This is a genomic window from Mediterraneibacter sp. 210702-DFI.5.30 (assembly GCF_020560115.1).
GTDB lineage: Bacteria > Bacillota > Clostridia > Lachnospirales > Lachnospiraceae > Mediterraneibacter > Mediterraneibacter faecis.
The window spans coordinates 1-115,343 of the sequence record NZ_JAJCME010000004.1 but is presented as its reverse complement, the minus strand read 5'-3'; the positions used below and the strand labels follow the sequence as shown (position 1 = coordinate 115,343).

General features: G+C 38.4%; 102 protein-coding genes, 3 pseudogenes and 1 riboswitch (1 of these 106 running past the window's edge). Of the genes and pseudogenes, 93 read left to right on the top strand and 12 right to left on the bottom strand.

The window, feature by feature from the left end; genetic code table 11:
* From LI126_RS05765 to LI126_RS05720, 10 genes are all read left to right on the top strand, one after another.
* Positions 1-600, top strand: the 3' portion of a protein-coding gene (locus LI126_RS05765; RefSeq protein ID WP_101874542.1) for a hypothetical protein. 237 nt of this gene lie to the left of the window's left edge; only the last 600 of its 837 coding nucleotides appear in the window; the start codon falls outside the window, past its left edge; its stop codon occupies positions 598-600.
* 95 nt (positions 601-695) lie between these two features.
* Positions 696-962, top strand: a complete 267-nt coding sequence (locus tag LI126_RS05760) for a type II toxin-antitoxin system Phd/YefM family antitoxin (RefSeq protein WP_008976571.1) — start codon at positions 696-698, stop codon at positions 960-962.
* A gap of 3 nt (positions 963-965) precedes the next feature.
* On the top strand, positions 966-1,283 hold the full coding sequence (locus LI126_RS05755; RefSeq protein ID WP_117504881.1) for a type II toxin-antitoxin system RelE/ParE family toxin: 318 nt from the start codon (positions 966-968) through the stop codon (positions 1,281-1,283).
* Positions 1,284-1,370: 87 nt separating this feature from the next.
* Positions 1,371-1,607, top strand: a complete 237-nt coding sequence (locus LI126_RS05750; protein ID WP_117504931.1) for a hypothetical protein — start codon at positions 1,371-1,373, stop codon at positions 1,605-1,607.
* A gap of 1 nt (position 1,608) precedes the next feature.
* Entirely contained in the window at positions 1,609-2,037 is a 429-nt protein-coding gene (locus LI126_RS05745) for a PrgI family protein (protein WP_117504879.1), read from the top strand.
* On the top strand, positions 2,030-4,363 hold the full coding sequence (locus LI126_RS05740; RefSeq protein ID WP_101874540.1) for a VirB4-like conjugal transfer ATPase, CD1110 family: 2,334 nt from the start codon (positions 2,030-2,032) through the stop codon (positions 4,361-4,363). The genes LI126_RS05745 and LI126_RS05740 overlap by 8 nt, the downstream gene beginning before the upstream one ends.
* 49 nt (positions 4,364-4,412) lie before the next feature.
* Positions 4,413-5,201 (top strand): DNA-methyltransferase, encoded by a 789-nt coding sequence (locus tag LI126_RS05735; RefSeq protein ID WP_227165021.1) that lies wholly within the window; start codon positions 4,413-4,415, stop codon positions 5,199-5,201.
* Positions 5,182-5,586, top strand: coding sequence for a DUF6075 family protein (locus LI126_RS05730; RefSeq protein ID WP_077744917.1), 405 nt, complete (start codon positions 5,182-5,184; stop codon positions 5,584-5,586). The genes LI126_RS05735 and LI126_RS05730 overlap by 20 nt, the downstream gene beginning before the upstream one ends.
* A 79-nt stretch (positions 5,587-5,665) precedes the next feature.
* Positions 5,666-6,439 (top strand): class B sortase, encoded by a 774-nt coding sequence (gene srtB / locus LI126_RS05725; RefSeq protein ID WP_117504910.1) that lies wholly within the window; start codon positions 5,666-5,668, stop codon positions 6,437-6,439.
* Between the two features lie 53 nt (positions 6,440-6,492).
* Positions 6,493-8,253 (top strand): lysozyme family protein, encoded by a 1,761-nt coding sequence (locus tag LI126_RS05720; RefSeq protein WP_117504875.1) that lies wholly within the window; start codon positions 6,493-6,495, stop codon positions 8,251-8,253.
* Positions 8,254-8,278: 25 nt separating this feature from the next.
* Here the strand turns inward: LI126_RS05720 and LI126_RS05715 are convergent, their stop codons facing one another.
* Positions 8,279-8,638 carry a helix-turn-helix transcriptional regulator gene (locus LI126_RS05715; RefSeq protein WP_227061779.1) on the bottom strand — a complete coding sequence of 120 codons (360 nt, stop codon included), beginning with the start codon at positions 8,636-8,638 and terminating at the stop codon, positions 8,279-8,281.
* Positions 8,639-8,990: 352 nt separating this feature from the next.
* Here LI126_RS05715 and LI126_RS05710 point away from each other — a divergent pair, with 352 nt between their 5' ends.
* The 6 genes from LI126_RS05710 (at position 8,991) to LI126_RS05685 (ending at position 12,397) form a co-directional block, all read left to right on the top strand.
* A complete protein-coding gene (locus LI126_RS05710) occupies positions 8,991-9,254 on the top strand; it encodes a CD3324 family protein (RefSeq protein ID WP_117504873.1) in 264 nt (87 codons plus the stop codon).
* A 126-nt stretch (positions 9,255-9,380) separates the two neighbouring features.
* Positions 9,381-10,013 carry a CatB-related O-acetyltransferase gene (locus LI126_RS05705; RefSeq protein ID WP_227061781.1) on the top strand — a complete coding sequence of 211 codons (633 nt, stop codon included), beginning with the start codon at positions 9,381-9,383 and terminating at the stop codon, positions 10,011-10,013.
* Positions 10,014-10,015: 2 nt separating this feature from the next.
* The gene (locus tag LI126_RS05700) at positions 10,016-10,723 is read left to right on the top strand and encodes a conjugal transfer protein (RefSeq protein WP_227061782.1); all 708 of its coding nucleotides are present in this window, start codon (positions 10,016-10,018) and stop codon (positions 10,721-10,723) included.
* Between the two features lie 127 nt (positions 10,724-10,850).
* Positions 10,851-11,441, top strand: a complete 591-nt coding sequence (locus LI126_RS05695) for a TetR/AcrR family transcriptional regulator (RefSeq protein WP_227061783.1) — start codon at positions 10,851-10,853, stop codon at positions 11,439-11,441.
* 8 nt (positions 11,442-11,449) lie between these two features.
* On the top strand, positions 11,450-12,208 hold the full coding sequence (locus tag LI126_RS05690; protein ID WP_227165020.1) for an EFR1 family ferrodoxin: 759 nt from the start codon (positions 11,450-11,452) through the stop codon (positions 12,206-12,208).
* 3 nt (positions 12,209-12,211) lie between these two features.
* The gene (locus LI126_RS05685) at positions 12,212-12,397 is read left to right on the top strand and encodes a cysteine-rich KTR domain-containing protein (protein ID WP_011528003.1); all 186 of its coding nucleotides are present in this window, start codon (positions 12,212-12,214) and stop codon (positions 12,395-12,397) included.
* A 54-nt stretch (positions 12,398-12,451) separates the two neighbouring features.
* Here LI126_RS05685 and LI126_RS05680 read toward each other — a convergent pair whose 3' ends face one another.
* Positions 12,452-13,843 carry an MATE family efflux transporter gene (locus tag LI126_RS05680; RefSeq protein WP_227061784.1) on the bottom strand — a complete coding sequence of 464 codons (1,392 nt, stop codon included), beginning with the start codon at positions 13,841-13,843 and terminating at the stop codon, positions 12,452-12,454.
* Positions 13,844-13,971: 128 nt separating this feature from the next.
* Between LI126_RS05680 and LI126_RS05675 the strand changes: the two genes are divergently transcribed.
* The 15 genes and pseudogenes from LI126_RS05675 (at position 13,972) to LI126_RS05605 (ending at position 26,854) form a co-directional block, all read left to right on the top strand.
* Positions 13,972-14,502, top strand: coding sequence for a PadR family transcriptional regulator (locus tag LI126_RS05675; RefSeq protein ID WP_101874533.1), 531 nt, complete (start codon positions 13,972-13,974; stop codon positions 14,500-14,502).
* A 120-nt stretch (positions 14,503-14,622) separates the two neighbouring features.
* Positions 14,623-15,309 carry an ABC transporter ATP-binding protein gene (locus LI126_RS05670; protein WP_227061786.1) on the top strand — a complete coding sequence of 229 codons (687 nt, stop codon included), beginning with the start codon at positions 14,623-14,625 and terminating at the stop codon, positions 15,307-15,309.
* A complete protein-coding gene (locus LI126_RS05665) occupies positions 15,299-17,860 on the top strand; it encodes an ABC transporter permease (protein WP_227061787.1) in 2,562 nt (853 codons plus the stop codon). Before LI126_RS05670 ends, LI126_RS05665 begins: the two co-directional genes overlap by 11 nt.
* A gap of 82 nt (positions 17,861-17,942) precedes the next feature.
* Positions 17,943-18,608 carry a response regulator transcription factor gene (locus LI126_RS05660; protein WP_227061790.1) on the top strand — a complete coding sequence of 222 codons (666 nt, stop codon included), beginning with the start codon at positions 17,943-17,945 and terminating at the stop codon, positions 18,606-18,608.
* Positions 18,609-18,610: 2 nt separating this feature from the next.
* Entirely contained in the window at positions 18,611-19,627 is a 1,017-nt protein-coding gene (locus LI126_RS05655; RefSeq protein WP_227061792.1) for a sensor histidine kinase, read from the top strand.
* 104 nt (positions 19,628-19,731) lie between these two features.
* Positions 19,732-19,902 carry a cysteine-rich KTR domain-containing protein gene (locus LI126_RS05650; RefSeq protein ID WP_227061793.1) on the top strand — a complete coding sequence of 57 codons (171 nt, stop codon included), beginning with the start codon at positions 19,732-19,734 and terminating at the stop codon, positions 19,900-19,902.
* 489 nt (positions 19,903-20,391) lie between these two features.
* Entirely contained in the window at positions 20,392-20,862 is a 471-nt protein-coding gene (locus LI126_RS05645) for an RNA polymerase sigma factor (RefSeq protein ID WP_227061796.1), read from the top strand.
* 602 nt (positions 20,863-21,464) lie between these two features.
* Positions 21,465-21,842 carry a type II toxin-antitoxin system PemK/MazF family toxin gene (locus LI126_RS05640; RefSeq protein WP_011527995.1) on the top strand — a complete coding sequence of 126 codons (378 nt, stop codon included), beginning with the start codon at positions 21,465-21,467 and terminating at the stop codon, positions 21,840-21,842.
* Positions 21,829-21,987, top strand: a complete 159-nt coding sequence (locus LI126_RS05635) for an SHOCT domain-containing protein (protein ID WP_227061798.1) — start codon at positions 21,829-21,831, stop codon at positions 21,985-21,987. Before LI126_RS05640 ends, LI126_RS05635 begins: the two co-directional genes overlap by 14 nt.
* A 37-nt stretch (positions 21,988-22,024) precedes the next feature.
* Positions 22,025-23,809 carry a recombinase family protein gene (locus LI126_RS05630; RefSeq protein WP_227165019.1) on the top strand — a complete coding sequence of 595 codons (1,785 nt, stop codon included), beginning with the start codon at positions 22,025-22,027 and terminating at the stop codon, positions 23,807-23,809.
* Positions 23,766-24,077 (top strand): annotated as a pseudogene (locus LI126_RS05625) (23S rRNA (uracil(1939)-C(5))-methyltransferase RlmD); the annotation flags it as partial. The gene LI126_RS05630 and the pseudogene LI126_RS05625, both read left to right, overlap by 44 nt.
* A gap of 31 nt (positions 24,078-24,108) precedes the next feature.
* Positions 24,109-24,480: a TnpV protein gene (locus LI126_RS05620; RefSeq protein ID WP_227165018.1), complete on the top strand. Its 372-nt coding sequence runs from the start codon at positions 24,109-24,111 to the stop codon at positions 24,478-24,480.
* A gap of 388 nt (positions 24,481-24,868) precedes the next feature.
* The gene (locus LI126_RS05615) at positions 24,869-25,723 is read left to right on the top strand and encodes a hypothetical protein (protein WP_015560107.1); all 855 of its coding nucleotides are present in this window, start codon (positions 24,869-24,871) and stop codon (positions 25,721-25,723) included.
* A gap of 273 nt (positions 25,724-25,996) precedes the next feature.
* Complete coding sequence (locus tag LI126_RS05610; RefSeq protein ID WP_227165017.1) at positions 25,997-26,413, top strand: YjdF family protein; 417 nt, start codon at positions 25,997-25,999, stop codon at positions 26,411-26,413.
* 60 nt (positions 26,414-26,473) lie between these two features.
* The gene (locus LI126_RS05605) at positions 26,474-26,854 is read left to right on the top strand and encodes a DUF4825 domain-containing protein (RefSeq protein WP_015560109.1); all 381 of its coding nucleotides are present in this window, start codon (positions 26,474-26,476) and stop codon (positions 26,852-26,854) included.
* 142 nt (positions 26,855-26,996) lie between these two features.
* Here LI126_RS05605 and mobQ read toward each other — a convergent pair whose 3' ends face one another.
* The 6 genes and pseudogenes from mobQ to LI126_RS05575 form a co-directional block, all read right to left on the bottom strand.
* A complete protein-coding gene (gene mobQ / locus LI126_RS05600) occupies positions 26,997-28,706 on the bottom strand; it encodes a MobQ family relaxase (protein WP_227165016.1) in 1,710 nt (569 codons plus the stop codon).
* Between the two features lie 137 nt (positions 28,707-28,843).
* A complete protein-coding gene (locus tag LI126_RS05595) occupies positions 28,844-29,065 on the bottom strand; it encodes a DUF3847 domain-containing protein (protein ID WP_005362330.1) in 222 nt (73 codons plus the stop codon).
* 170 nt (positions 29,066-29,235) lie between these two features.
* Positions 29,236-30,093, bottom strand: a pseudogene (locus tag LI126_RS05590) (ATP-binding protein).
* Positions 30,090-30,806, bottom strand: a complete 717-nt coding sequence (locus LI126_RS05585) for a replication initiator protein A (RefSeq protein ID WP_227165015.1) — start codon at positions 30,804-30,806, stop codon at positions 30,090-30,092. Before LI126_RS05585 ends, LI126_RS05590 begins: the two are co-directional and overlap by 4 nt.
* An 18-nt stretch (positions 30,807-30,824) precedes the next feature.
* Positions 30,825-31,208 carry a hypothetical protein gene (locus LI126_RS05580; RefSeq protein WP_015560111.1) on the bottom strand — a complete coding sequence of 128 codons (384 nt, stop codon included), beginning with the start codon at positions 31,206-31,208 and terminating at the stop codon, positions 30,825-30,827.
* A gap of 3 nt (positions 31,209-31,211) precedes the next feature.
* Positions 31,212-32,129, bottom strand: coding sequence for a ParM/StbA family protein (locus LI126_RS05575; protein WP_015560112.1), 918 nt, complete (start codon positions 32,127-32,129; stop codon positions 31,212-31,214).
* 220 nt (positions 32,130-32,349) lie between these two features.
* Between LI126_RS05575 and LI126_RS05570 the strand changes: the two genes are divergently transcribed.
* The 5 genes from LI126_RS05570 to LI126_RS05550 all read left to right on the top strand — a co-directional run bounded on the left by LI126_RS05570 (position 32,350) and on the right by LI126_RS05550 (position 36,906).
* Positions 32,350-33,024 (top strand): response regulator transcription factor, encoded by a 675-nt coding sequence (locus LI126_RS05570; RefSeq protein ID WP_014080778.1) that lies wholly within the window; start codon positions 32,350-32,352, stop codon positions 33,022-33,024.
* Positions 33,012-34,190 (top strand): HAMP domain-containing sensor histidine kinase, encoded by a 1,179-nt coding sequence (locus tag LI126_RS05565; RefSeq protein WP_227165014.1) that lies wholly within the window; start codon positions 33,012-33,014, stop codon positions 34,188-34,190. The genes LI126_RS05570 and LI126_RS05565 overlap by 13 nt, the downstream gene beginning before the upstream one ends.
* A 116-nt stretch (positions 34,191-34,306) precedes the next feature.
* Positions 34,307-35,377: an ABC transporter permease subunit gene (locus tag LI126_RS05560; RefSeq protein ID WP_173688852.1), complete on the top strand. Its 1,071-nt coding sequence runs from the start codon at positions 34,307-34,309 to the stop codon at positions 35,375-35,377.
* Entirely contained in the window at positions 35,374-36,030 is a 657-nt protein-coding gene (locus LI126_RS05555; protein ID WP_009245308.1) for a hypothetical protein, read from the top strand. The genes LI126_RS05560 and LI126_RS05555 overlap by 4 nt, the downstream gene beginning before the upstream one ends.
* A gap of 3 nt (positions 36,031-36,033) precedes the next feature.
* Positions 36,034-36,906, top strand: a complete 873-nt coding sequence (locus LI126_RS05550; RefSeq protein WP_227165013.1) for an ATP-binding cassette domain-containing protein — start codon at positions 36,034-36,036, stop codon at positions 36,904-36,906.
* Positions 36,907-36,943: 37 nt separating this feature from the next.
* Here LI126_RS05550 and LI126_RS05545 read toward each other — a convergent pair.
* A pseudogene (locus LI126_RS05545) lies at positions 36,944-37,924 on the bottom strand (tetratricopeptide repeat protein); the annotation flags it as partial.
* Between LI126_RS05545 and LI126_RS15870 the strand changes: the two are divergent.
* The 9 genes from LI126_RS15870 (at position 37,906) to LI126_RS05500 (ending at position 48,137) form a co-directional block, all read left to right on the top strand.
* Entirely contained in the window at positions 37,906-38,085 is a 180-nt protein-coding gene (locus LI126_RS15870) for a potassium-transporting ATPase subunit C (protein ID WP_227165011.1), read from the top strand. The pseudogene LI126_RS05545 and the gene LI126_RS15870 sit on opposite strands and share 19 nt — an antisense overlap.
* A gap of 134 nt (positions 38,086-38,219) precedes the next feature.
* Positions 38,220-39,560, top strand: a complete 1,341-nt coding sequence (locus LI126_RS05535) for a TrkH family potassium uptake protein (RefSeq protein WP_081016812.1) — start codon at positions 38,220-38,222, stop codon at positions 39,558-39,560.
* Positions 39,561-39,573: 13 nt separating this feature from the next.
* Positions 39,574-40,221, top strand: coding sequence for a potassium channel family protein (locus tag LI126_RS05530; RefSeq protein WP_055144832.1), 648 nt, complete (start codon positions 39,574-39,576; stop codon positions 40,219-40,221).
* 21 nt (positions 40,222-40,242) lie between these two features.
* Positions 40,243-40,785: a LysR family transcriptional regulator substrate-binding protein gene (locus LI126_RS05525; RefSeq protein ID WP_227165010.1), complete on the top strand. Its 543-nt coding sequence runs from the start codon at positions 40,243-40,245 to the stop codon at positions 40,783-40,785.
* 90 nt (positions 40,786-40,875) lie between these two features.
* Positions 40,876-43,575, top strand: coding sequence for a sensor histidine kinase (locus tag LI126_RS05520; RefSeq protein ID WP_227165009.1), 2,700 nt, complete (start codon positions 40,876-40,878; stop codon positions 43,573-43,575).
* The gene (locus LI126_RS05515; protein WP_005330396.1) at positions 43,568-44,269 is read left to right on the top strand and encodes a response regulator; all 702 of its coding nucleotides are present in this window, start codon (positions 43,568-43,570) and stop codon (positions 44,267-44,269) included. The genes LI126_RS05520 and LI126_RS05515 overlap by 8 nt, the downstream gene beginning before the upstream one ends.
* Before the next feature lie 269 nt (positions 44,270-44,538).
* Positions 44,539-45,735 (top strand): hypothetical protein, encoded by a 1,197-nt coding sequence (locus LI126_RS05510; RefSeq protein WP_227165008.1) that lies wholly within the window; start codon positions 44,539-44,541, stop codon positions 45,733-45,735.
* A gap of 230 nt (positions 45,736-45,965) precedes the next feature.
* Positions 45,966-46,136: a hypothetical protein gene (locus LI126_RS05505; protein WP_196019834.1), complete on the top strand. Its 171-nt coding sequence runs from the start codon at positions 45,966-45,968 to the stop codon at positions 46,134-46,136.
* Positions 46,137-46,193: 57 nt separating this feature from the next.
* A riboswitch (Lysine riboswitch) is annotated at positions 46,194-46,362 on the top strand.
* 140 nt (positions 46,363-46,502) lie between these two features.
* On the top strand, positions 46,503-48,137 hold the full coding sequence (locus LI126_RS05500; RefSeq protein ID WP_227165007.1) for a Na+/H+ antiporter NhaC family protein: 1,635 nt from the start codon (positions 46,503-46,505) through the stop codon (positions 48,135-48,137).
* 119 nt (positions 48,138-48,256) lie between these two features.
* Here LI126_RS05500 and LI126_RS05495 read toward each other — a convergent pair whose 3' ends face one another.
* Positions 48,257-49,132, bottom strand: coding sequence for a phosphoribosylaminoimidazolesuccinocarboxamide synthase (locus LI126_RS05495; RefSeq protein WP_015528795.1), 876 nt, complete (start codon positions 49,130-49,132; stop codon positions 48,257-48,259).
* A gap of 383 nt (positions 49,133-49,515) precedes the next feature.
* Between LI126_RS05495 and LI126_RS05490 the strand changes: the two genes are divergently transcribed.
* From LI126_RS05490 to LI126_RS05450, 9 genes are all read left to right on the top strand, one after another.
* Positions 49,516-50,349, top strand: a complete 834-nt coding sequence (locus LI126_RS05490) for a pyridoxamine kinase (RefSeq protein ID WP_144367827.1) — start codon at positions 49,516-49,518, stop codon at positions 50,347-50,349.
* Between the two features lie 24 nt (positions 50,350-50,373).
* On the top strand, positions 50,374-50,724 hold the full coding sequence (locus LI126_RS05485) for an Hpt domain-containing protein (RefSeq protein WP_227165006.1): 351 nt from the start codon (positions 50,374-50,376) through the stop codon (positions 50,722-50,724).
* A gap of 384 nt (positions 50,725-51,108) precedes the next feature.
* Complete coding sequence (locus LI126_RS05480) at positions 51,109-54,759, top strand: ABC transporter ATP-binding protein/permease (protein ID WP_227165005.1); 3,651 nt, start codon at positions 51,109-51,111, stop codon at positions 54,757-54,759.
* A gap of 16 nt (positions 54,760-54,775) precedes the next feature.
* The gene (locus LI126_RS05475) at positions 54,776-55,720 is read left to right on the top strand and encodes an AEC family transporter (RefSeq protein WP_227165004.1); all 945 of its coding nucleotides are present in this window, start codon (positions 54,776-54,778) and stop codon (positions 55,718-55,720) included.
* Positions 55,721-55,988: 268 nt separating this feature from the next.
* Positions 55,989-56,738 (top strand): 30S ribosomal protein S2, encoded by a 750-nt coding sequence (rpsB, locus tag LI126_RS05470; RefSeq protein WP_015528801.1) that lies wholly within the window; start codon positions 55,989-55,991, stop codon positions 56,736-56,738.
* A 143-nt stretch (positions 56,739-56,881) separates the two neighbouring features.
* Entirely contained in the window at positions 56,882-57,805 is a 924-nt protein-coding gene (gene tsf / locus LI126_RS05465; protein WP_054752596.1) for a translation elongation factor Ts, read from the top strand.
* A gap of 332 nt (positions 57,806-58,137) precedes the next feature.
* Positions 58,138-60,249: a penicillin-binding transpeptidase domain-containing protein gene (locus LI126_RS05460; protein WP_227165003.1), complete on the top strand. Its 2,112-nt coding sequence runs from the start codon at positions 58,138-58,140 to the stop codon at positions 60,247-60,249.
* Positions 60,239-61,438 carry a DUF6070 family protein gene (locus LI126_RS05455; protein WP_227165002.1) on the top strand — a complete coding sequence of 400 codons (1,200 nt, stop codon included), beginning with the start codon at positions 60,239-60,241 and terminating at the stop codon, positions 61,436-61,438. Before LI126_RS05460 ends, LI126_RS05455 begins: the two co-directional genes overlap by 11 nt.
* Positions 61,439-61,446: 8 nt before the next feature.
* Positions 61,447-62,679, top strand: a complete 1,233-nt coding sequence (locus LI126_RS05450) for a DUF6070 family protein (protein WP_227165001.1) — start codon at positions 61,447-61,449, stop codon at positions 62,677-62,679.
* A gap of 64 nt (positions 62,680-62,743) precedes the next feature.
* On the opposite strand, the gene LI126_RS05445 is transcribed toward LI126_RS05450, so the two are convergent.
* Together LI126_RS05445 and LI126_RS05440 are read right to left on the bottom strand one after the other, a co-directional pair.
* Positions 62,744-64,543 carry a BlaR1 family beta-lactam sensor/signal transducer gene (locus LI126_RS05445; protein WP_227165000.1) on the bottom strand — a complete coding sequence of 600 codons (1,800 nt, stop codon included), beginning with the start codon at positions 64,541-64,543 and terminating at the stop codon, positions 62,744-62,746.
* An 18-nt stretch (positions 64,544-64,561) separates the two neighbouring features.
* A complete protein-coding gene (locus LI126_RS05440) occupies positions 64,562-64,930 on the bottom strand; it encodes a BlaI/MecI/CopY family transcriptional regulator (RefSeq protein WP_005341664.1) in 369 nt (122 codons plus the stop codon).
* A 271-nt stretch (positions 64,931-65,201) separates the two neighbouring features.
* Between LI126_RS05440 and uvrB the strand changes: the two genes are divergently transcribed.
* The 39 genes from uvrB (at position 65,202) to LI126_RS05245 (ending at position 115,013) form a co-directional block, all read left to right on the top strand.
* Positions 65,202-67,187, top strand: coding sequence for an excinuclease ABC subunit UvrB (uvrB, locus tag LI126_RS05435; RefSeq protein ID WP_055144792.1), 1,986 nt, complete (start codon positions 65,202-65,204; stop codon positions 67,185-67,187).
* A gap of 11 nt (positions 67,188-67,198) precedes the next feature.
* Complete coding sequence (uvrA, locus tag LI126_RS05430; RefSeq protein WP_227164999.1) at positions 67,199-70,042, top strand: excinuclease ABC subunit UvrA; 2,844 nt, start codon at positions 67,199-67,201, stop codon at positions 70,040-70,042.
* 290 nt (positions 70,043-70,332) lie between these two features.
* Positions 70,333-71,322 (top strand): rod shape-determining protein, encoded by a 990-nt coding sequence (locus LI126_RS05425; RefSeq protein ID WP_117540219.1) that lies wholly within the window; start codon positions 70,333-70,335, stop codon positions 71,320-71,322.
* Positions 71,323-71,461: 139 nt separating this feature from the next.
* Positions 71,462-73,672: an SF1B family DNA helicase RecD2 gene (recD2, locus tag LI126_RS05420; RefSeq protein ID WP_020435725.1), complete on the top strand. Its 2,211-nt coding sequence runs from the start codon at positions 71,462-71,464 to the stop codon at positions 73,670-73,672.
* A 5-nt stretch (positions 73,673-73,677) separates the two neighbouring features.
* Positions 73,678-74,352 carry a ComF family protein gene (locus LI126_RS05415; protein WP_227164998.1) on the top strand — a complete coding sequence of 225 codons (675 nt, stop codon included), beginning with the start codon at positions 73,678-73,680 and terminating at the stop codon, positions 74,350-74,352.
* A gap of 47 nt (positions 74,353-74,399) precedes the next feature.
* Positions 74,400-74,798 carry a hypothetical protein gene (locus LI126_RS05410; RefSeq protein WP_319638099.1) on the top strand — a complete coding sequence of 133 codons (399 nt, stop codon included), beginning with the start codon at positions 74,400-74,402 and terminating at the stop codon, positions 74,796-74,798.
* A complete protein-coding gene (locus tag LI126_RS05405; protein ID WP_227164997.1) occupies positions 74,795-75,964 on the top strand; it encodes a hypothetical protein in 1,170 nt (389 codons plus the stop codon). Before LI126_RS05410 ends, LI126_RS05405 begins: the two co-directional genes overlap by 4 nt.
* Positions 75,965-76,028: 64 nt before the next feature.
* Positions 76,029-76,895, top strand: coding sequence for a diadenylate cyclase CdaA (cdaA, locus tag LI126_RS05400; RefSeq protein WP_015528821.1), 867 nt, complete (start codon positions 76,029-76,031; stop codon positions 76,893-76,895).
* On the top strand, positions 76,892-78,181 hold the full coding sequence (locus tag LI126_RS05395) for a CdaR family protein (protein WP_070103757.1): 1,290 nt from the start codon (positions 76,892-76,894) through the stop codon (positions 78,179-78,181). The genes cdaA and LI126_RS05395 overlap by 4 nt, the downstream gene beginning before the upstream one ends.
* 141 nt (positions 78,182-78,322) lie before the next feature.
* Complete coding sequence (locus LI126_RS05390; protein ID WP_055144774.1) at positions 78,323-78,598, top strand: HPr family phosphocarrier protein; 276 nt, start codon at positions 78,323-78,325, stop codon at positions 78,596-78,598.
* Between the two features lie 57 nt (positions 78,599-78,655).
* Positions 78,656-79,570: a nucleotidyltransferase family protein gene (locus tag LI126_RS05385; protein WP_020435730.1), complete on the top strand. Its 915-nt coding sequence runs from the start codon at positions 78,656-78,658 to the stop codon at positions 79,568-79,570.
* Positions 79,571-79,590: 20 nt separating this feature from the next.
* Positions 79,591-81,135 carry an LCP family glycopolymer transferase gene (locus LI126_RS05380; protein ID WP_227164996.1) on the top strand — a complete coding sequence of 515 codons (1,545 nt, stop codon included), beginning with the start codon at positions 79,591-79,593 and terminating at the stop codon, positions 81,133-81,135.
* A 216-nt stretch (positions 81,136-81,351) separates the two neighbouring features.
* Positions 81,352-83,295: a polysaccharide biosynthesis protein gene (locus LI126_RS05375; protein ID WP_226865784.1), complete on the top strand. Its 1,944-nt coding sequence runs from the start codon at positions 81,352-81,354 to the stop codon at positions 83,293-83,295.
* A complete protein-coding gene (locus LI126_RS05370; protein ID WP_196019812.1) occupies positions 83,296-84,504 on the top strand; it encodes a DegT/DnrJ/EryC1/StrS family aminotransferase in 1,209 nt (402 codons plus the stop codon).
* Between the two features lie 3 nt (positions 84,505-84,507).
* On the top strand, positions 84,508-85,188 hold the full coding sequence (locus LI126_RS05365; RefSeq protein WP_020435734.1) for a sugar transferase: 681 nt from the start codon (positions 84,508-84,510) through the stop codon (positions 85,186-85,188).
* A 24-nt stretch (positions 85,189-85,212) separates the two neighbouring features.
* Positions 85,213-86,460: a glycosyltransferase family 4 protein gene (locus tag LI126_RS05360; protein WP_020435735.1), complete on the top strand. Its 1,248-nt coding sequence runs from the start codon at positions 85,213-85,215 to the stop codon at positions 86,458-86,460.
* A gap of 47 nt (positions 86,461-86,507) precedes the next feature.
* Entirely contained in the window at positions 86,508-87,611 is a 1,104-nt protein-coding gene (locus LI126_RS05355) for a glycosyltransferase (protein WP_227164995.1), read from the top strand.
* A gap of 358 nt (positions 87,612-87,969) precedes the next feature.
* The gene (locus tag LI126_RS05350) at positions 87,970-88,725 is read left to right on the top strand and encodes a glycosyltransferase (protein WP_226865783.1); all 756 of its coding nucleotides are present in this window, start codon (positions 87,970-87,972) and stop codon (positions 88,723-88,725) included.
* 12 nt (positions 88,726-88,737) lie between these two features.
* On the top strand, positions 88,738-90,051 hold the full coding sequence (locus LI126_RS05345; protein ID WP_020435738.1) for a nucleotide sugar dehydrogenase: 1,314 nt from the start codon (positions 88,738-88,740) through the stop codon (positions 90,049-90,051).
* Between the two features lie 12 nt (positions 90,052-90,063).
* Positions 90,064-91,137 (top strand): Gfo/Idh/MocA family protein, encoded by a 1,074-nt coding sequence (locus LI126_RS05340; RefSeq protein WP_020435739.1) that lies wholly within the window; start codon positions 90,064-90,066, stop codon positions 91,135-91,137.
* A complete protein-coding gene (locus tag LI126_RS05335) occupies positions 91,137-91,706 on the top strand; it encodes an acyltransferase (protein ID WP_020435740.1) in 570 nt (189 codons plus the stop codon). Before LI126_RS05340 ends, LI126_RS05335 begins: the two co-directional genes overlap by 1 nt.
* Before the next feature lie 115 nt (positions 91,707-91,821).
* The gene (locus tag LI126_RS05330) at positions 91,822-92,946 is read left to right on the top strand and encodes a DegT/DnrJ/EryC1/StrS family aminotransferase (RefSeq protein WP_020435741.1); all 1,125 of its coding nucleotides are present in this window, start codon (positions 91,822-91,824) and stop codon (positions 92,944-92,946) included.
* Between the two features lie 28 nt (positions 92,947-92,974).
* On the top strand, positions 92,975-94,081 hold the full coding sequence (locus tag LI126_RS05325) for a leucine-rich repeat domain-containing protein (RefSeq protein WP_020435742.1): 1,107 nt from the start codon (positions 92,975-92,977) through the stop codon (positions 94,079-94,081).
* A gap of 10 nt (positions 94,082-94,091) precedes the next feature.
* Positions 94,092-95,492 (top strand): oligosaccharide repeat unit polymerase, encoded by a 1,401-nt coding sequence (locus tag LI126_RS05320; RefSeq protein ID WP_226865781.1) that lies wholly within the window; start codon positions 94,092-94,094, stop codon positions 95,490-95,492.
* Complete coding sequence (locus tag LI126_RS05315; protein ID WP_020435744.1) at positions 95,470-96,732, top strand: oligosaccharide flippase family protein; 1,263 nt, start codon at positions 95,470-95,472, stop codon at positions 96,730-96,732. The genes LI126_RS05320 and LI126_RS05315 overlap by 23 nt, the downstream gene beginning before the upstream one ends.
* A gap of 32 nt (positions 96,733-96,764) precedes the next feature.
* Complete coding sequence (locus tag LI126_RS05310; RefSeq protein WP_020435745.1) at positions 96,765-97,778, top strand: glycosyltransferase family 2 protein; 1,014 nt, start codon at positions 96,765-96,767, stop codon at positions 97,776-97,778.
* Positions 97,771-99,273, top strand: a complete 1,503-nt coding sequence (locus LI126_RS05305) for an O-antigen polysaccharide polymerase Wzy family protein (RefSeq protein WP_196019810.1) — start codon at positions 97,771-97,773, stop codon at positions 99,271-99,273. The genes LI126_RS05310 and LI126_RS05305 overlap by 8 nt, the downstream gene beginning before the upstream one ends.
* A 23-nt stretch (positions 99,274-99,296) precedes the next feature.
* Positions 99,297-101,843: a VanW family protein gene (locus LI126_RS05300; protein WP_227164994.1), complete on the top strand. Its 2,547-nt coding sequence runs from the start codon at positions 99,297-99,299 to the stop codon at positions 101,841-101,843.
* 121 nt (positions 101,844-101,964) lie between these two features.
* Positions 101,965-102,531, top strand: a complete 567-nt coding sequence (locus LI126_RS05295) for a GerMN domain-containing protein (RefSeq protein ID WP_117825418.1) — start codon at positions 101,965-101,967, stop codon at positions 102,529-102,531.
* A gap of 48 nt (positions 102,532-102,579) precedes the next feature.
* Complete coding sequence (locus LI126_RS05290; protein WP_227164993.1) at positions 102,580-105,777, top strand: N-acetylmuramoyl-L-alanine amidase; 3,198 nt, start codon at positions 102,580-102,582, stop codon at positions 105,775-105,777.
* A 95-nt stretch (positions 105,778-105,872) separates the two neighbouring features.
* On the top strand, positions 105,873-106,973 hold the full coding sequence (locus LI126_RS05285) for a glycosyltransferase family 4 protein (RefSeq protein WP_227164992.1): 1,101 nt from the start codon (positions 105,873-105,875) through the stop codon (positions 106,971-106,973).
* Positions 106,974-106,984: 11 nt separating this feature from the next.
* Positions 106,985-108,082 (top strand): glycosyltransferase family 1 protein, encoded by a 1,098-nt coding sequence (locus tag LI126_RS05280; RefSeq protein ID WP_117498062.1) that lies wholly within the window; start codon positions 106,985-106,987, stop codon positions 108,080-108,082.
* Positions 108,083-108,097: 15 nt separating this feature from the next.
* The gene (locus tag LI126_RS05275) at positions 108,098-109,063 is read left to right on the top strand and encodes a glycosyltransferase family 2 protein (protein WP_227164991.1); all 966 of its coding nucleotides are present in this window, start codon (positions 108,098-108,100) and stop codon (positions 109,061-109,063) included.
* A gap of 15 nt (positions 109,064-109,078) precedes the next feature.
* On the top strand, positions 109,079-110,605 hold the full coding sequence (locus LI126_RS05270) for a lipopolysaccharide biosynthesis protein (protein ID WP_227164990.1): 1,527 nt from the start codon (positions 109,079-109,081) through the stop codon (positions 110,603-110,605).
* Positions 110,606-110,695: 90 nt separating this feature from the next.
* Positions 110,696-112,165 (top strand): cohesin domain-containing protein, encoded by a 1,470-nt coding sequence (locus LI126_RS05265; protein WP_227164989.1) that lies wholly within the window; start codon positions 110,696-110,698, stop codon positions 112,163-112,165.
* A gap of 203 nt (positions 112,166-112,368) precedes the next feature.
* Positions 112,369-113,694 (top strand): S1C family serine protease, encoded by a 1,326-nt coding sequence (locus tag LI126_RS05260; protein WP_227164988.1) that lies wholly within the window; start codon positions 112,369-112,371, stop codon positions 113,692-113,694.
* A gap of 120 nt (positions 113,695-113,814) precedes the next feature.
* On the top strand, positions 113,815-114,144 hold the full coding sequence (locus LI126_RS05255) for a spore coat associated protein CotJA (protein ID WP_020435757.1): 330 nt from the start codon (positions 113,815-113,817) through the stop codon (positions 114,142-114,144).
* The gene (locus tag LI126_RS05250) at positions 114,141-114,416 is read left to right on the top strand and encodes a spore coat protein CotJB (RefSeq protein ID WP_020435758.1); all 276 of its coding nucleotides are present in this window, start codon (positions 114,141-114,143) and stop codon (positions 114,414-114,416) included. The genes LI126_RS05255 and LI126_RS05250 overlap by 4 nt, the downstream gene beginning before the upstream one ends.
* A 3-nt stretch (positions 114,417-114,419) precedes the next feature.
* Positions 114,420-115,013, top strand: coding sequence for a manganese catalase family protein (locus LI126_RS05245; RefSeq protein ID WP_015528852.1), 594 nt, complete (start codon positions 114,420-114,422; stop codon positions 115,011-115,013).
* Positions 115,014-115,343 lie beyond the last annotated feature (330 nt).

Sequence of the window (115,343 nt, the reverse complement as noted above, 5' to 3'; positions counted from 1 at the left end):
CCCGAACAGGCATTGAAGCTGTTTATCCGTTTTGCCCTTGCGAAAGGTGCGGTCACTTATGGTCTGGAGTTGATGATGGCTCTTTTTAATATCGTACAAGGCTTGATTTCTACCATAATGAACGCCGCAGGTTTTGGTTCGGCAACCGATACGGTATTGCCGCAGGAAATTGTAACAGCAGTTGAGGACTGTGGCTTTTTCGAGAGTATTCCCTTATGGGCAGTCACCTTGATCGGCGGTCTGTTTATTACGGTCTTGTCGTTCATTATGATTATGTCGGTGTACGGCAGGTTTTTTAAGCTCTATCTTTATACCGCCATTGCACCTGTGCCGTTATCTGCATTTGCAGGAGAGCCGAGCCAGAGTGTAGGCAAGAGTTTTATCAAGAGCTATTCTGCGGTCTGCCTTGAGGGAGCAATCATTGTGCTTGCCTGTATTATCTTTTCCCTCTTTGCCGCAGCTCCGCCCGTAGTCAATCCTGATGCGGCGGCAGTTACAATGGTGTGGAGTTATGTGGGCGAGCTGATTTTTAATATGCTCATCTTAGTCGGTGCGGTCAAAATGGCAGACCGAGTAGTGCGTGAGATGATGGGATTGTAATGCAAAATTTTTCTGTGCATATTGACTTGGTTGTATGAAATGAGTATAATATGGGTAGAATAATACTATCTAATATACGAGAAGGAGGTTTTGTTATGAATATTCGACCATCCGCAGCAATCCGCCAGAATTACAACGAGATTGCCGATATGTGCAGAAAGACCGCAGAGCCGATTTTCCTTACCAAGAACGGCGAGGGAGATTTAGTCGTTATGGATATTGAAACTTATAACCGCAGGGAGAAAATGCTGAAGCTGCGTGAGGAACTGCTTGCCGTAGAGGAAGATAGAATGGCAGGCAGAGTTGGCTGTACGCTTGATGAACTGGACGCTTACCTTGATGATGTGATTGCAGAGGTGTAGCGTATGACAGAGAACAAGAGATACAAAGTCATTGTTTCTGACAGGGCAAAGAGAATGTTGGGAACACATATCCGTTTTATGGCACAGGTCAACAAAGAAGCAGCAGCGGCAAAAAAGAAAGAGATTATGACCGCTATGCGTTCCCTCTGCCAGATGCCGCAGCGTTTTCCATTTTTTGAAGAACCCTATATCACACCGAATAAATATCACAAGATGTTTATTGAGAAGTGGTATCTTGTCCTCTATCAAATACAAGATGATACGGTGTATGTGGAGTATATCTTAGATTGCCGTAAGGATTACAGTTGGCTCATTCGATAGCAACAAAATAACTTTCAGAAATCGTCACTTACAGTTGGTGGCGATTTTTTTATGCCTAAAATTATCAACAAGGAAAGGATGATAGAAATGAAGAAAGAAGAAAAATATTACCAGATTTATCGTATCCATTTACTGAACGGAGAAGTGATTGAAGCGTCAGAAGAATACGATCTGCCTGTTGAAAAAGGACTGGTGGGAAAATTCCAAAAGGCAGACGACAACAAAATATTTGAAATAGGAGATGCTGTTTCAGGATTGCTTTATGTTCCAAAACGCAGCATCCTTTTTATAGCGACAGGAGAGGTCAAGAAGGGATGGTGCTAATATGGAAGTCAAGATAAATAAGGAGATCCGTAATTATACGGAGAGTATGTTTTTTGGACTGTCGATGCGGCAGTTCATTTTTTCTGTCCTTGCCTGCGGTGTGGCGGTGGCTTTGTATTTTCTTCTCCGTCCCTACTTTGGCACGGAAACATTAAGCTGGATGTGTATTTTAGGAACTTCGCCTTTTGCAGCGTTGGGTTTTATCAAGTACAACGGGATGACAGCGGAGCAGTTCGTCTGGGCGTGGATAAAATCAGAGTTTATCATGCCGAAAAAGCTGTTGTTTTCCCCAGATAATCTCTACTATGAAGCCTTAAAAGAAACGATTGACATCCACGAAAAAGAAGCTCTGGGTATCCGTATCCACAGAAAGCAAAAGAGCAGACAGAGAAAGAAATCTCAAAAGAGCAAGGAGGTATCGAATGATTAAAACATTGAAAAATCTGTTTAAACAGGATAAGGAAAAGTTTGTCGTACCCAAATCGGTGCAATCGGTGATCCCGATTAAGACGATCTGGGAGGACGGCGTTTTCCTTGTGGGAAAGAACAAGTATGCAAAGACATTTAAGTTTGAGGATATTAACTATGCGGTGGCAAGCCGTGAGGATAAGGAAGCGATGTTCCTTGAATATTCAGAACTTCTCAACGCCCTTGACAGCGGTGCGACTACGAAGATTACCATTAACAACAGGCGTCTTAACAAGGCAGACTTTGAGCAGACGATCTTAATCCCAATGGCAGACGATGGACTGGATAAGTACCGCAAGGAATATAACAAAATGCTGCTTGATAAGGCAACAGGTGCAAATGCCATTGTGCAGGATAAGTATGTGACGGTATCTGTCTGCAAAAAGAATATTGAAGAAGCCCGAAATTATTTTGCCCGTGTGGGTGCTGACCTGATCGGGCATTTTAACCGTCTTGGCTCAAAGTGTGTGGAGCTTGACGCAGGAGAAAAACTCCGTATTTTTCACGATTTTTACCGTACAGGCGAGGAAACAGGTTTTGCTTTTGATATGCTTTTGAGTATGCGAAAAGGTCACGATTTTAAGGACTATATCTGTCCTGATACTTTCGAGTTTGAAAAGGACTACTTCCGTATTGGTGACAGATATGGGCGTGTGATTTTTCTTCGTGAGTATGCGGCATATATCAAAGACAGTATGGTGGCAGAGCTTTGTGAGCTGAACAGAAATATGATGCTGTCCGTAGATGTTGTTCCTGTTCCTACGGACGAAGCGGTAAGAGAAGTGGAAAACAGGCTTTTGGGTGTGGAAACCAACATCACAAACTGGCAGAGAAAGCAAAACCAGAACAATAACTTTTCCGCAGTTATTCCCTACGACCTTGAACAGCAGCGAAAGGAAAGCAAGGAATTTCTGGACGATTTGACGACCCGTGACCAGAGGATGATGTTTGCTGTTTTGACAATGGTGCATACGGCAGAAACGAAAGAGCAGCTTGACAATGATACGGAAGCACTTCTTACTACCGCCAGAAAGCACCTGTGCCAGTTTGCGGTACTGAAATATCAGCAGATGGATGGATTGAATACCGCCCTGCCCTTTGGTGTCCGCAAGATTGACGCCCTGCGTACCCTTACCACAGAGAGCCTTGCGGTATTTATCCCCTTCCGTGTGCAGGAAATCTATCACGAGAACGGTGTGTATTACGGGCAGAATGTGATCAGCAAAAATATGATCATTGCAAACCGCCGCCACCTGTTAAACGGAAACTCCTTTATTTTAGGTGTATCTGGTGCAGGTAAATCGTTTACGGCGAAGGAAGAAATGACCAATATCATTCTCACAGACCCTAATGCGGATGTCATTATTATTGACCCAGAGCGAGAATATTCCCCTCTTGTAAAAGCAATGCAGGGAGAAGTCATTCACATCTCTGCCACAAGTGAAAGCCACATCAACGCTATGGATATGAACTCTGATTATGGTGACGGTGCAAACCCTGTCATTCTGAAATCAGAGTTTATTTTATCCCTGTGCGAGCAGCTTATCGGCGGCAACAGTCTTGGTGCAAAGCAGAAGTCCATCATTGACCGCTGTACGGCAAGTGTGTACCGCTATTATCAGCAGGGCAACTATATGGGAACACCGCCGACTTTGCAGGACTTCCGTGAGGAATTGTTAAAGCAGAATGAGCCAGAAGCACAGGAGATTGCCCTTGCCATTGAGCTGTTTACAGACGGTTCTTTGAATACCTTTGCTAAGCATACCAATGTGGATACAAAGAGCCGACTTATCTGTTATGACATCCTTGATTTAGGAAAGCAGTTGCAGCCGATTGGTATGCTTGTAGTGCTTGACAGTATCTTAAACCGTATCACCCAGAACAGAGCAAAAGGAAGAAACACCTTTATCTTCATTGATGAGATTTACCTGCTGTTCCAACACGAATACAGTGCAAACTTCCTTTTTACCCTCTGGAAGCGTGTGCGTAAGTACGGTGCTTACTGTACAGGTATTACCCAGAATGTGGACGACCTGTTACAGAGCCATACGGCAAGGACAATGCTTGCAAACTCCGAGTTTATCATTATGCTCAATCAGGCATCCACCGACAGACTTGAGCTTGCCAAACTCCTGAATATCTCAGACCTTCAGATGAGCTATATCACAAATGTGGGGGCAGGACAGGGGCTTTTAAAGGTAGGCAGCTCCCTTGTACCGTTTGTCAATAAGTTCCCAAGAAATACAGAGCTTTACAGGCTGATGACAACCAAGTTTGGAGAGGTTTAATCGGATGGGTGACGGAGAGCTTTTACAGGCACAGGTGGAAAGAAAGGGATTGTGTAATCAAATTTATCATACCGATTGTATGGAGTTGTTGGCACAAATTCCCGATAACTATGTATCACTCATTTTAACTGATCCGCCTTATGGTATCTCTTACCGAAATCATTTTGCAAGGCAGCCCCACGCTGTTTTAACTGGAGATATGGGGATAGATTATGAACGGTTTGCGAGGGAAAGCTACCGCATTTTGCGTGAGAACTCCCACGCTTATTTTTTTACCCGTTTTGACTGCTATCCCTACCATTATGACTGTTTGAAACGGGCAGGCTTTACGGTAAAGAATTGTCTGATCGTGGAAAAAGGTACGATTGGAGGGATTGGCGACTTAACAGGCAGCTATGCCAATAATGCAGAGTGGATTATTTTCTGCCAGAAAGGACGGCGAACTTTTCAGCATACAACACTTCTTGAGAATAGGAAAAAAGAAGGAACGCAGTACCATGCAGGCAGAGAACGAAGTAAAAAATATAAGACACGCTTCAATGCCTGTTGGTTTGGCGAAGAATATCCGAAAGCGACCTATAATTCCGTATGGCAAAAACAGCATCAGATTTATCATCCAACGATAAAAAATGTGGAGTGTTTATCGTGGTTGATACAGATTTCCAGTTTACAGGGCGAGTTGGTTTTTGATGGGTTTATGGGAACAGGCAGTACAGCATTAGCAGCGATACAAACCCAGAGAGCCTATCTGGGGGCGGAGATTGATAAGGCGTATTTTGAAATTGCACAAAATCGAATTAAGGAGGTAGAAAAGAGGAATGTCACAAATTATTTTTAAATCGAAAGAGCATCGTGATTTCTTTCTGGAAATGATGTCAAAGTGTAAAGTCAACGACTGTTATCACAGGGCATTTTTCTATGTAATGGGCATTGCAGGAGAAACAAGGGCAAATATCAATCAGATGTTTGATTTTAAGCAAGACTGTATTGAACCAGAAGGGATGTATGGAGGGTGGCAGACAAGCGGAACGGTCAAGGTCTGCCACCTTGCCTTTAATCTCTGGAACAACTATGTAGAGGAAGGTCGGGAAACGAGCTTTACGCCAGAAGATTTATTTTGCTGTGAGTTCGCCCCGTATTTTATGGAGGGCATTAAGGTTCGATACCCAGAATATTGCAGGGAACTTCATACGCCCCAAAAACAGAACGACCATACACGCTAAAGAAAACACCCTGCGGGTGTACCACGATGCCCAGAAAACAGGGCAGGAATGAAGAAAGGAATAGCCTATGAAAGATTATCTGAAGAAATATAAGAAACAGATTTGTTTGACTGCCGCCGTGTGCCTGCTTGGTACGGCGGCTTTTTGCGGTTTTCACATCTATCATCATTATGCACAGGTGGAGGAACAGACAGAAGCCTTTGAACAGATTGCCGAAGTGGTGGAAGAAGCTCCCGAAAGTGAGCCTGCTTCTGGGGATACGCCTGTCAGCGAGGGCGAGGATGTTCTTGCAAAGTATAGAGAACTTTATTTGCAGAATGAAGATATGGTGGGATGGATCGCTATTGATGGAACAAAGCTCAATTATCCTGTCATGCAGACAAAGAACAATCCGAACTTTTATCTCAAGCGAAATTTTGAAAAAGAATACAGCGATTTGGGTGTACCGTATATTCAGGAAAATTGTGACATCTTAAATAGCGATAACCTGATCATTTACGGACACCACATCAAAGGCGGCAAGATGTTTGGTGCGTTGGAAAGCTATAAGTCCAAGAGCTTTTATGAAAAGCATAAGACCATTCAGTTTGATACGCTGACCGAGCAGGCAGAATATGAAATCGTGGCGGTATTTAAGACTGTGGCATATAGTGCAGAGGGTTATCGCTATTACGATTTTGTAAATGCAGAAACAGAAGAAGCTTTTGCGGAATATGTTGCCAAGTGTAAGGAACTTGCTCTTTATGATACGGGAGTAAGTGCTGAGTATGGAGATAAGCTCATTACCCTTTCGACTTGTGAATATTCTGCTCAAAATGGCAGGCTTGTGGTTGTGGCAAAAAAGGTTGTTTAATGTGACCGCAAAATCTCAAAGGATGTGCTGTATTCTTGGAAGGGAGGTTTTGTATGGCGAAGATTAAAACCAGAGATGCGGTCAAAGGAACAATCAAGACCATTGATAAGGCTGCTGTTGCTTCGGAGCGTATGAAATCTGCTTATACCAAGACAAAGGATAAAGCAGAGCAGAGCTGCTATGCGGAGGAAAACTCTGCCACAGAATATGCTGCTGATAAGGTGTCCCACACCGCTGAGCGTGTGACTGCTGAGGGTGTCTATCAATTTGACAAACAGGGACAGAAAAGCGTTCGCACCACGAAAGAGAACATTGTTAAGGCGAAGGACAAGGCTTTTGAGTTCAAGCAAAAAAGGATGATGGAAACAGTCCAAAGCCAAAGGGCAAATGCTGCAGGACAGAATGGCTCACAATTCCATTACGGAACGGTGAGCCGTTCTTCTGCGTCTAATACCTCTGTTCAGCGTGTGAAAGGGGTAAGACAGACACAAAAGACCATAAAGCAATCTGCCCGAAACAGTAAAAATGCAATTAAAACCGCTGCAAAAGGAACAGTCAAGACGACACAGAAATCAGTTAAGACTGCACAGGCAACCTCAAAAGCTGCCATTAAAACAACACAGACCACCGCTAAATCTGCACAGGCAGCGGCAAAGGCTTCTGCCAAGGCTGCCCAGAAAGCGGCACAGGCGGCACGAGCCACGGCGAAAGCGTCCGCTGCTGCGGTCAAAACGACAGCAAAAGCTACCGTGTCAGCAGTAAAAGCGATTATAGCGGGTACAAAAGCATTGATTGCCGCCATTGTTGCAGGTGGTTGGGTTGCAGTAATTATAATTTTGATTGTTGTATTGCTTGGCTGTGCCGTGTCCCTCTTTGGCGGCGGAGGTAACAGCAACGCTTATACTCCTGTAAGTGCGGAAGTGGAAGCCTATGATCCATTGATACGCCAGTATGCCAGTCAACACGGTATTCCCGAATATGTGGAGCTTATCAAGGCAGTTATGATGCAGGAATCGGGTGGTCGTGGAAATGACCCGATGCAGGCTTCGGAGTGTGGATATAACACGAGGTATCCCAACACCCCGAATGGAATTACCGATCCAGAGTATTCGATTGATGTGGGTATTCAAAATCTTGCAGACTGCTTAAATGCGGCAGAGGTGGAAAACCCCGTAGATATGGAGCATATTAAACTTGCTTTGCAGGGCTACAATTTTGGAAATGGCTATATATCTTGGGCGAAAAATAACTATGGAGGATATTCCTATGCAAATGCCGTAGAATTTTCCGCAATACAGGCAGAACGCTTGGGATGGGACAGCTATGGCGATACGCAGTATGTCGCTCATGTGCTTCGTTACTATCCATACGGACGGGCATTTACAAGCGGTGGTAATCAGGCGATTGTAGAGGTTGCTTTAACGCAGCTTGGTAATGTGGGCGGTGAGCCTTATTGGTCGTGGTACGGTTTTGACAGCCGTGTGGAATGGTGTGCCTGCTTTGTATCGTGGTGTGCCGAGCAATGCGGTTATCTGGAAAGCGGGATTATACCGAAATATTCCCTTTGTTCGGATGGTGTGAATTGGTTTCGGAACAATGGACAATGGCAAGGTCGGGATTACGAGCCGACAGCGGGCAATCTCATCTTCTTTGACTGGGAGGGAGATGGAACAATCGACCACACAGGGATCGTGGAGAAAAGCGAAAATGGTACGGTTTATACCGTTGAGGGTAACTCTGGGGATGAATGTAAGCAGAGAAGTTATCCTGTTGGAAGCAGCGTAATCTACGGTTATGGTATCCCTGCATATTAAAAAAGGGCAAAAGAAAACCAGAGGTTTATTCCTCTGGTTCTTTTGCCTTACATAGACTTCTGACGGTAGCTTCAATAACCGACAATTCTTTATCGTCAAGCTCATTAAGCAGGGCATCGACCTGTCTGCGTGTAGAACTTTTTACCGTTTTTTCCTCTGGGAAAAGGAACTGGTCAAGTGAGATGTGAAATCGTCGGGCAAGGAAAAATAATAGCTGAATGCTTGGAAACTGCCCATCGTTTTCAATGGACTGTACATGACGCACGGAATAGTCCAACAGCTCTGCTAAACTTTCTCTTGTCATATGTTCCGTATTGCGGGCTTTCTTAATAGCTTGACCTATCGGAGTAAAATCGAAGTCCAGATTGCACTTTCTATCGTCCATTTACTCACCACCTATCCTCTGATACTTCATATTTCTATATTGTACAGAGATGTGGCTTCTTATTAAAGAAAGTGACAGTGCTTAAAACAGGAGATAATATTTCTTGTTTCAAGAAATTAAAATTCGTAATAAGAATATGGATAATTGAATTATATGCTCGAATATGATATGCTAAGAAACAAGATACTAATGGGACGGTGATATATATGTGTATCAATAAAAAAAGGAAAAATGATGCTTTTCTCCTTGCAAAGCCAGTAAGTTAAGCGACATTTGCAAGGAGTATTTATAGTCGCTAAGTAAATATATCTGGCTTTGCTACTTGACTTTATCAATCAAGGAGGAAGCCTATATGAAATACATTAATGCAAATGCAATTCTTCCTGATATGTTGGTCGAAGAATTGCAAAAGTATGTTCAGGCAGAATATATTTATATTCCTGCTAAAGACGAACAACATAAACCTTGGGGTGAATTATCTGGGTATCGAAAAGAACTTGCAAAACGCAATGCTGCTATCATTATGGAATATGATAACGGTATTTCTGTGGAGGAGCTTGCTGAACGATATTTTCTTTCGGTATCTGCTATACGAAAAATTATATATCAGAGATAATTTTAGGAGAGCTGCTGAGAAAGTAGCTCTCTTTTTTACACTAAACAAAGCTGTATTGTTTAGTGCATTGAATAGCATTTTTGTGATTGATAAAATTATAATGTATAACACAAGGAGGATTACAAAATGCCTATTTCAAATAAGATTTATCCAAGGACAGGAGATACACAAACAGTTTATTTAAAAAATGTGATTGCAAATCCCAACATAAAAATCGGAGATTACACGATGTACAATGACTTTGTTAATGATCCAAAGGGGTTTGAACAGAATAATGTATTGTATCATTATCCAATAAATCACGATAAGTTGATTATCGGAAAATTTTGTTCTATTGCATGTGGTGCAAAGTTTTTGTTTAATAGTGCAAATCATTCCATGTCATCACTTTCAACCTATCCATTCCCATTGTTTTTTGAAGAATGGGCACTTGGCAAAAAAGATGTTATTAAATCGTGGGACAATAAAGGTGATATTATTGTTGGCAATGATGTTTGGATTGGCTATGAAGCTATTATTTTTGCAGGAGTTAAGATTGGTGATGGAGCGATTATTGGCACTCGTGCTGTAGTTACTAAAGATGTTCCACCTTATACTGTAGTTGGCGGCGTCCCTGCAAAGCCGATAAAAAAACGCTTTGATGACAAAACAATCGATACATTGCTTGATATTCAATGGTGGAATTGGTCAGATGAAAAGATTGCTCTAAATCTTGATGCCATTCAATCAGGCTGTGTGGAGCGTATTGTGGAGGTTTAGCTATGTGTACAAGATTTGTTTATAATGGAAAAGACACCATTGTTGGATTTAACTTTGACATAGATCTTTCTGTTTGGACTCATAAAGTTATTGAAGAAAAGAACAGATTTTATATTGGTATAAAAATGCCTGATAGTAGTTACCATTCTTTTCACGGAGTAAATAAGAACGGTAATGTCGGTACGCTTCTTTATGTAAATGGAAATGAAAAAGGAAAATACAGCAACGCTCCAAAGTGTCGTACTATTTCTGAATTAACAGAAAGTTTTATCAAAGGTGTAATTACTCTTGATGATGTATTAAATATCGTGCAAAATAACAGGATTGTATATGCTCCAGATGCTACTATGCAGGCTATGTTATCAGATAAAAAAGGGCGTGTACTAATAATAGAGCCTGGATTAGGATATAGATTGGAGAAAGTCCAATATTCGCTCATAACCAACTATTCTATATTAAGTCCAGAAATAACGAAGCCATATATTGTATCTGGTGATGACAGATTTGAAAGAGCTGACGAACTTCTTAAGCATTGTAATGATAGTTTTTCCGTTGCTGAAGCATTCCAGATATTAAAATCTGTGAAGCAGGAAGGAATATGGGCGACAAGAGTTTCCTTTGTATATTCAGTAAATGAAAATAGAGTATATTATGTTGAGAATAATGACTTTGAGTATGTTACAAAATATCAATTTTGTAATAGTTATTAAAGAGATAATGAATTTGTGAGTAATCACAATCATTAAACCAGTATTTATAGTGAAACCTCATCTAAAATCTTGACAGTGTAAAGATTTTGAGATATAATATAGACACTGTAAAGATTGGAGGGTGTGTATGGAAAAGAAGCCTTATCATCATAAAAATTTGAAAAATGATTTGATAGAAAAAGGAATTGAATTAGTGAATAAGAATGGAATCAATCAACTTTCTCTCCGCAAGGTGGCACAAGCCTGTGGTGTAAGTCACGCTGCACCATATAGTCATTTTTCTAACAAGGAAGAATTGCTTCAAGAAATGCAATTACATATTACGAAAAAGTTTACAGAGGTACTTGAAAATACAGTTTCCCAATATAGAGGGACACCTATTTTTTTATTGGAATTTGGCAAAGCATATATTTCCTTTTTTATAAGCCATCCGCAATATTTTAACTTTCTTTTTCAGCAAGGAAATATACAAATTGATTTGAATATTGGCAGTGGTAGGGAAAGCAATTATCAGCCCTTTGTGATTTACAAAGAACAGGTGTTGAAATTACTTGCCGATACAAATATGACACAAAGCAAAAAAGAAGATTTGATAGTTGCATTATTTGCTTATGTGCAAGGTCTTACGACTCTTGCAACGATGGAGAATGTTCATTACGCATACAAATGGGAAGATAAACTGACAGATTTAATCGGAATATTTAGTTGTGAGTTTTAGGAGAATTTATGGTTGGAATTTATTTAAGTGGTACGGGTAACACAAAATATTGCATTGAAAAGTTGGCATCTCTTATTCATTCATCTGCAAAAGCTATTCCTATGGAAAGCCCTGAAGCTATTTCAGCAATTCAACAAAACGAAGAGATTTACATAGGGTATCCTACACAGTTTTCTAATGCTCCATATATGGTGCGTGACTTTATTAAAAAGAATGCTGACATCTGGAAAAACAAGAAAATACTGTGCATTGCGACAATGGGGGCTTTTAGTGGTGATGGTGCGGGATGCACGACAAGAATGTTAAAAAGGTACGGGGCAACTATTTTGGGTGGAATACACATTCATATGCCAGACTCTGTTTGTGACAGCAAGTTATTAAAAAAGACAATGGATGAAAATCGTTGTATTATAGCACGGGCAGATAAAAAAATCGAGAAAGTGGCTTTGCAGATTATAAATGGAGATTATCCACAAGAAGGTATTACGCTGGTTTCGCATATCATCGGATTATTGGGACAAAGGCTTTGGTTTTATAAAAAAACAAAAGGTTATTCTAATAAGTTGAAGATTAACAATAATTGCATTGGTTGCGGGAAATGTGTTTCTATATGCCCAATGAAAAATCTTATTTTACGAAATAAGAAAGTTGTGTCGAATGATCGCTGTACAATGTGTTATCGCTGTATTAGTCTATGCCCACAAAAGGCAATAACTCTTTTAGGAAATGAAGTTGTAGAACAATATAGAATAGAGGATTATAGATAATTTATGAATTCAGAATGGATAATGTGTCCGATATGTGGCAATAAAACCCGTGACAAAATCAGGGAAGATACGGAATTGAAAAACTTCCCCCTCTACTGCCCAAAGTGTAAACAGGAAAGTTTAATTGATGCAAAGAACTTGCAAATAACTGTCATCAAAGAGCCAGACGCAAAGACGCAGAGCCGATGAACTTGAGAAATGTTTCACAGTTCATCGGCTCTGTTACTACTTTTATGCTTGATTTTATTGTCTGCCATAGGGGATAGAAGTTGTTATCTTCATTTTTTGTTCGGCAACAGTTAAACTTTTATGCAAAGGGATTGCCATAAATACTGTAATAAGTGCAGAGAGAACATCGGCAATCGGCTGTGCGTATAAAATACCGTTTAATCCCCATATAAATGGAAAAATTAAAATAACGGGAATGAAGCAGATACCTTGTCGGCAAGCTCCAAGAATAAATCCTTCTTTTCCTTTTCCAAGAGCAAGGAATAAAGAGGAATATACCGTATAGTATCCAAACAGCATAAATGTAATACCGTTTATTCTTAAAGAGGAAGCTCCAATGTGAATCATTTCTGTGTTTCCAGTTGTAAACTGTGAAACAATAGTCGTAGAAAACAGACTGAATAATAAACCTACGATCACACAGAAAATAGTTGACCATAAGATGGAAACTTTGATTGCAGTACGCAGACGATCAAATTTTTTCGCCCCATAACTGTAACCTGCAATCGGTTGAAAACCTTTGATAAAACCAAATACTGTTAAACTGCCCATAGATATAAGACGGGTAACAACGCCCATTCCCGCTATGGCTGAATCGCCATAATTACCTGCGGCATTGTTTATTAGAGAGATAGAAATACTTGTTAATAATTGAAATACAAGTGTCGGAACGCCAATTTTGAAAATTTCAGATAGAATTTCTTTAGAAAAGGTACAGTCCTTTATTCTAAACTGAAAAGCACTTTTTTGTCTGAATATATAAAATAGATACACAAGAGTAGATACTACCTGAGAAATTGCTGTGGCAATAGCAGCTCCTGCAACACCAAAATTAAAAGTGTATATAAATAATGGATCTAAACCGATATTGAGGACTGCACCTAACAACAAGGCACACATTGTAGTTTTTGCTGCTCCTTCACTTGTCACGATATTGTTCATTGTAACATTAAAAACATTGAAAATGCAGGAAACAATGTAAATACCAGCATAGGTAGCCGCATAAGGAAGGACACTTTCTGTTGCACCTAAAAGTCTTAGAATGGGTTTCAAAAAGATGATTGATAAAACAATCATAATTGCACCGACAACAAGACTGCTATATAGTGCAGTGCTTGCCACTTTGTTTGCCTGTTCCTTGTTTCTTTGTCCTAACAATCGGGAAATGTAGGATGCTGCCCCATTGCCAAAAAGTAATCCTAAGCCGACGACTACTTGACCGAGTGGATACACAACTGAGATGGCAGCCATTTGACTTTCGCCTAATCCGCCTACGAAATATGCGTCAACGAGATTGTACAAGGCGTTGATGAGCATACCAATCATTGTTGGAATACCCATAGCTAAAAGGGCTTTTGGGATTGGAGCATTGCCCAATAACTCCAATTTTCTGTTTTGATTGTCCATAGTGTTCGTTCTCCTTTCACTTGACAAATAGAATAAAATACACTACTATAAATTATAGTAGTTGAAACGCAAGTGGTATTCTACTATAATTTATAGTAGTTGTCAAGAGAGTAAAGGAGGAAATTGATATGGCGACCATTGACTTAATTGTTTTGGGAATGTTAAAGAAAGAACCTCTGAGTGCGTATGACATTCAAAAGTTGGTAGAGTACCGCAATATTTCAAAATGGGTAAAAATTAGTACCCCGTCTATTTATAAAAAGGTTATTCAGTTGGAGGAAAAAGGATATATTTCAAGTCATATTGAAAAAGAGGGTAAAATGCCAGAAAAATCAGTGTATTCTTTAACTGAAAAAGGGAAACAGCAGTTTGAAAAATTGATGCTTGAAATATCCTGTAAGCCGATAAACATTTTTTTAGATTTTAATGCTGTCATTGTAAATCTGGACAGTATGCCCAGAGAAAGACAGCAAGAATGTCTGGATAATATTGAGAGCAGTATGGAGGTATTGAAAAAATATCTGGAAGAAAATATTGCTTTGAAAAAAAGTAAAGAAGATATTCCTGTTACGGGTATGGCAGTTTTACAGCAACAATACACATTGGCAGAGGCAATAGAGGAGTGGATTGCTTCATTAAAAAAAGAAATCAATTCGTAAAAGTGCATGGTAGGAACAAAAGAGATGCTGTTATTTTTTAGTTTGGATTGTAATGAGATTGTAAGAAGTGGTTGCTATACTGAACTTACAAAATAAAAACAGAAATTTGGAGGTTTTAATATGGCAATACTTGAAACAAAAGATTTACGAAAGATATACGGAAGCGGAGAAAACGAAGTCCATGCTTTGGATGGGGTATCCATTTCCGTAGAGGAAGGCGAATTTGTTGCTGTTATAGGTACATCAGGCAGCGGTAAATCTACACTACTCAACATGATCGGCGGGTTAGACCGTCCTACTTCTGGTAGTGTTACTATCCGAGGAAAAGAACTGTTGAAAATGAAAGATGAGGAACTGACGATTTTTAGGCGTAGAAACATTGGCTTTGTTTTTCAGAATTATAATCTGCTTCCTGTTCTTAATGTGTATGAGAACATTGTGTACCCTATTGAGATCGACGGTGGCAAGACCGATACAAGGTTTGTAAAAGAGATTATCCATACTCTTGGCTTGGAACAAAAGCTTAAGAATATGCCGAATAATCTTTCAGGTGGTCAACAGCAGAGGGTTGCGATTGCCCGTGCCCTTGCGACAAAGCCTGCCATTATCCTTGCGGATGAGCCGACTGGAAATCTGGACTCAAAAACAAGTATGGATGTTATTTTGCTGATGCAGTCGATCAGCCGTCAGTTCCACCAAACCACCATTATGATCACGCACAATGAGGAAATCGCTCAAATGGCAGACCGCACAATCCGCATTGAGGATGGCAAGGTTGTTTCGGGAGGTGGCAGATATGCACGCTAACCGAAATAAAAAAGCAGTTAAGCGAGTAGAAAAGGGAATGATGAAAGCAAACCGTATTCGTAACCTGTTTGCGGTGTTTGCGATCGTTCTTACTACCTTTATGATTACTACCGTGTTTAGTTTGGGCATTAACTATATGGAAAATATGAAGTTAATGCAGGTGCGTACCGCAGGCACGACCGCTAATGCGTCCCTTGCGATGCCGACAGCGGAGCAGGAACAGCAGATTAAGAATTTGGAATATGTTAAAACCGTAGGTACGCAGTATATGGTCGGCTCAGTTGCCGAGAAGAACGACGAGGGGCGTGAGCTTTCTATCGCACTTTCGTATTACGACACTACTGAATGGGATAAACACTATAAAGAAACAATCAAAGATATAGAAGGGAAATATCCTTCAAATGAAAATGAAATTATGCTGTCAGAGGATGCTCTTTCACAGCTTGGAATGAAAGAGCCGAAGCTGAATATGGAAATTCCTTTATCTTATTATGATAAAAACGGTCAGCAGGAAAATAATTTCACATTAAGCGGATGGTTTCATTCCTATACAGGTACGGGAATGGGCTTTGTTTCAGAAAGCTATTGTAAAAACGCAGGCTATACAATGGCACAGGACGGCGTTCTTTCTTTGTCGCTGAATAAAATGCCCGATGATTTTTATCGTATTCAAAAAGATGTGGAGCTTAACGAAAATCAATCTTTCGGCGGTGCGGTTTCCATGAAATCATCAAGCGGTTCAGTTATCGCAATGGTAATCCTATTGGTATTCTTTATCATTGGCAGCGGCTATCTGCTTATTTACAATGTTTTGTATATATCCATTTCAAAGGATACCCGTTTTTACGGTTTGATGAAAACGCTTGGAACAACGCAAAAACAGATTAAATCACTGGTAAAAAATCAGGCGGTTAAGTTTGCCTGCATTGGTATCCCGATTGGTATTGTGTTAGCCACCGCTGTTTCCTTTGGAATTGTTCCCTTTGTTTTGAACGAGGGTTTTGAACAGGGCAAGTCGATGATGGATGCCGAAGTGTTTTTTCATCCATCTATCTATATTCTGTCCATTCTCTTTTCGGCGGTAACTGTTTGGATTGCCTGCAATGCTCCTGCAAAAGCGGCTGCAAAAATTTCGCCAATAGAAGCATTGAAGTTTCAGAATTTTGCACCGAAGAAAACAAAAAGCAGAAATTCCACCAATGGCGGCAAGCTGCATGTGATGGCATTTCATAATGTGTTCCGTGACAAAAAGCGAGCTATTCTTGTGTTTATGTCCTTGTTTATGGGAATTACTATGATTTTAGGCGTAAATGGAGTTATAAGCAGTATGTCGGCTGAGAACTTTATTAAGGAATACATGGATTATAACTTTGAATACAATGATATTCAATTTGAACAGCCTGAGCAACTCAACAAGGAAGTACCTCAATTCGACGAACATTTTGTGGAACAGATTAAGCAAATCGACGGTGTTGAAAATGTAGATATTCAAAAGACAGTCTGGGCAGGTATTGACTTTGATGAAACCGCTTTAGAAGGCTTTATGAAAATTAAATATGAGGACAGCAAATATAAATCGAAGGGACAGTCCTATGAACAGATGATAGAGGTAATGAAAGGGTATGCTGATGCCGGTGACTACGGTTGCTATATTACAACGCTTCCAGACGACAGGATACTGGAAGAATACAATGCCAAGCACCCTGATACGCCCATTGACATGGACGCATTTAGGCGTGGTGAAACAGCGATTGCCGGAAGAGATACAGAAATTCTTGCTCCCACTACCGCTTTAGTGGGGGAAATGTTAACGCTGACTGCCGACAATACAGACGGCAAGGCGACCGATTTTAAAATCGACGGTTCTTTTTACTATGACGATTATGCAAATAATCTTTCTGATAGTATTGGCAGACGCAAAGATATTTATATGGTTCCAGATATTATCTTTGTCAGCGAAGCAGGTATGGAACGCCTGACAAAAGAACCAATCATTTCCGCAATCGGTGTGAATATTAAAGATTTTAACGATTTAGAACGAATTGACAGCGAATTACAGGCGATCAACAGTACCTTGACTGGATCAGAATGGCAGTTTAAATCAGCAGTTAACCAGAAAGAACTATTTGAACAGATGAACTACTCTTTAAGCTTGTTGGGGAACGGTGCCGCAATTCTGCTCATTGTCATTGGTTTGATTAACTTTGTCAATGTAATGCTGACGGGTGTGGTGGCAAGGAAAAATGAATTTGCCATTATGGAAAGTATCGGAACAACGAAAAAGCAGATTATGAAGATACTTACTTTAGAAGGCGGTATTTATGCTCTGATTTCTACTCTGCTGATTATGACTTTTGGCAATGCGTTCCTAATGTTGGTGGCAGATGCAGTTCCGCATATAGCAAACTATGCAGTATTTAAATACCCTGTTGCTCTTGTCATCGGTTTGATTGCAGCAATCTTTGTAATTTGCTTAAGCGTTCCTGCCATTGTTTACAAAGCAACTTCTGATGAAACGGTCATTGAAAGACTGCACAATTTTGATAATTAAATGAGGTTACGGGACGGACGCAGCGTTGCTGCGTCTGTTCCTGCAATTTTGCATATTGAGAAAGGTGGTGCGTTTTACGGCTATGGCAAATATTTTTCTCCTTGAAGATGATAAAATTCTGAGCAAGGGTATTTCTATCGCCTTAAAAAAAGATGAGCATACGGTTATAGCAGTCTATGGGTATTTGGAAGCATTGCAACAATACCAAAAGCAAAAGTATGATTTGTTTCTGCTTGATATTAACCTGCCTGACGGAAATGGTTTGGAATTTTGTAAGAAAATTCGGGAAACATCGGAAACACCTGTATTATTTTTAACCGCTAATGATACGGAAGAAGATATGTTGGAAGGGTTTGGCGTTGGTTGTGATGATTATATATCAAAGCCTTTTTCTATTGAAGTTTTACGAAAAAAAGTATTGGCAGTTCTAAAACGAACCGGCGTAGGAAAACTTCGTATGAAATACAGAGATTTAGAGTTAGATAAAGAAAAGTGTCTTGTTTTAATGAAGGGACAGGAAATACATTTGACCTCAACAGAATACAAATTGCTCCTTTATCTAATGGAAAACAGGGGAAGGGTTGTTACAAAGGCAATGCTTTTGGAACAGCTTTGGGATATAGACGGAAACTTTGTTGATGATAATACCGTGCGTGTGAATATTAAGCGACTAAGGCAGAAACTGCATGATGAAAAGCAGGAATACATTGTGACGGTTTTTGGTATGGGTTACACTTTTGGAGAATGACGATGAAGCATTTTGAAATTTACAGAAAACTGGTTTTAATTATAGGTACTGCTACGGCGGTGGTATCTGTTGGTGTGTTCTTTTTTATGGAGGACATCCTTTTCCGTACGCTTTTTATCTCTTTTGCATTTGTATTTTTATGTGGCTTGTTGTTCCTAATGGACTTTCTGCACAACCGCTATAACGATAATCTGTTAGAGGAGATTACGCTGCTCATTGAAGCTTTGGTAGAACAGCAGGAACGGACGGTCTTTTCAGAAGCTGAGGATACCCTGACTGCACGGCTGCAGCACCAACTTCTAAAACTCCGCAATATTTTAAAGGCACAGAATCAAATGCTGACACAAGAGAAAGAACAGATCAAAACTTTAATCTCCGATATTTCGCATCAAATCAAAACGCCCGTAGCAGCGGCAAACACCTTTGCACAGTTATTAGGTGATACAGGGTTATCCGATGAGGAGAGAAGTGAATATATTGCCACCTTGCAGATGTCCCTTGAAAAGCTGACTTTTTTGACAAACAGTTTGATTAAAATGTCCCGTTTGGAAAGTGGCATTATCCGATTGAAACTTGAACAAAACAGTTTAAATGATATTGTTATGCAAGCGGTGAAAACGGTTTATGCCAAAGCAAGGGATAAAAATATTACGATTACCTTTGATTGTGGGCAGACCTTTGAAGCCCTGCTTGATTTTAACTGGACGGCAGAAGCTGTTACCAATGTACTTGACAATGCTGTGAAATACACACCAAGCGGAGGAGTTGTGGACTTGAAAATCACCGAATATCCATCGTATTTGCGATTGGATGTATCCGATAACGGAATTGGCATTCCTGAAGAAGAACAGGCAAAAATCTTCGGCAGATTTTACCGTGGAAAGCAGTCAGCAGGAGTTGACGGTGTGGGAATCGGTTTATATCTTACCCGTGATATTGTGAATAAGCAGAACGGATATATCAAGGTGGCATCCGATGAAAAAGGTACAACATTTTCTTTATTTTTGAAAAAAGTTTAGAGAACAATAGTAATTTCAGATAAGTGTACGATATGAATTTGTCAAGATAGTAAATATAAAATAGAAAGATCAAATAAAACAAGATAAATGGAGATGGATAATTTATGATTTCAGAATGGATAATTTGCCCGATTTGTGGCAACAAAACTCGTGATAGAGTTAGAGAAGATACTATTTTAAAAAATTATCCTCTTTACTGTCCGAAATGTAAGCAAGAAACTTTAATAAATGCAAAGAAATTACATATAACCGTCATCAAAGAGCCAGACGCATAGACGCAGAGCCGATGAACTTGTGAGATAACCTTATAAGTCATCGGCTCTTTTTTACATAAATATAGAATTTGACAAGTCCGCCAAATAAAAAAAACGGTGTTTTGGTGGGCAATTTTGTCATGCTCAGATAGCTATTTTATCCCTCCAGACCTGTTTTGAGTTTGGAGGGATTTCTTATGTGTTGGTCTGATAACACTGTGCTGCTGATTTTAAGCAGCAGTTATTTACATACCGTTCGATAGAGATGAGGATAATTTGTTAAAAAAATTCTTATCTCCATTTGGGGAAATTATGCTCCAAGAGTAGATATTAAATATCTATATAATAGAATTGATATTTCTTATAACCGTAAAGGTCTGACAGCCTTTGCGGTTTTTCTTTTGTCGTTTTTTGTTGAATTAAGGCGTAAGCCTGTTTGGGGTGTAGGGTGTCGTTCTCCGCCGATCAATCTGAAATTTCAAAAATTCAGATTGATTGGAGGAACGAAAAATGAATGAAAAACATCCTAACCGAAAAAAGGACAAGCATAACCCTTATACGCTGATGATTGTAGAGGGCAGATATTACCTCTCTTTTAAAGATGGGCGGGGGATAATGCAAAATATTGAAATAGATAAAGTGCTGTATGACCTGTTTAACCGTTTTGAGCTTGAGGACATTTCCTATCTTAATCGAGTGAGCAGGCACATTGAACACTCTGAGTTGACAGAAAGCTCCTTAAATGACCGAGCCTTTTATAAGGAAGAAAGTCTTGAGGAAACCGTTTCAAGGAGTATGGAATATGAGCAGTTACATAAGGCAATTTCAAAACTGCCCGAAATACAAAAACGAAGGCTGCTTCTGTATTTTTTCGGAGAGTTGAACTATGAACAGATTGCAGAGCTTGAGGGATGTAAATATCAGGCTATTCAAAGCTCTATCTATGCGGCAATCAAAACTTTGAAAAAATTTTTGAAATAGTGCCTTGTGCTATGGACTTTGAGTGAGCAAACAGGTGAGAGGGATTAAATTCCTTCCACCTGTTTTGCTTTGTGTGGCGAAAACGGGAGTGATCCTTGACAACCGAATATCCATTCGTCAAATACTTCCTCTTTGTGATTGTGATGAGCATAAGCGTGTGCAGCGGTACGCCAAGACCTGTTAAGAAGCAGCGAGCGATGAAAGGGGGTGATCTCATTCATTACCGACTGAAAATATCGGATTGCTTCCGATTTCGCAATAACCCACAAAGAGAATAATGGTACTCCCGTCCAGTCACAAGTCCGAGCGTGATAAAACCGTCGCAGACAATGAGGGCGGCTCTGGCAGACCGTCAGAGGGGTGAAACTCCCGTGGTGTCAGTTCGCTGCTGACCGTTTGGCGACTTCCCTGTGTTCTATGAACACATTGCATTTCGGGGTGTCGAGGACAAATTGAGATGCTTCTATCATAAAGCCAGATAAAAGGTAGTCATAGGAACAGATTTTGCTAATGATCTTCCAATATTAAATACTTCCTTTTGTCTGGCTGTTACATAGGTAAGTTTTTTCTTACCTACAACCAGATAGGAGGTCTGAATATTTATGGAAAGAATTATTAAGCGTGGAGATATTTTCTACGCAACACTTAATCCCGTTATTGGATCAGAGCAAGGTGGTACAAGACCTGTTCTTACTATTTCTAATAATACGGGGAACAGGCATAGTCCGACAATTATTGTCGCACCAATAACAAGCCGTACGCATACGAAAGCAAAACTACCGACACATACAGAGGTGAAAGATTTTGATAAGCTCGATAAGGACTCAATTATTCTGCTTGAACAGATAAGGACGATTGATAAGCAGAGATTAAAACAGTATATAGGGCTGATGCCCGACCACATAATGGCAAGAGTTGATAAGGCTCTTGCCATTAGTCTTGCAATGAACGGAGAGGGGTGTTTTGATGGAGCAAAATAATGAACAGAAATTTGCACATTATAGTATTCAATTTGCATGTTTGCAGAAGTTAAAGAAAAACGGTTTAATTACGGTAGATGAGTACGAAGCCATAAAAAAACGGCTTATGAGTGATTTCAATGTCGTTTCAAATCTTGCGGCTTAATACTTATCAGTAAATAAAATATCGGAGGTATAATCGTATGAATGATGTTCAAGTAATCAAAGCAAACCGTAACGAAAATCGTATTCGTGGTAGAAAGGTAGAGATACTGAGAGTTGCTGCTTATTGCCGTGTTAGTACAGATAGCGAGGATCAGCTTAACAGCTATAAGTCACAGGTTATGTATTATACGGACTTAATCAAGAAAAAACCAGAATGGTCTTTAGCTGACATATATGCTGACGAAGCCATAACAGGAACGCAGGTAACAAAGCGAGAGGATTTCCAGAGAATGATAAACGATTGTATGAATGGAGATATTGATATGGTCATTACAAAATCCATTTCGAGATTTGCCAGAAATACATTAGATACTCTGAAATATGTTCGTATGCTGAAAGAGAAAGGCATTGCTGTTTTCTTTGAGGATGAAAATATCAATACATTAACAATGGATGGAGAACTGCTTTTGGTGGTACTCAGTTCTGTTGCACAGCAGGAAGTTGAGAATATATCTTCCAATGTCAAAAAGGGCTTGAAAATGAAAATGCAGCGAGGAGAACTTGTAGGTTTTCAAGGATGTTTGGGATATGACTATCATAAAGACACAAAAAGCATATCTGTCAACGAAAAAGAAGCTGAAATTGTGAGATATATTTTTAATCGGTATATAGAAGGGGCGGGGTGTACAGTGATAGCCAATGAGCTTGAGAATCTTGGCTATAAGACAAAATATGGAAGCTCACGGTGGGTGCAATCCACAGTAATCGGTATTATTAAAAACGAAAAATATAAAGGCGATTTGCTATTAGGTAAAACATTTACGGTTGATCCTATTTCTAAAAGACGGTTGGAAAACTTTGGAGAGGAAGATAAATTTTATATCCGTGACCATCACGAAGCAATTATCAGTGAGGAGATATTTGAAGAAGCACAGAAGATACTTGCAAAAAGAAATGTTAATCGTGGTGTACATCAGGAAGGTCAGAAGCGGAACAAATTTAGCAGAAAATATGCTTTTAGCTGTATGATTAAATGTGGTTTTTGCGGAGGTACACTAAGCCGAAGAAATTGGCACAGTAGTTCTGCTTATACTAAGACAATCTGGCATTGTGTGACGGCTACCAAACATGGAAAAAAGAATTGCCCACATTGTAAAGGCATACCTGAAGAAGTAATTGAAAATGCTTTTGTAAAAAGCTATCAGCTCTTATGTTCCGATCAACATGAGGTTGTGAGTGAGTTTCTTCAAAAAGTTGAGGATATTCTTAAAGACGACGCTTCTTTGAAACGCTTGCCGAAGATTGAAAAAGAAATGACAGATTTGCAGCGAAGAAAAGAAAAACTGCTTGACTTAAGGCTTGATAACAATATCGACAGGGATATTTATGATAAGAAAAATCAGGAGTTATCGGAGCAGTTAAAAAAACTTCAAGGTGAACAGTTGCAGTTGGTTGAGTTGAGCAAAAATCAGGAGAGTACCAAAACAAGGATAAGAGAATTTCGGAAAAACTTAAATTCTGGAGAACTATTGGAGAGCTTCGATAGAGTGGTTTTTGAAAGTGTAGTTGAAAGAATAATTATCGGCGGTTATAATGATGAAGGAGTGGAAGATCCGTTGAAGATAACTTTTGTATATAAAACTGGTATCCACTCAAATCTTAATGCAAAAGATTTTAAGCCAAAGCGTAAAAATGCTGCGGCTGTACATACGGACGCAGAATTGTGTTCCTATGCAAGTGTCGAGGATAACAAATTGTGTTTACATAGTAGCTCCGACACATGTCGAGACTGTTGTTCTTTTGTCCCAACAAAAACCAGATGACACGATAGAGATCGACTTAGACCTGGACGAGCTGGATGCCACCAGTGCCGAGTTGAAAGCAACCTATCAGGAAATCAAAGATTATGTGCTGAAAGAATTTGGCTTGAAGGTTTCAAGTTTATATATTTCTCAGGTAAAACGCAAATGTGGAATTGAAGTGGGAGAAAACTATAATCTTCCAAAATCAGAAAATGCAAGAGTTCCACAATGCCCGAAAGAGAAGGAAGAAGCTATCAAGGCTGCCCTGAAATATTTTGCGATGATCTAAGGACATCGCTGATTTCAAGGAGGAATAACACATGAAAAGCACATTTGAAAAAATGGGTGGAACCTACACACTTGGCGCAGACGGAATTTACTATCCGAATCTTGTCAGTACAGATGAAGAACCGCATTATGGGAAATATGGAATGATGCGGAAAACATATCTGAAAGAGCATCGTCCGGCAATGTATTCACTGTATATGTTGGAAGACAGATTGACAGAACATCTGAATGCTGTGGACGATGAAGCACAGGAGAGAATGGATATTCTGGTGAGTCAGATGATGGAGAAGCAGGGCATTACGGAAGAATTGAAAGCTCGTGACCAGATGGAATGGGTCAGGGCTGTAAATAATATCCGAAATGTAGCAGAAGAGATTGTCTTAAAAGAATTAGTGTATATTTAAAGCGTGGAAAGCTCCTTCGGGAGCTTTTTACCGTTTCTACAAACAATTTTTTCTCGTGCCGGAAAGCAATCTATTTACATGGAACAGATGCAGAGAGAAAAAATATTGGAAGGTTATGATTCTTGATCAGCTTTTTTGCTATTGCTCTTTTGAAGATGGTAAAAAAACAAGTGATATGGTAAAATAATACTATTAGATTGAACGGACAGAAATGAGGAAAGTTGATGAATTAAGAAATGTAATTGCAAATCAATTTGCCTGCGAATATAAGGCTTATGACTTTGGGGAAATCTGTAATGCATTCATTGATGATTTGATTAGATTAATGGAAAATAGTATTAAAAATGAACAAGGCAATTTTTAGTTGACATAAGGAGAACAGAAAAATATGAAAAAATATTACGCAGAAAGACATGGTTTACTTACAAAGCAACTACAGATAGATTTTGATGAGTTATTACAGTATTTCGGACAGGTATATAAATATTTTTGTGATAAAGAGTATTTTGAAGTGGCTACAAGAGGAGTGTGGAGGCAAATTCCTTATACGCAGGATTCGGAGCAGATTTTACCACCAAGTTTGTTGCCATCACCGGAAGTGTATTTTGCAACATGCTTACAGGATAAAGAGGTTTGGCCAATTTGGCAATATCTTGAAGAATATGATGAGCAGACATTGTTTTCAGTGATTGAGATTTTATACGACCATATTGGTGTTTATAACTATGAAACAGATCAGTTTGAAAATGAAGCACAAAAGGAAGAATTTGCTGAACAAATTAATAATATCTTACGTGCATATAAAGAGGGATATTATCTTGAACCGACAAATGGATTTATAATGCAAATACCTAACGGTGCGTTGCGTGAACAGTTAGAATATGACGGTTCTGATTTACCCGATTCAGTATATGAGCAATTAGCAACAGCCACAGAAATGTATTATCGTTTTGATGCCAATTTAGAACAGAAAAAGAAAGCTATTAATATTCTTGCCGATATTTTGGAAAGTGAACGTGAAGAAGTAAAAGATACTTTAAATGCTGAGTATGAAGTTCCTAAAAATGAACATGATAAGTTGATTTTTGGTATAGTTAATGGTTATAATATTCGCCATAATCGTGCAGATCAAAAGAACGATTATAGCAAAGAAATATGGTATGATTGGATGATGCAATATTATACAAGCGTAATAATAGCATTTTACAAGTTGAAAAATAAGTATACCGATATTGATTTTTAAATGGTGAGTTAAATGATATCTCCCTAAGTGGAGTATAAATTTTTTCTCAAAAGGTGATGGTTTCGCTATTTAGCATAAAAAGTAACTTAGAAGTTTCAGAATTAAGTTAATCGTGCCACATGGCTTGATTATAAAAGCAAAGATAAAAACGCAACGTACATCTTTGATGTACCAGAGCCGGTAGGTAGCCCGGCCGTCCTATATAAATAGGGTAAGTAACCTGCCCCTCCGGGTTGTCCATTCTTTGTTCAATCAATTTTAGGAGGGATTCTTATGGACAAAGTAAATGTAAAGCTGACAGTATTTTTTGAAGAGCCGTTTTGGGTGGGAATCTTTGAACGCATCGAAGATGGTAAACTATCTGTGGCAAAGGTAACATTTGGTGCAGAGCCAAAAGATTATGAAGTACAGGAATATATTCAAAAGTGCTATTTCAGTTTGAAATTCAGTCCGGTTGTTGAAACTGTTGTAAAGGATATCAAAAGAAATTCGAAACGGATGCAGCGGGAAACAAAGAAGCAGATGCTGGAAATAGGCATTGGTACAAAATCGCAACAGGCGTTGAAATTACAGCAGGAACAGAACAAGCAGGAACGCAAAGAGAAAAGCCGCAAGAGAAAAGAGGCAGAAGAGCAGCGAATGTTTGAACTGAAACAGCGAAAGAAAAGAGAAAAGCATAAGGGACATTAAAGTTCCTTGGGCTTTTACTCAAATCGTAAATTTTTGAATAAAGCTTTCGGGGGTGTTTCTATGAAGAAAAAAGTACTTGCAATTATGTTGGTTGCCGTATCAATAATGCTGATTTCGGCGTGCGGAAAAAAAGAAAAACTATACGAAATTCCTGACCTATCGAAGTATAAGACAGATTATGTAGGAGATTCTTCGAATGTTATAAATATTGTAAGCGGTCAAGAGTATCCGGAGGGATACTCATATGATAGTATAGAGATACAATCTGAAACAGAGCCTTATGGATTAACAGTTTTTCTAAAAGATGAGCCGTCTGCAGTCAAACTTGAAGATGAATTGCAGGTTAATGCAGATATGACATTTGATTTGATTGGTAATTTGGGAACAATTGATTATAAAACAGCAGATAGCAAAGAAATTATTGTATCATATGAACGGTGATATATTTTTAGTCAACTTTTAGACAATTTGAAGAGCAGAATATAAAAAGGCGTATGGAAGTTTTGATTTCCATACGCCTTTTTGAAAGGAGTTTATTTTTGAACAAGAGATTTGTAAGAGCATGTTATCTACTCGAAGATGATTACAATTCCATATCATAGGACTTTTTCTTAGCTCTTGCAGGCTGATTTCGCCGCATTTCCTGTTCTCGCTGATATTTAAGTTCCCATGCACGATGGGAGAAAACATCAGGATCCTCCACATTGAGATAATCCACCTCATCGGCTGCAATATCACGACGGTGATAGTCATAATATTTCCCGAAAGTCCCCTTGAACTGTTCAATCAGCTTATCCCGGAAATCAGGACGTATCTGGATTCTGGTATCCAGTAACTCGGTATATTGTTCTGGTTCAGGACGAAATTTTTCTTCCCGGAAAGCGGCGGCGTCTTTTTCAAGCTGTTTTTGGAGCGAGATGTCCTGAGAATCCAGGATATCAAGATTGTTATTCATCTGGTCATATTTCTTGGATAGATTTGTCATAGCTTTATCGGTAGAGCATTGTGCCTGGAAGATTAGCTGCTCTTTCCTTGATTTCAGTTCTTCAATTTCTTCGGTAACAGTGGTAAGTTGCTGATTCAATTTTATATGCTGAATGGGATTCAAAATACTGGTTTTCTCTTTTTTTACATTCAGCTCTTTCCGTTCTGTAACTTTAGCTTTGAGTTTCTTTTTAACGGTGTTGTATTTATTCAGTATTGGATTAAAATGATTCATCCAGTCATGGATCACTTCTTTTTGCATCTCATTGTGGAGCAAATGATATTGTGTAAAAATCATGTGATTTCGGATTGCTTCCAGTGTTTCTGCAATTATCGGAACAGACTTTTCTACAGCTTCAGCCAGTTTTGCCACCTTAGCTTTTAATTCTCGGAGCATTTTGTTATCCGCACGAATCTGACGGTTGATTTCACAGCGGTCTGCTATCATGCCTTTCTTTTCCATATTCTGGGCAATGTAGCCTTCATGGATAGTTGGCTGTTCGGTGATTCCCTGATCTGCAAAGCTGCGGTGATCAATGGTAGCATTTATCTGATTACGTGCAAGCATTTTATTTACGGCATCTGCCCAGTTTGCCCGCCAGATGCAAAGTTGTTCATCACTGTTCCATTGTTCGGAAATAGGATTCTGTCTGCCATATCGGCTGCTCTTGGGGTGTTTATCAATCCGTTCATATCCTTTTTCCTGTGCAACAGAGGAAGTCAGATATTCTTTCTTTTTCCCAACTTTATAGCGATATTGCTTTTCCCATCCCTGTTTCTGAGCAGTTTTAAATTCAGAAGCAGTAAATCCTTTTTCTTCTCCATCTTTGATACAGAGATATTCTTTTTCGGTTTTATACTGCCATGTTCCATTTTCATTTAGTGGTCGGACAGTAAGAAGAATGTGTGCATGGGGATTGTGACCATCTGTATTGTGAATGGCAAAATCAGCACACATCCCCATATCTACAAAATTCTTTTTAATAAAATCCTGAAGAAGAGAAATATTGCTGTCTTTATCCAACTCAACGGGGAGTGCGACAACAAATTCTCTTGCCAGTCGGCTGTCTTTGGTCTTTTCGTTTTCTTCCACAGCATTCCAGAGTTGTTCCCGGTCATTCCATTCCAATGGAGCCATTGGAGGAAGCATCACCTCCTGATAGATCAGCCCCTGCTTTCTGGTATAGTCATGCTGAATGCCATCATAATCATTGTACATGCGGCTACAGCTCATATAAGCAGAAGCAGCAACAGCAGACCGACCGAAACCACGGCTGATGACTTTGGCTTGCATATGATAAATTGCCATATCTGGTACCTCCTTTCGATGTTGTCTGCAACAGTGTATAAAGCCCTTGGCAGAGCGCACGAGCCCCGAAGGGGATACCACTGCCTGATTTATCAGGTGGTGAATAAGTGCGCCCTTCGGGAGTAGAACTTGTGCGTTTACATTCCCCGTAGCCGGATCATCAGCTCCCGTTTCAGGGAATCTAAATCCATTTCTTTAATATGGGGAACAATACTTTCCAGAATGGCTCCTTCCTGGACTAATCGGTGTGTTCTGGCATCACGTTCTTTTTTGCGATTTCTTGCTTCAGCTTCTTCCTGGCGGTGTCTTGCCTGTAAAAGTGCTTTTTCTTCCGGTGTCATGATTCTTTTATCTGCCATACCTGGCACCTCCTTTTTATGCCCGTATCCGGGCATTTTTGGTTTTAAAATCTTTTGGTTTGGTACTATGGTTTTAGATAACTGACAGTGGCATGTTCTTGGTGAAAAATAAGGAAAGATAGTAGTACCACTGTCAGTGAAAAATAATCATTGCGTTATACTTCTTTGAGTCAATTCTGGTTCGGAGCATGATTGTTCAACAGGATTTTTTTCGCCCGTTTTAAATTATCTGTTGCATTGTCCTGACGGATATTCCGGTTATTGATACGGACAGGAATACATCTCTCCAGAATACGGTCATAAATTCGTTTGTGTGCGATATCAGCGGCATTATTCAGCTCTGATAAAGTGAGATTGGTCGTTATGATCAGGGGCTTTTTACTGCGGTAACGACTGCCGATCACATTGAATACCTGTTCCAGTGCAAAGTCAGAGTTCCGCTCAATTCCGAGATCATCAATAATCAGAAGACTGTAGCGGTTTAAGCTGTTGATGAACTGGTTTCTGTCTTCAAAATGCATTCCGGTAAGGGTATTCAGAATCTGGGAAAAGTTGGTCATCAGTACAGGAACGCCTTTTTCCAGCAGGGCATTGGCAATGCAGCCTGCAAAAAAAGATTTTCCAGTACCGACATCACCCCAGATGAGAAGTCCGGAGGCGTTTGCTTTCATCTCTTCCCAGTTGCTTACATAATTGTGTGCCAGTTTTATTTCCGGATTGATGCCGTTATCCCTGGCAAAAGTGTAGTCATAGAGTGCTTTGTCCTGTAAGCCGCTAGTTTTAAGATGCTCTATTTCCATTTGTTTTTCATGAAGTTTTCTCTGGGTTTCTTCCTGCTCAAAGATTTCCTGCTAGCATTTACAGCGGATGGAAGGAATAAGAACCTTTCCCTGTAATTCATGCCGGCATTGTCTTGGCGTATTGCATTTGGAACAGTAGATCAGGTGGTCTGTTTCGTTAAAATATTCATCAGGCTGAAGCTCTCTGTTTGGTGTTATAGCGGTTGCTTTTTCTGTAAATCTTGTTATAGTGTTTCGTATTCCTCACTTTCGTAATTTCTTTGCCGGGAAGCAGGATGATCCTGTCTTGCCCAACTGATGATGGTAGCTGCATGGTTCTGATATTGCTTTCCGGTAGAAGCCATATAACCGGATAAGCGTTCAATATAATCCTTCCAGTCAGGGATTGTCTGCCGGATATCTTCAAGCTCTTTTTCTGACAGAAAAACATTTTGAAATTTTCCATAGGGTGAGAGTGGCTCCTTACTCCCTCTTATTGCTAAATTGTTCTTTTTTATCTCTTTCTTATTACCAGACAGTTTTCTGTCTGTATTAGGGAAAGAATCCTGTCTGTCAATAGGACAGTTTTCTGTCTGTCTTAGGGAAAGAAATCTGTCTGTATAGTGGATGGTTTCTTTTGGGAGTTTTACATAAATTCGATTGGGCTGTCCGGGTCCCTGCCGTTTTCGGAAGATAAGCTCCTGTTTTTCCAGTACTGCCAGAGCAGTTTTAATCGTCATCTGGCTTTTGTGGAGAACTTCTGCCAGTGCTTCAATTGTAAAGTAAATGAACACATGACCATCGATATCTGACCAGCCCTCATTTTTCTGGGAAAGCCTTGCCCGGTCGAGCAGGATAATATAAAGCATTTTGGCAGTTTCGTTTATTTCCATGTCCAGAAGGAAACGGGGAAACATCATATAAGATGGCAGGTTGGTGTCTGCTGTCAGAAAGTCCGTCATGTGTTCACCTCCAATCAGTTATTCTCCAAGAAAATCCCAGTCTACATCATTATCCGGCTGTGAATTTTCAGGTGTTGGAAAGGACGCCCTGATTTGGGGCTCCCTTTGCGCCATGCCTACAGTCAGTCCGGAAAGAAAAAGTGGCAATTCCTGTTTCAGACTGTTTTCCACTGCATCTACAATCTGTTTCACAAAAAGTTCTTCCCGTTCTCTTGTTTCCAGATAAGGATCAGCCTGTGTGCGGTAGTAGCGGTCAAAATAATCTACCAGTGCAAGAGAGATTACCTGACTGTAAGATTTAAAATCCTGCCTGTCCATCGTCTGTAAATATTCCCAGGCTCTCCGCTGTTGTTCTTTGTCCAGATTAAAGCGCAGGTTTGTGTTGCGGATATTGTTCTGCATGGTTTATCCCCTCCTTTTCAGGCTCATATAAGCCAGAGATTCGTAACCTTTGGCAGTGGCGCAGATGTCATCAATGATTGTGACTCGTGATTTGTCATACGTTCCGAAGTTACGGATCAGGCATCCACCGCCGCCAACCACATACAGGCGCATCAGGTCAGGATTATATTCATATTTGCGGAGCGTGGAAAAAAGTTCTGCCACATACTGTCTGGCAATAGAACTGATACAATCCAGATATGGTGCTGAAATGTCAGCTGTTCCAAACCGCAGAATCTGTTCTACTGTGGATTCTTCAATTTTCACTCCGAATTTGTCCAGAACAGCGTTCTTTGCGGCAATCATGCACTGGTTTACACCAAGTTTTTCTGTCCAGCATCGGCTTTCTTGCGCTTTCTTATTGTTAATATACAGAATGTTCATGGTTCCGTTTCCGATATCTGCAAGGAGATTAGTTCCCTTGAAATTTCCAAGGTGGTTTACAATAGCCGGATATCCCTGTGGGTAAAGGCTACATCCCGCAAAGTGGAGATGATATTCTTTGCCGTTGAAACGGTAATGGACTTCTGGATTCTGGAGCAGATAGGAACGAAAAGCTTCTCTTTGATTTCTGATCCATGTCAGAGGAAGTCCGGCAGCCAGATGAACATCTGCTTCACGGATGGAAAAGACATTCAGTTCCCTTGCAATAGCCATTAGCGTCAGAAGATAATATTCTTCGTCCATAGCTTTATCCGGGATAAATTCTTTGTGTCCTTCGCCAATCCGGTAGTAAATGCCGTTATATTCCAGGATATTTCCAGTGAAGATTGGTTCTGTTTCATAGGCTTTGATTCCGGTTGGCGTGACGGTGTTTGCTGTTTTCATATTGCCATAGCCATGATCTACAGCGATGATTTTTGTGTTTTTGAGTTCTCGCATAAAAAATACCTCCGTTTTCGTATTGATTGATTCAGCAGGTCATACCGGTGTGGTACTGCTTTGCTGTGAGATAAGCATACGAAAATCGGAGGTAAAAGACATTGAGTGGAAATTGAGCTGGAATTGAGAAAAAAGATATATTGTGCGTACATTCTTCATGTACTCTTGTTGTGATTTCATTGTTTTTTATCGTATAATATGGATACTGGAGGTGGTTTGGATGAAATACAAGATTTTAGTTGTCGATGATGATAAAGAATTGGTGAAAATGCTTTGTAGTTATTTTAATATGAAACAATATGAAACCATTACGGCTACAGACGGAATGGAAGCATTAAATAAAATAAAAATGAAACCGGATATTATTTTGTTGGATATCAATATGCCACGCATGGATGGGATTGAAGTATGTCGTCTGATACGCAGTAAAGTGTTATGCCCGATTTTGTTTCTAACAGCAAGAGTTGATGAAGATGATAAAATTAATGGGTTGCTTTCGGGTGGGGATGACTATATTACGAAACCATTTAGTCTTCGGGAGTTGGAAGCAAGGATTGTCACAAACATAAAGAGAGAAGAAAGGCATCAACAAAAAACGGAATACCGTTTCATGGATGAAATGCTGATTGATTATTCTGAAAAAATAGTAGCTATAGCCGGACACAGGATGGAGTTCACAAAAATTGAATATCAGATTATTGAATTCTTATCCATGCATCCAGGGCAGGTGTTTGATAAAGAACGTATATATGCACAAGTCTGTGGATATGATGCGGAAGGGGACAGTAGAACGATAACGGAATTAGTACGGCGTATAAGGAAAAAAATAGCGGATTATTCAGAAAAAGAATACATAGAAACTGTATGGGGGATTGGATACCGATGGAAAAAATAAGAAACTTGTCACTGAAAAAAACAATTCTGCTTTATTTTGTGATCAGCTTAACGGCAGCATTTCTGTTATCTGGATTTACAGTTCATTTTGCAGGAAATATGCAGAATAAAATATGGGAAAAATATATTGATTATGCAGATTATACGGACGTGTTTCAGCAATATGGAAAGAAATACGAGATTGAGATATCAAGACCTAATCAATCGCAGATGAATCGTTTGGACTATCATCTTTCGGAAATGTGTGACTTTATGGAAACATATTCGGTACTGATTTTTTCGATTGTTGGGAGTGTTGTTGCGGTATTCTTTTTTTATAAAAATAAGTTAAAGACACCTCTACAGGAACTAAAAGATGCCTCACAAATGATTGCAGATAATGAACTGGATTTTCATGTGTCCTATGAAAATAAAGATGAGATGGGAACTTTGTGTAAAGAATTTGAAATGATGCGAAGTGATTTAGCAGATAACAACAGAAAGATGTGGCGAATGATTGATGACGAGAAGGCTTTGCGGAATGCAATTGCACATGATATACGTTCTCCACTTTCCATATTGCGTGGGTATCAGGAAATGCTCTTAGAGTTTGTTTCTGCCGAGAGTATAAAAACAGAGGATGTTATTGATATCTTACAAACAGGCATGTATCAGATTGACCGTATAGAGCATTTCACGGAAAACATGAGAAAAATGTCCCATTTAGAACAGAGGGAACTGCAATGCTCAGAGATAGAGTTATCGGAACTGGCAAAAAAGATTGAGGCAGAAGCTGCCATGCTGCCCAAGAAGGAAAGTAAATTATGTAAGGTAGAAAGAGTGCAGGAACAAAACATTGTGAAAGTGGATGAGGAACTTGTCATGGAAGTGACAGACAACTTACTGGAAAATGCGGTTCGATATGCACAAAAAAGTATTGCTTTGCAGATAAAGAAAAAGGATGGTTTTCTTATAATTTCTGTTGAAGATGATGGAATAGGATTTGTGGATACTGAGGAAAAAGTAACAGAGCCATTTTATCATAAGAATCCACAAGATGATTTAAAGCATTTTGGCCTTGGTATGTATATTTCTCGTATTTTCTGTGAAAAGCATGGAGGAAATTTGAAAATATATAATGCCAGACAAGGCGGTGCTCATGTAGAAGCTCTTTTCAAAGCTGAATAAAAATACTTTATAAGGCTGAAATCACAAATAAAGTGGTTTTAGTCTTTTTTGTTGTGAATTTATTGAGAATTGATTTGTATGATGTTGTTAAAGAAATAAAGAAAGGAAGAGATACAATGAAAACAATCATAAAAAGAAGTATACTTGATTATTTAAAGAACCCTGTTTTGTGGATTGGCTTGATTATTATAGTTGCCAGTATGTATCAATGTCTGTCATCGTATTTGCAAATTCATTATATCAAACAGAATGAACAGATCACACAAAATGACGTAGCATTGGAAGATGCTGATGTCATGGATGGGTACATTCCCACATCTGATGATAAAGAAAGAAGAAGGGAGTGGGAAGATACGATCAAAGAGACGTTAATGGACACCTCCAAAAATGGTTTTGGATTTAGCAGGCAGGAAGCAGATCATGTAATGAAAGAAATTCAGAATATGGATGTAAAGACTGCTTCTGAGTTTTTGGAATCCCAATATGGCTATTATAATGCAATATATGCTTATGAGGACCTTGAAATTCATAAGGGGACAGCAGAAGAAATCAATCATTATATCGAGCGGAAATTATCCGAACATTCTTTTTCCTGGTACTTTGCCAAAAAATTTACGGATTTTGCAGGATTGCATATGGCCTTTTTTGCAACAGTCTTGCTATCATTTTTATTTATTCAGGATACACGAAAAAGTACCTATGAATTATTACATACAAAGCCTGTTACGGCAATCCAATATATATGTGGGAAAGTAATAAGCGGATTCATTAGTATGCTGGGAGTATTAGTGATTTTGAATGTTATATTCTTTATGCTGTGTTTGAAAACGTCTTTAGAATCGGGCTTTCCAGTAACACCAATTGATTTTTGCGTGAATTCTCTGATCTATATTGTTCCGAATCTTTTGATGATATGTTGTGTCTATACAATTACAGCATTAATATTTAAAAATCCGCTTCCGGCAGCACCAATCTTGTTTTTACACATTATATATTCAAATATGCTGACCATGAAGAATGATATTTATTATATGAGACCGTTCTCTATTATGGTGCGATTCCCTGGCAGGTTTTTTGAAACACATGCAGCTAAAATGTCAAACATAAATCAGATTATTCTTGTAATTTCATCAGTTATATTAGTATGTATTTCTGTTACAATCTGGAAAAGGAGGAGGGTTCATTGAAAACGGAACTCAAAAACTGCCTGTCGTTATATAAGATTTTTTATTCATGTGCATTTATACTGATATTGTGTGTTATTCATCCGATTATATACTATGAAGAAATCGGTTCAGCAATTCAGTCTCCAATAGCATTTTTAACAATTATTTTTTGTAGTGACACATATTTGATGGAAGTAAAAAGTAAGCGTGCCGATGTATTTCATTTGTATGATCAAAAAAAGCAGTTAAAAGTAATATCGCAGAGAGTGGGCGTTCAAATATTATATTTATTAATACTTTCTTGTGTTGGATATGTTTTGTTTTACTGGCAAAAACCGGGCAGTGTAAACGAAGGCATTTCGGGTATTCAGATATTTCTTTTATATTTCATTGCAATGTTTGGAACTATCTGGCTTTGGAGTATATGCTCTGTGATTTTGTGTACATTGCTTCGAAATATGTGGGCAGGTATTGGATGTTTATTTGGAATTGTCATTGGACTTATATCAAAAGCGGGAAGTTCATTTTTCGGAAATCTGGGATTGTTTTCTTTCAGCTTTTGTGAACCTACTCAATTAATGTCCGAGAGTTGGATTTATGGAACGCTTGTGTCTTTTATAGCGGGGCTGTTTTTATTTGCAGTATTACCAATGACTTTAAAGAAAAGAGGATAGATTATGAGTATTAGAATAAATGATTTAACAGTTAGATTTAAAAATGGTGTAGTTGCAGTAAATAAGGCATCTCTTGAAATACCTAAGGGAATTTACGGACTTTTGGGTGAGAATGGTGCCGGAAAAACCACTTTGATGAGGGTTCTTACAACTGTTTTAAAACAAACGGAAGGAATGGTTTCCCTTGATGGAATTCTGTATAACGAGGAAAATTATGAGAAAATACAGAAAAAGATTGGTTATCTTCCACAGGAAATCGACTTATATCCGAATCTTACGGTGAAAGAATGTCTTGTATATATGGGGGGACTGTCAGGAGTAGCAAGAAATGACCTCGAACAAAGAATTACCTATTATCTGGAAAAGACTTCTCTTACAGAGCATCAGAATAAAAAAATGCGGCAATTATCTGGTGGTATGAAGAGACGTGTCGGACTCATACAGGCACTTCTTAATAATCCGGATTTTTTGATTATTGATGAACCAACAACTGGGTTAGATCCGGAAGAAAGAATTAGGATCCGCAATCTTCTGGTTGATTTTTCAAAGGATAGAACTGTGCTGTTTTCCACTCATGTAGTAGAAGATTTAGCAGCAACCTGTACACAGCTTGCCATTATGAAAAAAGGGAATTTTTTATATTCCGGAAGCGTGAGTGGATTGCTGGAAAATGCAAAGGGCTGTGTTTGGAATTGTACGGTACAAAATGCAGAAGAAGCCCGTTTGTTAGAAGCCAATTATTCTATTTCATCTAAGCAGTATGTAGAAAATGGAATTCATATGAAAATATTAAGCAAAGAAAAGCCAAATGAGAAGTGTGTCCCGGATAATGATATCACTTTGGAAGATGCGTATATTTATTTGACGAATAGTTGAATATAACGGCGGGCAAGTTGCCCGCCGTAAATTGTACTTATTTTGTTAAAAGACCGGATAGATTTTTTCCAATGCAAAATCCAATCTGTGGATATAACTCCTGAATTTCCTGATATTTTGCTTCAATCATTTCAGGCTCATCAGCCCAGATCTTTTCATATATTTTGAAAGCTTTTTTAAAATGTGTTTTGGCTTGCGGAAGATTGGCAGTCATCAGATAAATGGTTCCAAGGGTTTCCTGTACTTTGGCATAATCCAGACAGTCATCGGAATGGTATTCCTTGATGATGCCGGATAATTTTTGCAATTCGGAGATGCCTCTTTCGGGTTCCTGCTGTTCTGTCAGGAACATTGCATAATTGGCAATCTGAGGTATGCTGTCATTTATATGAAGCAGGTTAAATTGGTCAAGCAGTGAGATACTTTTTTCCATGTGTTCTCTTGCAAGATCGGGATGACCGTTCATACGATAAAGTCCACCGAGATTGGCATGAAGGTTGGAAACAAGGCGAGCATTGTCGGCAGTGATATTTTCTATCTGGGCAAGTGCATCCTTTTCCAGTTTTATTGCTTTTTCAGGTTTGGTTTCAAGAGTTGCCTGAAAATCTAGTAATAATGCCCGGTCAGAGTCGGTTCCAATGTTTTTTGTCTTTAACAGCCCCGTCAGTTCCTGAATGATTCCATTCATACCTTTGTAGTAGTTATAGTTATCCATGTATGGAAATGCATTTTCCAGAAAAAGCAGATACTTTGGTATATCATCCTTTTCAATCAATTCTATGATATATCCGATTGTTTGAAACAGTTTCTTGTAATAATCAACTTCCATTCCATGCATTAAACATATGTGCTGTAAAGAATCCAGTAATATGTGGTAGCGAGTTACAGATGGTTTTGTCTCTGAAAGGGTGATTTCCTGAATCATCGGATGCAGAGAGATAGTGCGACGTTTTGTTGTTTGGACAAAACCAGTCTCAATTAAATCGTTGATCTCATTTAGTGTGGGCAGTTCCATCCAATCTTTCTCCTGCAAGTGAGAAATTTGAAGATTTGGTTGCCAAGCGGGTGCTGATGCTTCGTAAGGCAAATCCCGATATGGAGGAAACAGCCATTCCGGTTGAACTTGTGACCTGTTCCGGTAGCGGACTTGATCAGCATATCTCCCCTCTCAAAAGATGAGCAAAAGATTTCAGACTTCTGCTCATCTTTATACAATCTTAATTTCAAAACAAACTTACTTACGCTCATTTAATACAAATAAAGATAGAATAAAGAAAATATAAAAAAGAAATTAAGACTATGGGGATATAGTTATGCAACAGACAAACAGATCAAGACATCGACATATAACATCATTTCAAGTGATTAGTTTAGGGTTTTTATCCGCGATTCTCTTAGGCAGTCTGCTTTTGATGCTGCCGATTGCTACAAAAAGCGGTCAGTGTACCTCCTTTTTGGATGCTTTGTTTACCGCAACTTCTGCGGTTTGTGTGACGGGACTGGTTGTTAATGATACGGCAACCTACTGGTCTTTATTTGGCCAAGGAGTTATTTTACTGCTGATTCAAATCGGAGGTATGGGAATTATTACGATTGCTATTGCGATTGCTGTTGTTTCCGGACGCAAAATCGGGTTGATGCAGCGAAGTACCATGCAAGAGGCAATTTCGGCTCCAACGGTGGGTGGTATTGTGCGGAGAACGCAATTTATTATTCGGACTACTATTCTTATCGAAATCATTGGTGCGGTTCTTTTAGCCCCTGTTTTTTGCAGGGACTTTGGGTTTTGGAAAGGAATATGGTATTCACTGTTCCATTCTATTTCTGCTTTTTGCAATGCAGGATTTGATCTAATCGGTATAAGAACCCCTTTTTCCTCGTTGACCTCTTATTCTGTACAGCCGATTGTAAATCTTGTAATTATGATGCTGATTATTGCAGGAGGTATTGGATTCCTTACCTGGGAGGATATAAAGAATCGTAAATGGCATTTTAAAAAATACCGGATGCAAAGCAAGGTGATTTTTATGGTAACAGGAATATTGATATTCTTACCGGCTCTTTATTTTTTTTATTTTGAATTTTCAAATGTGCCTCTTACAGAAAGAGTATGGGTTTCTTTGTTTCAATCCGTTACGCCGAGAACAGCAGGATTCAATACGGCAGATTTGACTTTACTCAGTGAAGTTGGGCAAATGCTTATCATTATGCTGATGCTCATTGGTGGCTCGCCTGGTTCCACTGCAGGTGGTATGAAAACGACAACTCTTGCAGTTCTCGTTTCATCGGCATTATCTGTATTTAGAAAAAAGGAACACACCCATTTTTTCGGCAGACAAATTCCGGATGGCACTATCAGAAATGCAGCTACGATTTTTTTGATGTATATCGTTTTATTCCTTGTCGGAGGAATGGTAATTTGCAGAACAGAAGATATTCCACTTATGACCGCTTTGTTTGAGACGGCGTCGGCAATCGGGACGGTAGGGTTATCGTTGGGAATAACTCCTGACCTGGGGCTTGTTTCCCATATAATCTTGATTTGCCTGATGTTTTTTGGCAGAGTGGGAGGATTGACCTTGATTTTTGCTACCATTTCTGAAAAAAAGCCTAACGGTTCAAAATATCCTCAGGAAAAAATTACAGTAGGTTAAGGAGAATAAAAAAATGAAATCAATATTACTTATCGGTCTGGGAAGATTCGGACGGCACATTGCTATAAAATTAGATGAATTGCATCATCAAGTGATGGCGGTAGATAAAGAAGATACTCGAGTTGATGCTGTACTTCCCTTTGTAACTAACGCTCAGATTGGGGATGCGACTAATGAGGATTTTTTAAGTTCGCTTGGTGTTGGAAATTTTGATGTTTGTATTGTGGCTATCGGAGATAACTTTCAGAGTTCATTGGAAGTAACGTGCCTTTTGAAGGAACTCGGTGCAAGAATGGTGGTGTCTCGTGCCGCTCGTGATGTTCATGCAAAATTTCTTTTACGAAACGGCGCAGATGAAATTGTTTATCCCGAAAGGCAGCTTGCCGATTGGGTTGCGATCCGTTATAGTGCTGATCATATTTTCGATTACATAGAACTAGATGAAGAACATGCAATCTTTGAAATATCTATACCGGGAGAATGGATAGGAAAAACAATCGGTCAGTTGGATATACGAAAAAAATATGACATCAATATTATGGCGCTGAAAACAAATGATATTATGAATTTGAAAATAAGTTCCGATACGCAGTTGTTAAAGGGCAGTACCATGCTTGTTCTTGGGGAGACGAAACATATTCAAAAATGTTTTCATATTTAATTTTTGAAAGAAGTTGGTGATATGAAAGACTTTGTTTTACTTATAGTGGTATTGGTAGCATTTATTTATGGTTATTTTCTTATGGAAAAGCTGGATAAATTTCTCAAGGAAAATCAATCTCAAAAACTTATTTCAGATTCTAAGCTCAGGATTGGATTTGAAACACCTGCAATCATAGATTCTATTGCAGATCTATTAGAACAATTTTCAAGCGAATACCCAAACTATGAGCTGAACCTGTTCTATGGTTCTGTAAGTGAAATAATAAATGGGTTGGAAAATAATAAACTTGATTTTGGCTTTATCATAGAAAATTCCAACGATATTTTGAAAGATGAGTATTGTTCCTTATCCTTTCAAATAAAGCAAAGTGTCATTACTCCAGGCTCTATAGACAATGCGGTACATCCTATCAATACGATTGAGAAACCAGCGAGAGTGATATGGCAAAATGACATTAATTGTATGAAGGGTCTATTTGTCGAAAAATTGCGTGATTTTTCGGAGCGTTTTCTGTTTTCGGCTACACGCCCGAATGGAAAAAAAGAAGAAAAGGTGGTATAATCTTTGTGCGATTTTAATGTCAGTGCTAAAATGCTTTTCTGAAATTTACGTATTATTCTATATAATGTTTTTGTACAAGGAGATGACCGTATGAGTGAAAGCAGACATAATCCGGATCAGTTATCAAAGGAAATCCAAGCTGATGAAGAAAAACGTAATAAAGGACATTTGAAAATCTTTTTCGGATATGCAGCTGGTGTGGGTAAAACCTACGCCATGTTAGAAGCAGCTCATATGGAAAAACAGCAGGGAATTGACGTGGTAGCCGGTTATGTAGAACCCCACGCACATCCCAAAACAGCAGCTCTTTTGAATGGCTTAGAAGTTCTTCCTACAAGAGAAGTTTTTTATAATGGTATGATGCTGGACGAATTCGACATTGGCATGGCGTTGAAAAGAAAACCACAGCTTATCCTTGTAGATGAACTTGCGCATACGAATGCCGAAGGATGCCGTCATGCAAAACGGTATCAGGACATTAAGGAACTTTTGAATGCAGGGATTGATGTCTATACGACTGTCAATGTTCAGCATATTGAAAGCCTTTGTGATACAGTTGCATCCATTACGGAAATTGTTGTACGGGAACGCATACCGGATTCTATTTTTGATAATGCAGATCAGGTTGAATTAATAGATATTGAACCACAGGATTTGATCAACCGTTTGAATACAGGAAATGTATACAGACAGACACAGGAAAAACAGGCAGTAGAAAATTTTTTTACAATAGAAAATTTGACAGCTCTCCGGGAGATTTCACTGCGGCGATGTGCGGACCGGGTGAATATCCTCACAGAAAATACCCGCATAAAAAATCATGGAGATTATCACACAGGCGAACATATTCTTGTATGTCTATCTTCTTCTCCATCCAATGCGAAAATTATCCGTACCGCCGCAAAAATGGCTTCTGCTTTTAAAGGGGAGTTTACGGCTCTATTTGTAGAAACCCCAGATTTTTCGGTGATGAGCGAGGAAAATGTAAAACGCCTGCGTTCAAATATTTGTCTTGCTGAGCAGCTTGGGGCAAAAATAGAAACAGTTTACGGAGAAGATGTTCCGTTTCAGATTGCGGAATTTACTCGTTTGTCCGGTGTGTCAAAGATTGTGATCGGACGTAGTTCTGCTACAAAACGGCATTTGCTCAGCAAACCGACCCTGACAGAAAAATTGATTGATTATGCCCCTAACCTGGATGTGCATATTATTCCGGATACGGTTTCTAATGCGGCAGTGTATCAGTTAAGAGGGGGCAGGAAAAAGAATCATATCGTATTCTCTGTCACTGATACATTAAAATCTACTGCGATTCTGATTTTATCCAGTTTAGTCGGAATGATTTTCCAGAAATTTGGATTTGACAAAGCAAATATCATTACTGTTTTTGTTTTAGGTGTTCTTGTCACCGCTGTCATCACGAAACATCAGATATACAGCCTAATTTCCTCGATTGTAAGTGTTTTGGTCTTTAATTTCCTGTTTACGGAACCTCAATTTACTTTGCAGGCGTATGATCAGGGTTATCCTGTTACCTTTATTATCATGTTGTTGGCGGCATTTTTAACCGGTTCTCTTGCTATACGGATTAAAAACCAAGCAAAACAGGCGGCACAATCCGCTTACCGTACCAAAGTGTTATTTGATACAAACCAGCTATTGCAACAGGCAAAAGATAAAAATGAAATTGTATCTGCAACTTCAAATCAGCTCATTAAACTCTTGAGAAAAGATATCGTTTTTTATTTAGCTGATGGAGAAGTGTTGGATACGCCGCATATTTTTTCTGTAACTGAAGAAAATTTGGAATCGTGTATTTCCGAAAATGAAAAGGCCGTTGCCGGCTGGGTATTGAAAAACAATAAACGTGCCGGAGCTACAACAGGAACGCTTTCCAATGCAAAATGCCTGTACCTTGCTGTTCGCAGCAGCAGTATGGTATATGGAGTTATTGGAATCGTGATGGGGGAAATACCTCTTGATCCATTTGAAAACAGTATTCTACTATCCATTCTCGGAGAATGTGCCCTGGCTTTGGAAAATGAGAAAAATGCCCGTGAGAAACAGGAGGCGGCCATTCTTGCAAAAAATGAACAGTTGCGAGCGAACCTGCTGCGTGCTATTTCACATGATTTGAGGACACCGCTGACATCCATTTCCGGTAATGCCAGCAATCTTTTGTCCAACGGTGATTTCTTTGATAATGATACAAAAAAGCAGCTGTACATGGATATTTATGATGATTCCATGTGGCTGATTAATCTTGTAGAAAACTTGCTGGCTGTAACCCGGATTGAAGAAGGACGGTTGAATCTCCGTATAACGGAAGATTTGATGGATGACGTGATCACAGAAGCGTTACATCATATTAACCGAAAGAGTGAAGAACATCATATTTCCGTTGAAAGCAAAGAAGAATTTCTTCTTGCAAAAATGGATGCAAAGCTTATTGTTCAGGTAATCATCAATATTGTTGATAATGCTATCAAATATACACCTAAAAACTCTCATATTGTTATTCGGACAGAAAAGCGGGGAAAACAAGCAATCGTATCTATATCGGATGACGGAAACGGAATTGCTGACGAAATAAAGCCACGGATATTCGACATGTTCTATAGCGGTGCCAATCAAATTGCAGACAGCCGCCGAAGTTTAGGACTCGGATTATCTTTGTGCAAGTCCATTATTAACGCCCACGGCGGAGAACTTACTGTTTCAGATAATCTGCCGCACGGAACAGTATTTACATTTACATTACCGGCAGGGGAGGTCAAAGTATATGAATAAGTCACTAATATTAGTTGTAGAAGATGACACATCTGTCAGAAATTTAATTACAACAACCTTAAAAACGCACGAATACCGATATCTGACGGCACCCGATGGTCAATCGGCAATTTTAGAAACATCTTCACACAATCCTGACATTGTTTTACTTGATTTAGGACTTCCTGATATAGACGGTGTTGAGATTATTAAAAAAATCCGTACTTGGTCAAATATGCCAATTATCGTAATCAGTGCTCGCAGTGAAGATACCGATAAAATTGATGCGTTGGATGCTGGCGCAGATGATTATTTAACAAAGCCATTTTCTGTTGAGGAACTGCTTGCCAGACTACGAGTCACGCAAAGAAGGTTATCGATGATGCAAAAAGTATCCCCTGCCGAAGCGGTTGTTTTTGTAAACGGAAAACTTCGTGTAGATTATGCTGCAGGTTGTGCTTATTTGAATGAAGAAGAGTTGCATTTAACACCTATTGAATATAAGTTGCTTTGCCTGTTGACAAGAAATATAGGAAAAGTTCTGACCCATACTTTCCTTACGCAAAGCATTTGGGGAAGTAGTTGGGATAATGATATTGCTTCCCTTCGTGTGTTTATGGCAACACTTCGTAAAAAAATCGAGAAAGAACCAAACTCTCCACAATATATCCAAACACACATTGGCGTGGGGTATCGGATGCTGAAAGTTGATTGAACTTCACAACACCATAGTTAAAGTTGGAATATAAGCTGTAGATCTGTATAAGAGACCCGTACGCACGGTTCAATGAACTAAAAAATCAGATTTTAGATGAATCATCTTTCAGTGATTATAGTAGCTGTTTCTCTGAGTGGGGGAAGCAGCTATTTTGTTTATGGGAAATATATAACTTTAAGTATCTTTAATGATAACGATATGGTAAGATAAAGTTAAGGAATAGGAGTTTCCAATAATTGTTTAGAAAAGATAGGAGGAAACTTTTTATGAGAACTACGAAAAAGAGAATTAGACGAATTGTAACAGGAATGATTTGTCTGCTGCTTATGTTTACCTTGACGGGCTGTCAGATAAAAATTGACATACCGGGATTAGGGCAGATAAGGCTGGGTGATTCAAAAGAAGAAAAGGAGGATGCGGAATCAAAGAAACAGAAGAAAACAAAGAAACCGGATTCTGGGAAAAAGCCTGAAACAACAGATACAGATAAGCCTATCAGTCCAGAGGAGTCTCTTGCGAATCTACGAAAGAGTATGGATGGCACATTACAGCAATTTGCAGTAGCATACCTGGGATATGTTGAGGCGGATTATGTTGATCATGTGCAGGAATGGATTGAGAAGAAGTATCCTGACCTGTTAAGTAAAATGACATTTATTAAAGAAATCGGTACGGATCGAATCTGTGGTCATGGTCCGGCGGAGCTTTTCTGCATTGTACCTCGAAGTGGCGAGGATCCTGTTAGTGTAGGTCGAATGGAATTGAATTATGACACAGGGATATCGGAGATTGTGGAAAGTTTATATCAGTCTGAGACAGGCGAACCGTTCCTGGTAATGTGTAATGGGGAGAACGAAGGTATTGGTGGAACTATGGTATCTATGGGAACAGAAGCCGGATATCAGGCTGACTGGGTGCCGATGATGGGAACAGATGGACATGTCTGGCTGCCAACAACGGAGAATAATGCAGAGCAGGCAAAGGACTTTACAGACTATAAAGCATGTGATGCAAGTCGTTTTACAGATTGGTATGGAGATGTACATGAGAACATACAGGAAGCAGATCTGATAGGCAGCTGTTGGGAATTCGGAGTAGATGAGTATAATAGTGATATATTTGGAGATTATTTTGTAGAATTATTAGACAACGGATATGCACGTATTTCCTGGAGTGAGAAAGAATACGGAATAGAAGACTATAGTGATATCATTTATGAAATTTATGAAGGAACCTGGTCATGTACGCAGCAGGATGGACATCCTTATTTGTCTATACAAAGTACGCGGACAGGTGGTGAATGGTATTATGAGGGAGAAAATCCTGTTAACTGGTCAGAAGATTATCGTGTTTATATTTCAACAGACGGAACGATGTTATTGTTGGAAAATCAGGAAGGATTTGCAGGGATGCCTTCAAAGACGGGAATATATCATGTACTGAGCGGATTTCGAACAAACTAATTTTATAGTGTAGGAAACGAAAGTGATAGCTGTTGATATGAGAGTATTGACAGCTACTACTTTATTTAATAGAAGTTTAATAAAAATGTAGAAATATAATGGGAATAAAGACTCGTTTTCAGTAATATTCTGAAAAGAGTCTTTTTTTCTAAAAAAATATAATACCTATTGATATAGTAGGCTTATAGGGCATATAATCCGATTCATGAACTGAAAGGAGAATCGAGAAGATGAAAAAGAATTTATTCAAAAAGTTAGTAACAGGAGTTTTAGCCACATCATTAGGAGTAGTTGCTTTGACAGGATGCGGAGCCGAAAAGACATCCGATAAAGGAAATCAGGCTTATCGAACATTAGATGAAATTAAAGAAAGCGGTGAAATTAATATTGGAGTTTTCTAAATGAAAACTATTATAAAATAAGTCTGGCTTTTTTAAATAGAATGTGATAATATAGTAACGTTTGATAGAGGCGCGGTGATATGAGTACCCGCTGACGAGAGTCTTGGGAAGACTGTCAGTGAGAGAAAGGAGAAGCCGCCGAAGGAATGATATTCCCAGATATGATTCCTGGGCCGGATGTAGAAGATACGCCGGACTGTCACAGGTGTGGAGAGCTATCGATGACGCTAGAATTATTATGCCATGGGTGACTCACCAGCAGAGAGTGCCTATGGCATTTTTTGCGTTTAGAGAATCCCAGGCAAAACCCACTATGCTTACACACAAACTTAACAAACATAAGTTTATAGGAAAGGAAAAAAGAAAATGAGAAACAAAAGAAAAATGGGGTATGTGTTTCTGATGTCTCTGCTCATTCTGTGTTGTAGTTCAACAACAGTATTTGCCGCAGATACATCTGCCGAGTATGTACCTCAGCTCTATGCAACAATCTGGTCTCTGGTGCCGCCGGTCGTTGCAATCGTACTGGCACTTATTACAAAGGAAGTTTATAGCTCCTTATTTGTTGGAATTTTGATCGGAGGTGTATTTTGGTCAGGATTTAAACCGGAAGCTACCATCTTACATGTATTTCAAGATGGTATAGTAGGAGTTCTTACAGATTCTTACAATATGGGGATTCTAGTATTTCTGGTAATTCTTGGTGTTATGGTATGTATGATGAATAAAGCCGGTGGTTCCGCAGCATTCGGACGCTGGGCGAAAGAGCATATCAAGACAAGAGCGGGGGCACAGCTTGCAACAATCGTACTTGGAGTGCTGATTTTTATTGATGATTATTTTAACTGCCTTACAGTTGGGAGCGTTATGCGTCCTGTAACAGACAGCCACAATGTATCCCGTGCGAAACTTGCATATCTGATCGATGCTACAGCAGCGCCAATCTGCATTATTGCACCGATTTCTTCCTGGGCAGCAGCAGTAACAGGATTTGTTAAAGGGGAGGATGGATTTTCAATTTTTATTCGTGCAATCCCATATAACTATTATGCAATTCTTACAGTTATAATGATGGTAACACTGGTTCTTGCAAAAGAAGATTATGGTCCGATGAAGGCGCATGAGAAAAATGCGATTGAAGGGGATCTTTTTACAACAGGAGACAGACCATTTGAAAATACATCCGAAAATGCGATTTACAATAAAGGAAAAGTAATCGATCTTGTATTCCCGATTCTGTCACTTATTGTATGCTGTGTCATTGGTATGATTTATTCTGGTGGGTTCTTCTCAGGAACAGGCTTTGTAGCGGCTTTCTCCGGAAGTGATGCATCGGTTGGACTGATGCTTGGAAGTTTCTTTGCAATGGTAATTACAATTGTTTTTTATGCAGTAAGAAAAGTTCTTCGTTTTTCGGATTCTATGGCTTGCATTCCGGAAGGATTTAAGGCAATGGTTCCGGCTATCCTGATTCTTACATTCGCATGGACTCTGAAAGCAATGACAGACAGTCTCGGAGCAGCTCCATTCGTAGCTTCTGTAATGAATTCAGCAGCAGGCGGATTGATGAACCTTCTCCCAGCAATCATCTTCCTTGTAGGATGTTTCCTTGCATTTGCAACAGGTACTTCCTGGGGAACATTCGGAATTCTGATTCCAATCGTAGTTGCAGTATTCCAGGGTACGAACGAGACAATGATGATCATCTCAATCTCAGCTTGTATGGCCGGAGCAGTTTGCGGAGATCATTGTTCACCTATTTCAGATACAACAATCATGGCATCCGCAGGAGCGCAGTGTAATCATGTAAATCATGTATCCACGCAGCTTCCATATGCAATGACTGTAGCAGCAGTTTCCTGTATTACATATGTGATCGCAGGTATCTTGCAGAATGCAGTCATCTGTCTCGTGATCGGAATTGCTCTGCAGATTGGAGTTCTGCTTGCAATCAAAGCAATCACAAAAGATCACACAGGTAGGGTGAAAACAACAAACTAAAAACCAGAGAGAAAGCGAGGAGTTGATCCTCGTTTTCTTTTTACAGAAATGTAGTAAAAAAGGACGAAATGAAAAGCTTGTTAAGCAGTTCATTTCGTCCCTGTTTGTTTTATGAAATCTTATTTATCCAGATCTTTTCCTGTCAGCATCTTATATGCCTGAAGGTATTTCTCAATCGTCTTATCTACAATTTCCTGTGGAAGTGTCCAGTCGTTGTCTGGATTTGCTTTCAGCCAGTCACGGGCAAACTGTTTGTCAAAAGATGGCTGTCCATGTCCGGCTTCATAACCGTCAGCAGGCCAGAAACGGGAACTGTCAGGAGTGAGCATCTCATCTCCAATTACCATATTTCCATTTTCATCAAGTCCGAACTCAAATTTTGTATCTGCAATAATGATACCTTTGCTCAGAGCATATTCAGCACATTTCTTATAGAGAGCAATTGTGTTGTCGCGAAGTTTCTCAGCGAGTTCACGTCCTCTTCCAGGGTAATATTTTTCAAGGTGATCAACGCTCTGCTCGAATGAAATGTTCTCATCGTGATCTCCGATTTCAGCCTTTGTGGAAGGTGTATAGATTGGTTCAGGAAGTTTGTCAGATTCCTTTAATCCTTCCGGAAGTGTGATTCCACAAACAGTTCCGTTTTCTTTATAGCTTTCCCAGCCACTTCCAGTGATATAACCACGAACGATACACTCGATCGGAAGCATTTCGAGTTTCTTACACATCATAGATTTTCCATCATATTTCTCCTGCTGGAAGAACTCCGGCATATCTTTTACATCAACAGAGAGCATGTGGTTAGGAAGAATGTCTTCTGTCAGATCAAACCAGAATTTGGACATCTGAGTCAGGACAGTTCCTTTCTTTGTAACTTCATTGTTGAGAATCACGTCAAAGCAGCTGATGCGGTCTGTAGCAACCATGATTAAGCTGTCTCCATTATCATAAATTTCACGAACTTTACCTTCTTTGATTGGTTTTAATTCCTGCATTTTTTCACCTCATAGAATTTTCTTAGAATTTACAACGTAACCGTACACTTTTTAGGGGAAACTGTCAAGCGGGCTGAAAATGTGGGAAGAGAGGTGTGAAAAATCATTGAAGAAGGAAAAATGTGGAAAATTGTGTTTTTTGTATAAAAACAACGGAAAAATAAAGGGAGTGATTGTGGAATACGTTGGGTGAAAAGTAAAAAAAAAAGAATGTTTTTGAGGTATCATAAACAAATCAGATATTATTTAATAAGAAATTATTATAGTAGAAAAGGCAGTTACACAGAAGGTGAAAGAGAATAGTAAAAAAGAAATATTGACATCTATGACATATTGTAATTAAATTAGTATGTCTATTTATATAGAAGAAACGAGGGAATAGAATGATGCAGAATCATAATCAACAGAAAAAAATTGCGCTGATCAATGACTTTACAGGCTTTGGCAGATGCTCAATTGCGGTACAGATGCCGATTATTTCAATGCTGAAAGTGCAGTGTTGTGCAGTGCCTACCTCGATTTTTTCAAATCATACCGCATATGAAGATTATTATTTTACAGATTATACATCAAATATGGAAGCATATATTGAACAATGGAAGAAACTGGATCTGAAGTTCGAAGGAATTTGTACTGGTTTTTTGGGATCAGCAGAACAGATTCGGATTGTCAGTGAGTTTATCCGGTATTTTAGAGACGAGAATACAGTGGCTGTGATCGATCCGGTGATGGGGGACAATGGGGAGGCATATTCGACTTATACGGAAGAAATGTGCAGACAGATGATTCAATTAGTCCGCTATGCGGATGTAGTTGTTCCAAATGTGACAGAGGCATGTATCCTGACAGGAACACCGTATAAGGAACGTTGGACAACGAGAGAGCTGGCAAAGATGGCAGAACAGATTGTGCAGACCGGACCAGAAAAAGTTGTGATTACAGGAATTCCACAGAAAACGTATGTATCCAACTTGTGCTATGAAAAAGGTAAAGGATACGAGATGATCCGTACACATAAAGTAGGACATTCCAGATGTGGTACAGGAGATATTTTCTCTGCAATCATTGCAGCAGATGCAGTTAATGGAGTGGAATTTACAAAATCTGTCCGAAAGGCATCCGCATTTATAAAGAAGTGCATACAAAAGTCAATTGAAATGGAAATTCCGTTGACGGATGGTGTCTGTTTTGAAGAATTAATGGGACTATTGAAATAAAAGAAAATTAAGGAGTAAACAAAAATGAATTTAGAAGAATGCTATGAAGCAATAGATAGTGACTATGATGATGTGATGAGAAGACTTGGAAGTGAAACACTGGTCCGTAAATTTGTATTGAAGTTTTTGGATGATACAAGTTTTCAGGGATTAAAAGAAGGACTTGAAAATCAGGATGCAGAACTCGCATTCCGAAGTGCACATACATTGAAAGGCGTGTGCATGAATCTTGGATTTACAAAGTTATTCGAGGTCAGCTCAGCATTAACAGAAGAGCTTCGAGACAAAGAAATCAAAGAAAACACTACAGAGATGTTTGAAGAAGTAGAACGAGAATATACCCGAACAATAGAAGCAATTAAAGGATTATGTTAAGGAGATTGGAATGTGAACTGCTCCCCGTCAAGTAGACAATTGAAAAAATATAAATTTTTCCTGCCAGTAGAAATTTATCTGCTGGCAGTTTTTATGCAGCTTGCAAGTAAATTTCGTGTTTTTCCATTGGTGTTAAAATTCCGAGATTCCTTTGCAAGCGTTTATTGTTGTAGCAAGACCTTTACCGCCAGTAGTACCCCAGCGATCCCAGACACCATGATAAATTCCTTCAATGCTTTCGTGTATTACATACTATCTAATCACATTATGGAAAAAATGTATAGAAATCAAGAAAAATCCTTATAAAGTGAATGACAATTCATCCAAACAGGGTGTAGAATAGTAAAATAATGGCTGAATAGTGATTGGAAAAGGAGAGAAGGCATGCTTCAGATACAACATATTTGCAAGGAATATCGAACAGGTAATCTGATACAGAAAGCATTGGATGATGTCAGTCTGAATCTCAGAGATAATGAATTTGTTGCTATTCTGGGACCGAGTGGTTCGGGAAAGACAACGCTTCTGAATATCATTGGCGGTTTGGATCGGTATGACAGCGGAGACCTGATCATCAATGGAATATCAACGAAGAAATATAAAGACAGAGACTGGGATTCTTATCGTAATCATACGATAGGATTTGTTTTCCAGAGTTATAATCTGATTCCGCATCAGACTGTTCTGGCAAATGTTGAACTGGCACTTACGATTTCGGGGATTGGCAAGTCCGAGAGAAGGAAACGTGCGATAGAAGCGCTTGAAAAGGTTGGTCTGGGTGCGCAGCTTCATAAGCGACCAAGTCAGATGTCCGGAGGACAGATGCAGCGTGTTGCGATTGCCCGGGCATTAGTGAATGATCCGGATATCCTGCTTGCAGATGAACCGACAGGTGCACTGGACAGTGATACAAGTGTGCAGGTCATGGATCTTCTTCAGGAAGTAGCGAAAGACCGCCTGGTTGTTATGGTTACACATAATCCAGAGCTTGCAGAGCAGTATGCGACAAGAATCGTTACATTAAAAGATGGTGTGATCCGTTCAGATACAGATCCGTTTGAAGTAGATGAAGCAACGATAGGAGTGGCAGAACACAGGAATATGGGGAAATCCTCGATGTCATTTCTGACCGCTTTAGCTTTGAGTTTTAACAATCTGAAGACAAAGAAGGCACGAACGCTTCTGACTTCATTTGCAGGCTCAATCGGAATTATCGGAATTGCATTAATTCTGTCTCTATCTACAGGTGTGAATCAATATATTCAGAACGTAGAGGAAGAGACGCTTTCAGAATATCCTCTACAGATACAAAGTACAGGCTTTGATCTGACATCCATGATGGTCGGGATGGACAGTGCTTCTGCGGATGATAAAAAAACAGACAAAGAGAAGTCGGATACAAAGAAAAAGTCAAAGGATCAGGTTAAAGTAATTCAGATGGTGACGAATATGTTTTCCACAATGGATTCAAATGACCTTGGTGCTTTGAAGAAGTATCTTGATACTGGCAAGAGTGGAGTGGAACAATATACGAATGCTATAGAATATAAGTACAGCATTTCTCCGCAGATTTATAAAGAAAATAAAGACAGTATCCGTCAGGTGAATCCAGATCAATCCTTTTCTGCTATGGGATTGGGTTCTTCTATAAGTACGAATAGTATGATGTCATCTATGATGAGTACAGATGTTTTTTATGAGATGCCGGAGAGCAGTAAACTTTATGAAAATCAGTATGAAGTGGAAAAGGGTCGTTGGCCAGAAAAATATAATGAATGTGTTGTGGTTCTGACTTCGAATGGCGGAATGAGTGATTTTATGCTTTATACATTGGGACTTCGTGATCCGCTGGAGCTTGATGAGATGATCCAGTCCTTTATGAAAGAGGAAAATGTTACTACACCGGATGATTTGGGAACTTATTCTTATGATGATATTATCGGAACAAAGTTCAAGCTTGTGAACAGTTCTGATTATTATGAGTATGACAGTCAGTATCAGGTCTGGAAAGATAAGACGGATAATGAAGATTATATGAAATCACTTGTAGCGAATGGGGAAGATATTACCGTGGTTGGAATTGTGAAACCCGCTGAAGATGCGAAAGCCTCCTCTCTGAGTCCGGGAATTGCATATCCGACATCATTGACGAAACATGTGGCAGAACAGGCAGCAAAAAGTGAGATTGTGAAACAGCAGCTGGCAAATCCGGATGTTAACGTATTTACAAATAAAAAATTCGGAGAGAAAGATAGTGAAAATGGATTCTCCATGGATTCTTTATTTACGGTTGACGAAGCAGCACTGCAGAAAGCATTTGGATTTGACGCAAGTGCGATGAACAATTTAGGAAATTCTCTGGATTTCGGGAATTCGTTAAATCTCAGTGAGTCTATGGATCTGTCAAGAGCATTTCAGACAGGAAGTAATACACTGGATCTGTCGGGACTTGTGAATCCAGATTCTCTGAACTTAGATCTTTCCGGAATGCCGCAGATGAATCTGGGAGAGATCGTTTCGAATCTGGAACTGAAGGTATCACCGGATGGTATGAAACAGATGGCTTGTGGACTGCTGACGGGATATCAGGAGTATGCAAAGACACATCCAGAGGCAGATTATTCAGGTCTTGGAGAGGATTTTACAGCATTTCTTAAGACAGATGCAGCAAAAAAGATTATTTCCGATAATATAAAAGATATCATGAAATCAAGCGGAACTGTGACGATTACAACCGAGAAAATACAGGAATTGATCAAAAATATTATGGCCGGATACGAACAGTATATTACGGAAAAAGGATATACAGATCCAGATCAATTCGATGAATATTTGATGGAATATCTTCAGACGGATGAAGCGAAGAAAATAATTTCAGATTGGATGTCAGAAGTTATGCCGGAAGATCCGGAGATTGAGATAACACCGGAACAGCTTGAGAAACTATCAGATGATCTTGTGAAAGGTTATTTGGCATATGCTTCAGAGAATGGTCTTCCGGATCCGTCTAAGATGGGAGAACATTTCATGGCTTATCTGCAAACAGATGATGGAAAGAAGCGGTTTCAGGAAGGTCTGTCAGCAATGATCGATATGGATCAGCTGGAAAGCCAGGTGTCAAAAATCATCGGAAATTATATGAATCAGGCAATGGGGACTATGGGAAATGCGATAGGCCAGGCACTTGAGACACAGGTGTCCTCTGCAATGACGCGGATTATCAGTCAGATGACAACAGAGCTTGAATCTGCAATGAAACAGATGATGACCAACGTAGGAACGCAGCTTCAGAACAGCCTCGGAAATGCAATGCAGATTGATCCGACAGCATTTGCAGACGCATTTCAGATGAATATGACGGAAGATGATCTGGCAGAGCTTATGATGTCGATGAGTGGGAAAGGCTTGGCTTCTTATGATAGTAATCTGCAGAAACTGGGATATGTAGATTTTGCAGTCCCGTCTGCTATTAACATTTATCCAAAGGATTTTGAAGGAAAGGAACAAGTAGTAAAGACTCTGGATGATTATAATAGCAGGATGGAGGCAGAAGGGAAGGATGAGCAGGTAATTACTTATACCGATGTAGTTGGAACTTTAATGTCCTCTGTCACAACAATCGTAGATACGATAAGTTATGTGCTGATTGCATTTGTAGCAATTTCTCTTGTGGTATCTTCCATTATGATTGGTGTTATTACCTACATCAGTGTGCTTGAGCGGAAGAAGGAAATTGGAATATTAAGAGCAATCGGTGCGTCAAAGCGAAATGTATCACAGGTATTTAATGCGGAGACATTTATTATCGGACTTTGTGCAGGACTGATTGGAATCGGACTGACTTTATTACTTCTGATTCCGGGAAATGCGATTATTCACAATGTGGCGGATAATGCGAAGGTAAATGCAGTTCTGCCGATTGTTCCGGCAATCATACTGATTTTATTAAGTGTTGTCCTTACATTACTTGGTGGACTGATCCCATCAAAGAAAGCAGCAAAGAGTGATCCTGTGACAGCGCTTCGTACAGAGTAGGGGACTGGTGAGAAGAATGGAAAATTTAGTTTTTAGTCTGAATGCAACCGTACCGATCTTTTTGATGATGGTACTGGGAATGCTGTTCAGAAAGCTTGGCTGGATGGATGAAGAGTTTGCAGCAAAGATGAATAAATTTGTCTTTCTAATTCCATTGCCGGTATTGTTGTTTGGTGACCTGGCAAAGGTTGATTTTAAAGAAGTGTGGAATATCAAATTTGTGATTTTCTGCTTTGTAGTAACATTTATCTGTATTACAATTGCTGCGCTGGTATCTTGCATCTGGAAAGACCGTTCAATCCAGGGTGAATTTATTCAGGCTTCGTACCGGAGCAGCGCAGCACTTCTTGGAATTGCATTTATCCAGAATATTTATGGAAATGCAGGGATGGCGCCACTTATGATCATTGGAAGTGTACCACTTTATAATGTGATGGCAGTTATCGTGTTATCCTTTTTCCATCCGGAACGAAAAGCAATTGATAAAGCTGTATGGATGAAAACGTTAAAGGGAATCGTAACCAATCCAATCATCATTGGAATCGTGGCTGGTCTGATTTGGTCAGCCTGCAAGATCCCAATGCCGGCAATTCTTAATAAAACGGTGACAAGTATTGGAGGAATGTCCACACCAATGGGGCTGATGGCAATGGGAGCTACCTTTGATTTTAGGAAAGCACTTGGAAGGATCAAACCGGCTGTGACAGCAACAATTATGAAGTTGATCGTATTTGTGGCAATTTTTCTTCCGATTGCTGTGAAACTGGGATTCCATCAGGAAGAACTGATTGCAATCCTTGTAATGCTTGGATCTGCAACAACAGTAAGCAGTTTTGTTATGGCAAAGAATATGGGACATGAAGGAGTTTTATCATCAAGTGTAGTGATGCTGACAACATTGTTCAGTGCATTCACGTTGACAGGATGGCTGTATGTGCTGAAAGCGTTTCAGCTGGTATAGGAATAGGAAATTCACATTTTGTTGCGTAGGAGGATAAAAATGGCTGTTGGTCGCACATAGTACGAACAATAACAAAAAATGTTGAAAAATGGGGGTGTTGTGGGAAAAAGTTCTTGCAACGTCCCTTGTTTTATGCTATACTACGAACGTTGCTAAAAAACACGTATGCGGATTCCTTCCAAGGTGCCTAAGTCGAGACAGGAGTTTCGTCCGGTTGCGAAGGAGAGTAAAACATACGGAAGAAAAAAACCAAATGGAGGAGAATAACATGAGCGTTATTTCAATGAAGCAGTTATTGGAAGCAGGTGTTCATTTTGGACATCAGACAAGAAGATGGAACCCTAAGATGGCTCCATACATCTACACAGAGAGAAATGGTATCTACATCATCGACCTGCAGAAATCTGTAGGAATGGTTGACGATGCATATAAGGCTGTTTCTGACATCGCTGCAGAAGGCGGTACAGTTCTTTTCGTAGGAACAAAGAAACAGGCACAGGATGCAATCAAAGCTGAGGCTGAGCGTTGCGGAATGTATTATGTAAACGAGAGATGGCTTGGAGGAATGCTTACAAACTTCAAGACAATCCAGAGCCGTATCAAACGTCTGAAAGACATCGAGAGAATGGCAGAAGATGGAACATTCGAAGTACTTCCGAAGAAAGAAGTTATCGAAATCAAAAAAGAGTGGACAAAGCTTGAGAAGAACCTTGGCGGAATCAAAGACATGAAGAAACTGCCAGACGCTATCTTCATCGTAGATCCTAAGAAAGAAAGAATCTGTGTACAGGAAGCACACACACTCGGAATTCCGCTGATCGGTATCTGTGATACAAACTGTGATCCAGAAGAACTGGATTACGTAATCCCAGGTAATGATGATGCAATCAGAGCTGTAAAACTGATCGTTTCTAAGATGGCAGACGCTGTTATCGAAGCAAACCAGGGTGCAGCTGAGGATGAGTATTACGAGGAGGCTGCAGAAGCAGCTGAAGCTGAAGAGGCTGTAGAAGAGTAATATCAGTTCTTGATATGAAAGAAAATGCTTCAGCCTGATTATCAGGTTGAAGCATTTTACTTTATAGAAATAGTTCTATAGAGAAAAGCATATGTTACTGCTTACAGTGACATACACATTATGAATAATGGAGGAAAATTATCATGGCAATCACAGCAGGAATGGTAAAAGAGTTAAGAGAAATGACAGGCGCTGGAATGATGGACTGTAAAAAAGCGCTTTCTGAGACAAACGGAGATATGGACGCAGCTGTAGAGTTCCTTAGAAAGAACGGACAGGCTAAAGCTGAGAAAAAAGCTGGAAGAATCGCTGCAGAAGGTATCGTTAAGACAGTTGTTAAAGATGACAAAGTTGCTGCAATCGTAGAAGTAAACTCTGAGACAGACTTCGTTGCAAAGAACGACGAGTTCCAGGGATTCGTAGAAGCAGTTGCTAACCAGGTAGTAGATTCAGAAGCAGCTGATCTTGATGCATTTATGGCAGAGGCTTGGGAAGCTGATACAACAAAGACTGTAAAAGATGCTCTCGTAGAGAAGATCGCAGTTATCGGAGAGAACCTGAACATCAGAAGATTCGAGAAAGTTGCAGCAGACAACGGTGTGGTTGTTCCTTACATCCACGGTGGCGGACGTATCGGTGTTCTTGTTGTTGCTGATACAGATGTTGTTAACGACGAGATCAAAGCAGCACTGAAGAACGTAGCTATGCAGGTAGCAGCTATGTCTCCGAAGTATGTATCCCGTGAGGAAGTATCTCAGGATTACCTTGATCACGAGAAAGAGATCCTTCTCGCTCAGGCTAAGAAAGAGAACCCGGAGAAACCGGAAAACATCATCGAGAAGATGATCATCGGACGTCTGAACAAAGAACTCAAAGAGATCTGTCTGCTTGATCAGGTATACGTTCAGGACAGCGACCTTACAGTAGGAAAATACGTTGATAAGGTAGCAAAAGAGAACGGTGCAAACGTTAAAGTTACAAAATTCGTTCGTTTCGAGACTGGTGAAGGAATCGAAAAGAAAGTTGACGACTTCGCAGCAGAAGTTGCAGCTCAGGCTGGAATGTAAGCGTCTAGCACAAGCACGGCGTATATAAAAAGAAATCCTCGACACAAGTTTACTTGTGATCGAGGATTTCTTTTTATATGCATCGTGCGACGCACGTATAGCGAGATGAAGCGAAGCGAAATCGAGCTAAGCGTGCTTGTGCGGATGTCTTGATGCACCTACAATGCACAAGCTGTACCTAGACCAAAACCCCACAAGTTTACTTGTGATCGAGGATTTCTTTTTATATGCATCGTGCGACGTACGTATATAATGCCTAAGAAAAGACTTGACTTTCAAATATTACAAGTGTAAGATTTAAGAAAATAAAGCGTTGAAAGAAAGGGGTATCTATGAAAAAAAGACGGAAAAAACAAAGCACTAAAAAATCTTACGCTCGTAGGAATTGGAGATTAATAATGGCTATAACAGTAATTGCTGTTTCAGGAGGTGTTTTATTAAAAAGGACGATAACGGAATCACCAGAAGACACACTTGTGGAATATATGAACCATATTGAAAAAAAGGAATATGAAGTAATGTATACTATGATAGATTCAGATGAAAAAGTTTATTTGACAAAAGAAGAATACATACAACGAAATTCTAAGATATACGAAGGAATAGAGGTCAGTGACATTAAAATCAGTCATATAGCTGTGAAAGAGAAAAAAGCAGATACAGTTACGCTTTCGTATGAAACATCATGTAATACAATTGCCGGAACAATACAATTTGACAATATGGTGGAACTGAAGAAGACGAAACAGGGATATAAATTAGTATGGCAGGATAGCCTGATTTTTCCAGATCTAGAGAGTGATGATAAAATAAGCGTTACTACCTCAAAAGCGGAGAGAGGAGAAATATTAGACCGAGATGGTAAAATGCTTGCAGGAAAAGGAGTAGCAACATCAGTTGGCATTATACCGGGAAAGCTGGAAGACAGGAATGTATCTATTGAAAAAATAGCGGAGTTATTAGAGATAGATGTAGAAACAATAAATAACAAACTCACAGCAAAGTGGGTAAAAGAAGATTCTTTTGTACCAATTGAAACTATTCCGAAAGTAGAAGAAATAGATTTAATGAAAATACAGCCAGAAGAAAAGACACTTGAGGAGCAGGATTGTCAGAATAAACTTTTGGAAATTCCAGGGGTTATGCTATCAGATGTGGAAGTTAGAACCTATGAGTTAGGGGAAGCAGCAGCTCATTTAATTGGTTATGTACAGTCTGTAACAGCAGAAGATTTGGAAAATCATCCAGGGGAAGGATATTCAGCTGAAAGTGTAATCGGAAGATCTGGGGGGGAAAAGTTATACGAAAAGCAATTAAAAGGAAAAGATGGTTGTGATATAAAGATTTTGGATAGTGATGGGGAAGTAAAAGAGGTTCTTGCAAGTATTTTTAAAGAAGATGGTATGGATATAAGATTAACGATAGATTCCGATTTGCAAAAATCATTATACGAGCAGTTTAGAGAAGATCCGGGGGGTTCTGTCGCAATGAATCCTTATACGGGAGAAGTATTGGCCTTGGTAAGTACCCCATCTTATGATAATAATGAATTTATACGGGGCTTATCATCAGAGAAATGGACATCATTAAACGAAGATGAAAAGAAGCCATTATATAATCGTTTTCGTCAAGTATGGTGTCCTGGCTCAACATTTAAACCAGTTGTGGCTGGAATTGGGTTGAAAACGGGAAGCATAGATCCAAAAGAAGATTTTGGAAATGAAGGTTTGGCATGGCAGAAAGATTCGTCTTGGGGATCTTATCAAGTAACAACACTTCATGAATATGAACCGGTTATTATGAAAAATGCAATTATCTATTCTGATAATATTTATTTTGCAAAGGCAGCTCTTAAAATTGGTAGTGAGAATTTTATGAATACTTTAAATGAAATAGGATTTAATCAGAATATGCCGTTTGAGATTGCGATGCAGGAATCAACATATTCCAATACAGATAAAATAGAAACAGAAATACAATTGGCAGATAGTGGTTATGGGCAAGGGCAGATTCTTGTAAATCCATTACATCTGGCAAGTATTTATACTTCATTTTTAAATGAAGGGAATATGATAAAACCGTATTTGAAATACAAAGAAGAAGCATCCGGTGAAACATGGATAGAAAATGCGTTTAGCAAAGAAAATGTAGAAGAAATTATGCAAGGGGTGGAAGGTGTTGTAAATGATCCGGAAGGAACCGGATATGCTGCACATCGTGACGATATTTTGCTGGCTGGAAAAACAGGGACAGCCGAGTTGAAGGAAACGAAAGAAGATACTTCTGGCAAAGAAATCGGGTGGTTTTCGGTGTTTACGGCAGATAAAAGCGTGGACAAACCAATTCTTCTTATCAGTATGGTTGAGAATGTGAAAGGAATCGGTGGAAGTGGTTATGTTGTTAAAAAGGATGCAACCGTATTGGAGGAATATTTTGAAAAATAAAAAAATTTTTACGGGGAATTATTACATATGTAAGAAATTTGCGATGATATTGATAGTTCTTATTGTTTTTACAGGGTGCGGACAAAATCGAATTACGGAAAAAGAAGAAAAGAAAGAAACCGTAGAATCTGAAATGAATGCAGAAGCAAAAAAAGCAGCGCAAACTTTTCGGTCTGTTTATATGAAGGAGAAGTCGGAGTTAAATACATTAAAGGCGAAAAGAAAAATTATCAATTGTCTGAAAGAGAAAGGATATGCGGCAGTAGATTGTGATAATCAGATTGATATGGTCAATCGTGAAAAAGTAGAAGAATTTTGTAAGGCAGCGGAGAAAGAAGAACAGGCAGCAGTTGATATTGTTGTTGTATTTGATGAAGGGGAAATTATACAATATCATTTAGAGTCAATGAATGGAAAGATAAATGTTCGATTATGTCAGGTTAAATGGAAGGATAATAGCCCACAGGCTAATTATTATGATGAATATGAAGCATATGAGTGGAAATATACAGAAAAAGGATACTTGTTTCTGGAGGAATATCACCCACCGGGATTTGATGGAGCACCGGGTGAAACTGGATTCAGAGTGCAGCCATTAGATAAAACATGCCGGGAATTGAATCGAAAATATGTTATGCCGTTGGGGTATGCACTTAATAATCTGTTGATTACAAATTGGGATAACCAGAATTATACGGAACTTGATTTTTATGATCTTTATGAAAAAATGTATTATATGAAATATGGAAAGCAAGTTCCATATGAAGCAAATTATGGTGGAGCAGAATATGAAGTTCCAGAAGATGAGTTTGAAGAGGTTATAAAGACCTATTTACCATTTAGTAATACCGAGATTGAAAAGGGAACTTTTTATAACTCTGATAATAGAACTTTTAGATACAGACCGCGAGGGTTATATGATTGTGAATTCCCATATGAGCCATATTCGGAAGTTATCTCATATGAAAAATTACAAGATGGAACATTAAAACTTACGATAGAAGCAGTATGGGAAATTAGAATGTTAGATCAGGCAATCACCAGTGAATTGATGATAAAACCTATGGAAGACGGAAGTTTCCAGTATTTATCAAATAAGGTAATCAGGTCAGATCAAAATGCAAATGCAGGGTGGTATATGCCAAGGTTAACAGAAGAAGAGTGGGAAGAGAATTACAGTAATAATTAGGGGGCAATATGAAAAGAAAAAGTATTTTGTTAGTACTTTGTATAGGAATGATTCTGACTTCCTGTGAAAGTAAGATATCGTTAAACAGCACAGATGTAAAAAATGAGAAGAATCAGAAAAACACTACCATGGAAAATCCGGATAAGGGATATAATCTACCAATCGATGAAGACAAGAAAAAGGAAGCTGTGAACGATTGTGAAGAAATTATGGGCATTATCCGAGATATTTATTCTGAATATAATGGAATACAAGAAGCAGATCAGAATACTGCTGAGCAAATGATGAATCGGATGAAAGAAATTATCAAACAAAATGGGAATCCGGTCATTGGTTCCGATCATTATTCTGTTATGGATAATTATCAGAAGATGGAACAATTTTTAAAATCTGCAGAACAAGAAGAAAAAGGAAGTGTAATTTTATATGAAGCAGATACAGATGGTGGAATTACCAGAAAAGAATATAGTTATGATGGAAAAGAAATGAGTGTGATGTCCGCAAAAATGATCTGGAGTGAGGATACAGAGCCTGTACTTACATACATATCGCTATCAAAAATAAAAGAATGGGCATATACTGAAAATGGGAATTTCTGTTATGAATTATGCGTACCTGAACCACCGGAAGTGACAGAGATTGTAGATGGAAGTTGTATTATCCGGGTAAAGCCTTTGAGTGAGGAGTGTCGGGAATATTCAAAAAAATATGTGAGTACGTTCGGCTATCAGGGAAACAATCTGTTATGTTCAAACTGGAATGCGGAGGATATGCAGGGATTGGATTATAATGGACTTTATGAATATTTTTATCAAATGAAATATGGAGAAAAATTTACTGCAGAAAAAGAGGTTGTGGGAATTCCAGCAGAAGAGTTCGAAAATGTAATTATGACATATCTTCCTGTTACAAAAGAAGAATTGAAAGAATGGGCGGTCTACGATGAACAAAGTAATATGTTTATCTGGGAACGATTGGGATGTGGTAATTATTCACCAACACATTTTGGATTGTCTTTACCGGAAGTAACAGAAGTCAGGCACAATGAAGATGGAAGCATTGTTTTGACAATTCATGCAGTATGTGATTCTGTTGTATGTAATGATGTTGTTATTACACACGAACTTACGATGAAAATTCAGGATGATGGAACGATTCAGTATGTTGGAAACAGGATTTTAGATAATGGTATTGATAATATACCGAGGTATCAGTACCGGTTAGGTAATTTGCAGAATTGATCAGTAGAGAAGAATGAAATAAAGAGAACTGATAACGGGAAATTATGCTATCAGTTCTCTTTATTTATTTCCAAATACCAAGATTAGAAAGTACAGATTCTGTTATTTCGGTAGCTTGACTTCCAGTTGCACCAGAAGAGGATTGAATATTTGTTGCGAAGTAGTAAGTATTATTCGCTGTTTCAATGTATCCGATAAACCAGCCATTGACATCTTTACCATTGACACGCCCGGTTCCTGTTTTCCCGTAAAGAGAACCGGAAGAAGTAGTGGAAAGCAGCAGGGCTTTTTTTACTGCCTGGATATTTTTAATGTCAAAATGAAAATTATTTTGATAGAAATCCTGTAACAATTCCACCTGTTCTATGGGTGATATCTTCAGAGAGAAATCTGTCCAATAGAGATTTAGATTTGTTCCAGTATTCTGATTCCCATAGTTTATTGTCTGTAAAAATGTTCTTACGGCTTCAAAACCTGCCTGTGAATCAATTGCCTGAAAATACCAGTTTACGGAATTATGTATAGCTGAGGTTAAATCTTGATCGGCTTCCCATGAATTAAAAGGATATGGTTCTCCATTCCATGTGAAAGTGGAATGTTCTGGTGTAATAATTCCAGATTCCAAGCCAAGTAATGCATCATATATTTTATAAGTCGAATTCGGTGATACACGTGTGGAAGCATGATCCATATTATAAATATTCCATTTATCAGCAGACTGATCATATAAAACAAAACTTCCGGTGTAGTCCCCAAAATTGGAAGAAAGATTTAGCTGAGTAATATTCTTTTCGGTTGTGTCAAAATGATAGCCAGTCTGATCAGAAGCATAAACAGAAAGTATGGGAATGCATCCAATGATGATAGTAGAGACGAATATGCATATAAGATATCCACGAATTTTTTGTTTAAAAGTAGGTTGGTGGAATGATGCAATATTTAAAATACGTCCTTTTAACTGTTTTATATTTCCAGTGATTCCCATAGTAAAAGGGAATGGAGACAGAGCTATTGTTTCGGCAAAGTTAATCAGTGTATTTCCATATGACTTGTATTCTGTTTCTTTCAATAATTGTAATACAGCACTGTCGCAGGCAAGTTCCCGTTCCTGACATATTCTTTTTAGAAAATACCAGATTAGGGGATTGAACCAGTAGAAAACATTTACTGTATTTATCAAATATCCAATTAGAATATCTTTATGCTTGTAGTGCTGCAGTTCATGAAGAAGCATATAGCGAATATCAGTTGCACTTATAGTTCCAGCGTTAAAATCTGAAATCAAGTGAATTGGAAGATAAATGCGAGGATGCAGGAAACCAGCCAAAACAGGAGATTTCAAAAATGCTGTACTATAAATCGGAATGGTATGCTTGCTGTTCACTTCGTTTAAACATTCTATATAAAGAGCGTTTAGTTCTTCATTTTGAAGAGGTAAAGCAGAACTATGTAAGGCTTTTACTTGTTTTACTGAGCGGTAGAGAAGAAAAAACATTATGAATATACCGATACTCCAGAAAAATACAAGTAATGTGTGAATAAAAGTTGGTATTTGGGTGCTGACAGAGACAGCAAAATCATTTATTTTATCCAAATTATAACCATTACCAGAAAGAAAAGTGGTTTGAATGTCACCATTGGTACTTGAACTGGCTGTCAGCAAATGTCTCCACGATATAGAAGATGGGGCAGAGTTTATCGGTAAAAAGGGAACAATTAGAACGGCAAGAAATATAATCGAAAGATTATATTGCATACGTGCGGATAATTGCCTTTGCAATAAATTTTTTAATCCCAGTAAACTACCTAAAAAAATACAAATGATGGCATTACAGAGTAAAAATCGAAAACTAAAATATATCAAAATATGCTCCTCCCATGGTTAATGATTGGAAAGAAGATTCCGTAAGCTGGCAATGTCTTCTTCAGACAATTTATCATCCTCAATGTAAGAGGCAAGCATAGAAGTGATATTACCATTATAATATCGCTTTAAAAAAGAATTACTTTCCTGCCGAATGTATTCGTCTTCCTTGACCAATGGAGTATAGACAAAAACCCGGCTTTGTTTTTCATAGGTTAGTGCTTTTTTAGAAACGAGACGTTTGATCAATGTCTGAATTGTTTTAGGACTCCAACTGGAAATCTGTGTTAATTTTTCAGTAATTTCATTGGTGCTGATTGGTGCGTATTTCCAAACGATTTTCATAACTTCAAATTCAGCTTCTGAAATTTGAGGCAGATTGCTCATGTGATATTCCTCCAAATCTTACAAGTGTAATAAAAATATTATATATCTTAAAAGGTTATTCTGTCAACGAAATAAAAAAGTTGACTTTAAATCCAGATACATTTTAAAGGTATGTAGAATCGAGCTAAGATGTAAAAGTACAGAACAAACATTCGATTTAGTTCTGTACTTTTTTTCTCCTGAATGATATACTATACAAGTAACAATGCTAAGAAAACAACTACTATTTCTAAAATATCACCGCTAAATTAGAGCGCTCAGGAGAAATTACATGGATCATTTTGAATTAGTATCACAATACAACCCAACTGGCGACCAGCCGCAGGCAATTAAAGAGCTGGTCGAAGGCTTCAAAGAAGGAAACCAGTGTCAGACGTTGCTTGGCGTTACTGGATCTGGTAAGACATTTACCATGGCGAATGTCATTCAACAGATGAACAAGCCGACATTGATTATTGCACATAATAAGACGCTGGCTGCGCAGCTGTATGGGGAATTCAAAGAGTTCTTTCCAAATAACGCAGTGGAATATTTTGTCTCCTACTACGACTATTATCAGCCGGAAGCATATGTTCCATCTTCAGACACATATATTGCCAAGGATTCGTCCATCAATGACGAGATTGATAAGCTTCGACTCTCCGCAACTATGTCACTGATGGAGCGAAGAGATGTGATCATTGTTGCAAGTGTATCTTGTATCTATGGGCTGGGTAACCCGGTAGATTACCAGAACATGGTAGTTTCTTTGCGTCCTGGTATGATCAAAGATCGTGATGAAGTAATGGCAAAGCTGATTGAGATCCAGTATGATCGTAATGATATGGATTTCCACCGTGGTACATTTCGTGTGCGTGGAGATGTTTTGGAAATCATTCCAGCATATGAGAGTGACACAGCGATTCGTGTGGAATTCTTTGGAGACGAGATAGACAGGATCTCAGAGATTGATATTTTGACAGGAGAAGTGAAGGACGAACTGAAACATGTAGCAATCTTTCCAGCATCTCATTACGTGGTTGACCGTGAGAATATCAAGCGTGCGGTGGCAGATATTGAAGAAGAATTAGAAGAACGTGTCAAAGAGTTTAAGAGAAATGATAAGCTTTTAGAGGCACAGCGTATTGCGGAGCGAACGAATTTTGATATTGAGATGCTTAAGGAGACTGGATTTTGTTCCGGAATTGAGAATTATTCCAGACATTTGGCAGGGCTTCGACCGGGACAGGCTCCGTATACATTGATCGATTATTTCCCGGATGATTTTATTATGATGATTGATGAGTCACATAAGACAATCCCGCAGATTGGTGGAATGTATCACGGAGACCAGTCGAGAAAGCAGACATTGGTAGATTATGGGTTCCGTCTCCCATCTGCGAAGGACAACCGACCGCTTAATTTTGATGAGTTTGAAAGTAAGATTAATCAGGTGATGTTTGTATCTGCAACACCGGGAGAGTATGAGAAGGATCATGAGCTTCTTCGTGCAGAACAGGTAATCCGCCCGACAGGACTTCTGGATCCGGAAGTTGAGGTGCGACCGGTAGAAGGACAGATTGATGATCTGATCGGTGAAGTGAACAAAGAGATCAGTAAGAAGAATAAAGTCCTTGTCACAACGCTGACAAAGCGCATGGCAGAAGATTTGACAGATTATATGCGTGAAGTAGGAATCCGTGTAAAATATCTTCATTCGGATATTGATACGCTTGAACGTACGGAAATCATCCGAGATATGCGTCTGGATGTGTTTGATGTGTTGGTTGGAATCAACCTCTTGAGAGAAGGACTTGATATTCCGGAAATCACTCTTGTTGCAATCCTTGATGCAGATAAAGAAGGATTCCTTCGTTCAGAGACTTCGCTGATTCAGACAATCGGTCGTGCAGCGCGTAATGCAGAAGGACATGTAATCATGTATGCAGATAAGATTACAGAATCAATGCAGCTGGCGATCGATGAGACACAGCGTCGTCGTGAGATTCAGATGAGATACAATGAAGAGCATGGAATCACGCCGAAGACGATTCAGAAGTCAGTGCGTGATCTGATCAGTATCTCTAAAAAGGTTGCGGCAGAAGAGATGCGGCTTGAAAAAGATCCGGAGTCCATGAGCCAGAAAGAACTGGAGAAACTGATCGCGGATCTGACGAAACAGATGAAGAAGGCAGCAGCGGAATTGAACTTTGAGGCAGCGGCAGAGCTTCGTGATAAGCTTGTTGAATTAAAAAAGATGCTCAATGATATGGAATAGGAGATTACAAAATGGGTAAGAAAATGGACGCCAGACAGTACATTAAGATACGAGGCGCGAATGAGAATAACCTGAAGAATATAGATGTAGATATCCCAAGAAATGAACTGGTTGTTTTGACGGGACTTAGCGGTTCTGGAAAATCTTCCCTTGCATTTGATACAATTTATGCAGAGGGTCAGAGACGTTATATGGAATCACTGTCTTCCTATGCAAGACAGTTTCTTGGTCAGATGGAGAAACCGGATGTAGAAAGTATCGAAGGGCTTTCACCTGCAATTTCTATCGATCAGAAATCAACGAACCACAATCCACGTTCCACAGTTGGAACTGTTACGGAGATTTATGATTATTTTCGATTATTATATGCGAGAGTTGGAATTCCGCATTGCCCGAAATGTGGTCGTGAGATTGCAAAACAGTCGGTAGATCAGATGGTGGATCAGATTATGGCGCTTCCGGAGAGAACGAAGATACAGCTTTTGGCACCTGTTGTACGTGGAAGAAAAGGAACACATGTAAAGCTTTTCGAACGTGCAAAAAAGAGTGGATATGTTCGTGTTCGTGTGGATGGCAATATGTATGAGCTTTCAGAAGAAATTACATTAGATAAGAATATCAAGCATAATATTGAGATTATTGTAGATCGTCTTGTAGTAAAACCTGGAATTGAAAAGCGACTGACAGATTCCGTGGAAAATGTACTTCAGCTGGCAGAGGGACTGCTTCTTGTAGATGTGATCGATGGAGAGCCAATGAATTTCAGTCAGAGTTTTTCTTGTCCTGTCTGTGAGATCAGTATTGATGAGATTGAACCACGCAGTTTTTCTTTTAACAATCCATTTGGTGCTTGCCCGGAATGTTTTGGACTTGGATACAAAATGGAATTTTCAGAAGAACTGATGATTCCGGATCCGTCGTTGTCTATTAATCAAGGTGCGATTGCAGTTTTAGGATGGCAGTCCTGTACAGACAAGAGCAGCTTCACACGTGCAATTCTGGATGCACTGTGTAAAGAATATCATTTTGATCTGGACACCCCTTTTGAGGATTATCCAAAAGAAATCCATGATATTTTGATTTATGGAACAGACGGAAAAGAAGTAAAGGTTTATTATAAAGGTCAGAGAGGCGAAGGGATTTATCCGGTTGCATTTGAAGGATTGATCAAGAATGTAGAACGTCGTTACCGTGAGACAGGTTCTCAGACGATGAAAGCAGAATATGAGACATTTATGAATATTACACCATGTTCAGCCTGTAAAGGACAGCGCTTGAAGCCGGGGGCTTTAGCTGTAACAGTTGGAGATAAGAATATTTCAGAAGTGACAACACTTTCTATAGAACGTCTTCAGAAATTTTTAGATGAACTTCAATTGACAGAGACACAGCAGTTGATTGGTAATCAGATTCTGAAAGAGATCAAAGCAAGAATTAGGTTTTTGATGGATGTCGGTCTGGATTATCTGACGCTTGCGCGTGCGACAGGAACACTTTCCGGTGGAGAAGCACAGAGAATTCGCCTTGCAACACAGATTGGATCAGGTCTGGTCGGAGTTGCATATATTCTGGATGAGCCGAGTATCGGACTTCATCAAAGAGATAATGATAAACTTCTTGCGACGCTGAAACATCTGCGTGATCTTGGAAATTCATTGATTGTAGTAGAACATGATGAAGATACGATGCTGGCAGCGGATTATATAGTAGATATCGGTCCGGGGGCAGGAGAACATGGCGGTCAGGTTGTTGCTGTGGGAAATGCACAGGAAATTATGAAAAATCCAAATTCTGTCACAGGAGCGTATTTGAGTGGAAAAATCAGGATTCCGGTTCCGACAGAAAGAAAGAAGCCGACAGGTTATCTGAAAGTAGTCGGTGCACAAGAGAATAATCTCAAGAACATTGATGTAAAATTCCCTTTGGGAGTTATGACTTGTGTAACGGGAGTGTCTGGATCGGGGAAAAGTTCTCTTGTGAATCAGATTTTATATAAAAGACTTGCAAGAGACTTGAACCGGGCAAGAACAATCCCTGGAAAACATAAGAGAATAGAAGGGCTAGAGCAGGTTGACAAAGTGATTAATATCGACCAGTCACCAATCGGAAGGACGCCACGGTCAAATCCTGCCACTTATACAGGCGTGTTTGATTTGATCCGAGATTTGTTTGCAGGAACGCCGGATGCAAAAGCACGTGGATACAAGAAAGGACGGTTTAGCTTTAATGTTAAAGGGGGACGTTGCGAAGCATGTGCAGGAGACGGAATCCTGAAAATCGAGATGCATTTTCTTCCGGATGTTTATGTTCCATGTGAGGTCTGTGGTGGAAAGCGTTACAATCGTGAGACTCTGGAAGTACGCTATAAAGGGAAAAATATTTATGATGTATTGAATATGACAGTGGAAGAAGCGGTAGATTTCTTCGAAAACGTGCCAAGTATTCGAAGAAAGATGGAGACGTTGAGAGATGTCGGATTGTCGTATATTCGTTTGGGACAGCCTTCTACAGAGCTTTCAGGTGGCGAGGCACAGAGAATTAAACTTGCGACAGAACTTAGCAAACGCAGTACCGGAAAAACGGTATATATTCTGGATGAACCTACGACAGGACTTCATTTTGCAGATGTGCATAAATTAACAGAGATTCTCCGCAGACTTTCCGGGGATGGAAATACAGTAATTGTAATCGAACATAATCTGGATGTGATTAAGACGGCAGACTATATTATTGACATTGGACCAGAAGGAGGAGACCGCGGAGGAACTGTTGTGGCAAGTGGTACTCCGGAAGAGGTCGCAAAGAATCCAGATTCTTATACAGGGAAATATATTGCGTCTATATTGGAGAAATAAAGACGAAAAAAAGTCGAAAAAAGTCGTAAAATATATGCAAAAAATGCCTTTCTATTTTAAGCGAAGTCTATTATACTAAAGTATGCGGATGATAAAACATTACTGTTTTGGCTACATAATATTGACAACAGTAATAGTAAAAAACAGTAACGATAAACCCCTTCAAGGGACAAAAGACACTTGATTGAGGAAAGAGAATGCTGGAATCAGTAACAGACAAAGTTGTTTATTTGTAGTAGATTGCTGAGAACAGTAAAAGAGCGTTTTAGAAGGGAGATATAGAAATTATGATGTCAGTAGATCTTGGAATAGATTTGGGGACAGCCAGTGTACTGGTATATGTGAAAGGAAAAGGGGTTGTTCTGAAAGAACCATCAGTTGTCGCATTTGATCGTGATACGAATGTGATCAAGGCAATTGGTGAAGAAGCGCGTCTGATGCTTGGAAGAACACCGGGAAATATTATTGCGGTAAGACCACTCAGACAAGGAGTAATCTCTGATTATACCGTGACGGAGAAGATGATTAAGTATTTTGTTCAGAAAGCTCTGGGAAAACGTACATTTAAGAAGCCGAGAATTAGTATCTGTGTACCAAGTGGTGTTACAGAAGTAGAAAAAAAAGCAGTGGAAGAGGCTACATTTGCAGCCGGAGCAAGAGAAGTTCATCTGATTGAAGAACCTGTGGCAGCAGCAATAGGAGCAGGGATAGATATTTCAAAGCCTTGTGGAAATATGATTGTTGATATCGGTGGCGGTACAGCAGATATTGCAGTTATTTCGCTGGGTGGAACAGTTGTGAATACATCAATTAAGATAGCAGGTGATGATTTCGATGAAGCAATCGTACGCTATATGAGAAAGAAACACAATCTTCTGATTGGAGAAAGAACGGCAGAAGATATCAAGATTAAGATTGGAACGACTTATCCACTTGTAGAAGAAGAGAAGATGGAAGTCAGAGGGCGTAATCTGGTAACGGGGCTTCCGAAGACAGTTACGGTGACTTCATCTGAGACAGAAGAAGCTTTGAGAGAATCTACCGGACAGATTGTAGAAGCTGTAATCGGAGTACTTGAGCAGACTCCACCGGAGTTGTCGGCAGATATCCTTGATCGTGGAATTGTTCTTACCGGAGGAGGATCACTTCTTCGCGGACTGGAAGAATTGATCGAAGAGAGAACAGGAATTAATACGATGACAGCGGAGGATCCGATGAAAGTCGTTGCAATTGGTACCGGACAGTTTGTGGAATTTATGAGTGGAAGAAAAGAGTTTTAAGAGAAAGAATTCTGAAAAAAGAATTTGAAGTGTCAGGTTCTTAGAGAAGAAGATTCAATTACAAGGGGTGTGTATAATAGGAACACACCCTTTTTCTGCATATAAATAGGAAAAGATACAAGAAGAGAGAGGAAAAAGTGTGGAAACAGTTACAGGGTATGTGAGTCATATTGTATATAGAAATTCTGATAATGGGTATACAGTATTCCATATTGAACATGATGATGGTGAAGTGACATGCGTGGGAAGTCTGAACTATATTAATGAAGGAGAACTTCTTGAAATTCAAGGAGAATATGTGAATCATAATGTTTATGGTAAGCAGTTGAAGATTTCTCATTATAAAGTAAAAGAGCCGGAGGATATTGTTTCTATTGAACGATATCTTGGCTCCGGAGCAGTGAAAGGTGTGGGTGCGGCACTGGCTGGCCGAATCGTGAAAAAGTTTAAAGAGGATACTTTCCGCATTATTGAAGAAGAGCCGGAAAGACTTGCGGAGATTAAAGGAATCAGTGAGAGAAAAGCACAGGAGATTGCATCTCAGCTTGAAGAAAAGAAAGATATGCGAAAAGCCATGATTTATCTGCAGAAATACGGTATTTCAACAAAGCTGGCAGCCAAGATTTATCAGTATTACGGAATGAAAGTGTATAAAGTGCTAGAAGAAAATCCGTATCAGCTTGCAGATAATATTGAAGGAATCGGATTTAAGACTGCGGATGAAATTGCATCCAAGATTGGCATACATACAGATTCAGACTATCGTATACGAAGTGGTTTATTTTATACATTGCAACAGGCAGTAGGTGAGGGGCATGTGTATTTACCACAGAATATATTGCTTCGAAGGGCAAATGCACTTTTAGGAGTTGATCTTGAAGATATTGAGAAGTACATCATGGATCTGTGTATAGAGCGGAAAACAGTTATGAAAGAAGTGGATGAGGAAATTCGCATTTATCCAGCACATTATTATTACTTGGAATTGAATACTGCGAAAATGCTTAATGATCTTGATATTGACTGTCAGATGCCGGAAGACATGATGGAGAAACGTCTGAAAAGAGTAGAACAGAAAGAAAAGATAGAATTGGATCCAATGCAGCACAGAGCTGTTATAGAAGCTATTAAACATGGTTTGCTCATATTAACAGGAGGACCGGGTACAGGTAAGACGACAACGATCAATACGATGATTCAATTTTTTGAAAGCGAAGGAATGAGTATCCTTCTTGCAGCGCCAACAGGACGCGCGGCAAAGCGAATGACAGAGGCTACAGGATATGAAGCCCAGACGATTCACAGACTACTTGAAGTAAGTGGAAATCCTGAGGAAGAGAACAGTGTAGGTGGATTTTTGAGAAACAGAGAGAATCCACTTGAGACAGATGTTATCATTATAGATGAGATGTCCATGGTTGATCTGAATCTGATGCATGCGCTTTTATCAGCAGTTATTCCGGGAACAAGACTTATTCTTGTGGGAGATGTGGATCAGCTTCCGTCCGTGGGACCGGGAAGTGTGTTAAAAGATATCATACGCTCAGAAAAATTTCACGTAGTGACGCTTACAAAGATTTTTCGTCAGGCAGGAGAGAGTGATATTGTAGTAAATGCTCATAAGATCAATGCAGGAGAACCGGTTACAATTGATAATAAAAGCCGAGATTTCTTCTTCTTAAAACGCCAGGATGCGAATACGATCATTAGCGTCGTTATTACTTTAATACAGAAGAAATTACCCAGATATGTGCAGGCTGACCCAAATGAAATCCAGGTAATGACACCAACACGTAAGGGATTGCTGGGTGTAGAACGATTGAATGTGATTCTACAGCAATATCTGAATCCTTCAGATTCCCAAAAAACGGAGAAAGAAATTAATGGTAGATTGTTCCGTGAAGGTGACAAAGTAATGCAGATTAAAAATAATTATCAATTAGAGTGGGAAGTTTCTACCAGATTTGGATTAACAGTTGACAAAGGAATTGGAGTTTTTAACGGTGATATGGGAGTCATTGATGAAATCAATGAATATACAGAAACTGTTATCGTGGAATATGATGAGGGGAGAAAGGTAAAATATGGATACGATATGACAGATGAGTTAGAACTTGCCTATGCGATTACGGTTCATAAATCTCAGGGAAGCGAGTATCCGGCGGTCATTATCCCACTTCTTCCAGGACCAAAGTTACTATATAACAGGAATCTGCTTTATACAGCAGTGACGCGGGCAAAAAAATGTTTAACAATAGTAGGGAGTGAACTAACATTTCAGGAAATGATCGAAAACAAAAGCGAACAGGGAAGATTTACAAGCTTAGACGAGCGAATCAAAGAATTTTAGAAAAAATGTATCCAAAAAGATGCCCGTTTTGTCAGGAAATCAGCTCAAAAGGTATTTGCGATGACTGTAGAAAACAGGTTGTTAAGGTGGGAGAAATAAAATGTATCCATTGTGGAAAGCCATTGGAGGATGAAACGAAAGAGTATTGCAGGGATTGTGAAAGAAGAAAAAGTAATTATGAACAAGGACGCAGCCTATGGGTTCACATTCCGCCGGTTTCAAATTCAGTATATCGGTTGAAATATCACAACAAGCGATATTATGCGGAAATCTTTGGGAAAGAGCTGGCAGATGAGTTTGAATTTCAGATTCGAAGATGGGGGATCCAGGCAATTATTCCAATTCCATTACATAGATCGAAAATGAGAAAACGAGGATATAATCAGGCAGAACTTTTAGCAAAGCAGTTATCAGAATGCATGGGAATTCCTATGGAAAAAGATGTTTTATATCGGATTAAGAAAACCCGGCCTTTAAAGGAAATGAACGGGGAGCAGAGACACAGAAATCTGAAGGGGGCATTTGCGGTTTCAAAATCGTGGAATCCACGCCAGAACATTCTACTGATTGATGATATTTACACAACCGGAAGTACAATAGAACGTGCTGCAGGAATCCTGAAAAAAGCAGGTGTTGAAAATGTCTACTTTTTGACTCTAAGCATTGGACAAGGCATCTGAACATATGGTATACTTAGGAGAGAAATCTGGAAAGGTGAATGTCGGATATGTTAGATAAAGACAGGATTCGTTTAATGACAAAAATGTCGATATATGAGAAGAATCACAAAGATGATTTTAAAATTGCCGATTATTACAGAAAAGATTATGCAAGTCTTAAGACATGGATTACATTGATCTGGGTAACAATAGGTTATGCAATTTTGTTCGTTAGTTTCTGCATTTATTCAAGTGATAGTTTATCTGCTGATCTGACAATTTTAAAACTATTCGTTCTCTTGATTGCAGCAATTGCAGGCTATATAGTTCTTTTAGTTATATATGGGGTTTGCGCAAATAGTTTTTATAAGAGAAAACATGCAGTTGCCAAACAGAATGTAAAACGTTATTATCGTAATTTGTCCCGTTTAGAGAAGATGTGTAAAAAGGAGAAGAATGAACAATGAACAATTTACTGGTTCTTAGAGAAAGATTTAAGCAGATTTATGTTTCTCACTCTCTCTTGGTTCGAAAGGGAGCACAGTTTTTGCTTGCACTTTTGGTGTTTAACCTGATCAATTCTAATATTGGATTTATGAAGATGGCATCATCTGTTCTTTGTACTGTTGGCTTAGCAGTAGTCTGTACATTTCTCCCTCTGGCAGTAATGACGGCAGCAGCAACTGTGTTAATAGTGGCTCATTTATATACATTATCTATGCCAATAGCCGGAGTTACGGTGATACTGTTTTTGTTAATGTATATTTTCTACTTTCGATTTACTCCGGAGAAGAGCTGGCTGATTCTGCTGACGGTAGTAGTGTTCGGCATGAAAATACCACTGGTGATTCCGGTTATATTTGGGCTGTTAGGTACTACAGTATGGATTGTCCCTGCATCCTGCGGAATTCTTGTTTATTATCTACTTTACCTGATCAAAGCTTCTGCAACAGCATTGAAAGGTACAGATGGAACAACAATGATCAGCACTTTAACCAATTTTACAAAACAGTTTGTAGGCTATCAAGAGATGTGGGTTATGCTGTTTGCAGTAGTGATTGGAATACTGGTAGTGAACGGTATTAAAAATCGGGCAGTCGATCATTCCTGGAAGATTGCATCAGCAACAGGAGCAGCAGTTTGTGTGATCGTAGGTGCATCGGGAAATATTTCTCTTGGACTTCATATGTCTTATACGATGATGATTTTCAGTGGAATTCTTGGTGTTGTAATAGGATTGTTCCTTGAAGTTATTTTTTTCTCTGTGGATTATTCAAGAACAGAGAATGTTCAGTTTGAAGATGACGAATACTATTATTATGTAAAGGCAGTTCCGAAAGTAGGAGTTCAGATGCCTGAGAAGCAAGTGAAACATATTACAGAACATCAGGAACAGGAATCGGAGATGCTGGATATCTCAGAGAGAGAAAGCAATGTTGCTGCATCAGAGGTATCTGATTTGAAAAAGATTGAAAAGAAAGAGATCGGAAACCGAGCAGAACAATTGAAAAAGGAGCCTGATTTTACACAGACAGCAATTTTTAATGATTCAAAGATGACGGAAGACATTCTTTTAACAAGAAGTCTGAGTAAGGAATTAGGTTTGGATCAGAATAATGAGAAAAACGAGTAATCAGTAGAAAAAAGACTCAAAAGTGGATGACAACGAATGATTACATAAGGTGGTGAGACTTGAGATGATAGAGTGGATTCAGAATTTTATAAGAAATTATTCAAATGGAATGTATTTTCCACATATACAGATAAAAGATATCATAGAGATTCTGATTGTGACGATTATTGTCTATGAAATCATGCTCTGGATCAAGAACACAAAAGCCTGGATGCTTCTGCGAGGAATGCTGATGTTGGGAGGCTTTATTCTTCTAGCATGGCTTTTTCAAATGAATACGATCCTGTATCTGGCAAAAGAGTCAATTAATGTATTAGCGATAGCAGCAATTGTTGTTTTTCAACCCGAACTTAGACGGGCACTGGAGAAGCTGGGAGAGAAGAATTTATTTAGTAACATTAATCCGTTTGATAAAAATAAAGAAAATCAAAGGTTTTCAGATGAAACACTGGATAGTATTGTAAGAGCTTGTTATGCTATGGGAAGTGTATGTACAGGAGCATTGATCGTAGTAGAACAGGTGATTCAGTTAACAGAGTATGAAATGACAGGTATAGAGCTTGATTGTAAAGTGTCTTCTCAGGTGCTGATCAATATTTTTGAACATAACACACCACTTCATGACGGCGCGGTTATTATCAGAGGGGACAGAATTACATCAGCAACATGCTATCTGCCACTTTCGGATAACATGACAATCAGTAAAGATCTGGGAACAAGGCATCGTGCTGCATTGGGAATGAGCGAGGTTTGTGATGCCCTTGTGATTGTTGTTTCAGAAGAAACGGGACTTGTTTCTGTGGCTTCCGGAGGACGATTGCTTCGAGCTATTAACGCAGAAGAACTTCGGAGTCAGTTAAGCCAGATTCAGTATAGAAAGACAGAGACAAAGAACAAGTTTTCTATACGGAAAGGATGGCACAGATCATGAAAAAATACAAATTGACAACGAATCTTCCGCTTAAGATTATTGCATTTGTTTTTGCAGCATTTCTTTGGCTGATTGTTGCGAATGTTGCTAATCCGGTTACGAAATCAACCTATACAAACATCAAAGTTACGATAGCGAACGATGATGTGATTGCACAGGGTGGGGAAGTTTATACGGTTTTAGATGATCAGAATGTAAACGTAGTTGTTTATGCAAAACGTTCAGTGATTCAACAGATTAAGTCAGATGATATTGTGGCTACTGCGGATATTAAAGAAATGGATTCCAGGACAGGGTTGATACCAATTTCAGTATCAATTCCAAAGTATAGTGGATCTTATCAGTCGGCAGAGTCTGTTCCGAGAAACATACAGATTAAGACAGAACCGACAGGTAAGAATGTATTTACATTGACTGTTAGCACAACCGGAACGCAGCGTGACGGTTATCAGATTGGAGAGATGAAAGTTAATCCGGAAAAAATAACGATTACAGGAGCAGAATCCACAGTAAAATCAATTGATAAGGCTGTAGCGAAGATTAATGTAGATGGAATTTCGAAAGATGAAGAACTTACAGCAGAACTTGTTTTATATGATGCATCTGGAAATGTGATCAATCAGGGACAGCTAAGTAATAATCTTGGAGAAGATGGAATCACTGTAGATGTGACAGTGATGAGGATCAAGACGGTTCCGTTGAAATTTGAAGCATCTGGAACACCGGCAGATGGATATGAATATCTGGGTTGTTCGAGCGAACCAGCGAGCGTGCAGGTCTGCGGAAAAGAAGAGGCTTTATCCCAGATTGAAAGTATCAATATTCCAGCATCTGAATTGTCTATTGATGGGGCAACAGAAAAGATAGAGAAAGCATTCGACATTACAGATTATCTGCCGGAAGGTGTAGAACTTATTGAAGGTGCTTCGGGAAAGGTTACCGCAACTGCAATGATCGAACAGTTGGGAAATCGTACAATTGAGTTTATGGTTGCATCCATCAAACAGAATTATCTGGCAAAAAATCTTCAGGTAAGTTATGAGCCAGATGCTGAGGTGACACTTGTATTTCAGGGAGAGAAAGATACGCTGGATAGTCTGGATATCAGTAATGCAGTATCGGTAAACCTACAGAATTACACGAAGGAAGGTACTTATGACATACCGGTAGAAGTAGATCTTCCAGATGGAGTGACATTGACAAAACCAGTGTCAGTGCAGCTTGTATTGACTGAAAAAGAATCCACAGAAGATGAACAACCGGAAAATAACTCTGAGACAAATTAGTGATACTTTATATTGTTTTGTGAATTACAGGTCTAAATTAAAAAAGAATTAAGATGGCCGGCATTGACAGTTTTCAATGCATATTATATGATGTTGAAGTTAAAACTTCAAACTATCAAAGAGATAGAATAGGAGAATAATATGATAAGCGATAAAGTAGTGATCAAAAATCCGACAGGACTTCATTTAAGACCGGCAGGATTGTTTTGTAAAACTGCAATGCAGTACAAGAGCAAGATCACAGTGTACAAGAAGATGAAAAATGAAGAAGTGAATGCAAATGCCAAAAGTGTATTAAGTGTACTGGGTGCATGCATAAAAAGCGGAGATGAGATTACAATTATTTGTGAAGGAGAAGACGAAGAAACAGCACTTTCAGACATGGTTCAACTTGTGAAAGATGGATTGGGAGAATAAGTAGTGTTTATAAACCGGTATATTGTAACAGTGAAGAGACATTAGGAGGAAAAAGAAATGAGCAAAGCAACATTAGTAATCATGGCGGCAGGCATTGGAAGTCGTTTTGGAGGCGGAATCAAGCAGCTGGCTCCGATTGGACCAAATGGAGAGATTATCATGGACTACTCCATCTATGATGCATTAGAAGCAGGGTTTGACAAAGTTGTATTCGTTATCCGCAAAGATCTCGAGAAAGATTTCAAAGAGATCATTGGCAACCGTATTGAAAAAGAAGTAGAAGTAGCATATGCATTTCAAGAGCTTGATGATATTCCGGAAAAATTCAGCGGAAAATTCACAGGAAGAACAAAACCTTGGGGAACAGGTCAGGCAATTCTTTGCTGTAAAGATGTGGTGGATGCTCCATTCCTTGTAATTAATGCAGATGATTATTATGGAAAAGAAGCATTTAAAGAGGCATATAGTTATTTGACAAACCTTCCATCTGCTGATATAATGCAGATTTGTATGGTCAGCTTTGTATTGAAAAATACATTGAGTGATAACGGAGGCGTGACCAGAGGTGTGTGCGAAGTAGACGGACATGGCATGCTTGCAGACATTGAAGAGACACATAACATCGAAAAAGAAGACGGAAAAGCTGTAATCCACAAAGAGGATGGAGATGTATTCCTTGACGTTGATTCACCGGTATCTATGAATATGTGGGGAATTACACCTGAATTTTTCGAGATTCTTAAGACAGGATTTGATGAGTTTCTTGAGAAAACAGAAAGTACAGATCTAAAAGCAGAATATCTGCTTCCGACAATGATTGGAGATCTGTTAAGTGATGGAAAACTGGAAGTAAAAGTACTGCAGTCACATGACCAGTGGTTTGGGGTGACATATAAGGAAGATAAAGAATCTGTAACAGCAGCACTTCGTGGATTGATTGAAAAAGGAGTTTACCCGTCAAAATTGTTCTAATTTGAGAAAAGGGATGTAAGATGGCAAAACGAAAAGAATCTGCTGGCAATTCTGCACGCAGAAAGAAAAGTACAAATAAGTATTCCCGCAGATCGGGAAGTAATAAGCTGGGAACTTTGTGTATCATTCTTCAGACGATTGCCAGTATAGCCTTAATGGCGGTATTGTATTTGTTAGGAATGATTCCGGATAAGTATCTGATACTGGCAGCAGCAATACTGTTTTTCTTATGGTGTGTGACACTGAATTCACAGGTGGCAAGGAGAAAACGGGGGACTTTGGGAAAAGTGTTCAGTTTACTTATGGCTGTTGTGATGTTTACAGGAAGTTATTATGTCGCTCAGGCTAATAATATGATTGGAAAGATCACAGGCAGCAACTATAAAGTAGATAAGATGGTTGTTGCAGTGCGAGCAGATGATTCGGCAGAGACAATAGAAGATGCGGCAGACTATACGTATGGTGTACAGTTTGAGAAAGGTGCTGGCAATATACAGACAGCTGTGGCCGATATTGAAAAGCAGATTGGCGTTGATACGATCGAAGTAAAAGAGTATGATTCTGTCCAGACACAAGCACAGGCTTTGATTGATGGGGATTGTGATGCAATCATTTATAACAGTGCATATACAAGTCTGATGGAAGAAGCAGTAGATGGTTATAGCGATAAAGTGAAAGTGTTGTATACATTTAATATACGTGTTGAGTTGGATTTCGGAAATTCAACAGGAGCAACAGATGACAGTATTATAAAAGAACCATTTACAGTTTATATCAGTGGTATTGATGTTTATGGTGATGTATCAGAAACAAGTCGAAGTGACGTGAATATTATTGCAGTTGTAAATCCACAAACACATCAGATATTACTTGTAACAACACCGCGTGATTATTATGTTCCTATTCCGGGAGTTTCAGGAGGACAGAGAGATAAGTTAACACATGCGGGAATCTATGGTATAGATGCATCTATGAAAACTTTGGGTGAATTATATGAGACAGATATTAATTATTATGCGAGATTGAATTTCACTTCATTAATTGATATTGTTGATACGCTTGGCGGAATTGATGTATATTCTGAATTTGCATTTACGACAAGTAAAGATTCAGAATATACTATGGATGTTCAGGAAGGGTATAATCATTTTAATGGTAAAGAAGCTCTTGCATTTTGCAGGGAAAGACACAATCTTCCTGATGGAGACAATCAGAGAGGAAAAAATCAGCAGGCGGTTATTACTGCAATGCTAAAGAAATGTCTGTCGCCTACAATGCTTTTGAAGGCAAATGCAATTATGGAACAGGTCAGCAAAGATGTTGAGACAAATATGTCTCAGGAACAGATCAATGCTCTGATCAAGTATCAGTTGAATAATAATGCAACATGGACAATCCAGTCTATAGCAGCAGAAGGAACGAATACAACAGGTACTTGTTATTCCAGTGGAGATACAGAACTCTTTATTATGGAACCGATTGAATCTTCTGTGCAGAATATTATTGATTTGGTGAATGTTGTTGAAGAAGGCGGCATATTGACCGAAGGAGAAAAATTAAATTAAGAATGGGTAGAGGAGGCGCAGAAATAGTAAGAAGCGTCTCCTTTTTTAAAGTTGATTGGTAATGATTTCAAAAACGTAATGCAGAGAAATATAAAACCTGCACAATTTATGAAAAAAATAAGTATAGACATTGAATAATGGAATGAAATTTGATAATATATAAGTTATGTAAAAAACTTGTAATAATTTGTAACATTGTTAATGGAGAGGATTTCTATGAAAAATATATTCAGCTTAAAAACATCAAAATCAAGAATGATATTACTATTTATTGTAGATGTCATTACAATTATAGTGAATTCTTACCTAGCGTTGATTGTTAGATATAAAATGGATGGGAACACGGTTCCTGTGGAAGATTTGGCAAGTGTTAATACGTATTTGTTGATTAATATAGTTACTACAATGATCATCTTTCTTTTATTGAATTTATATAATAGAGTCTGGTCATATGCAAGTCTTTATGAGGCGCTACTTGTTTGTGCAGCGGCAATTTTATCAACAGCATTTCAGGCATTTGGAATGAGTCTGCTTTATCTGACAGTGCCAAGAAGTTTTCATTTGTTCTATTTCTTTTTCTTGACAATGACAACTTTGATCACAAGATTTTCTTATCGTATTTTGCATGCTCTTCAAAGAGGTATCTCAAAGAACACAAATCGTCCAATCAATACAATGGTGATCGGAGCAGGCGAAGCCGGTAATATAATAATCACTGAGATGAAAACAAGCAAACATTTAAACAGAAATGTTGTGTGTGTAATTGATGACAATCCATCAAAAACCGGAAAATATATTCGCGGAGTACGCATTGTCGGCGACCGTACGAAAATTAAAGAGGCTGCGAAAAAATATGATGTAGATGAGATTATGCTTGCAATTCCATCTGCTGATAATAAAGACACCAGAGATATCCTGCGTATTTGTAATGAAACAACCTGTAAGCTGAAGGTACTTCCAGGCGTGTATCAGCTGATCAATGATGAGGTAAGTGTCTCAAAATTAAGAGAAGTTTCTATTGAGGATTTGCTGGGAAGAGATACTGTGAAGATTGATATTGACAGTATTGCCGGATATGTGAGAGGCAAGAGTGTTCTTGTAACGGGAGGTGGTGGCTCTATCGGAAGCGAACTCTGTCGACAGATTGCTGCACATAATCCGAGAATGCTTATTATTTTTGATATATATGAAAATAATGCATATGATATACAGCAAGAATTAAAAAAGAAATATCCAAAACTTAGATTAGAAGTGCTTATTGGTTCAGTTCGTAATACAAAGAGAATTGAAAGTGTGATGGATCTTTATCGACCAGATGTAGTGTATCATGCAGCTGCACATAAGCATGTCCCGCTGATGGAGGACAGTCCGAATGAAGCAATTAAAAATAATGTTTTTGGAACTTATAAGACAGCACGTGCGGCGGATAAGTATGGGGTCAAGAAATTTGTACTGATTTCTACAGATAAGGCTGTTAATCCAACAAACATTATGGGGGCGTCCAAGAGATTATGTGAGATGATCATTCAGACATTCAGTAGATATTCCAAGACGGAATTTGTTGCTGTGCGTTTTGGAAATGTGCTTGGAAGTAATGGTAGTGTTATTCCATTGTTTAAGAAACAGATGGCAGCCGGAGGTCCTGTGACAGTTACACATCCGGATATTATCCGTTTCTTTATGACAATTCCGGAAGCTGTATCATTGGTAATGCAGGCAGGCGCATTGGCTCATGGAGGAGAAATCTTCGTGCTTGATATGGGTGAGCCAGTTAAAATTGCTGATCTTGCCAAGAATTTAATTCGTTTGTCAGGTTATACTCTTGGTGTGGATATGAATATTGAGTATACAGGACTTCGACCAGGAGAAAAATTGTATGAGGAGATTCTAACAAAAGAGGAAGGTTTACAGAAGACGGCAAATAATCTGATTTATGTGGGACAACCGTTAGAATTTGATGAGGTACATTTCTTAAGCGAGTTGAAAAAACTCGAAATTGCTGCATCAGAGGAATCAAGGGATGTGAAAAAAATCGTATCTGGAATTGTTTCGACGTATCATATCAGAGAAGAAGATAAAGAACGTGATGAAGAGATGTATGAAGAATTATTAAGTCTTGGAAAAGCGAGTCACGAAGAACCAGTTGTGGAGGATAGATAGATGGAAAACAGACATATAGCATTTTCACCACCGGATATTACGGAGGAAGAGATTGCAGAGGTTGCAGATACTTTAAGAAGTGGATGGATAACTACAGGACCTAAGACAAAGAAATTCGAAAACGAAATAGCAGCATTTTGCCATACGAGTAAGGCAGTTTGTCTTAACTCAGCTACAGCATGTGCAGAGATGAGTTTACGTGTTCTTGGAATTGGTCCGGGGGATGAAGTGATTACAAGTGCGTATACGTATACTGCATCAGCAAGTGTTGCAGTACATGTAGGTGCAACACTTGTATTAGTAGATACTCAGCCGGATTCTTATGAGATGGATTATGAAAAGCTGGAATCTGCAATTACAGAGAAAACAAAGGCAATCATTCCGGTTGATCTTGGAGGGGTGATTTGTGATTACGACAAGATATACGACATTGTAGAAAAGAAAAAGTCATTATTCCGTCCGAGCACAGAGATACAGAAAAAGATGGGAAGAATAGCGGTAGTAGCCGATGGTGCGCATGCATTTGGTGCTACAAAAAATGGAAAGCATAGTGGAGAAATTGCAGATTTTACAAGCTTTTCTTTTCATGCAGTAAAGAATCTTACAACAGCAGAAGGCGGAGCAGCAGTCTGGAGAGATATTGACGGAATAGATAATGAAGAAATTTACAAACAGTTTATGCTTCTTTCTCTGCATGGTCAGTCTAAAGATGCTTTGGCTAAGACACAGCTGGGAGCGTGGGAGTATGACATTATTGCGCCGTATTATAAATGCAATATGACAGATATTATGGCATCTCTTGGACTTGTACAGTTGAGAAGATACCCATCGATTTTGGCAAGAAGAAAAGAAATTATAGAAAAATACAATGAAGGATTGAAAGATCTGGATCTTAGTGTATTGAACCATTATGGAGATGATTTTGCGTCAAGTGGTCATTTGTATCTTGTTAGATTAAATGGAAAGACAAGAGAAGAATGCAATGCAGTAATTACAAAGATGGCTGAAGCAGGCGTTGCAACAAATGTTCATTACAAACCGCTTCCACTTTTGACAGCATACAAAAATCTTGGATTTGATATCAAAGATTATCCGAATGCTTATGCACTATTTGAAAACGAGATTACGTTACCGCTCCATACAAAACTGACAGATGAGGATGTAGAGTATGTGATTGAAACATTTAGGAAATGTGTAAGTGAGGTTTAAAAGATGTGCAGATGGGACGAATTGCCTCAGAATATGCAAGTGAAAGAAGTAAAAAGATATTATGATATTTTGCAGCGGCATAAAGCAAGTTTGATTCTGAAGCGTCTTTTTGATATAATAGTAGCAGGTGTGTTGCTTGTGCTTTTATCACCACTGCTTTTGATACTAGCAGTTTGCATTAAACTGGATTCTAAAGGTCCGGTTTTCTTTCGACAAGTAAGAGTGACGACATACGGTAAGACTTTTCGGATTTTTAAATTCCGTACGATGGTTAACAACGCAGATAAAATCGGAACGCAGGTTACCACGAAAGGTGATACCAGAATAACAAAAGTAGGAAAAGCATTACGCGGATGCAGATTAGATGAACTACCGCAGTTGCTCAACATATTATCTGGAGATATGACTTTTGTAGGCACCAGACCAGAAGTTGAAAAGTATGTAGCCCATTATACAGATGAAATGAAGGCGACACTGTTATTGCCAGCAGGAGTAACATCAAGGGCGAGTATTGAATATAAAGATGAAGACAAGCTTCTTGAATCAGCAGAGAATGCAGATCAGGTTTATATCGAACAGATTCTGCCAGAAAAGATGAAATATAATTTGAAAGCAATTGAAGAATTTAGTTTCTGGCAAGATATCAAGACGATGTTAGCAACAGTAATAGCAGTTATAAAATAACAAAGGTATGAAGGAGAACTCACAATGAACGTATGGATTGTGAATCATTACGCCATTCCACCGAGTATGGGGGGATTGGTGAGGCATTATTATTTTTCAAAGTACCTTCAGAAGAAGGGACATTCGGTGAAAATCTTTACATCCAGTAAGATTCATAATACAGATATTAATATGATCAGGGATAAATCTCTTTATAGAGAAGAGATGGAAGATGGTGTAGAGTATACCTTTGTTAGAAGCCGTGATTATAAAGGAAATGGAATGGACAGAGTTATCAATATGATGGATCTTCCATTTAAAACCTGGAAGGCAATGAAGCGGTTTTATAAGAAAGAAAAGCCAGATGTGATTTATACATCTTCTCCAGATTTATTTGTTGCATTATTTGCATTATTATTTGGTAGAAAGCATAAAATACCAGTTGTTGTGGAAGTACGAGATTTATGGCCGGAGTCGATTGTAGAATATAATGGTATGTCTCGAATGAATCCAATTATTCAAGTACTGTATCAGCTTGAAAAATGGATTTACGTACACGCAGATCAATTGATTTTTACAATGCCGGGCGGAAAAGAGTACATATGCGATAAGGGCTGGACGAAAAAAGTTAATATCAATAAAGTAAATCACGTAAATAATGGCGTCGATTTAGCAGAATTTGAAGAGAATAAAAAATTATATAACCTTGAGAATAGCCAGATTGCGAATGATAATGCATTTAAAGTAGTTTACATGGGATCTATTCGAAAAGTAAATAATCTTCAGACATTGGTTGATGCTGCAAAAGAATTGAAAAATCAGGATATTCATTTTTATATTTATGGAGATGGCACAGAAAAAGACATGCTTGAAGATGAGTGCAGAAAGTATTCATTGAATGTTAAATTTGAAGGGCGTGTAGAAAAGAAATATATTCCGTATATTCTGAGCAATGCTGATTTGAACATAATTAATGTTCAGGGGGCAGGCTTAAATAAATACGGATGCAGTTGGAATAAACTGTTTGAGTATATGGCGAGTGAAAAGCCGATTTTATGTAATCTTCCGGTGAATTATGATTTAATAAGAGAGAAAAAATTAGGAATTGCAAAGCGATTTGCGAATGGAAAAGAATATGCGGAAGAGATTACAAAGTTTCGTCAACTTACTTCAGAAGAATACGGAGAGTATTGCCAACGTTTAAAAGAATGCGCACAAGAGTATGATTATCAGATACTGACAAATAAAATTGAGCGGATTTTAAAAAAGGCAATTGATAGTTCAAAACGATAAGTTTGTTTTGAAGAGAAGCGAGATAGTAAAACAGAGGAGTCATTTTGATGAAAATAATGTTTGTATCGGCAGCAAATAGTACGCACACTGTTAGATGGGTGAATGCATTAGCAGAGAGAGGACATGAAGTGTATCTTGTTTCAAACAGAGGCCATGAGCCGAAAGAAGATGCACTGAATTCGAGAGTAAAATTATACTTGATGAAACACAGTGGTGGCAAAGGCTATTATCTAAATGCCGGTGAATTGAGAAAAATTGCCAAAAGAATAAATCCGGATGTCATTAACGTACATTATGCAAGCGGTTATGGGACATTGGCGAGGAAAGCACGATTACCTAAATATATTCTTTCAGTATGGGGAAGTGATGTATATGATTTCCCATATGAAAGCAGGGTGAAAAACTACATTTTAAAAAGAAATGTGAGAAGTGCTTCTTATTTGGCCTCAACAAGTAATTGTATGGCTGTCCAACTGAAAAAGGTAATGCAGGATGAAAAACTGGAAATTACGATTACCCCATTCGGAGTGGATTTAAATCAGTTTGATCCGAAAAAGTATAAAGAAACAGAAAAAGAAGAGCTGATAATAGGAAATATAAAAGCTTTAGAAGAAATTTATGGTATCGAAGAAATGATTCTTGCATTTCGAGATCTGAAAAAGGAATTGGAGCAGGAGCATTACTCAAGGAAAATTAAATTATTAATTTATGGTTCGGGAAGCAAAAAAGAACAGTATGAAGATCTGATCAATAAGCAGAACCTGCAGGATTCTGTTTTCCTGAAAGGGAAAATACCTAACACGAAGGTGCCGGAAGCAATAAGCAAATTTGATATTTTTTGTGCATTAAGCCGGAAAGAGAGTTTTGGAGTAGCAGCAGTAGAAGCCATGGCGATGAAAAAGCCCGTTGTTGCATCGGATGCAGATGGATTTAAAGAAGTTATAGAAGACGGAAAAACAGGATTGATTATTTCTCGAAAAGAAATAAATAAGGCAAAAGATGCATTGAAGAAACTTGTGCTTGATGAAAAGATGCGCACAAAGATGGGAAATAATGGACGTCAACGAGTGGAACAACTGTATTCATGGAATGACAATGTAGAGAAAATGCTTAATTTATATGAAAGAGTGAGGTGTGACAATGAACATTAAACAAGAAAAAAGATGTATTGTCCACATCCCCAACCATATTGAAAAAAGCGGAAAATCGGGCTCCAATATCCGTCCAATCAAGATGAAACAGGCATTTGAAGAAAATGGTTATCTTGTTGAATATATTTCAGGATATGGCACTGAAAGAAAAGTTCAAATAAACAAGATAAAACGGAATATAAGGAACGGTATAAAATATGATTTTCTTTATTCAGAGAGTTCTACAATGCCAACTTTGCTGACTGAAAAAAATCATTTGCCTCGTTATCCGTTTTTAGATTTTAGCTTTTTTAAATTTTGCAAGAAAAACGGGATAAAAATCGGACTTTTTTATAGAGATATACAGTGGAAATTTTCTGTGTATCGTGATAATGTATCATGGTATAAGAAGTGCTTTTCGATTCCAATGTACAGATATGATTTAAGGCAATATAAAAAATTGCTTAATGTATTTTATCTTCCAACAGATGAAATGCGGGCATACTTAAAAGAATATCCGGAATTGTTGAATAGAAGTGCAATTCTTATGCCAGGATGTGCGGAATATGATGTTGATGCCGTGCAGGCAATATCGGATTTGACTGCAAAAAAACTAGAAATCTTATATGTTGGTGGAATTGACAGAATCTATGATTTGACAGTATTTTTCCAGGCGATGCAGCAGATGCCTGATCAGGTTCATGCTTATGTCTGTTGCAGAGAAAAAGAATGGGAAAATGCAAAGAGCAAGTATTTACCATATATGAGCGAAAAGATTTCCATTATTCATGAGAGTGGACAGGGATTAGAGCCATATTATAAAAAAGCAGATATATGCTGTGCCTTTGCAGGTGAAGGTGATTATATGCGTATGGCAATGCCGATAAAGGTGTTTGAATATTTAGGACATTATATACCGATTATAGCAACCAAAGATACAGCAGCAGGTAAATTTATTGAAAAAGAAAACCTGGGATGGAGTATAGAATATAATCAGGAAGCATTAAAACAATGCTTGCATAATATCTTACAAAACCCGGCATTACTGCAGGAAAAGCGAGAATCGGAAATATCGGCATACGAGGCTAATACATGGAAAGCCAGAGCAAAACAGGTTATTTTAGATTTAAAATAAAGGAGAAGAAAAATGAAAGAACAATTATTGAAGAAAATTGAAAACAAAGAAATCGAAGTTGGTGTAGTAGGTCTTGGATATGTAGGACTTCCACTTGCTGTAGAGAAAGCAAAAGCTGGATTTAAGACAATCGGATTTGATGTTCAGGAAGAAAAGGTAAACCTTGTAAATGAAGGTCATAATTATATCGGAGATGTTGTAGACAGTGATCTGAAGAAACTTGTTGACGAGGGAATGCTGAAAGCAACAACAGACTTTAGTTTTGTAAAAGATGTTGATTTTATCGCTATCTGCGTACCTACACCATTGGATTCCCATCAGGAGCCGGACATCAGCTATGTAAAGGCCTCAACAGAAGCTATTTCTAAATATCTTACAAAAGGAACAATGGTAGTACTTGAGTCTACAACATATCCGGGAACAACAGAAGAACTGATCAAACCAATCCTTGAAGAAGGATCAGGATTAAAATGCGGAGAAGATTTCTATCTTGGATTTTCTCCAGAGCGTGTTGATCCAGGTAACCTGATCTATAAGACAAAAAACACACCAAAGGTTGTTGGAGCAATCGGTAAAGATGCGACAGAGGTAATTGCAACAATGTACCGTGCTGTACTTGAAGGTGATGTATATGAAGTTTCTTCACCGGCAATCGCTGAGATGGAGAAGATCCTTGAAAACACATATAGAAATATCAACATTGGTCTTGTAAATGAACTGACTATGCTTTGTGACAGAATGGGAATCAGCATGTGGGAAGTTATTGATGCTGCTAAGACAAAACCATATGGTTTCCAGGCATTCTATCCAGGTCCGGGACTTGGCGGACACTGTATCCCGCTTGATCCATATTACCTTACATGGAAAGCAAGAGAGTATGGATTCCATACATCTATGATCGAAGGATCTATGATTATTAACGATCAGATGCCGGAATACTGCGTAGAGCGCGCAAGCAAGGTTCTGAATCGTCATAAGAAAGCTATGAACGGAGCAAAGGTACTTGTTCTTGGTGTTGCATACAAGCAGGATATTGATGATTATAGAGAAAGTCCGGCTCTTCGTGTAATTGAAGTACTCAAACGCGAGATGGCAGATGTTGATTTCTATGATCCATGGATTTCTGAGTACAAATATCATGGAGAGAAACATCAGGGAATTGAGAAAATTGATCCGGAAATCATTGCTTCTTACGACCTGATCATGGTAACAGCAGCACATACGAATGTAGATTATGACATGATTCAGAAGAATGCAAAAGCAATCTTTGATACAAAGAATGTTATGAAGAATATCGAGAACAGAGAGAATATTGAAGTTCTGTAGGAGGATATAAAGATGAAATATGCATTAATTGGTTGTGGAAGAATTTCAACAAATCATGTAAAAGCTGTTGTAAATAATAAGCTCGAATTTGTAGCTGCCTGCGATGTTGTACCGGAACATATCGAAAATGTTCTTGCAAAACATGGACTTGAAAATGATACAAGTATTAAAAGATATACAGACTACAAAAAAATGATTGAAGAAAATGAAATCGAACTTGTTGGTATTGCAACAGAAAGCGGTCTTCATGCAGAGATTGCTTTGTACTGTATTGAGCATGGAATCAACTGTATTATCGAGAAACCGATGGCAATGAGCATTGAAGATGCAGATAAGATTATTAAACTGTCTGAGGAAAAAGGCGTAAAAGTATCTGCGTGTCATCAGAATAGATTTAATGTTGCAGTCCAGGAGATGAGAAAAGCTCTTGAAGCAGGAAGATTTGGAAAACTTTCCCATGGTTCTATTCATGTACGTTGGAACAGAAATCAGGATTATTACACACAGGCTCCATGGAGAGGAACATGGGCTCAGGATGGTGGAGCCCTTATGAATCAGTGTATTCATGGAATTGATCTTCTTCGTTGGATGATGGGAAATGAAATCGATGAAGTTTATGGTGTAACAAAACAGCAGTTCCACCATTATCTTGAAGCAGAAGACATCGGAATGGCAGTTGTAAAGTTCAAAAATGGAGCAGTTGCAACAATTGAAGGAACAACAAATGTCTATCCACAGAATCTTGAGGAAACATTATATTTGTTCGGTGAGAATGGTACAGTCAAGCTTGGTGGAAAATCTACAAATAACATTGATGTATGGAATTTTGCTGATGAGACAGATGATGATCAGGCAAACAAAGGACTTGAAGAGCAGACAAGTAATGTATATGGAAATGGACACACAAGTCTTTATGCAGATGTAATTGATGCAATTAAGAATGACAGAGCACCATATGTTGATGCACATGCAGGAAGAAATGCACTGGAGCTTGTTCTTGCAATTTATAAGAGCCAGAAAGAAGGTCATGCTGTAAAACTTCCACTGGAGAATTTTGCAAGTCTGGATATGACAGGAGAATTTTAATGAGTGATTATTTTGTACATGAAAGCAGCTATATAGATGACGATGTTAAAATCGGAAAAGGCACAAAAATCTGGCATTTTTCTCATATTCAAAGTGGATCAGAAATAGGAGAAAACTGTTCTTTTGGACAGAATGTGAATGTGTCAAATCATGTAAAAATTGGAAATGGCGTAAAAGTACAGAATAATGTATCCATTTATGAAGGGGTTGAATTGGAGGACTACGTTTTTTGTGGTCCTTCTATGGTTTTTACGAATGATTTGACACCACGTGCCAAATATCCAAAAGGAAGTGCCGGATATAAGAAGACACTTTTAAAAGAAGGTTCAACAGTAGGTGCAAATGCAACGATTGTATGTGGTCATACAATTGGAAAATGGGCTATGATCGCAGCGGGTGCTGTCGTTACAAAGAATGTAAAAAATCATGCATTAATGGCAGGAGTTCCGGCAAAAAGAATCGGTTGGGTATGTGAATGCGGAAATGTTCTTGGAAAAGATTTGAAATGTGAATGTTGTCATCGAGAATATGAAGAACATACTGATGGATTAAAATTAAAAAAACATTAATGATCTTTTAAATAAATATATGGGTTTTTGTGAATATAATGGCAAAGAATGTGAAAATTAGTTAATACATAATGCTGAGTAAATCGGAACATGTGAAAAAGAGGGATAAATAGAAATGCAGTTTAGAGATTTAAAGAAACAATATCAGGTATTAAAAGAAGAAATGGATGTTGCAATTTCTGAAGTATTAGAAAATTGTAATTTTATCAGCGGAAATCAGGTAAAAGAATTAGAGGAGCGTCTTGCGAAATATGTTGGAAGAAAACATTGTATTACATGCGGAAATGGTACAGATGCGTTAACGATGATGATGATGGCATGGAATATCAAAGAAGGAGATGCAGTTTTTGTTCCAGATTTCACTTTTTTTGCTTCAGCAGAAGTAGTTTCATTTGAAGGTGCAACACCTGTATTCTATGATGTTGATCCGGATAGTTTTAATGCAGATGTGACATCTCTGAAGGATGCAATTCAAAAAGTAAAGGATGAGGGAAAACTTATACCGCGTGCAATTATTGCAGTAGACCTTTTTGGACAGCCGGCAGATTATGAAAAACTTGAAGCAATTGCAAAAGAAAACAATCTTCTTCTGTTGGAGGATGCTGCGCAGGGATTTGGCGGAAGAATTGGTGACAGAGAGGCATGTAGTTTCGGTGATGCATCTACAACATCATTTTTCCCGGCAAAACCATTAGGCTGTTATGGTGACGGTGGAGCTATTTTTACAGATGACGATGAGACAGCAAAATTATTAGAGTCTATCCGTGTACACGGAAAAGGACAGTTTAAGTATGACAATGTACGTATTGGTTGGAATTCAAGGCTTGATACACTTCAGGCAGCAATTCTTGGAGTTAAACTTACTGCATTTGAAAAGAATGAACTGAAAGCTGTTAATGAAGTTGCAAAGAAGTATACAGAAGCTCTGTCAGATATTGTTAAGACACCATGTGTTAAGAACGGATTTTATTCAAGCTGGGCACAGTATACAATTCAGCTGAAGAATCAGGAAGAAAGAGATGGGCTTCAGGCTTACTTAAAAGAAAATGGTGTTCCATCTATGGTTTATTATCCGAAGCCGATGCATTTACAGACAGCATTTGCTGATACAAAGAAGTATGTGGATTGTTCGGTTTCAGAGGAACTCTGTAAGAAAGTTCTTGCATTGCCAATGCATCCGTATATGAATGCGGAAGATTTAGAGAAAGTATGTAATTGCGTGAAAGATTTTTTGAACTAGTCTTGTAACAGATTGAAAGGAAGATATTATGAGACAATTTTGTGGAATATTTATGACTAAACTAAAAGAATACGAACGAAGACATCCAATATTGATCATAATATGGTCTGTGTTAATTACAGCTCTTCTTGTGGCAGGAGTTATGGTGGGATTATCATTCCGCCATAACACTGCAAAAGAAGATGAGTATATAGTATTTAATAATAAATATATAGAAAAAGAACTACAACAGATTTTAAAAAAAGATAAAATAACGCAAGAGGATTTAGACAGTCTGCGGACAATAGATATAGAAGATAATCAGGAAATTACAGAAATTGCAGATCTGGCTAAGTGTAAGAAACTTACTCAGCTTACAATCAAAAATTGTAAGTTGAATGATATTTCGGCAATAGAAGGGTTAAATGAACTCCAGGTGCTTGATTTATCTGGAAATGAAATAAAGGATATAACAGCGTTATCAAAATGTTATTCATTAACTGAATTGACATTAACAAATAATCAGATATCAGATATTTCACCAATTTACGGATTGGAAAAAATACAAAAACTGGTTATCCAGCAAAATAATATCGGAAATATTCAAGAAGGAATCGAAAAGATGAAGAGCCTGACATTTCTTGATCTTTCAAAGAACCGACTTGTGAATATAAATCAATTAGCAAAAATTGAACAGTTAAATTTCCTGTACGCATCATCAAATATGCTTTCTGAAACACCGGAGTTAGAAGGCTTGACAAATTTAATTCTGTTAGATTTGGGGAACAATGCATTTTCTGAATTAGGATATTTGGGAAATCTTGAACAGTTAGAAGAACTCGATATTTATTCTAATCATCTGGAAGATTTTGATGTTTTAAAAAGTTGTCCGAATATAAAAAGATTAAATATTTCATATAATGAGTATTCCGGGTTAAATGGAATTGAGCAGTGTCCGGATCTCGAGTTTCTGAGCATGAAAGGAACGAAGATAACGGATATTAGCGTGTTGGAAAATCTTCATAATTTTAATACAATTTATCTGGATAATGATTTTGACAGATCACAGATTGATTTTATGATAGGTAATTTTAAGAATGGTGATGAAAAAACAAAGCAGTATTTATTGGATAAACAGTATAATTTAAATGATTGAGGGTTATATTTTGGAGATATTACTTATATTGGTGATTTTTGGGATTTCAACGATTTTGTTCAGTAAAGCAGCAGGAACGTTGAATCCTGGTAAGGTAAATGTTATATCATATATATATTATATTTTCATGTTACAGACATTTGCAGGAACGGCTTTAATTTTATTAGGATTTGACAAACACTATACACTGGGATATCTGTTAAATCGTGATAAAAGCTGTATGATTACAGAAGTAGTTGTTTTTGGAATTGCAATTTTTTTACCGGCATTTATTTTGCTTTGGGAGAAAATGTTCAGAGTCAACATGAAGAAACAGTATCAGGAGTACTTAAAGAAAGAAATAGAATGTGAAAAAGAAGATTTGATTTTTCCTTATTTTGCATTGCTTTCAATTGGGTGTATCGTCTTGTTGATAGGTCTTTTGGCGAAGATTGGATATATTCCGCTTTTGAAATTGATTCATGCGTCAGCGGATTTTGATTTTGCGACAGAGAGAACCAGAATAGGAGGACTTTATTTTATACATCCATATTTAAGCAACATTTTTGTTCTGATGATGGTACCGCTGCTTTCTTATGTGGCATTTGCATACATGCTGAAAACAAAGAAAATAAAATGGACAATTATCACAATTGCTCTATTTATTTCTTCTGTTATTATAAAGACATATAAATTTGAAAAATCATCGGTTGTTTTTTATTTTGCAGCCTTTATAATTATGTTAATTTATTATAAGGGTGGCATTAAGATGATTTATATGATTATATCTGTTGCATTTATGGCAGTAATTATAGTAGCATTTTATTTTCATACAGGTTTTTCTGGATCGCTTTTTGACATTTATAATGGACCGCTTGGAAGAACTTTGTTTACACAGGTGGGAACCCTGGCATATTGTTTTGATTTGTTCCCAACAGTGTTCGGTTTCCTTGGAGGCCGGAGTTTTACTCCAACAATTTTAAGATTAATCGGGATGAATAGCAGTGATTATTTGAGAAGCGCAAAACTGACAATGGCATTTTATGGATCAGAAAAAGTGTATGATGGCTCGGCCGGAGTAATGAATGCTCTTTTTGCAGGTGAAGCATATGCAAATTGGGGATATAAAGGTGTGATTTTTGCGGTGATTTGGGTTGCTCTTATTTTGAGTCTCGTAGTTTTGTTAATTATGAAACTTAAAAAAACACCTTCTACATTGGCACTTGGAGCTGTTTTAACAATTAAATTAGGAACAGCGTTGGAAGGTGGATTTTGTGATTTTGTATATAGCTTTGATCTTATACTAACTGTACTGTTTTTACTTGCAATTTATTACTTCTTTGAAAGAGAAGGAAAGATACAAAGGTATATCACAGGAATATCAGAAAAGGTGAAAGGCCAGTTCGTTTATGGGAGAAAAAATAAAAAGTAAGTTAAATGGTTTGATAAAAGGAGGCTTTTTTCACATTTTTGTAGGTAATACACTTGTGAAAATGATTGCTTTTGTTTCAAGTATTGTAATTGTACGTTTAGTTGACAAGACAGATTATGCTTATTTAACGTATGCTGATAATTTATATAACTATGTAGTTTCATTTGCCGGTCTCGGAATGACATCGTCGATTCTTAAATATTGTGCGGCGGCAGATACTGAACAGGAAGATAGAGCATATTTTGAATTTGCAATGAAATATGGAACTCTATTTGAAGCTATCTTATCTTTGATTGTAGTACTTTATGTAGCTTTAACTTCGATTCCGTTCCCTAATGCGCGTAGCGTTGTATATGTACTGGTGCTTTATCCTGTTTTTAATAATATATTGGCTACAGTACTTAGTTATTTGAGAGCACATAGCGAGAATGAGGCGTATGCACGTGCCGCTGTGGTTCAGACAACAGTTGTATTTGGATGTAGTGTATGTTTTGTTTTATTGATTGGTATCAAAGGAATTGCATTTGCCAGATACGTGGCGATCATAGTTGCAATCATATCTGTATGGGCAGCACTAAAGAGAAATATTTCTAAAGAGAAAGCGGCGAAGCTGAGTCCGGAACAGATAAAGGCATTTATGGTAATGTCTATCTCATTAATGCTTTCTAATCTGTTTTCACTGATTATGCCAATCAACGAGATGACACTTGTTAATGAATTACTGAGGAATGAAACAATAACAGCAAATTATAAAATTGCTATTATGATTCCCGGTCAGTTGTCATTCGTGACTCAATCAATTATTATTTATTATTTTACTATTATTGCAAAAGCATCAGATGGAAAAGAAGTGTGGAATATTTCAAAGAAAGTTGGTATGATGACAGCAGGAGTTATTGGTATCATAACTGTTGCAGGAGCAGTGCTTAGTCCGTATATCATAAGAATTGTGTACGGAAGTCGTTATGAAGATGCAACTGCTTTATCAACTGTTTTTTGGATAGTATATGCGTTGAATGCAGGAATCAGAATGGTTCCAATGAATTTTCTGCCGGCAATAGGAGTTGCAAAATTCAATGCAATAATGGCAGCAATTTCTTGTGGATTACATTTAATCATTACTTATTTTGCAATCAGTCAATTTGGAATCTGGGGAGCTGGAATTGCAACAGGATTTGTATATGTAGTATCAGGAGTGGTATACTGGGTATATTATCGGAAAAAGTGTTTATATGATTAAATAACAGATTTTATATAACAAGGGGAGAGAACATGTTAGTTTCTTTTTGCGTGATTGCATATAATGAAGAAAAAGCACTTGATTCGTTGTTCAAAGATATTATTGCACAAGATTATCCACATGGAAATATAGAGGTGATTCTTGTAAATGCAATGTCAACAGATCAAACGAGAAGGAAAATGGAACATTTTTCAGAAGAGGATCATGGCTTTAGAAGAGTTGTTGTTTTGGATAATGCGAAGAAAATTCAGGCAGCAGGATGGAATGTAGCAATTACAGCATCAAAGGGCGATATTATTTTAAGAATTGATGCACATACAATGATCCCGCACGATTTTGTATCTAAAAATGTTCAATGTATATTGAGTGGAGAGAATGTGACAGGAGGTAGAAGACCGAACGTCGTAGAAGAAGAAACCCCTTGGAAACATACATTGTTGTTGGCAGAATCTTCTATGTTTGGAAGTAGTATTGCACCTTATCGTAAAGGAAATCACAAAACGTATGTGAAGTCTGTTTTTCATGGAGCATATCGCAAAGAGGTATTTGAAAAAGCAGGGCTTTTTAATGAAAATTTAGGACGAACAGAAGATAATGAAATGCATTATCGTATTCGAAAAGCAGGATATAAAATTTGTTTTAATCCAGATATTATATCTTATCAGAATATTAGAAATTCATGGTGTGGAATGTTAAAACAAAAATATGGAAATGGGCATTGGATTGGCTTGACGCTTGGAGTTTGTCCGGGATGCTTTTCTATTCATCATTTTGTTCCTTTGGCATTTGTGTTTGCACTGATTTTAACAGGAATTATAGCATTGTTGGGAAACACAGGAATGCTTGTTTGCTTATGCATACTATATGTGATTGTCGATTTGTTAATGTCAGTGTTAGCTGTTCAAAGGCAAAAGTGGTACAATTATTATTTGATGTTGCCATTAATATTTCTATCACTGCATCTAGCATATGGAGTAGGAACCTTAATTGGAATTATAGAAATGCCATTTTGGGTAAGGAAGATTAAGAGGGATAAAAATGAGTAAAGAGAAGATATCATGGAAACAGAAAGAGCAGATTATATTTATATGTGAAATTTTACTATTTGTAATAGGATCTGTGTTATTTTTGGTATCAAGAGTGGGAAATCTCTTTAATCTGGGATTAGTGGCAATCATGATATTATTCTGTATGAATATCCTGTTCAGTATAAAAAACTTTAAAGAAAATTTTTTATATTTTTTCATGCAGCTTACACTTTTTACATTTCAAATCAGCAGACCTTTTATAGGAATGTGCAAAGGCAGAAAATGGTGGGAAGAAAGTTTTCAGAAAGAGGAAAATATTTGGTTTGCATTAACTTTGATTGTTATTACAGAGACTGCGCTTTATATTGGTGCTAACATTATAAAGTTTTTTCATATAAAAATCAGAGAAAACAATACACGTTCTTCAGATAGCATATTTTGTAAAGCAGAATTTGTCAGTAATCTCAGAAAGGTTTCAATGATTGTGTTTTATGTAACAATGTTGTTTTATCTTATTGAGCAATTTGAACCTTTGATTAAAATAGGAACTGGAAATTACTTGGATTATTACACAAATTATTCCAGTAGTCTGCCAGGTTTCTTTCATACGTTGGCCTCTTTTGCACGTTATAGTATATGTGTATTTCTTGCTACACTACCAGAAAAGAAAAAAACGTTTATTCCATTGGGCTTATACATCCTTTCCACGATTCCAAGTTTGCTGATAGGAGTACGGAATCCGGCAATGTTAAGTCTCCTGTTTGTATTATCTTATTATTTACTGCGAGATTATTTAGTAGATGATAAGAAATGGATCGGAAAAATTGAAAAAGGACTCCTTGCTATATGTACACCGGCGTTAATTATTTTTATGGGAGTATACGCATATATACGTAGTGGTTTAGAGATCGTAACCGGAAATTTTTTAACATTAATTGGTGATTTTTTCTATGGTCAGGGAGTTACATTTAACGTTACAGCAATAGCGTATGGATATCGAGAAGGAATCAGACTATCACCTCATTTGAATTTTACATTTGGAGATATTATAGACTATATTTATAGAGGAAGTATAGGACAGAAAATTTTTCATACAGAAGGCTTGACGTCGGCAAATAGTGAATTTAATGCCCTTCATAGCAATAATCTTTCTCATATTCTTTCTTATTTGAGTATGAAAGAAGATTATTTGAATGGTCGTGGACGAGGATCCAATTATTTGTTGGAGACATGGTTCGATTTTGGATATGTTGGAGCTTTTATATTCAGCATTATTTTAGGAATTATTTTACTATATATGGTATATGGCTTTGGAAAAAGAGCGTTGCTTAGTACAATTATTCTTGTCTCATTGCAAAATATTTTCTTTATTCCACGAGCGGAAGCAACTGGATGGTTAACATTTATTGTGTATATTCAATTTTGGCTTTGCATTGCTGTATGCTATGGTGGAACGTTGTTTTGTTATAAGACAAAACTATTTGACCGGTTAAAAAGAAAAAAAGCTCTATAATTATTTGCAGGGGAGGAAAAGGTATGAAGCGAAGAAAATGGATGGCTTTGATGTTATGTGCGGGAATATTTATGGCAGATTTTTCTGGAATACCGTTAAAAGTGTCAGCAGAACAGGTGGAACAGGCAGAAACGGTTTTGGATGATCAAGGCACACAGAAAGATGATGGTGAAAATACAGAACTGATTCAAGAGACAGAAGATGAAAATAATTCAGAAGAATCGCCGATCGAAACAGAACCGGAAGAAAGAGCGGCAGAAGATACAACAACGGAAGAATTACCATCAACAGAAGTGGTGACAGAATTAAAAACTACAATTGTCAGTAATAAAACAGCAAGAGAATATGTGGACAGAACCGTAGAATTGACAACAAATGTCGAGGATGCGGTCGGAAATGTTGAATACCAGTATACAGAAGAATATAGAGGGGAAACAGCTGTTGTTCAGGAATACGCAGAAAATCCAGTCTATTCATTTAAGACATCTGGCGTTGGTGAACATGTATATCGAGTAAATGTAAAAGATGAAAATGGCAATATAGGGTCAGCAGAGTATAAGATTGAGGTGGTTGCACATCCATCGAAAGTTCTTTCAGGAAAATTAACCAGTAATAAAACACAAAAAGAATATGTAGACAGAAAGATAACGTTAACTGCAGAAGCAACAAATGGATATGGGAATTATCAGTACAGGTTTACTGAGAAGAAAGACGGTGTAGAAACAGCATTACAGGATTATGGTGACACAAATACCTATTCATTTATAACAAAGGAATGTGGCGAACATACATATTATGTTTACATTAAAGATGCAGAGGGACAGGAAATACAGTTATCCTATACGATGACAGTTGTACTGCATCCGCAAAAGAAATTGACAGCAGAGCTTAGTTCGAATAAGACAAATCGAGAATATATACAAAGAACAGTTGTTCTGACAGCAGCAGCCAAGGGCGGCTATGGAAAGATCAAATATCAGTTTTCTGAAACATATGGATCAACAACGGCAGTAAGACAGGCTTATAGTGAGAAAAACACGTATACTTTTAAAACTTCAGGAACGGGACATCATGTGTTTTATGTTGACATGATTGATGAACAGGGACAGAAATCTAGAGCATCTTATGAGATGGATATTGTTGCTCATCCGGATAATGTGTTGACAGGTAGTGTGACAAGTAACAAGACGACAAAAGAATATATCGATAGAAATATCTGCTTAACAGCAAATGCAAAAGGTGGTTATGGTTCATTTAAATATCAGTTTGTAGAATCTTATAATGGAAAAGTAACTGTCGTTCAGAAGTATAGTGAAAAGAAGACGTATTCATTTAAGACAACAGGGCCAGGAACGCATACTTATTATGTATATATAAAGGATAAAGAGAATCAGAGTACAAAACTCAAATATTCCATGACTGTTGTAGTACATCCAGATAAAGTCATAAAAGCAGGTCTCAGAAGCAATAAAACAACGAGAGAATATGCAAAAAGAACTGTTACATTAACTGGCAGTGGAGTGGGTGGATACGGAAAACGTCAGTATCAGTTTACTGAAGTGTATGGAGCAACTACAAAGGTAAGACAGAGTTATAGTTATAAAAACACATATTCTTTTACAACGACGGGGATTGGAACACATATTTTCTATGTGGATGTAAAAGATGATGAAGGCCAGGTGGTACGTGCAACGTACACAATGCAGGTAGTGGTACATCCGGATAATCAGTTAAGAGGTTCCTTTGTAAGTAATACAAATGGTATAGCAAAAAACGGACAAAAAATACAGTTGACTGCAACTTCCAGTGGAGGTTATGATAATGCTCACAGATATCGTTTCAGAGAAGTATATGGTGGAAATAACAAAGTTTTACAAAATTATTCTACTAAAAAGTCATGTGAATTTACGTTCTCAGGAAATGGAGCACATACATATTATGTAGATATACTGGATTCGGAAAGTCAGATTTTAACATTGAACTTAAGGATAACATCTCCAGCCTATGTGGATAGAATGTCAGTATTCTCTACAGTGTCTACAAATAATGAAAACGGCACATATAATATGAGTAGAGCATTAAAGAGCTTTAATCAGGTTGTCATTCAGCCGGGACAGACCCTTTCATTTTTTGGCGTGGCAGGGCCATGTGGAAAAGCAGAGGGATATAAGCAGGCAGGAGTTGTAGGTGGTGTTGGATATGGCGGAGGTATCTGTCAGGCGAGCACAACGCTTTACGGAGCAGCAATAAGAGCCGGACTTACAATTGTTCAGAGAAGAAACCATTCTGTTCCATCTACATATGTGCCGATCGGTCAGGATGCAATGGTAGATTATGGATCATCAGATTTGAAATTCAGAAATGACTATGATTATCCGGTGAAACTGGTGACATATGTCAGTGGAAAAACATTGTATGCTGAAGTTTGGGGAATCCAACCAGACTGGTATGATTATGTTAATGTACGATCATGGAGTACAGGAAGCAAATCAGCGGTTGCTTATAGAGATTATGTTAAAAACGGAAAAACAGTAAAAACAGAACAGCTTCCAAGTTCATATTACAAATAATTTAAAATAACATGTTATAGAAAAAGACTGATTGGAAAATCAGTCTTTTTTTAAACGCATTTTTGTGTTATTATCATAGAGAAATCTGTGGGGAGCAATAAGCAAGAGGAGGTTAAGGTATATGAAAAAGCTATTAGTAGTTGTAATGTTGACAAGTATGGTGCTTTTTTCAGTGGGATGTGGGAAAAACAATGTGGATACAGAACAAAATACTACAGTAGAGGATTCAGGCAATAAGGATACAAGTGAAACGATAGATTCTGAAAAAAATAATCAAAAACAGGAGGAAGAAAAAAGCAATATTTCAGAAGAAAAGCAAGAGATGAAGACGTTGAAAATTTACTATGTGAATGAAAATGCTGAAATCGTTTCGGAAGAGATGAAGACAGAAAACATAGATGATACAACAGTTTGGAATCAATTAATAGAAAAAGGTATTCTGACAGAAGGTTGTAAATTGAACAGTTGTAAAATTGACGAGAATAATAAAACAATAGATCTGGATATGAATACAGAAGTTGGTGAACGTATCAGAAGTATGGGGACCACAGGGAAAGATGAAATACTTACATGTATTGTGAACTCCTATTTGGATACATATAACTGTGAGAAACTTAAATTAACAGAGAATGGACAGGCATTAGATACAGGTGATACAGAGTTAGATGGATACATGAATCACTTCTGATGGAAATAAGAGCAATTGATAAACATAGAAAATAAGTAGGAGGAAAAAATGATATCAAAAATAAGAACTTGTCTGGTCGCAATATTAGCAGCAGCAACTGTGGTTACATCAGTACCGGTTTATGCAGCGGACACAAAAGTGGATACAAATATAGAAACAGTTGAAAATCAGCCATCAGACAGTGAGCAGATAGAAGAAAATCAAGTTCAGAATGCAATAGAGCAGCACCTGAATTATTTGTACATAGAAAGTCCGTACGTAGAAACTCCGGCAACACAGAGAATTGTTGTTTCCTGGGGGGATGGAACAGAAAATATTGAAGAGATTGATTTAAGTGTAGAACATAATGGGGATACACAAACATGGACTTCTGTAAAATCAGAAGACGGTGTCTTTCTATATGAGAAGGCATATGCAGATGGAGAGGATGGAATTTATACAATAACCAAATTGACAGTAAAGACAGCAGAGATGGAAACAAGTTATTTGCTGTCGGATCTTGGAATGGAAGCAAAATTTGGTGTTAATGAAACATATGAAGGAATGTCAGAATTACAGCCGATTGAAGGACAACCGGATGCAGAAGCAGCAACTGATGAGGAGCAGTATGATGTTGCTGTTATGAGTATTGATGAAGATGGAAATGTGATGGAAGAGTCCAGTATAGAAGATGCATTGGAGAAAGCGGAAGTTGAAGAATATGATTCGGATGAAGATATTCAGACTTATGCAGAGGATAATGCAAGAGCTGTAGATGATTCGAGGGCTGTCAATGAGAATGTTGTGGTTGCCCTTGATCCGGGACATGATTCAACACACACAGGAGCAGGAGCGAATGGTGTAAGAGAGGAAGTTTTAACTTTAAAGATTGCACAATATTGTAAGGAAGAATTGGAAAAGTATGCGAATGTGTCGGTTTACATGACACGAACGACAGCAGCATGCCCATATCCAAGCAATAAGAACAGTGGTGGGGATATCAGTGACAGAGTATATGCGGCTGCAAAAGCAGGGGCAAGTATATTTGTTAGCTTTCATTTGAATTCTTCTACATCGACTTCAGCAAAAGGTGCAGAAGTAATTGTACCAAATGATAGTTGGAAACCAGAAGTTGCACAGCAGGGAAAAGAGCTGGCGAATGACATTATGGATGAGCTGACTGCGATTGGTTTGCAGAAAAGATCTATTTATAGTAAAGATACAACACTGGCAGATGAAAAATATCCAGATGGATCAAAATCAGATTATTTTTCGGTTCAGATTGCAGCGAAAGAAAATAATATTCCTGGAATTATAGTAGAACATGCATTTGTAACGAATACAGGCGATGTAAATACATATCTGAATAATGAAGCCGGGTTAAAAAAACTCGGTGTTGCGGATGCTACTGGTATAGCAAAGTATTTAGGAGTATCTAAGGAAAAAGGAACTTGGGTAGAGGATTCCAACGGATGGAAATATAAAGAGGGCGGAAAATATGTAACTAATTCCTGGAAAGACATTGATGGAAAGAGATATTATTTTGACGCAAATGGATATCGGGTGACAGGCTGGCAGACAATTGGTGGAAAAAAATACTTCTTCATGCCAGAAGGTTATATGATGACTGGTTGGATTTCTTTTGGAAGTACAAGATATTATCTGATGCCCGATGGACATATGCTGACAGGCTGGTGTAGCTTTGGAAGTACAAAGTATTATCTTGCATCAGATGGAAAGATGGTACGAGGTTGGCAGACAATTGATGGAAAACGATATTATTTTAATGATGATGGAGTGATGCAGACAGGCTGGCAGACAATCAATGGAAAGAAATACTTCTTCATGCCGGAAGGTTATATGATGACCGGCTGGATTTCTTTTGGAAGTACAAGATATTATCTGGATAAAAACGGAGTAATGCAGACAGGCTGGCAGACAATCGATGGAAAGAGATATTTCTTTATGCCGGAAGGCTATATGATGCGCGGCTGGATTTCTTTTGGTCAGACAAGATATTATCTGGATTCTAATGGTGTGATGGTGACCGGAAAACAGGTGATTGACGGGACAACGTATACGTTTGCTTCTGACGGTAAGCTGATTGTAGAGAGTAAACGTGGTTGGAAAACAGTAAATGGAAAAAAATATTATTACAATGAAAATGGAGTAGCAGTAACAGGCTGGCAGACGATCGATGGAAAGAAATATTTCTTTATGCCGGAAGGTTACATGATGACCGGTTGGATTTCTTTTGGAAGCACGAAATATTATCTTGGCACAGATGGAGTGATGCGGACAGGCTGGCAGACAATTAATGGAAAGAAATATTTCTTTATGCCGGAAGGTTATATGATGACCGGTTGGATTTCTTTTGGTCAGACGAGATATTATCTGATGCCGGATGGACATATGCTGACAGGATGGTGCAGCTTTGGAAGTACAAAGTATTATCTTGCATCAGACGGAAAAATGGTACGAGGCTGGCAGACAATCAGTGGAAAGAAATATTATTTTAATACGGATGGAATTATGCAGACAGGCTGGCAGACAATCAGTGGAAAGAAATATTTCTTTATGCCGGAAGGCTACATGATGACCGGTTGGATTTCTTTTGGAAAAACAAGATATTATTTGGATAAAAACGGAGTGATGCAGACAGGATGGCAATTTATATCCAATACATGGTATTATTTCCGAACCAATGGAACATTGGATGATTCTTGTACTACAGATCAGTTGATGGCTATTTCTGGAAAGACTACTGTGACTGCATCCCAGATGGAAAAATATTTTAAGGCTAAGGGTGCAACATATCCGGCATATTACGCTGAGACGGATGCGCCAACACTTGAAAAGTTCTGTCAGATTTACGTTGAAGAAGCGGATGCGGAAGGAATCAATGGGGCAATTGCATTTACACAGGCAATGAAAGAGACTGCATGGCTTAAATTTGGTGGTGATGTTAAGATTGAACAGAATAATTTTGCAGGACTTGGAACAACTGGTGGCGGCGTTGCCGGAGCATCATTTACTACAGTACGTGAAGGAATACGAGCTCAGATTCAGCATTTGAAAGCATATGGATCCAAAGATGCATTAAAGAATGAATGCGTAGATCCAAGATTTTCATTGGTTACAAGAGGAAGCGCTCCTTATGTGGAATGGCTTGGTCAGAAAGAAAATCCAAATGGATATGGCTGGGCTACAAGTGAAGGATATGGTATTGATATTGAAAAAATGGTGAAGAATCTGCAAACATATTAAAGAAATAATAGTTTGGGCGTCTATTGTAAGTTCAATAGGCGCCTTCTTAGTAAAACGATATTCATTGTTCACTATGCAGATGGAGAATATTCAGAATGAAAAAAATATGTTTTGTTAATTATGATATGACAGTAACAGGAGGAGTTGAGCAAGTCACAACAACTCTTGCCAATGAGTTTTGTAAAGAATATGAAGTATATATTTATGCAATTTTTGGAAAAGGAGGGCATGTTCCATATGACCTGGATCCGAGAATCACATACAGAGCAGAACTAGAAGAAGAGTGTCGAGTACGCGACAGAATTAAGAAGACATTTCAACCATTTAGAGAATTTGTTAGACAAAATCAAATAGATGTAGTTTTCCTTATGGAGAATTATCCTGCTATGACGGTTTCACCGGTTCGTTTTTTTACGAAAGCAAAGTATGTGTTTTGCGATCATGGTGCATTGATGAATGAATGGGAGAAGAAAGATATCCGCTTTTTCCGTTTCTGGGATTCGTTAATTTCACATTGTACAGTGACATTGACGGAGCAGAACAGACAGGATTATATTAGAAAATTTCATATAAATCCAAAGAAAATCCGAAGTATATATAATTGGATCAAACCAGAAATCCTGACTATGCGAAAGAAATACAAAGCGGATTCGAGAAAAATCATCACAGTTGGAAGATTCAGTGAAGAAAAGGGATATGATCTTCTGGTAGAAGTGGCGAAAAAAGTATTGCCTTCTCATCCTGAGTGGGAATGGCATTTATACGGGACGGGAGATACTTTTGACGAGATACACCAAAAGGTGGTAGAATACGATTTAACGTCTCAATTGATTCAGAAAGGGAATGTAAAAGATGTGTATAAGTTGTATAATGAATATGCATTTTTGGTATTACCATCTTACAGGGAAGGATTGCCGTTAGTATTACTTGAGGCAAAGGCAAGTGGACTTCCTATGGTGAGTTTTGATGTGACAACAGGGCCAAGAGAAATCGTTGAGGAGGGAAAGGATGGCTATTTAATCCCCCCTTATGATTTGGACAAGATGGCAAATCGTATAGAATTGTTGATGGATAGTGAAGAACGAAGAATTGCGTTTTCAAATCATACGATATCGGGTGTAAAAAAATTTGAAAAAGAAGAGATTTATCGACAGTGGACGAATCTGATAGATGAACTGACAATGGAAAGGAAGTAATTGGAAAGTAAATGAAAGTATTACAAGTTGGATTATCCTTTAATCCCGGAGGTATTGAAAGTTTTGTGATGACCTATTATAGGGAATTGAGTAAGCAAGGAGTAAGATTTGATTTTATAAGTATGTTTCCTCACCTTGCGTATGAAGAAGAAATCAAATCGCTTGGAGGAAAAGTGTTTCATACGTGTGATGCAAGAAAACATCCATTGAAATTCAGCAGACAAATGAGAAAGATACTTCGAATCGGAAGATATGATGCAGTTCATGTAAATATGCTGTCAGCAGCGAATATAGTACCGCTGATTGTGGCAAGCTATGGAAAGGTTCCAACAGTGATTGCACACTCACATAATTCTTCGACTCCGGGAGTGGTGAGAAATTTGTTGCACAGAATTAACCGACCGTTGATTCCAATGTTTGCTACAAAGTATTTTGCATGCAGTGAATTGGCTGGAGAATGGCTCTTTTCAAAAAAGATCAGAAAGAGTAACAATTATCATCTTATCCACAATGCTCTTGATCTGAAAAAATTTGCTTTCAGTTTGTCAGAACGTGAAGAGATCCGCCATGAACTCGGAGTAGAAGGAAAATTTGTGCTCGGACATGTGGGACGTTTTGAAGAACAGAAGAATCATAAATTTCTCTTAGAAATCTTTCGAGAGGTTGCATCTGCCTGTGAAGAAGCTATACTTTTGTTAGTGGGAGAAGGAGAACTTCAGGAAATGATCCAAAAGAAAGCTGAGGAATACGGAATAGAAGATAGGATCAGATTTCTAGGGATCAGAAAAGATGTTGCAAAATTATGGAAAGGAATGGACATTTTTGTATTCCCATCTCTTTTTGAGGGACTTCCTATTGTTGCGTTAGAAGCGCAGGCGTCCGGAATCAGGAGTGTAATGGCTGATACGATTACAACAGAAGTGAAGATAGTAAATAAAGTGAAATTTCTGTCGCTTCAGGACTCGCCAAAGGAATGGAGCCGTGTGATTCTTTCTTACAAAGGAGAAGACAGGAGCGAAGAAGAAAATTCAGGAATCAGGCAGGCATTTGCAAAAGCAGGATATGATATTGAAAGCGCTGCGCAGACTTTGCTTTCATACTATGAATAAAATGGAGGAGATATCATGCCGACAATCAGTGTGATCGTACCGGTTTATAAAGTTGAACCATATATAAGAAAGTGTGTGGATTCCATTTTGGGACAGACATTTTCTGATATTCAGGTGATTCTGGTAGACGATGGGAGTCCCGACCAGTGTGGAAAAATATGTGATGAATATGCAAAACAGGACAATCGAGTGGAAGTGATACATAAGGAAAATGGTGGACTTAGTGACGCCAGAAATGCTGGAATTCCCTATGCAAAAGGAGAATATATCATTTTTTTAGACAGTGATGACTATATTGAAAATGATATGTTTGAATATATGTATACACGTATCAAAGATAGCGGAGCAGATATGGCAACATGTGGCTTATATGAAGTGTATAAAGACAGAATCGAGACACAAAAGGAAGAGGTGGATTTTGTCTGCACAGGAGAAGAGGCTTTTCGCTGTATCCTCAGGGGGCATACGATCCGTGGAGAAATATGGAATAAGCTGATCCGGAAAAGCTGTATCGAAGATCTTCGTTTTCCGAAGGGAAGATTGTATGAAGATATTTATTATACAGTAGACCTTATGCAGCGAATTAAGAAAGTGGCAGTAGGAACAAAGCCGAAGTATTATTATCTTCATCGGGAAGACAGTATTACCGGAAAGGCATACCGCCCGAAAGTATTTGACATAATAGATGGATATACAAAGAATTATGAAGTAGTGAAAGAAAAATTTCCATCATTAACACAGGAGGCAGAGTGCCTCTGGATCTGGTCTCGCTTTATTGTTCTGGATAAGATGCTATTACAGGAGGATTATAAGAAGTTAGAAGGATATCAGGATTTAAAACGCTTTATTCGCGGGCATATCCTGACAATCCTGCGAAATCCATATTTTCAGCCAAAGAGAAAGATTTCATCTGTTGTATTGTGCGTAAATACGAGCTTGTACAGGAAGATGGTATTCATGAGTGAGGAAAAGAAAAAGTAGAGGAAAGGAAATCTCATGAGAGGAAAACAGGCATTAAAAAATATGGTGGCAAGTCTGCTTTTACAGGTAATTGTTCTTTTGTCTGGATTGATATTGCCACGTTTTATTCTTGAGGCATATGGATCGAGTGTGAATGGAATGATCACTTCGGTAAATCAGTTTTTAACATATCTGGGCCTGGCAGAAGCAGGAGTAGGAACGGCAACAGTTGTTGCGCTCTATACACCTCTTGCGTTGAACCAGACGGAAGAAGTGAATTCAATTCTTTCAGCATCAAGAAAATTTTATAACAAATCCGGAATGTTATTTCTGGCATTAACACTGGTACTTGTAGGGGTCTATCCGTTTTTTATTTCAGGACAGCTTGAGAACAGTCTTGTGCGTTGTATGATACTTGTTTTGGCAGGAAGTACTTTAGTGGATTATTTTTTTCTGGGTAAATATAGAGTTTTATTGACTGCAAATCAGGAAGGGTATGTGGTTGCACTGATTCAGGCAGCAGGAACGATTGTTAATATGGTTGTTTCTATTTTTCTGATTTATATTGGTGCAGGTGTTCTTTTTGTAAAGGCAGTTGCAACTGGTGTGTATATGCTTCGTCTTGTATTGGTTAAAATCTATGCGAAACGAAAATACCCGTCATTAAATTTCCATGCAGAACCAAATGAGGGCGCTTTAAAGCAAAAAAACGCGGCACTGCTTCATCAGGTTGTTGGTATTATTGTAAATAATACTGATACGACAGTGCTGACCATTTGTCTGGGAGCAAAGTCTCTTCTTGAAGTCAGTGTATATGGAATTTATATGATGGTGGTTAATGCCGTGAATCAGCTGATGACCTCTTTTTCGAATGGTCTGACAGCAGGATTTGGAGAAGTGATCGCCAAGAATGAGGAAGAGACATTAAAGAAGAGCTATTCAAGTTATGAGTATATGTATTTTGTAATTATGTTTATTGTGATAGCCTGTATGGGAGTCCTGATTCTGCCTTTTGTCGGGGTATATACCATTAACCTTACAGACGTACAGTATGTACGTCCGGTTCTTGGAATTTTATTTACATTAATTGTTTTTATGCAAAATGTAAGAATTCCAGGATTGACGATTATCTGCGCGGCAGGGCATTATAAAGAAACGAGATATCAGGCGATTTTAGAAGCAGTGATAAATATCACGGTTTCTCTTGGGCTGGTATGGAAGTTCGGCATGGCAGGAGTTCTTCTTGGTACAGTATGTTCTTATGGATATCGCTCTTTTGAAATTGTGTTCTATACAAGTCGACATCTGGTAAAAGGATGTGAAAAAAAATCTATGTTCCGAATTTTTAGAAATGTACTTGTCGTTGCACTTCTTTGTATTGTTGGAATATATGTTATTCCTCAAAATATAGCATCTTTTATCACATGGCTCCTCTATGCGATCGGAATGGTGGCTGTAAGCGTATTTACTATTGTTGGGGTAAATTATGTGGTTGAACCGGATGAGTTCAAAGAACTTCTACTTAGAGTGAAGGGCATTTTGAAAAGGAAAAAAGAAAATTGATTTCTTTCGCTTCCGGGTGGACAACTCCATTCAAACAGTGTACAATAGGATGGTATATAAGTTTAAGACAACAAAAGAAGGGGTAATTATATGAAAGCAAAGAAATTAGCGGCAGTAGCATTATCACTGTGTCTTACAGTGCCAATGTTCAGCACAATCGTAAGTGCAGCTGATGGTTCTCTGATGTTCTCTGATCCACAGACAAAGGTTGGAGAGGAAGTAAGTGTAGATCTTGTTGTGAGATCCGGTGATTCAGCTGTTGGTGATGCAGATATTACAATGAGTTATGATACTTCTGCACTTCAGTTTGAAAGCGGAGAGGGTGTAACAGCAGACAGTGATGGCAAGCTTACATACTCAGGAAGCGGAGACGGAACAGCGACAGAGCTTCGTACTACAATGAAGTTTAAAGCCTTGAAGATGGGAGACACAACGATCACAGTTGACAGCTCAAAGGCTTATCTGTATTCTGATGAGACGCTGACATTAGATCAGGGATCTTCCGCAATTAAGATTGAACAGGCAGATGATGGTTCAACAGAAGTTGAAGGAACCGGCAATACAGCAAGTACAGCAACAACTGGTACAGCCACAGATATCACAGTAAGTGTGAACGGAACAGATTACAATTTCTCAGAAGGATTTGCAACATCTGCAATCCCGGTAGGATACAGTGAGACTACAAAGACATTCAATGGAGAAGAGCACAAGTTTGTTGCTAATGAGGCTGGTGTTACACTTGGATATTTGGTAGATGCTTCCGGAGAAGGAAAGTTCTTCCTGTACAATGAAGATGATTCAACATTCGTTCCATATACAGAATTGAAGATTTCTGACACAACATCTATTATTCTTTTAACAGATAATGGAGGAGCAAAACTTCCGAATTCTTATCAGGAAGGGGAACTTACAGTAGCAGATCAGACGTATCCATATTGGGCAAACCCGGAGAATGATCGTTATGATCTCCTGTATGCGGTGAATACAAGAACCGGTGAAAAAGGGTTCTATCAGTATGATTCACAGGATGGAACTTATCAGAGTGTAGATGTTCAGACAACAGACAGTACAAAGAAGGAAGCAAAAGGGATTGTTGGAAAACTGGAGTCGCTTGTAAAAGAGCATCCAATTGTTCTTCTGGCTGGAGGAGCACTCATCGTAGTTGTATTACTTGTTCTTATGATTATGTTTGCAGTAAAACTTGTGCATAGAAATCAGGAACTTGATGATTTGTATGACGAGTATGATATTCCTTTTGAAGATGAAGATGAAGAAGATGACGAGCCGGTTGCTGCTAAGAAGTCAGATAGAAAGGCGTTTGGACGTAAAAAAGTAAAAGATGATGATTATGACGATGGTTATGATGATGATTTTAATGATGATTACGATGCCTTTGATGATGAGTATGCTGATTATGATTTTGATGATGATTACGATGATGATTATGACGATGAATATGATGCACCGACAGGAAATACAAGAAATTTAGGAAGATCAGCTAAAAAATCAAAAAAAGAAAGAAAATCAGATGATTATGATGTAGATTTCATTGATCTGTAAGTTTAAGAGACAGATGAAAGATACTGGTTAGCTGGTTGAAAAAATATAGACAGGATTAGAACGGATTAAGAAGGAAGTTCTGATCCTGTTTTTCTATCGTTCTTTTCAATCTTTATTAATTGATTATACACAGATTTATCACAATGCGGAGTTACTATGTAAACATCAAAGAAAAAGAATAAACAAGAGAAGAGGTAATCTTTATGGAGAATCAATATAATTATTATAATTCGGATGGAATGAATGGAAACGGACAGGGTGAAACACCATTTCATGATGACAATGGTGGTCAGAAACATCAAGTACCGCATGGTAAGAAACCACAAAAGAAAATTCCCAAAGCAGTGGCAGTGACAGGATTTGCACTATTGTTTGGAGTTGTTTCCAGTGGTACATTTCTGGCATCAAATGTTGTTGGAAGTAAAGTGCTGGGATTGACCGGTGTGACGAAGACCAATACTACGGCAACCAAATCTGTGAGCAGCAATGCTTCATTATCCAAATCTTCCAGTGTTGTAACTTCAGATGTTTCAAGTATTGTGGAAAATGTAATGCCATCAATCGTATCAATTACAAATATGAGTGTGCAGCAGGTTCAGGATTTCTTTGGTGGTGTGTCACAGCAACAGAGCGAAAGTGCTGGAACAGGAATCATTATTTCCCAGAATGATTCAGAACTTCTGGTTGTTACAAATAATCATGTAGTAGCAGGAAGCGATACATTAACAGTTACGTTTGATGATGGAACAAGTGTTGAGGCAAATATCAAAGGAACAAACTCAGAGTATGATATTGCTGTTGTGGCTGTTCCGCTTGATTCTATTTCAGATGATACGATGAAAAAAATTTCGGTAGCAACACTCGGAGATTCCACACAGCTAAAGGTTGGAGAACCTGCGATTGCAATCGGTAATGCACTTGGCTATGGACAGTCAGTAACAACTGGTGTAATCAGTGCTTTGAATCGTTCTGTTTCTGAAACAAACGAGCAGACTGGTGAGACAACAGAGAGTGATGCCAAACTGATTCAGACAGATGCAGCCATTAATCCTGGAAACAGTGGTGGAGCACTTGTAAATGCAAGTGGCGAAGTGATTGGAATCAACTCATCCAAGCTGGTTGGTGATTCTGTAGAAGGTGTCGGATATGCAATTCCAATCAGTGATGTATCCGATCTGATCCAGAATCTGATGAATCAGGCAACAAAGACAAAGGTTGCAGAAAAAGATCAGGGTGCAATTGGCATCAAAGGAATGAGCGTGCCGGCTGAATATTCCAAACAGCTGAATATGCCGGAAGGCGTTTATGGATCAGAAATTACAAAAGGCGGTGGAGCAGAGGCGGCCGGAATGGCAAAAGGAAGTGTTATCACAGCAATTGACGGAACAACCGTATCAAGCATGGATGATCTTCAGGAACAGCTTCAATATTATGCCAAAGGAGATAAGGTGTCACTGACAATTCAGATTCCACAGAGTAATGGAGAATATGAAGAGAAGACAGTGGAAGTTACTTTAGGTGCAAAATAAAAACTACTTTTAAGTGAATGTATTATGTTTAGGGATTGTCACGTGGCAATCCCTTTTGCTGTTGTTCACAATTTTTCTTATCTTCCATACAATAACAAAAAAGATATAAGGATTTATTTTATGGCACCATATTGTTCTAATAGGAATACGAACTGTTATTGTCAGAATGGAAATTACAGGCCACAAACAAGGCAAGAAAATGAAAGACAGCTTCATTGCAATATTCCTGTTCCTCCACTTCCGGAGCAGAAGTCGAAAAATTACTGTTGCGATGAGTGTGTTGGTGATTACAGCAAAACGGATGTTTTGCAAGAGTTTCCGGTTGCGATGGCTTATGTCCCATGGCAGCAGTGGAGAAAACTTCACGATCTCGGTTATGGATTTCAGTGTGGAACTATTTTTCAAGAGCTTGAAAAACCATTTCGTGGAAAAGGAGGATGCTGTAAATGAGTTGCAATTGTCATGAAATGAATCGAAGAGAACTTTTTGAATATATAAATCAGATTAGTTTCGCGGTGGATGATGTTAAATTATTTTTAGATACACATCCTGGAAATCAGAAAGCACTTGAATATTTTCAAAAATATAAAGAGAAACGTATTGAAGCACTCAAAGAATATGCAGAGGTATATGGACCTTTAACTGTAGATACAGTCAGCGAAAACAGTGACTGCTGGAATTGGATCAATGAACCATGGCCGTGGCAGGAAGGGGGATGCTGATTTATGTGGAATTATGAAAAAAGACTTCAATATCCTGTGAAGATAACCCAGACGAATCCGAAACTGGCGAAGATCATTATAAGTCAGTTCGGTGGGCCGGATGGCGAATTAGCTGCATCTATGCGTTATCTTTCACAGCGATATACGATGCCATATAAAGAGGTAACAGGAATACTGACTGATATTGGTACAGAAGAACTTGCCCATATGGAGATGATCTGTGCAATTATCTATCAGCTGACAAAGAATTTGTCACCGGAAGAAATTGAACGTTCCGGTTTTGCACCGTATTATGTTGATCATACACTGGCATTATGGCCACAGGCAGCCAGCGGAGCTCCGTGGACTGCAACGTATTTCCAATCGAAGGGAGATCCGATTACAGATCTTCATGAAGATCTTGCAGCAGAGCAAAAAGCACGGACTACGTATGATAATATCCTGCGGCTGATTAAAGATCCTGAAATCTGTGATCCGATCCGTTTTCTGAGAGAAAGAGAGATTGTGCATTATCAGAGATTTGGTGAAAGTCTAAGAATTGTACAGGAACATCTTGACAGTAAGAATTTCTATGCGATCAACCCAGAATTTGAATGAAGATGAAGTGTTTATTTTGTAAAAGGGATTGTCAGACGGCAATCCCTGATTTACATTTTATGTAAATACTGCTCAAAAATCCCCCTTTACTTTTCCCTATAAATCAGATATAATATACGCGTTGATGGGGAAACCATAACAATTAAATATACGATCAATGGGGATACTGTGATGTTATACTCACAGTATTTTTCTGTTTTTCTGATGAAAGGGACTTTTTTCCCTGAGTAAAAGAGGCTATAATAAAAGAAATTTATTGTCGGGTGTAAATATACGTTACTGTTCACTCCCGTGTCAATCACTCCGCTGATTGACACGGAGGATGCATGT

Coding starts and splice junctions, on each gene's coding strand:
- LI126_RS05760 (WP_008976571.1), top strand. CDS start 696: ATGAATATTCGACCATCCGCAGCAATCCGCCAGAATTACAACGAGATT.
- LI126_RS05755 (WP_117504881.1), top strand. CDS start 966: ATGACAGAGAACAAGAGATACAAAGTCATTGTTTCTGACAGGGCAAAG.
- LI126_RS05750 (WP_117504931.1), top strand. CDS start 1,371: ATGAAGAAAGAAGAAAAATATTACCAGATTTATCGTATCCATTTACTG.
- LI126_RS05745 (WP_117504879.1), top strand. CDS start 1,609: ATGGAAGTCAAGATAAATAAGGAGATCCGTAATTATACGGAGAGTATG.
- LI126_RS05740 (WP_101874540.1), top strand. CDS start 2,030: ATGATTAAAACATTGAAAAATCTGTTTAAACAGGATAAGGAAAAGTTT.
- LI126_RS05730 (WP_077744917.1), top strand. CDS start 5,182: ATGTCACAAATTATTTTTAAATCGAAAGAGCATCGTGATTTCTTTCTG.
- LI126_RS05720 (WP_117504875.1), top strand. CDS start 6,493: ATGGCGAAGATTAAAACCAGAGATGCGGTCAAAGGAACAATCAAGACC.
- LI126_RS05715 (WP_227061779.1), bottom strand. CDS start 8,638: ATGGACGATAGAAAGTGCAATCTGGACTTCGATTTTACTCCGATAGGT.
- LI126_RS05710 (WP_117504873.1), top strand. CDS start 8,991: ATGAAATACATTAATGCAAATGCAATTCTTCCTGATATGTTGGTCGAA.
- LI126_RS05705 (WP_227061781.1), top strand. CDS start 9,381: ATGCCTATTTCAAATAAGATTTATCCAAGGACAGGAGATACACAAACA.
- LI126_RS05700 (WP_227061782.1), top strand. CDS start 10,016: ATGTGTACAAGATTTGTTTATAATGGAAAAGACACCATTGTTGGATTT.
- LI126_RS05695 (WP_227061783.1), top strand. CDS start 10,851: ATGGAAAAGAAGCCTTATCATCATAAAAATTTGAAAAATGATTTGATA.
- LI126_RS05690 (WP_227165020.1), top strand. CDS start 11,450: ATGGTTGGAATTTATTTAAGTGGTACGGGTAACACAAAATATTGCATT.
- LI126_RS05685 (WP_011528003.1), top strand. CDS start 12,212: ATGAATTCAGAATGGATAATGTGTCCGATATGTGGCAATAAAACCCGT.
- LI126_RS05680 (WP_227061784.1), bottom strand. CDS start 13,843: ATGGACAATCAAAACAGAAAATTGGAGTTATTGGGCAATGCTCCAATC.
- LI126_RS05675 (WP_101874533.1), top strand. CDS start 13,972: ATGGCGACCATTGACTTAATTGTTTTGGGAATGTTAAAGAAAGAACCT.
- LI126_RS05670 (WP_227061786.1), top strand. CDS start 14,623: ATGGCAATACTTGAAACAAAAGATTTACGAAAGATATACGGAAGCGGA.
- LI126_RS05665 (WP_227061787.1), top strand. CDS start 15,299: ATGCACGCTAACCGAAATAAAAAAGCAGTTAAGCGAGTAGAAAAGGGA.
- LI126_RS05660 (WP_227061790.1), top strand. CDS start 17,943: ATGGCAAATATTTTTCTCCTTGAAGATGATAAAATTCTGAGCAAGGGT.
- LI126_RS05655 (WP_227061792.1), top strand. CDS start 18,611: ATGAAGCATTTTGAAATTTACAGAAAACTGGTTTTAATTATAGGTACT.
- LI126_RS05650 (WP_227061793.1), top strand. CDS start 19,732: ATGATTTCAGAATGGATAATTTGCCCGATTTGTGGCAACAAAACTCGT.
- LI126_RS05645 (WP_227061796.1), top strand. CDS start 20,392: ATGAATGAAAAACATCCTAACCGAAAAAAGGACAAGCATAACCCTTAT.
- LI126_RS05640 (WP_011527995.1), top strand. CDS start 21,465: ATGGAAAGAATTATTAAGCGTGGAGATATTTTCTACGCAACACTTAAT.
- LI126_RS05635 (WP_227061798.1), top strand. CDS start 21,829: ATGGAGCAAAATAATGAACAGAAATTTGCACATTATAGTATTCAATTT.
- LI126_RS05630 (WP_227165019.1), top strand. CDS start 22,025: ATGAATGATGTTCAAGTAATCAAAGCAAACCGTAACGAAAATCGTATT.
- LI126_RS05620 (WP_227165018.1), top strand. CDS start 24,109: ATGAAAAGCACATTTGAAAAAATGGGTGGAACCTACACACTTGGCGCA.
- LI126_RS05615 (WP_015560107.1), top strand. CDS start 24,869: ATGAAAAAATATTACGCAGAAAGACATGGTTTACTTACAAAGCAACTA.
- LI126_RS05610 (WP_227165017.1), top strand. CDS start 25,997: ATGGACAAAGTAAATGTAAAGCTGACAGTATTTTTTGAAGAGCCGTTT.
- LI126_RS05605 (WP_015560109.1), top strand. CDS start 26,474: ATGAAGAAAAAAGTACTTGCAATTATGTTGGTTGCCGTATCAATAATG.
- mobQ (WP_227165016.1), bottom strand. CDS start 28,706: ATGGCAATTTATCATATGCAAGCCAAAGTCATCAGCCGTGGTTTCGGT.
- LI126_RS05595 (WP_005362330.1), bottom strand. CDS start 29,065: ATGGCAGATAAAAGAATCATGACACCGGAAGAAAAAGCACTTTTACAG.
- LI126_RS05585 (WP_227165015.1), bottom strand. CDS start 30,806: ATGACGGACTTTCTGACAGCAGACACCAACCTGCCATCTTATATGATG.
- LI126_RS05580 (WP_015560111.1), bottom strand. CDS start 31,208: ATGCAGAACAATATCCGCAACACAAACCTGCGCTTTAATCTGGACAAA.
- LI126_RS05575 (WP_015560112.1), bottom strand. CDS start 32,129: ATGCGAGAACTCAAAAACACAAAAATCATCGCTGTAGATCATGGCTAT.
- LI126_RS05570 (WP_014080778.1), top strand. CDS start 32,350: ATGAAATACAAGATTTTAGTTGTCGATGATGATAAAGAATTGGTGAAA.
- LI126_RS05565 (WP_227165014.1), top strand. CDS start 33,012: ATGGAAAAAATAAGAAACTTGTCACTGAAAAAAACAATTCTGCTTTAT.
- LI126_RS05560 (WP_173688852.1), top strand. CDS start 34,307: ATGAAAACAATCATAAAAAGAAGTATACTTGATTATTTAAAGAACCCT.
- LI126_RS05550 (WP_227165013.1), top strand. CDS start 36,034: ATGAGTATTAGAATAAATGATTTAACAGTTAGATTTAAAAATGGTGTA.
- LI126_RS05535 (WP_081016812.1), top strand. CDS start 38,220: ATGCAACAGACAAACAGATCAAGACATCGACATATAACATCATTTCAA.
- LI126_RS05530 (WP_055144832.1), top strand. CDS start 39,574: ATGAAATCAATATTACTTATCGGTCTGGGAAGATTCGGACGGCACATT.
- LI126_RS05525 (WP_227165010.1), top strand. CDS start 40,243: ATGAAAGACTTTGTTTTACTTATAGTGGTATTGGTAGCATTTATTTAT.
- LI126_RS05520 (WP_227165009.1), top strand. CDS start 40,876: ATGAGTGAAAGCAGACATAATCCGGATCAGTTATCAAAGGAAATCCAA.
- LI126_RS05515 (WP_005330396.1), top strand. CDS start 43,568: ATGAATAAGTCACTAATATTAGTTGTAGAAGATGACACATCTGTCAGA.
- LI126_RS05510 (WP_227165008.1), top strand. CDS start 44,539: ATGAGAACTACGAAAAAGAGAATTAGACGAATTGTAACAGGAATGATT.
- LI126_RS05505 (WP_196019834.1), top strand. CDS start 45,966: ATGAAAAAGAATTTATTCAAAAAGTTAGTAACAGGAGTTTTAGCCACA.
- LI126_RS05500 (WP_227165007.1), top strand. CDS start 46,503: ATGAGAAACAAAAGAAAAATGGGGTATGTGTTTCTGATGTCTCTGCTC.
- LI126_RS05495 (WP_015528795.1), bottom strand. CDS start 49,132: ATGCAGGAATTAAAACCAATCAAAGAAGGTAAAGTTCGTGAAATTTAT.
- LI126_RS05490 (WP_144367827.1), top strand. CDS start 49,516: ATGATGCAGAATCATAATCAACAGAAAAAAATTGCGCTGATCAATGAC.
- LI126_RS05485 (WP_227165006.1), top strand. CDS start 50,374: ATGAATTTAGAAGAATGCTATGAAGCAATAGATAGTGACTATGATGAT.
- LI126_RS05480 (WP_227165005.1), top strand. CDS start 51,109: ATGCTTCAGATACAACATATTTGCAAGGAATATCGAACAGGTAATCTG.
- LI126_RS05475 (WP_227165004.1), top strand. CDS start 54,776: ATGGAAAATTTAGTTTTTAGTCTGAATGCAACCGTACCGATCTTTTTG.
- rpsB (WP_015528801.1), top strand. CDS start 55,989: ATGAGCGTTATTTCAATGAAGCAGTTATTGGAAGCAGGTGTTCATTTT.
- tsf (WP_054752596.1), top strand. CDS start 56,882: ATGGCAATCACAGCAGGAATGGTAAAAGAGTTAAGAGAAATGACAGGC.
- LI126_RS05460 (WP_227165003.1), top strand. CDS start 58,138: ATGAAAAAAAGACGGAAAAAACAAAGCACTAAAAAATCTTACGCTCGT.
- LI126_RS05450 (WP_227165001.1), top strand. CDS start 61,447: ATGAAAAGAAAAAGTATTTTGTTAGTACTTTGTATAGGAATGATTCTG.
- LI126_RS05440 (WP_005341664.1), bottom strand. CDS start 64,930: ATGAGCAATCTGCCTCAAATTTCAGAAGCTGAATTTGAAGTTATGAAA.
- uvrB (WP_055144792.1), top strand. CDS start 65,202: ATGGATCATTTTGAATTAGTATCACAATACAACCCAACTGGCGACCAG.
- uvrA (WP_227164999.1), top strand. CDS start 67,199: ATGGGTAAGAAAATGGACGCCAGACAGTACATTAAGATACGAGGCGCG.
- LI126_RS05425 (WP_117540219.1), top strand. CDS start 70,333: ATGTCAGTAGATCTTGGAATAGATTTGGGGACAGCCAGTGTACTGGTA.
- LI126_RS05415 (WP_227164998.1), top strand. CDS start 73,678: ATGTATCCAAAAAGATGCCCGTTTTGTCAGGAAATCAGCTCAAAAGGT.
- LI126_RS05410 (WP_319638099.1), top strand. CDS start 74,400: ATGTTAGATAAAGACAGGATTCGTTTAATGACAAAAATGTCGATATAT.
- LI126_RS05405 (WP_227164997.1), top strand. CDS start 74,795: ATGAACAATTTACTGGTTCTTAGAGAAAGATTTAAGCAGATTTATGTT.
- cdaA (WP_015528821.1), top strand. CDS start 76,029: ATGATAGAGTGGATTCAGAATTTTATAAGAAATTATTCAAATGGAATG.
- LI126_RS05395 (WP_070103757.1), top strand. CDS start 76,892: ATGAAAAAATACAAATTGACAACGAATCTTCCGCTTAAGATTATTGCA.
- LI126_RS05390 (WP_055144774.1), top strand. CDS start 78,323: ATGATAAGCGATAAAGTAGTGATCAAAAATCCGACAGGACTTCATTTA.
- LI126_RS05385 (WP_020435730.1), top strand. CDS start 78,656: ATGAGCAAAGCAACATTAGTAATCATGGCGGCAGGCATTGGAAGTCGT.
- LI126_RS05380 (WP_227164996.1), top strand. CDS start 79,591: ATGGCAAAACGAAAAGAATCTGCTGGCAATTCTGCACGCAGAAAGAAA.
- LI126_RS05375 (WP_226865784.1), top strand. CDS start 81,352: ATGAAAAATATATTCAGCTTAAAAACATCAAAATCAAGAATGATATTA.
- LI126_RS05370 (WP_196019812.1), top strand. CDS start 83,296: ATGGAAAACAGACATATAGCATTTTCACCACCGGATATTACGGAGGAA.
- LI126_RS05365 (WP_020435734.1), top strand. CDS start 84,508: ATGTGCAGATGGGACGAATTGCCTCAGAATATGCAAGTGAAAGAAGTA.
- LI126_RS05360 (WP_020435735.1), top strand. CDS start 85,213: ATGAACGTATGGATTGTGAATCATTACGCCATTCCACCGAGTATGGGG.
- LI126_RS05355 (WP_227164995.1), top strand. CDS start 86,508: ATGAAAATAATGTTTGTATCGGCAGCAAATAGTACGCACACTGTTAGA.
- LI126_RS05345 (WP_020435738.1), top strand. CDS start 88,738: ATGAAAGAACAATTATTGAAGAAAATTGAAAACAAAGAAATCGAAGTT.
- LI126_RS05340 (WP_020435739.1), top strand. CDS start 90,064: ATGAAATATGCATTAATTGGTTGTGGAAGAATTTCAACAAATCATGTA.
- LI126_RS05335 (WP_020435740.1), top strand. CDS start 91,137: ATGAGTGATTATTTTGTACATGAAAGCAGCTATATAGATGACGATGTT.
- LI126_RS05330 (WP_020435741.1), top strand. CDS start 91,822: ATGCAGTTTAGAGATTTAAAGAAACAATATCAGGTATTAAAAGAAGAA.
- LI126_RS05325 (WP_020435742.1), top strand. CDS start 92,975: ATGAGACAATTTTGTGGAATATTTATGACTAAACTAAAAGAATACGAA.
- LI126_RS05315 (WP_020435744.1), top strand. CDS start 95,470: ATGGGAGAAAAAATAAAAAGTAAGTTAAATGGTTTGATAAAAGGAGGC.
- LI126_RS05310 (WP_020435745.1), top strand. CDS start 96,765: ATGTTAGTTTCTTTTTGCGTGATTGCATATAATGAAGAAAAAGCACTT.
- LI126_RS05305 (WP_196019810.1), top strand. CDS start 97,771: ATGAGTAAAGAGAAGATATCATGGAAACAGAAAGAGCAGATTATATTT.
- LI126_RS05300 (WP_227164994.1), top strand. CDS start 99,297: ATGAAGCGAAGAAAATGGATGGCTTTGATGTTATGTGCGGGAATATTT.
- LI126_RS05295 (WP_117825418.1), top strand. CDS start 101,965: ATGAAAAAGCTATTAGTAGTTGTAATGTTGACAAGTATGGTGCTTTTT.
- LI126_RS05290 (WP_227164993.1), top strand. CDS start 102,580: ATGATATCAAAAATAAGAACTTGTCTGGTCGCAATATTAGCAGCAGCA.
- LI126_RS05285 (WP_227164992.1), top strand. CDS start 105,873: ATGAAAAAAATATGTTTTGTTAATTATGATATGACAGTAACAGGAGGA.
- LI126_RS05280 (WP_117498062.1), top strand. CDS start 106,985: ATGAAAGTATTACAAGTTGGATTATCCTTTAATCCCGGAGGTATTGAA.
- LI126_RS05275 (WP_227164991.1), top strand. CDS start 108,098: ATGCCGACAATCAGTGTGATCGTACCGGTTTATAAAGTTGAACCATAT.
- LI126_RS05270 (WP_227164990.1), top strand. CDS start 109,079: ATGAGAGGAAAACAGGCATTAAAAAATATGGTGGCAAGTCTGCTTTTA.
- LI126_RS05265 (WP_227164989.1), top strand. CDS start 110,696: ATGAAAGCAAAGAAATTAGCGGCAGTAGCATTATCACTGTGTCTTACA.
- LI126_RS05260 (WP_227164988.1), top strand. CDS start 112,369: ATGGAGAATCAATATAATTATTATAATTCGGATGGAATGAATGGAAAC.
- LI126_RS05255 (WP_020435757.1), top strand. CDS start 113,815: ATGGCACCATATTGTTCTAATAGGAATACGAACTGTTATTGTCAGAAT.
- LI126_RS05250 (WP_020435758.1), top strand. CDS start 114,141: ATGAGTTGCAATTGTCATGAAATGAATCGAAGAGAACTTTTTGAATAT.
- LI126_RS05245 (WP_015528852.1), top strand. CDS start 114,420: ATGTGGAATTATGAAAAAAGACTTCAATATCCTGTGAAGATAACCCAG.